The 112,939-nt window shown below is 65.0% G+C and carries 103 protein-coding genes, 5 tRNA genes and 1 riboswitch (2 of these 109 only partly in view); of the genes, 70 read left to right on the top strand and 38 right to left on the bottom strand.

From position 1 onward, the window contains the following. The 7 genes from ACT531_RS12785 to ACT531_RS12755 all read left to right on the top strand — a co-directional run. Positions 1 to 371: the final stretch of an ABC transporter ATP-binding protein gene (locus ACT531_RS12785; RefSeq protein WP_476017659.1), read on the top strand. It extends 412 nt beyond the left edge of the window; only the last 371 of its 783 coding nucleotides appear in the window; its start codon lies off the left edge, out of view; its stop codon occupies positions 369 to 371. Next, positions 368 to 1,108, top strand: coding sequence for an ABC transporter ATP-binding protein (locus tag ACT531_RS12780; RefSeq protein ID WP_295940820.1), 741 nt, complete (start codon positions 368 to 370; stop codon positions 1,106 to 1,108). Before ACT531_RS12785 ends, ACT531_RS12780 begins: the two co-directional genes overlap by 4 nt. A gap of 115 nt (positions 1,109 to 1,223) precedes the next feature. After that, positions 1,224 to 2,210, top strand: coding sequence for a branched-chain amino acid ABC transporter permease (locus ACT531_RS12775; RefSeq protein WP_056640195.1), 987 nt, complete (start codon positions 1,224 to 1,226; stop codon positions 2,208 to 2,210). Positions 2,211 to 2,226: 16 nt separating this feature from the next. After that, positions 2,227 to 3,300, top strand: a complete 1,074-nt coding sequence (locus ACT531_RS12770) for a branched-chain amino acid ABC transporter permease (RefSeq protein ID WP_060986968.1) — start codon at positions 2,227 to 2,229, stop codon at positions 3,298 to 3,300. Between the two features lie 93 nt (positions 3,301 to 3,393). Then, positions 3,394 to 5,550, top strand: coding sequence for a D-(-)-3-hydroxybutyrate oligomer hydrolase (locus ACT531_RS12765; RefSeq protein ID WP_476017658.1), 2,157 nt, complete (start codon positions 3,394 to 3,396; stop codon positions 5,548 to 5,550). A 98-nt stretch (positions 5,551 to 5,648) separates the two neighbouring features. Beyond that, a complete protein-coding gene (locus ACT531_RS12760; RefSeq protein WP_476017657.1) occupies positions 5,649 to 6,815 on the top strand; it encodes an ABC transporter substrate-binding protein in 1,167 nt (388 codons plus the stop codon). Between the two features lie 175 nt (positions 6,816 to 6,990). Continuing rightward, on the top strand, positions 6,991 to 7,866 hold the full coding sequence (locus ACT531_RS12755) for an alpha/beta fold hydrolase (RefSeq protein ID WP_476017656.1): 876 nt from the start codon (positions 6,991 to 6,993) through the stop codon (positions 7,864 to 7,866). A 39-nt stretch (positions 7,867 to 7,905) separates the two neighbouring features. Here the strand turns inward: ACT531_RS12755 and ACT531_RS12750 are convergent, their stop codons facing one another. Further along, a complete protein-coding gene (locus tag ACT531_RS12750) occupies positions 7,906 to 8,157 on the bottom strand; it encodes a DUF2789 family protein (protein ID WP_476017655.1) in 252 nt (83 codons plus the stop codon). Positions 8,158 to 8,406: 249 nt separating this feature from the next. Then, complete coding sequence (locus ACT531_RS12745; RefSeq protein ID WP_476017654.1) at positions 8,407 to 8,649, bottom strand: glutaredoxin family protein; 243 nt, start codon at positions 8,647 to 8,649, stop codon at positions 8,407 to 8,409. Between the two features lie 116 nt (positions 8,650 to 8,765). On the opposite strand from ACT531_RS12745, the gene ACT531_RS12740 reads away from it, so the two are divergent. From ACT531_RS12740 to ACT531_RS12705, 8 genes are all read left to right on the top strand, one after another. Continuing rightward, positions 8,766 to 9,332 carry a lipocalin family protein gene (locus tag ACT531_RS12740; RefSeq protein WP_476017653.1) on the top strand — a complete coding sequence of 189 codons (567 nt, stop codon included), beginning with the start codon at positions 8,766 to 8,768 and terminating at the stop codon, positions 9,330 to 9,332. Then, complete coding sequence (locus ACT531_RS12735) at positions 9,329 to 10,363, top strand: NAD(P)/FAD-dependent oxidoreductase (protein WP_476017652.1); 1,035 nt, start codon at positions 9,329 to 9,331, stop codon at positions 10,361 to 10,363. The genes ACT531_RS12740 and ACT531_RS12735 overlap by 4 nt, the downstream gene beginning before the upstream one ends. A 38-nt stretch (positions 10,364 to 10,401) precedes the next feature. Next, a complete protein-coding gene (locus tag ACT531_RS12730) occupies positions 10,402 to 11,973 on the top strand; it encodes a cryptochrome/deoxyribodipyrimidine photo-lyase family protein (RefSeq protein WP_476017651.1) in 1,572 nt (523 codons plus the stop codon). A gap of 3 nt (positions 11,974 to 11,976) precedes the next feature. After that, positions 11,977 to 12,150 carry a DUF2256 domain-containing protein gene (locus ACT531_RS12725; RefSeq protein ID WP_476017650.1) on the top strand — a complete coding sequence of 58 codons (174 nt, stop codon included), beginning with the start codon at positions 11,977 to 11,979 and terminating at the stop codon, positions 12,148 to 12,150. After that, entirely contained in the window at positions 12,147 to 13,463 is a 1,317-nt protein-coding gene (locus ACT531_RS12720; RefSeq protein ID WP_476017649.1) for a DASH family cryptochrome, read from the top strand. Before ACT531_RS12725 ends, ACT531_RS12720 begins: the two co-directional genes overlap by 4 nt. Then, on the top strand, positions 13,460 to 15,010 hold the full coding sequence (locus tag ACT531_RS12715) for a cryptochrome/photolyase family protein (RefSeq protein WP_476017648.1): 1,551 nt from the start codon (positions 13,460 to 13,462) through the stop codon (positions 15,008 to 15,010). Before ACT531_RS12720 ends, ACT531_RS12715 begins: the two co-directional genes overlap by 4 nt. Positions 15,011 to 15,052: 42 nt before the next feature. Beyond that, positions 15,053 to 15,790: an SDR family NAD(P)-dependent oxidoreductase gene (locus ACT531_RS12710; protein ID WP_476017647.1), complete on the top strand. Its 738-nt coding sequence runs from the start codon at positions 15,053 to 15,055 to the stop codon at positions 15,788 to 15,790. A gap of 134 nt (positions 15,791 to 15,924) precedes the next feature. Next, the gene (locus ACT531_RS12705) at positions 15,925 to 16,950 is read left to right on the top strand and encodes a phosphotransferase enzyme family protein (RefSeq protein WP_476017646.1); all 1,026 of its coding nucleotides are present in this window, start codon (positions 15,925 to 15,927) and stop codon (positions 16,948 to 16,950) included. A 43-nt stretch (positions 16,951 to 16,993) separates the two neighbouring features. Here ACT531_RS12705 and ACT531_RS12700 read toward each other — a convergent pair whose 3' ends face one another. The 3 genes from ACT531_RS12700 to ACT531_RS12690 form a co-directional block, all read right to left on the bottom strand. Then, positions 16,994 to 17,161: a hypothetical protein gene (locus ACT531_RS12700; protein WP_291447542.1), complete on the bottom strand. Its 168-nt coding sequence runs from the start codon at positions 17,159 to 17,161 to the stop codon at positions 16,994 to 16,996. 139 nt (positions 17,162 to 17,300) lie between these two features. Next, positions 17,301 to 17,537 carry a DUF2805 domain-containing protein gene (locus ACT531_RS12695; RefSeq protein ID WP_476017645.1) on the bottom strand — a complete coding sequence of 79 codons (237 nt, stop codon included), beginning with the start codon at positions 17,535 to 17,537 and terminating at the stop codon, positions 17,301 to 17,303. Between the two features lie 113 nt (positions 17,538 to 17,650). Continuing rightward, positions 17,651 to 18,532 (bottom strand): LysR family transcriptional regulator, encoded by an 882-nt coding sequence (locus tag ACT531_RS12690; RefSeq protein ID WP_476017644.1) that lies wholly within the window; start codon positions 18,530 to 18,532, stop codon positions 17,651 to 17,653. A 144-nt stretch (positions 18,533 to 18,676) separates the two neighbouring features. Here ACT531_RS12690 and ACT531_RS12685 point away from each other — a divergent pair, with 144 nt between their 5' ends. The 4 genes from ACT531_RS12685 to ACT531_RS12670 all read left to right on the top strand — a co-directional run bounded on the left by ACT531_RS12685 (position 18,677) and on the right by ACT531_RS12670 (position 21,835). Beyond that, positions 18,677 to 19,375, top strand: coding sequence for a class I SAM-dependent methyltransferase (locus ACT531_RS12685; RefSeq protein WP_476017643.1), 699 nt, complete (start codon positions 18,677 to 18,679; stop codon positions 19,373 to 19,375). A 215-nt stretch (positions 19,376 to 19,590) separates the two neighbouring features. Then, positions 19,591 to 20,016 carry a hypothetical protein gene (locus ACT531_RS12680; RefSeq protein ID WP_476017642.1) on the top strand — a complete coding sequence of 142 codons (426 nt, stop codon included), beginning with the start codon at positions 19,591 to 19,593 and terminating at the stop codon, positions 20,014 to 20,016. Between the two features lie 59 nt (positions 20,017 to 20,075). Further along, complete coding sequence (locus ACT531_RS12675; protein WP_476017641.1) at positions 20,076 to 20,876, top strand: alpha/beta fold hydrolase; 801 nt, start codon at positions 20,076 to 20,078, stop codon at positions 20,874 to 20,876. Positions 20,877 to 20,947: 71 nt separating this feature from the next. Beyond that, positions 20,948 to 21,835: an alpha/beta fold hydrolase gene (locus tag ACT531_RS12670; protein ID WP_476017640.1), complete on the top strand. Its 888-nt coding sequence runs from the start codon at positions 20,948 to 20,950 to the stop codon at positions 21,833 to 21,835. Between the two features lie 643 nt (positions 21,836 to 22,478). On the opposite strand, the gene ACT531_RS12665 is transcribed toward ACT531_RS12670, so the two are convergent. From ACT531_RS12665 to hemH, 6 genes are all read right to left on the bottom strand, one after another. After that, the gene (locus tag ACT531_RS12665; protein WP_476017639.1) at positions 22,479 to 23,651 is read right to left on the bottom strand and encodes a hypothetical protein; all 1,173 of its coding nucleotides are present in this window, start codon (positions 23,649 to 23,651) and stop codon (positions 22,479 to 22,481) included. Positions 23,652 to 23,672: 21 nt separating this feature from the next. Beyond that, positions 23,673 to 24,809, bottom strand: coding sequence for a DNA cytosine methyltransferase (locus ACT531_RS12660; protein ID WP_476017638.1), 1,137 nt, complete (start codon positions 24,807 to 24,809; stop codon positions 23,673 to 23,675). After that, the gene (locus tag ACT531_RS12655) at positions 24,787 to 25,992 is read right to left on the bottom strand and encodes a DNA cytosine methyltransferase (RefSeq protein WP_476017637.1); all 1,206 of its coding nucleotides are present in this window, start codon (positions 25,990 to 25,992) and stop codon (positions 24,787 to 24,789) included. Before ACT531_RS12655 ends, ACT531_RS12660 begins: the two co-directional genes overlap by 23 nt. 7 nt (positions 25,993 to 25,999) lie before the next feature. Next, entirely contained in the window at positions 26,000 to 26,320 is a 321-nt protein-coding gene (locus tag ACT531_RS12650) for a hypothetical protein (protein ID WP_476017636.1), read from the bottom strand. A 158-nt stretch (positions 26,321 to 26,478) separates the two neighbouring features. Continuing rightward, positions 26,479 to 28,965, bottom strand: a complete 2,487-nt coding sequence (locus ACT531_RS12645; protein ID WP_476017635.1) for a Lon protease family protein — start codon at positions 28,963 to 28,965, stop codon at positions 26,479 to 26,481. Between the two features lie 241 nt (positions 28,966 to 29,206). Beyond that, on the bottom strand, positions 29,207 to 30,319 hold the full coding sequence (gene hemH, locus ACT531_RS12640; protein ID WP_060984968.1) for a ferrochelatase: 1,113 nt from the start codon (positions 30,317 to 30,319) through the stop codon (positions 29,207 to 29,209). Positions 30,320 to 30,522: 203 nt separating this feature from the next. Between hemH and ACT531_RS12635 the strand changes: the two genes are divergently transcribed. The 12 genes from ACT531_RS12635 to ACT531_RS12580 all read left to right on the top strand — a co-directional run bounded on the left by ACT531_RS12635 (position 30,523) and on the right by ACT531_RS12580 (position 40,370). Continuing rightward, positions 30,523 to 31,194 (top strand): amino acid ABC transporter permease, encoded by a 672-nt coding sequence (locus ACT531_RS12635; protein WP_015014910.1) that lies wholly within the window; start codon positions 30,523 to 30,525, stop codon positions 31,192 to 31,194. A gap of 11 nt (positions 31,195 to 31,205) precedes the next feature. Next, positions 31,206 to 31,859, top strand: a complete 654-nt coding sequence (locus ACT531_RS12630) for an amino acid ABC transporter permease (protein ID WP_015014909.1) — start codon at positions 31,206 to 31,208, stop codon at positions 31,857 to 31,859. A 66-nt stretch (positions 31,860 to 31,925) separates the two neighbouring features. Continuing rightward, complete coding sequence (locus ACT531_RS12625; protein ID WP_476017634.1) at positions 31,926 to 32,732, top strand: transporter substrate-binding domain-containing protein; 807 nt, start codon at positions 31,926 to 31,928, stop codon at positions 32,730 to 32,732. A 151-nt stretch (positions 32,733 to 32,883) separates the two neighbouring features. Continuing rightward, positions 32,884 to 33,672, top strand: coding sequence for an amino acid ABC transporter ATP-binding protein (locus tag ACT531_RS12620; RefSeq protein WP_476017633.1), 789 nt, complete (start codon positions 32,884 to 32,886; stop codon positions 33,670 to 33,672). Positions 33,673 to 33,734: 62 nt separating this feature from the next. Then, complete coding sequence (locus ACT531_RS12615) at positions 33,735 to 34,490, top strand: sugar phosphate isomerase/epimerase family protein (protein WP_476017632.1); 756 nt, start codon at positions 33,735 to 33,737, stop codon at positions 34,488 to 34,490. After that, positions 34,487 to 35,437, top strand: a complete 951-nt coding sequence (locus ACT531_RS12610; RefSeq protein WP_291446211.1) for a sugar kinase — start codon at positions 34,487 to 34,489, stop codon at positions 35,435 to 35,437. Before ACT531_RS12615 ends, ACT531_RS12610 begins: the two co-directional genes overlap by 4 nt. Next, a complete protein-coding gene (locus tag ACT531_RS12605; RefSeq protein ID WP_476017631.1) occupies positions 35,434 to 36,459 on the top strand; it encodes a 2-hydroxyacid dehydrogenase in 1,026 nt (341 codons plus the stop codon). The genes ACT531_RS12610 and ACT531_RS12605 overlap by 4 nt, the downstream gene beginning before the upstream one ends. Then, a complete protein-coding gene (locus ACT531_RS12600; RefSeq protein WP_476017630.1) occupies positions 36,456 to 37,532 on the top strand; it encodes a LacI family DNA-binding transcriptional regulator in 1,077 nt (358 codons plus the stop codon). The genes ACT531_RS12605 and ACT531_RS12600 overlap by 4 nt, the downstream gene beginning before the upstream one ends. A 262-nt stretch (positions 37,533 to 37,794) precedes the next feature. Next, positions 37,795 to 38,502 carry an HAD-IA family hydrolase gene (locus ACT531_RS12595; protein WP_015014902.1) on the top strand — a complete coding sequence of 236 codons (708 nt, stop codon included), beginning with the start codon at positions 37,795 to 37,797 and terminating at the stop codon, positions 38,500 to 38,502. Positions 38,503 to 38,614: 112 nt separating this feature from the next. After that, positions 38,615 to 39,478 (top strand): DUF2189 domain-containing protein, encoded by an 864-nt coding sequence (locus ACT531_RS12590; RefSeq protein ID WP_476017629.1) that lies wholly within the window; start codon positions 38,615 to 38,617, stop codon positions 39,476 to 39,478. Next, on the top strand, positions 39,475 to 39,687 hold the full coding sequence (locus ACT531_RS12585) for a DUF2788 domain-containing protein (RefSeq protein ID WP_060984975.1): 213 nt from the start codon (positions 39,475 to 39,477) through the stop codon (positions 39,685 to 39,687). The genes ACT531_RS12590 and ACT531_RS12585 overlap by 4 nt, the downstream gene beginning before the upstream one ends. Before the next feature lie 164 nt (positions 39,688 to 39,851). Continuing rightward, entirely contained in the window at positions 39,852 to 40,370 is a 519-nt protein-coding gene (locus ACT531_RS12580) for a nucleotidyltransferase family protein (protein ID WP_476017628.1), read from the top strand. 32 nt (positions 40,371 to 40,402) lie between these two features. Here ACT531_RS12580 and ACT531_RS12575 read toward each other — a convergent pair whose 3' ends face one another. From ACT531_RS12575 to hpnC, 10 genes are all read right to left on the bottom strand, one after another. Next, a complete protein-coding gene (locus ACT531_RS12575) occupies positions 40,403 to 41,452 on the bottom strand; it encodes a tripartite tricarboxylate transporter substrate-binding protein (RefSeq protein WP_476017748.1) in 1,050 nt (349 codons plus the stop codon). 35 nt (positions 41,453 to 41,487) lie between these two features. Continuing rightward, on the bottom strand, positions 41,488 to 42,876 hold the full coding sequence (locus tag ACT531_RS12570) for a sensor histidine kinase (protein WP_476017627.1): 1,389 nt from the start codon (positions 42,874 to 42,876) through the stop codon (positions 41,488 to 41,490). Positions 42,877 to 42,879: 3 nt separating this feature from the next. After that, complete coding sequence (locus ACT531_RS12565; RefSeq protein ID WP_015014896.1) at positions 42,880 to 43,548, bottom strand: response regulator; 669 nt, start codon at positions 43,546 to 43,548, stop codon at positions 42,880 to 42,882. A gap of 230 nt (positions 43,549 to 43,778) precedes the next feature. Then, the gene (locus ACT531_RS12560) at positions 43,779 to 44,789 is read right to left on the bottom strand and encodes a Bug family tripartite tricarboxylate transporter substrate binding protein (RefSeq protein WP_060984257.1); all 1,011 of its coding nucleotides are present in this window, start codon (positions 44,787 to 44,789) and stop codon (positions 43,779 to 43,781) included. A 168-nt stretch (positions 44,790 to 44,957) separates the two neighbouring features. Then, on the bottom strand, positions 44,958 to 46,289 hold the full coding sequence (gene hpnE / locus ACT531_RS12555; RefSeq protein WP_476017626.1) for a hydroxysqualene dehydroxylase HpnE: 1,332 nt from the start codon (positions 46,287 to 46,289) through the stop codon (positions 44,958 to 44,960). A gap of 6 nt (positions 46,290 to 46,295) precedes the next feature. Continuing rightward, positions 46,296 to 47,135: a presqualene diphosphate synthase HpnD gene (gene hpnD, locus ACT531_RS12550; protein WP_209820027.1), complete on the bottom strand. Its 840-nt coding sequence runs from the start codon at positions 47,133 to 47,135 to the stop codon at positions 46,296 to 46,298. A 123-nt stretch (positions 47,136 to 47,258) separates the two neighbouring features. Next, positions 47,259 to 48,770 (bottom strand): TRAP transporter large permease subunit, encoded by a 1,512-nt coding sequence (locus ACT531_RS12545; RefSeq protein WP_476017625.1) that lies wholly within the window; start codon positions 48,768 to 48,770, stop codon positions 47,259 to 47,261. A 10-nt stretch (positions 48,771 to 48,780) separates the two neighbouring features. Further along, positions 48,781 to 49,314 carry a C4-dicarboxylate ABC transporter substrate-binding protein gene (locus ACT531_RS12540; RefSeq protein WP_099730677.1) on the bottom strand — a complete coding sequence of 178 codons (534 nt, stop codon included), beginning with the start codon at positions 49,312 to 49,314 and terminating at the stop codon, positions 48,781 to 48,783. A gap of 66 nt (positions 49,315 to 49,380) precedes the next feature. Next, positions 49,381 to 50,790, bottom strand: a complete 1,410-nt coding sequence (locus ACT531_RS12535; protein ID WP_476017624.1) for an L-serine ammonia-lyase — start codon at positions 50,788 to 50,790, stop codon at positions 49,381 to 49,383. Between the two features lie 314 nt (positions 50,791 to 51,104). Then, positions 51,105 to 52,013 carry a squalene synthase HpnC gene (gene hpnC, locus ACT531_RS12530; RefSeq protein WP_476017623.1) on the bottom strand — a complete coding sequence of 303 codons (909 nt, stop codon included), beginning with the start codon at positions 52,011 to 52,013 and terminating at the stop codon, positions 51,105 to 51,107. Positions 52,014 to 52,256: 243 nt separating this feature from the next. On the opposite strand from hpnC, the gene ACT531_RS12525 reads away from it, so the two are divergent. From ACT531_RS12525 to ACT531_RS12465, 13 genes are all read left to right on the top strand, one after another. Continuing rightward, entirely contained in the window at positions 52,257 to 53,480 is a 1,224-nt protein-coding gene (locus ACT531_RS12525; protein ID WP_476017622.1) for an efflux RND transporter periplasmic adaptor subunit, read from the top strand. A gap of 8 nt (positions 53,481 to 53,488) precedes the next feature. Next, positions 53,489 to 56,671 (top strand): efflux RND transporter permease subunit, encoded by a 3,183-nt coding sequence (locus ACT531_RS12520; RefSeq protein WP_476017621.1) that lies wholly within the window; start codon positions 53,489 to 53,491, stop codon positions 56,669 to 56,671. A gap of 90 nt (positions 56,672 to 56,761) precedes the next feature. After that, positions 56,762 to 56,848 (top strand) — tRNA-Leu (locus tag ACT531_RS12515). A 75-nt stretch (positions 56,849 to 56,923) separates the two neighbouring features. Further along, positions 56,924 to 58,237, top strand: a complete 1,314-nt coding sequence (gene tig, locus ACT531_RS12510) for a trigger factor (protein ID WP_015014886.1) — start codon at positions 56,924 to 56,926, stop codon at positions 58,235 to 58,237. A 134-nt stretch (positions 58,238 to 58,371) separates the two neighbouring features. Next, entirely contained in the window at positions 58,372 to 58,980 is a 609-nt protein-coding gene (gene clpP, locus ACT531_RS12505; RefSeq protein WP_015014885.1) for an ATP-dependent Clp endopeptidase proteolytic subunit ClpP, read from the top strand. A gap of 102 nt (positions 58,981 to 59,082) precedes the next feature. Next, entirely contained in the window at positions 59,083 to 60,348 is a 1,266-nt protein-coding gene (clpX, locus tag ACT531_RS12500) for an ATP-dependent Clp protease ATP-binding subunit ClpX (protein WP_015014884.1), read from the top strand. A 200-nt stretch (positions 60,349 to 60,548) separates the two neighbouring features. Next, positions 60,549 to 62,990 carry an endopeptidase La gene (lon, locus tag ACT531_RS12495; protein ID WP_476017620.1) on the top strand — a complete coding sequence of 814 codons (2,442 nt, stop codon included), beginning with the start codon at positions 60,549 to 60,551 and terminating at the stop codon, positions 62,988 to 62,990. An 85-nt stretch (positions 62,991 to 63,075) separates the two neighbouring features. Then, positions 63,076 to 63,151 (top strand) — tRNA-Gly (locus tag ACT531_RS12490). 58 nt (positions 63,152 to 63,209) lie between these two features. Beyond that, positions 63,210 to 63,283 (top strand) — tRNA-Cys (locus tag ACT531_RS12485). A gap of 181 nt (positions 63,284 to 63,464) precedes the next feature. Beyond that, positions 63,465 to 63,540: transfer RNA gene (locus ACT531_RS12480), tRNA-Gly, on the top strand. A 154-nt stretch (positions 63,541 to 63,694) separates the two neighbouring features. Next, positions 63,695 to 63,787: transfer RNA gene (locus ACT531_RS12475), tRNA-Leu, on the top strand. Between the two features lie 13 nt (positions 63,788 to 63,800). Beyond that, positions 63,801 to 64,433: a DUF6806 family protein gene (locus ACT531_RS12470; RefSeq protein ID WP_015014841.1), complete on the top strand. Its 633-nt coding sequence runs from the start codon at positions 63,801 to 63,803 to the stop codon at positions 64,431 to 64,433. A gap of 159 nt (positions 64,434 to 64,592) precedes the next feature. Continuing rightward, the gene (locus tag ACT531_RS12465) at positions 64,593 to 65,117 is read left to right on the top strand and encodes a M48 metallopeptidase family protein (RefSeq protein ID WP_209820033.1); all 525 of its coding nucleotides are present in this window, start codon (positions 64,593 to 64,595) and stop codon (positions 65,115 to 65,117) included. A 101-nt stretch (positions 65,118 to 65,218) separates the two neighbouring features. Here the strand turns inward: ACT531_RS12465 and murI are convergent, their stop codons facing one another. From murI to ACT531_RS12450, 3 genes are all read right to left on the bottom strand, one after another. Further along, positions 65,219 to 66,097: a glutamate racemase gene (gene murI / locus ACT531_RS12460; protein WP_015014839.1), complete on the bottom strand. Its 879-nt coding sequence runs from the start codon at positions 66,095 to 66,097 to the stop codon at positions 65,219 to 65,221. 133 nt (positions 66,098 to 66,230) lie between these two features. Beyond that, positions 66,231 to 66,932, bottom strand: a complete 702-nt coding sequence (locus ACT531_RS12455; RefSeq protein ID WP_172727760.1) for a DUF6882 domain-containing protein — start codon at positions 66,930 to 66,932, stop codon at positions 66,231 to 66,233. 174 nt (positions 66,933 to 67,106) lie between these two features. After that, positions 67,107 to 68,663, bottom strand: a complete 1,557-nt coding sequence (locus tag ACT531_RS12450; protein ID WP_110961104.1) for a fumarate hydratase — start codon at positions 68,661 to 68,663, stop codon at positions 67,107 to 67,109. A 181-nt stretch (positions 68,664 to 68,844) separates the two neighbouring features. Here ACT531_RS12450 and fumC point away from each other — a divergent pair, with 181 nt between their 5' ends. Next, on the top strand, positions 68,845 to 70,254 hold the full coding sequence (gene fumC, locus ACT531_RS12445; RefSeq protein WP_476017619.1) for a class II fumarate hydratase: 1,410 nt from the start codon (positions 68,845 to 68,847) through the stop codon (positions 70,252 to 70,254). A gap of 17 nt (positions 70,255 to 70,271) precedes the next feature. On the opposite strand, the gene ACT531_RS12440 is transcribed toward fumC, so the two are convergent. The 6 genes from ACT531_RS12440 to ACT531_RS12415 form a co-directional block, all read right to left on the bottom strand. Next, positions 70,272 to 71,426: a DNA topoisomerase IB gene (locus tag ACT531_RS12440; protein WP_476017618.1), complete on the bottom strand. Its 1,155-nt coding sequence runs from the start codon at positions 71,424 to 71,426 to the stop codon at positions 70,272 to 70,274. 189 nt (positions 71,427 to 71,615) lie between these two features. Next, positions 71,616 to 72,314 carry a response regulator gene (locus tag ACT531_RS12435; protein ID WP_476017617.1) on the bottom strand — a complete coding sequence of 233 codons (699 nt, stop codon included), beginning with the start codon at positions 72,312 to 72,314 and terminating at the stop codon, positions 71,616 to 71,618. Next, the gene (locus ACT531_RS12430) at positions 72,311 to 73,990 is read right to left on the bottom strand and encodes an ATP-binding protein (RefSeq protein ID WP_476017616.1); all 1,680 of its coding nucleotides are present in this window, start codon (positions 73,988 to 73,990) and stop codon (positions 72,311 to 72,313) included. The genes ACT531_RS12435 and ACT531_RS12430 overlap by 4 nt, the downstream gene beginning before the upstream one ends. A gap of 6 nt (positions 73,991 to 73,996) precedes the next feature. Continuing rightward, the gene (locus tag ACT531_RS12425; RefSeq protein ID WP_476017615.1) at positions 73,997 to 74,275 is read right to left on the bottom strand and encodes a hypothetical protein; all 279 of its coding nucleotides are present in this window, start codon (positions 74,273 to 74,275) and stop codon (positions 73,997 to 73,999) included. A 42-nt stretch (positions 74,276 to 74,317) separates the two neighbouring features. Further along, positions 74,318 to 75,232: a dioxygenase family protein gene (locus ACT531_RS12420; RefSeq protein WP_476017614.1), complete on the bottom strand. Its 915-nt coding sequence runs from the start codon at positions 75,230 to 75,232 to the stop codon at positions 74,318 to 74,320. 211 nt (positions 75,233 to 75,443) lie between these two features. After that, positions 75,444 to 76,043: a TIGR00645 family protein gene (locus ACT531_RS12415; protein WP_060984978.1), complete on the bottom strand. Its 600-nt coding sequence runs from the start codon at positions 76,041 to 76,043 to the stop codon at positions 75,444 to 75,446. A gap of 258 nt (positions 76,044 to 76,301) precedes the next feature. Here ACT531_RS12415 and acs point away from each other — a divergent pair, with 258 nt between their 5' ends. Further along, positions 76,302 to 78,296 carry an acetate--CoA ligase gene (acs, locus tag ACT531_RS12410; RefSeq protein WP_476017613.1) on the top strand — a complete coding sequence of 665 codons (1,995 nt, stop codon included), beginning with the start codon at positions 76,302 to 76,304 and terminating at the stop codon, positions 78,294 to 78,296. Positions 78,297 to 78,575: 279 nt separating this feature from the next. After that, positions 78,576 to 79,049: a LapA family protein gene (locus ACT531_RS12405; RefSeq protein WP_110961111.1), complete on the top strand. Its 474-nt coding sequence runs from the start codon at positions 78,576 to 78,578 to the stop codon at positions 79,047 to 79,049. Positions 79,050 to 79,218: 169 nt separating this feature from the next. Here ACT531_RS12405 and ACT531_RS12400 read toward each other — a convergent pair whose 3' ends face one another. Next, positions 79,219 to 79,524: a c-type cytochrome gene (locus ACT531_RS12400; protein ID WP_015014827.1), complete on the bottom strand. Its 306-nt coding sequence runs from the start codon at positions 79,522 to 79,524 to the stop codon at positions 79,219 to 79,221. Positions 79,525 to 79,639: 115 nt separating this feature from the next. On the opposite strand from ACT531_RS12400, the gene ACT531_RS12395 reads away from it, so the two are divergent. Beyond that, on the top strand, positions 79,640 to 79,882 hold the full coding sequence (locus tag ACT531_RS12395) for a TIGR04438 family Trp-rich protein (protein ID WP_015014826.1): 243 nt from the start codon (positions 79,640 to 79,642) through the stop codon (positions 79,880 to 79,882). Positions 79,883 to 80,077: 195 nt separating this feature from the next. On the opposite strand, the gene ilvD (ACT531_RS12390) is transcribed toward ACT531_RS12395, so the two are convergent. Then, positions 80,078 to 81,781, bottom strand: coding sequence for a dihydroxy-acid dehydratase (gene ilvD, locus ACT531_RS12390; protein WP_476017612.1), 1,704 nt, complete (start codon positions 81,779 to 81,781; stop codon positions 80,078 to 80,080). 410 nt (positions 81,782 to 82,191) lie between these two features. Here ilvD (ACT531_RS12390) and ilvD (ACT531_RS12385) point away from each other — a divergent pair, with 410 nt between their 5' ends. Further along, a complete protein-coding gene (gene ilvD, locus ACT531_RS12385; RefSeq protein WP_015014824.1) occupies positions 82,192 to 84,051 on the top strand; it encodes a dihydroxy-acid dehydratase in 1,860 nt (619 codons plus the stop codon). A gap of 254 nt (positions 84,052 to 84,305) precedes the next feature. Beyond that, positions 84,306 to 85,133 (top strand): prolipoprotein diacylglyceryl transferase, encoded by an 828-nt coding sequence (lgt, locus tag ACT531_RS12380; protein WP_295944573.1) that lies wholly within the window; start codon positions 84,306 to 84,308, stop codon positions 85,131 to 85,133. A gap of 81 nt (positions 85,134 to 85,214) precedes the next feature. Here lgt and ACT531_RS12375 read toward each other — a convergent pair whose 3' ends face one another. Beyond that, positions 85,215 to 86,132: a DMT family transporter gene (locus tag ACT531_RS12375; RefSeq protein WP_476017611.1), complete on the bottom strand. Its 918-nt coding sequence runs from the start codon at positions 86,130 to 86,132 to the stop codon at positions 85,215 to 85,217. A gap of 117 nt (positions 86,133 to 86,249) precedes the next feature. On the opposite strand from ACT531_RS12375, the gene ACT531_RS12370 reads away from it, so the two are divergent. From ACT531_RS12370 to ACT531_RS12345, 6 genes are all read left to right on the top strand, one after another. After that, positions 86,250 to 87,167: a LysR family transcriptional regulator gene (locus ACT531_RS12370; RefSeq protein ID WP_476017610.1), complete on the top strand. Its 918-nt coding sequence runs from the start codon at positions 86,250 to 86,252 to the stop codon at positions 87,165 to 87,167. Positions 87,168 to 87,538: 371 nt separating this feature from the next. Further along, positions 87,539 to 88,207: a GntR family transcriptional regulator gene (locus tag ACT531_RS12365; protein WP_110961114.1), complete on the top strand. Its 669-nt coding sequence runs from the start codon at positions 87,539 to 87,541 to the stop codon at positions 88,205 to 88,207. Beyond that, the gene (locus ACT531_RS12360; protein ID WP_476017609.1) at positions 88,204 to 89,691 is read left to right on the top strand and encodes a malonyl-CoA decarboxylase; all 1,488 of its coding nucleotides are present in this window, start codon (positions 88,204 to 88,206) and stop codon (positions 89,689 to 89,691) included. Before ACT531_RS12365 ends, ACT531_RS12360 begins: the two co-directional genes overlap by 4 nt. 67 nt (positions 89,692 to 89,758) lie before the next feature. Beyond that, complete coding sequence (locus ACT531_RS12355) at positions 89,759 to 90,748, top strand: Bug family tripartite tricarboxylate transporter substrate binding protein (protein WP_015014818.1); 990 nt, start codon at positions 89,759 to 89,761, stop codon at positions 90,746 to 90,748. Between the two features lie 295 nt (positions 90,749 to 91,043). After that, positions 91,044 to 91,847: an enoyl-CoA hydratase/isomerase family protein gene (locus ACT531_RS12350; RefSeq protein WP_476017747.1), complete on the top strand. Its 804-nt coding sequence runs from the start codon at positions 91,044 to 91,046 to the stop codon at positions 91,845 to 91,847. 82 nt (positions 91,848 to 91,929) lie between these two features. Beyond that, positions 91,930 to 93,504 (top strand): malonate--CoA ligase, encoded by a 1,575-nt coding sequence (locus tag ACT531_RS12345; protein WP_476017608.1) that lies wholly within the window; start codon positions 91,930 to 91,932, stop codon positions 93,502 to 93,504. 171 nt (positions 93,505 to 93,675) lie between these two features. On the opposite strand, the gene ACT531_RS12340 is transcribed toward ACT531_RS12345, so the two are convergent. Beyond that, positions 93,676 to 94,119, bottom strand: coding sequence for a universal stress protein (locus tag ACT531_RS12340; protein ID WP_015014815.1), 444 nt, complete (start codon positions 94,117 to 94,119; stop codon positions 93,676 to 93,678). A gap of 108 nt (positions 94,120 to 94,227) precedes the next feature. On the opposite strand from ACT531_RS12340, the gene ACT531_RS12335 reads away from it, so the two are divergent. From ACT531_RS12335 to ACT531_RS12295, 9 genes are all read left to right on the top strand, one after another. Beyond that, the gene (locus tag ACT531_RS12335; RefSeq protein ID WP_476017746.1) at positions 94,228 to 96,735 is read left to right on the top strand and encodes a heavy metal translocating P-type ATPase; all 2,508 of its coding nucleotides are present in this window, start codon (positions 94,228 to 94,230) and stop codon (positions 96,733 to 96,735) included. Continuing rightward, positions 96,735 to 96,872 (top strand): cbb3-type cytochrome oxidase assembly protein CcoS, encoded by a 138-nt coding sequence (gene ccoS, locus ACT531_RS12330; protein ID WP_010460651.1) that lies wholly within the window; start codon positions 96,735 to 96,737, stop codon positions 96,870 to 96,872. The genes ACT531_RS12335 and ccoS overlap by 1 nt, the downstream gene beginning before the upstream one ends. 64 nt (positions 96,873 to 96,936) lie before the next feature. Beyond that, a complete protein-coding gene (ccoN, locus tag ACT531_RS12325) occupies positions 96,937 to 98,376 on the top strand; it encodes a cytochrome-c oxidase, cbb3-type subunit I (RefSeq protein ID WP_110961118.1) in 1,440 nt (479 codons plus the stop codon). 18 nt (positions 98,377 to 98,394) lie between these two features. After that, the gene (gene ccoO, locus ACT531_RS12320; RefSeq protein WP_060987389.1) at positions 98,395 to 99,027 is read left to right on the top strand and encodes a cytochrome-c oxidase, cbb3-type subunit II; all 633 of its coding nucleotides are present in this window, start codon (positions 98,395 to 98,397) and stop codon (positions 99,025 to 99,027) included. Between the two features lie 16 nt (positions 99,028 to 99,043). Then, positions 99,044 to 99,181: a CcoQ/FixQ family Cbb3-type cytochrome c oxidase assembly chaperone gene (locus ACT531_RS12315; RefSeq protein WP_015014811.1), complete on the top strand. Its 138-nt coding sequence runs from the start codon at positions 99,044 to 99,046 to the stop codon at positions 99,179 to 99,181. Positions 99,182 to 99,205: 24 nt separating this feature from the next. Next, complete coding sequence (gene ccoP, locus ACT531_RS12310; RefSeq protein WP_015014810.1) at positions 99,206 to 100,120, top strand: cytochrome-c oxidase, cbb3-type subunit III; 915 nt, start codon at positions 99,206 to 99,208, stop codon at positions 100,118 to 100,120. Between the two features lie 92 nt (positions 100,121 to 100,212). Next, positions 100,213 to 101,658 carry a cytochrome c oxidase accessory protein CcoG gene (ccoG, locus tag ACT531_RS12305; protein WP_476017607.1) on the top strand — a complete coding sequence of 482 codons (1,446 nt, stop codon included), beginning with the start codon at positions 100,213 to 100,215 and terminating at the stop codon, positions 101,656 to 101,658. Between the two features lie 64 nt (positions 101,659 to 101,722). After that, on the top strand, positions 101,723 to 102,001 hold the full coding sequence (locus tag ACT531_RS12300) for a FixH family protein (protein ID WP_209820051.1): 279 nt from the start codon (positions 101,723 to 101,725) through the stop codon (positions 101,999 to 102,001). Positions 102,002 to 102,057: 56 nt separating this feature from the next. Beyond that, complete coding sequence (locus tag ACT531_RS12295) at positions 102,058 to 102,354, top strand: hypothetical protein (RefSeq protein ID WP_015014807.1); 297 nt, start codon at positions 102,058 to 102,060, stop codon at positions 102,352 to 102,354. A 101-nt stretch (positions 102,355 to 102,455) separates the two neighbouring features. Here ACT531_RS12295 and fnr read toward each other — a convergent pair whose 3' ends face one another. Beyond that, positions 102,456 to 103,178, bottom strand: coding sequence for a fumarate/nitrate reduction transcriptional regulator Fnr (fnr, locus tag ACT531_RS12290; RefSeq protein ID WP_015014806.1), 723 nt, complete (start codon positions 103,176 to 103,178; stop codon positions 102,456 to 102,458). A gap of 189 nt (positions 103,179 to 103,367) precedes the next feature. Here fnr and hemN point away from each other — a divergent pair, with 189 nt between their 5' ends. The 4 genes from hemN to ACT531_RS12270 all read left to right on the top strand — a co-directional run bounded on the left by hemN (position 103,368) and on the right by ACT531_RS12270 (position 109,449). Then, on the top strand, positions 103,368 to 104,750 hold the full coding sequence (gene hemN / locus ACT531_RS12285) for an oxygen-independent coproporphyrinogen III oxidase (RefSeq protein ID WP_015014805.1): 1,383 nt from the start codon (positions 103,368 to 103,370) through the stop codon (positions 104,748 to 104,750). 5 nt (positions 104,751 to 104,755) lie between these two features. Further along, positions 104,756 to 105,481 (top strand): sulfite exporter TauE/SafE family protein, encoded by a 726-nt coding sequence (locus ACT531_RS12280; RefSeq protein WP_476017606.1) that lies wholly within the window; start codon positions 104,756 to 104,758, stop codon positions 105,479 to 105,481. Positions 105,482 to 105,703: 222 nt separating this feature from the next. Continuing rightward, the gene (locus ACT531_RS12275) at positions 105,704 to 107,008 is read left to right on the top strand and encodes an HD-GYP domain-containing protein (protein WP_476017605.1); all 1,305 of its coding nucleotides are present in this window, start codon (positions 105,704 to 105,706) and stop codon (positions 107,006 to 107,008) included. Next, the gene (locus tag ACT531_RS12270) at positions 107,005 to 109,449 is read left to right on the top strand and encodes a putative bifunctional diguanylate cyclase/phosphodiesterase (RefSeq protein WP_476017604.1); all 2,445 of its coding nucleotides are present in this window, start codon (positions 107,005 to 107,007) and stop codon (positions 109,447 to 109,449) included. The genes ACT531_RS12275 and ACT531_RS12270 overlap by 4 nt, the downstream gene beginning before the upstream one ends. A gap of 60 nt (positions 109,450 to 109,509) precedes the next feature. Here the strand turns inward: ACT531_RS12270 and ACT531_RS12265 are convergent, their stop codons facing one another. The 3 genes from ACT531_RS12265 to ACT531_RS12255 form a co-directional block, all read right to left on the bottom strand. Beyond that, positions 109,510 to 110,325 (bottom strand): sulfite exporter TauE/SafE family protein, encoded by an 816-nt coding sequence (locus ACT531_RS12265; protein WP_015014801.1) that lies wholly within the window; start codon positions 110,323 to 110,325, stop codon positions 109,510 to 109,512. 404 nt (positions 110,326 to 110,729) lie between these two features. After that, positions 110,730 to 111,107 carry a cell division protein ZapA gene (locus ACT531_RS12260; protein ID WP_476017603.1) on the bottom strand — a complete coding sequence of 126 codons (378 nt, stop codon included), beginning with the start codon at positions 111,105 to 111,107 and terminating at the stop codon, positions 110,730 to 110,732. Continuing rightward, entirely contained in the window at positions 111,104 to 111,328 is a 225-nt protein-coding gene (locus ACT531_RS12255; protein ID WP_015014799.1) for a hypothetical protein, read from the bottom strand. The genes ACT531_RS12260 and ACT531_RS12255 overlap by 4 nt, the downstream gene beginning before the upstream one ends. Before the next feature lie 163 nt (positions 111,329 to 111,491). Continuing rightward, positions 111,492 to 111,730, top strand: a riboswitch (cobalamin riboswitch). A gap of 83 nt (positions 111,731 to 111,813) precedes the next feature. On the opposite strand from ACT531_RS12255, the gene ACT531_RS12250 reads away from it, so the two are divergent. Then, on the top strand, positions 111,814 to 112,939 hold the 5' portion of the coding sequence (locus ACT531_RS12250) for a TonB-dependent receptor domain-containing protein (RefSeq protein ID WP_476017602.1). Its footprint extends 758 nt past the window's final position; 1,126 of the gene's 1,884 nt are visible here — the first part of the coding sequence; the start codon lies at positions 111,814 to 111,816; the stop codon falls past the right edge of the window.

Genomic DNA, 112,939 nt, shown 5'->3' with positions numbered 1-112,939 from the left:
TGGCCATGACGGACCGGGCCGATACGCCCGTGGCCAGCCTGCCGCACGGCGACCAGCGCAAGCTCGAAGTGGCGCTGCTGATGGCGCTGGAGCCGCAGGTCTACATGTTCGACGAACCCACGGCCGGCATGAGCCATGACGAAGCGCCCGTGATCCTGAACCTGATCCGCGAGCTGAAGAAGGACAAGACCAAGATCATCCTGCTGGTGGAGCACAAGATGGACGTGGTGCGCGAGCTGGCCGACCGCATCATCGTGCTGACCAACGGCACGCTGGTGGCCGACGGCCCACCTGCCGAGGTGATCGCATCGCCCGTGGTGCAAGAGGCCTACCTGGGCGTCTCCAAGGACGCAGAGAAGGAGGCCGCATGAGCACCGCGACCGCAACCCCCAACCTGCTCGAACTCAAGGGTGTGCACACGCACATCGGCGCGTACCACATCCTGCACGGCGTTCATCTCGCTGTGCCCAAGGGGCAGCTCACCATGCTGCTGGGCCGCAACGGCGCGGGCAAGACGACCACGCTGCGCACCATCATGGGCCTGTGGCATGCGTCGAAGGGCTCCATCCACTTTGGCGGCAAAGACATCACGGCGATGAACACTCCCGCCATTGCGGGCATGAACATCGCGTATGTGCCCGAGAACATGGGCATCTTTGCCGACCTCACGGTGAAGGAAAACATGCTGCTGGCCGCCCGCAGTGCGCGCAACGCTGCGCAGATGGACGAGGCGCGGCTGCAGTGGATCTTCAAGCTCTTCCCGGCCGTGGAGAAGTTCTGGAACCACCCCGCCGGCAAGCTCAGCGGCGGCCAGAAGCAGATGGTGGCCGTGAGCCGCGCCATCGTCGAGCCGCGCGATCTGCTCATCGTCGATGAACCCAGCAAGGGCCTCGCGCCCGCCATCATCAACAACATGATCGATGCGTTCGACCAGCTCAAGAAGAGCGGCGTGACCATCCTGCTCGTCGAGCAGAACATCAACTTTGCCAAGCGGCTGGGTGACACCGTGGCCGTGATGGACAACGGCCAGGTGGTGCATGCGGGCAGCATGGCCGCGCTGGCGCAAGACGAAGAACTGCAGCGCTCGCTGCTGGGGTTGGCGCTATGAGTCGTATAAGCAGTTTCAGGTGTTTTCGGGCGGTAGCGCAGGTATCTATTGCTGTGGCAGCTATCAAATATGTAGCTGATGTGCGTGGTGCGGCAGTAGCTGCTGGAGGTCGGGCATGAGCATCACCCGCGATTTCGACTGGAAGCCGCTGGCGCTGGTGCCGGCGCTGGCGCTGCTGGTGCTGCCCTTCATCGGCTCGCCCAGCACCTGGCTCACGCTCACGGTGGCGGGGCTGGCCATGGGCATGATCATCTTCATCATCGCCTCGGGCCTCACGCTGGTGTTTGGCCTGATGGACGTGCTGAACTTCGGCCATGGCGTGTTCATAGCGCTTGGCGCCTTTGTGGCCACCAGCGTGCTGGGCGCCATGGGCGACTACACCCAGAGCGCCGAGCTGTGGCGCAACCTGATGGCCGTGTTGCCCGCCATGGTGGTGGCCATGGCCGTAGCAGGCGCCGTGGGCCTGGCGTTCGAGCGTTTCATCGTGCGCCCCGTGTACGGCCAGCACCTGAAGCAGATTCTCATCACCATGGGCGGCATGATCATTGGTGAAGAACTCATCAAGGTCATCTGGGGCCCCGCGCAGATCCCGCTGCCGCTGCCCGAGGGCATGCGTGGCTCGCTGCTGGTGGGCGATGCGGCCATCGAAAAGTACCGCCTGGTGGCGGTGGCCGTGGGCCTGCTGGTGTTTGGTGTGCTGGCCTGGACGCTGTCGCGCACCAAGGTCGGCCTGCTGATCCGCGCGGGTGTGCAGGACCGCGAGATGGTCGAAAGCCTGGGCTACCGCATCCGCCGCCTGTTTGTGGGTGTGTTCGTGGTGGGCTCGGCCCTGGCGGGCCTGGGCGGCGTGATGTGGGGTCTGTACCAGCAGAACGTGGTGCCCCAGATGGGCGCACAGGTCAACGTGCTGATCTTCATCGTGATCATCATCGGCGGCCTGGGCAGCACCGGCGGCGCGCTCATCGGTGCGCTGCTGGTGGGGCTGATGGCCAACTACACCGGCTTCCTGGTGCCCAAGGTGGCGCTGTTCTCCAACATCGCGTTGATGGTGGCCATTCTCTTGTGGCGTCCGCAGGGCGTCTATCCCGTGGCCAACCGCTGATGAGGAGCCGACTGACATGCTGAACCGACTTCTCTCTGGCGACTATCCGCGCAGCAAGGTGCTGGCGGTGATTCTGGTGGCCATCTTTCTGGGCCTGGCGTTCGCGCCGTTCCTCTTCCCGGGTGTCAAGGCGCTGTCCGTGGCAGCCAAGGTGCTGATCTTTGTGGTGCTGGTCGCCAGCTTCGATCTGCTCTTGGGCTACACCGGCATCGTGAGCTTTGCGCACACCATGTTCTTTGGCATCGGGGCCTACGGCATTGCCGTGGCCACCACCCGCATGGGGCCCACGTGGTCGGCGCTGCTGGTGGGGCTGGCAGGCGCGCTGGTGCTCTCGCTGCTGCTGTCGCTGGCGGTGGGGCTGTTCTCGCTGCGCGTGCGGGCCATCTTCTTCGCCATGATCACGCTGGCCGTGGCCGCTGCGTTCCAGACGCTGGCCTCGCAGCTGTCAGACATCACCGGCGGCGAAGACGGCTTGACCTTCAAGGTGCCCGAGTTCCTTTCGCCCAGCTTCGAGCCGTTTGACGACCCCTTCCTGGGCGTGAGCATCGACGGGCGGCTGATCTGCTACTACCTGCTCTTCGTCACGGCCGTGGCGCTGGTGCTGGCGCTGCTGCGCATCGTCAACTCGCCCTTCGGCCGCGTGCTGCAGGCCATCCGCGAGAACGAGTTCCGCGCCGAGGCCATTGGCTACCGCGTGGTGGTGTACCGCACCACGTCCAGCGTGCTGTCGGCACTGTTTGCCACCATGGCGGGTGCCATGCTGGCGCTCTGGCTGCGCTACAACGGGCCGGACACCTCGCTCAGCTTCGAAATCATGATGGACTGCCTGCTCATCGTGGTGATCGGCGGCATGGGCACGATCTACGGTTCGGCCATTGGCGCCGTTCTCTTCCTGGTGGCGCAAAGCTACCTGCAGGATCTGCTGCGCCTGGGCAGCGAGGCCGCCTCAGGCCTGCCCTGGCTGTCTGCGCTGCTGTCGCCCGACCGCTGGCTGCTGTGGCTGGGCGTGCTGTTCGTTCTGTCCGTTTACTACTTCCCCACCGGTGTGGTGGGGCGCCTGCGCGCGGCAGCTGCGCGCAAGGTGGGGTGAGTGGCCCGGCCGCGCCGGGTGACTGGCGTGGCCTGGGTGTGTGGGTGAGCTGTGCAACAAAGACGCAAAGAAAAAACTCCAGGAGACAAGCACATGAAGATGAGCATGAAGAACCCGCGTTTTCGTCCCTTTTCTCGTCCGTTCGTTCCCGCAGTGCTGGCCGCTGCGGTGTTGGCTGCCTGCGGCGGCAGTGATGGCGACAGCGCCGCACTCAACACCAAGCCCACCTACCTGGGCACCATCAGCGAGATCACGTACGACGGCACCAGCAACGACCTGCTGACGGCTGGCCTGGGCGCCACGGGGCTGGCGGCGGCCGTGCCACCGGCCTATGCCGACCCGCTCAAGCCCACTGCGGCCGAGCTGCGCCGCACGGCCATCCACACCAACTACCGCGCCATGCTCGACATGACGGCGGCCGGTGGCTACGGCACGCTCTACGGCCCCAATGTGGATGCACAGGGCAAGGTCACCACCGGTGAAGGCAAGGTGGCAGGCACTGAGTACATCGCGTTTGCCGACGACGGCACAGGCCGCAAGAACGTCACCCTCATGGTGCAGGTGCCTGCCAGCTTCGACCCCAAGAAGCCCTGCATGATCACCGCCACGGCATCGGGCTCGCGCGGTGTGTACGGCGGCATCTCCACCGGCGAGTGGGGCCTGAAGAAGGGCTGCGCCGTGGCGTACTCTGACAAGGGCACGGGCGGTGCTCCGCACGACCTGCAAAACGACACCGTGCCGCTGATGGACGGCACCCGCGCCACGGCCACCGCAGCGGGCAAGAACGCGGCTTTCAACGCAGGGCTCACCGCTACCGAGCTGGCGGCCTTCAACACCGCCACACCCAACCGCTTTGCCTTCAAACACGCGCACTCGGGCCAGAATGCCGAGAAGGACTGGGGCACCACCACCCTGCAGGCCGTGGAGTTTGGCTACTACGTGCTCAACCAACGTTATGGCGCCACCGATGCAGCGGGCCAGCGCCTCAAGACGCTGACCCCGGCCAACACCATCGTGATTGCATCCAGCATCTCCAATGGTGGCGGTTCAGCGATTGCCGCGGCCGAGCTGGACACGCAGGGCCTGATCAGCGGCGTGGCCGTGTCCGAGCCTGCCATCGAGATGCCCTCCAACCCCGGTGTCACCGTGCGCCGTGGCAGTTCTGAAGTGGCCGTCACCGGCAAGACGCTGGTGGACTTCACGACCTACGCCAATCTGTACCAGGCCTGCGCATCGCTGGCGCCATCGGTCAGCACCAGCCCCTACGCTGCCGCTTTTGCCGCCGGCTTTGGCAGTGCGGCCCTGCCGATTGCGCCCAATCGCTGTGCCTCGCTCAAGGCGGCAGGCCTGCTCACGGCCTCCACCACGGCCACGCAGGCCGAAGAGGCTTTGCAAAAGCTGCGCGCCTACGGCTGGGAGCCGGAGTCCAACGACCTGCATGCGTCGCTGGCTGCGTTTGAAGTCGCCCCGGCGGTCGCTGTCACCTTCGCCAACAGCCTGTCGCGCGCCAGTGTCAAGGACCACCTGTGCGGCTTCAGCTACGCTGCCACGGCGGCTACAGGCGCGGTGACAACACTGGCCCCCGCAGCGCTCGCTGGCATGTTTGCCACGGGCAACGGCGTGCCCCCATCGGGCGGTATCAACCTGGTCAACAACCTGGGCAAGCTGGGCCCGGCACGCGACTTCCTGTCGGTGTCGGACGCGGGCGTGGCCGACTGGAACCTGAGCGGTGCGCTGTGCCTGCGCAACCTCGTCACCGGCAACGATGCCGCCGCCAAGAAGCTGCAGGCCGGTGTAGACGAAACCCGCCGCAACGGCAACCTGCGTGGCAAGCCTGCCGTCATCGTGCATGGCCGTGCGGATGCTTTGCTGCCCGTCAGCCACACCTCTCGCCCCTACGCCGCACTGAACAAGAAGGTCGAAGGCGCTGCCAGCAAGCTCAGCTATGTAGAAGTGGCCAACGCCCAGCACTTCGACAGCTTCATCGGCCTGCCCACCGTGCTGCCGGGTTATGACAGCCGCTACGTGCCGCTGCACGTGTACCTGAACCACGCACTCGACGCCGTGTACGACCACCTCGCCCACGGCAAGGCGCTGCCCGCCAGCCAGGTGGTGCGCACGGTGCCACGTGGCGGCACACCGGGCAGCGCCCCGGCCATTACCGCCGCCAACGTGCCGCCGCTGGCCACCACACCCGCTGCCGCCAACGCCATTGCCATCACGGCGGGCGCCATCTCCATCCCTGACTGACCAGGACGCTGAACGACCTCTGTGGAAGCCCGGGACCCGTGCACTGCAGGTGCAAGCCCCGGGCCATTCCAGGCGCAGTCATCACAAGGACGGAAGCAATGAACACTGTGAAGAGTTGGGTAGGCCGCGTGTCGGCCACCCTGCGGTGGGGTGGACCGATGGCGTTGGCACTGGCCGTGGGGGCGTTGGCCCCCGCGCAGGCCGCCGAGGTGGTGGTGGGGCAGGTGGCCCCGCTGTCGGGCGTACTGGCCAGCACCGGCGCGCAGATGGTGCTGGGCGGCAAGATTTACTTTGACTGGGTCAATGCACAAGGCGGTGTGCACGGCGCCAGCATTCGCCAGGCGGTGGCCGACGATGGCTACAAGGTCGCAGACACGGTGACCCGCACCCGCGAACTGCTGGCCAAGCCAGAAGTGGTGGCGCTGTACGGCTTTGCAGGCACGGCCAACATCACCCAACTGCTGGCCGATGGCGTTCTGGAGCAGGGCGGCGCCGCACTGGTGGCGCCGTACACGGGGGGCGAGTCGCTGCGCAGCCCGTTCAACCCGTGGATCTTTCATGTGCGTGCCGGTTATGCCGACGAAACCGAGCACATGGTGCAGCAGCTCACCACGCTGGGCATGAATCGTGTGGCCGTGATGTACCAGGACGACGGCTTTGGCAAGGCAGGCCTCGCGGGGGTGGAGGCTGCGCTGGCCAAGCGTGGTCTCAAGCTCGTGGTGTCTGCGGGCTACGAGCGCAATACCGACAAGGTGGACGACGCCGTCAAGGCCATCAAGGCCGCCGATGTGCACGCGGTCATCATGATTGCGGTGAACAAGCCCGCGGCGGCCTTCATCCAGCGCTACCGCGAGCAGGGCGGCGGCGCGCAGCTGTACAACATCTCGGTGGTGGACCCGACGGAGCTGGTCAAGCTCGCGGGCCTCAAGAACGCGCACGGCCTGGGCATCAGCCAGGTGGTGCCCTACCCCTACCGGCCGCAACTGCCCGTGGTGCGCGAGTACCAGACGCTGCTGAAAAAGTACGCGCCCGACGCCGAGGTCAACTACACCGGCTTTGAGCAGTTTCTGGGGGCCAAGGTGCTGGTCGAGGCCCTGCGCCGCGCCGGGCCGGCGCCCACACGTGCCAAGGTCGTGAAGGCGCTGGAGTCACTGCAAAGCTATGACCTCGGCGGCATCACGCTGGGCTATTCGCCCACCAACCGCATCGGCTCGCGCTATGTCGAGGTCACCGTCATCGGCAGCAACGGCCGCCTCATGAAATGAGCGCGGCTCCAAAAACTCTCCTGGCGTTGTTGTTGCGTCTTGCCGTACTTTCAGTACTGTCTGCAACGCAACGCCTCGCCAGGACCGCCTCGCTGAGTTTTGTGAGCCGCTACCCGTCCACAGGTTGTTTTGTCCGCAGCCTGCATCTATCCACCGACTCACAAGGTTGCCCACCATGACTCCGTTATCGCGCTACACCACCTGCGCTGGCTATGAAATCCATTACATGGAGTGGGGCGCGCCGGATGCCCCGGTGGTGATCGCGTGGCACGGGCTGGCGCGCACCGGCCGCGACATGGACCAGCTGGCCGCCCACCTGGCATCGCGCTACCGCGTGATCTGTCCCGACACATTGGGACGGGGCCTGAGTCAGTGGGCGCGTGCGCCGCAGGACGAGTACCGCCTGTCGTTCTACGCGCGCATCGCGGCCGACCTGTTTGACCAGCTGGGCATCGAGAAAGCGCACTGGGTGGGCACATCGATGGGCGGGGCCATCGGTACGGTGTGCGCATCGGGATTGTTCGAGCCGCAGCTCAAGGGCCGCATCCAGAGCCTGCTGCTCAACGACAACGCCCCGCGCCTGGCCGATGCGGCGCTGGAGCGCATCAAGGCCTATGCCGGCCACCCGCCTGCGTTCGACACGGTGAAGGAGCTGGAGGCGTTCTTTCGGCAGGTATACAAGCCGTACGGCTGGCTCAGCGATGAGCAGTGGCGCCTGCTCACCGAGAGCAGCACCCGCCGCCTGCCAGACGGCCGTGTCACGCCGCATTACGACCCCGCCATGGTGCAGCAGTTCACGCACCACACCAACGACTACCTCATCTGGGATCACTACGACGCGCTCGACATTCCCGTGTTGTGCCTGCGCGGGGCCGAGTCCGACCTAGTGCTGCCAGACGTCACGGCCGAAATGTTGACCCGGGGCCCGGGATCACGCGGCCAGGCGCAGGTGGTGGAGGTGCCCGGCTGCGGCCATGCCCCGGCGCTCAATGTGCCCGAGCACTACGCGCTGGTGGACGGGTTCCTGGCCAGTGCGCAAGGCGGGCAATAGCCCGTTTGCCCGTCCGCAGACCCGCCCGCGCTGAGGCCGTCAGCGTGGCACGCCGGGCCCGCAGCCCAAGGCCTGGCTCAGCTGCTCGGCAGGGATGGCCCAGTCGGCATCCGCCGCAATCGCCTCACGCAAGAATTTGGCCTGGGCGGGCGACCACACCGCCACCTCCGGCAGCGTGAAATTGACAGCCGTCGTGCGGTGCGTTGCGATGAACGTGGTCATCGACGCCTCGTCGGACGGCAGTCCCAGTTGGTCAAACAGGTCGGACATGGTGTGAATACCGGTTTCCATGGGTGCATCCTTGGTGTGTGGGGTGAAGATCGATCACGCGGCGGCTATCGCCCGCCTCCGTGGCCCAAGCGCTATTGCAGCATGGGCCGGCCCGGCGGAATGTAGGACGGTCTCGGAGTTGTTGGGCTGTCTCCATGCCGCTGAAGAACCTGTTCAAAGGCATAGGGCACATGAGGGGAGCTGGCCCACGGCCAGTGCCAGCACCGCAGCCGCCACGCTGCAGGTGCTGCCAGGGGCTTGCCCGGGCCGTCAGAGGCCCAGTTGTGCCAGCGCAGCTTGCAGGCCAGCCAGCCCACCCACACGCTGGTCATTGATGAAAATCTGCGGCATTTGCCGCACCGAGGGGCCGCACTTGGCATAAAACGCCAGGCGCTTGGCCTCGTCATCGATCTTGATTTCTTCGTAGGGCAGCGAACGGGATTTGAGGAGCATCTTGGCCGACTCGCACTGCGGGCAGGCAGACTTGGAATACACGGTGATTTGAAGGGTCATGGTGCGAGTTTACGGGGCGTGGGGCGGGTGCCTCGGCACGGCAACTCACAGGCCCGCACCCTGACGTGGGTGGAGTGGTTTACCATTCGGTTTGTTTTGTGACTGATTGGTAATTTATGTCCTTGCTATTCCCTTGGGTGCGCCGTTCCGTGCTGCTGGTGTCCACAGCTCTGGTGCTCGCGTTGGTCGGTTGCTCCTCCACCACTCCGCCCTCCGGCATCACCCCCGTCACGCCATTTGACCTGGCGCGGTACGAGGGCCGCTGGTACGAGGTGGCCCGGCTTGACCACTCTTTTGAACGTGGCATGACCGATGTGTCTGCCACCTACCAGCGCCAGAGCGACGGCAGCGTGCGTGTGCTCAACCGGGGTTTTGACACCGCTAAAAACGACTGGCGCCAGGCCGAAGGCAAGGCCAAGTTCACCGCCGATACCAACACGGCGTCGCTCAAGGTCTCGTTCTTTGGCCCGTTCTACGGCGGCTACCACGTGGCCGCGCTCGATGCCGACTACCAATGGGCGCTGGTGGTGGGGCCAGACCGCAGTTACTGCTGGATTCTGTCGCGCACCAAGCAGTTGGCCCCTGCCGTTCGCGAGCAGCTCATCGCCCGCGCCCAGGCACTGGGCATTGATACGCAGGCCCTCATCTGGGTGACCCACGACCGCACCGATCCGCAGCCATGAGCGCATCCAACAAAACACTCCCTATCGCTGTCATCGGTGCAGGCCTGGCGGGCCTGTCTTGCGCACAGGCCCTGCTGCAGGCAGGGCACGCCGCGCATGTGTTCGACAAGAGCCGGGGCCCCTCGGGCCGCATGAGCACGCGCCGCGCTGAAGACGAGGCAGGTCCTTGGCAGTGCGACCACGGCGCGCAGTACTTCACCGCGCGCGATCCGCAGTTCCGCGCTGAAGTCGCCCGCTGGCAGCAGGCTGGTGTGGCCGCGCTGTGGGACGCACGCCTTGCCAGCTTTGACGGCGCCGCGTGGACCACGCCCGCCACCCCACTGGATCGCTTTGTGGGCACCCCGCGCATGACATCGCCCGCTGGCTGGCTGGTGCAAAGCCTGCAGCAGGCGGGCGATAGAGCGCTGGCGCAGTGGCAAACCACGGTAAAGAAGCTGGAGCGCCATGCCGATGGCTGGGCCATTACCTCGGCAGAGCATGGCCTGCATGCGCAGCGCTACGGCGCCGTGCTGCTGGCCGTGCCCGCCCCGCAAGCCGTGCCCCTGCTGCACCCCGTAGCCCCCACAGGCGCTGCAGTGGCCGCCAGCGCACGCATGCGCGGCAGCTGGGCGGTGATGGTGCGTTGCCCCGCTCCTGTGGCCTTGGCATGGGACGGTGCCTTCATCAACACCGGCCCACTGCGCTGGGTGGCGCGCGACAGCAGCAAGCCCGGCCGCACAGCCTCCGCAGGTACCGAGACTTGGTTGTTGCACGCCAGCCCCGAGTGGAGCGATGCCCATATTGAAGACACTGCCGACAGCGTGACCGCCACCTTGCTCGCCGCATTCCAGGCACTGGGCGGCCCCGCACCCACGCAGGTGCAAGCCACGGCCCACCGCTGGCGCTATGCCGACACCGAACCCGCCCTCACGCTGGGCTACTGGTGGGATGCCGACGCGCAGCTGGGCATGTGCGGCGACTGGATCAGCGGCGGCAAGGTCGAGGGCGCGTGGCTCAGCGGCCAGTCACTGGCCCGCGCCGTGGCGGGCTGATCGCGGGCTAACGGGGCCAGAGCGGCGCAGGGCAGGGCATGAGCTACACCGTCGTCTGGTTCAAACGCGACTTGCGCGTGCATGACCACGCGCCGCTGCACCATGCCGCCACCCAGGGCCCGGTGCTGTGTCTGTATGTGATTGAGCCCAGCCTGTGGGCGCAGCCCGATGCCGCCCTGCAGCACTACCACTTTGTGCAAGAAAGCCTGCACGACCTGGCCCAGGCCCTGCAGCGGCGCGGTGCCACGCTGCAAGTGGCCGTGGGCGAGGTGGTGGACGTGCTGGCCCGCCTGCACGCGCTGGCCCCCTTCCATACCCTGGTGGCGCACGAAGAAACGGGCAACGCCCACACGTACGTACGAGACGTGGCCGTGGGCCGTTGGTGCCGCGCGCAGGGCGTGGCCTGGCGCGAATGGCCGCAGCACGGCGTGGTGCGCCGCCTGCGATCACGCGCTGACTGGCATGGGCACTGGCAGGCCTTTATGCACGCGCCCGTGGTGCCTGCCCCTGCACCGGAGGCCCTGCACAGCCGCGCGCTGCCGTGGGCCGAACAGCCCTGGCCCAGCGGGGCCGCGCTGGGCTTGGCTGAGCACGACCCACCCCAGCGCCAGCGCGGAGGCCGCCAACAAGGCCTGTGCGTGTTGCAAGAATTTTTGGCAGAGCGCAGCCAGGGCTATCGGGGCGGCATCTCGTCGCCGCTGACTGCGCCCAGCGCCTGTTCGCGCCTCTCGCCCTACCTGGCCCTGGGTTGCCTGGGCATGCGCGAGGTGGTGCAGGCCACCCAGCGCCGCCAGCAGCAGCTCAAACGCAGCACCGAGCCTGGAGCCGCGTGGCAGTGCAAGGGGCTCACGGCTTTTATGAGCCGCCTGCACTGGCATTGCCACTTCATCCAAAAGCTCGAATCCGAGCCCGCGCTGGAGCACCACAACCTGCACCGTGGCTACAACGGCCTGCGCGAAGCGGAATGGAACCCCGCCCACTTCGAGGCCCTGGTCGCAGGGCGCACCGGCTGGCCCATGGTGGATGCCTGCGTGGCCATGCTGCGCGAGACGGGGTGGATCAACTTCCGCATGCGCGCCATGCTGGTGTCGGTGGCCTCATACCCGCTGTGGCTGCACTGGCGGCCTGTGGGCGAATGGTTGGCCCGCCAGTTTCTGGACTACGAGCCGGGCATCCACTGGAGCCAGATGCAAATGCAGGCGGGCACCACGGGCATCAATACCACCCGAGTCTACAACCCCATCAAGCAGGCGCAAGACCACGACGCCCACGGCCACTTTGTGCGCCAGTGGCTGCCCGCCTTGCGCCGCGTGCCCGATGCCTGGCTGCTGGAGCCCTGGCGCATGCCGCCCGATGTGCAGGCCCGCTGCGGCGTGCGCGTGGGCCACGACATTGCCGTGCCGCTGGTAGACCTGGACACCGCCACCCGCACGGCCAAGGCCCGCGTGCACGGCCTGCGCGCCCAGCCCGCCGTGCGCGCCGCCCAGGCTGCGATTGTGGAAAAGCACGGCTCCCGCCAGTTTCGCGATGGCGGAAGCCCGCAGGCCCGCGCCCGGGCTCGCGCACGCAACGCCGCCCAGCACCCCCAGCAGCAAACCCTGGACTTTTGAACCATGCGCATGCGCAAAAAATCAGACCTTCCGCAAAAGACCTGCCAACACTGCGGCTTGCCCTTCACTTGGCGCAAGAAGTGGGAAAAGGTGTGGGACGAGGTGAAGTACTGCTCCGACCGCTGTCGCAGCGAACGCAAGCGCGCCGACAAGTCCGCAGGGGAGGGCACCTCATGAGCACCGTGCTGTTCTGGTTCCGCAACGACCTGCGCCTGCACGACCAACCCGCGCTGCGCGCAGCACTCACCAGCGGTGCCACGCACCTGCTGCCCGTGGTGTGTTTGCCCGCACCGGATGAGTCCACACCCTGGGGATTTGCCCGGGTGTGTGCACACCGCCGGGCCTTTACCGCCGCAGCACTGCGCGGTCTGCATCAGCGGATGCGCGCGCTGGGCAACCCACTGCTCATCTGCCAAGCCCCGCCCGCCACCGCCTTGCTGCAACTGGCAAAGGCCGTGGGTGCCACCACCGTGGTGTGCGAAGACATTGCCGCCCCCTACGAACAGGCCGAGGTGGCTGCACTGCGCGCCGCTGGCCTGCAGGTGCGCACCGTGTGGCAGAGCAGCCTGCTGTCTCCAACGCGCATGCCGTGGCCGGTAGACCAGCTACCCGGCGTGTTCACCAGCTTCCGCCAAAAGGTGGAGCGCGCAGGTATCACCCCCGCTGTGCCACTGCCTGCGCCCCCCCAGCTGCTGCCACCCCCCGACGTGCCCATGTCTGTTTTGCAGGCGGTAGGTGCAAAGCAGGGCGCTGAAGCCATCCAGCAAGACGCACAGCCGCAGGGCAGCGATGCCCGCTCATCCTTCCCATACGGCACGCCTGGCTGCGATGGCAGCGAGGTCGCCGCACTAGGCCACCTGGCCCAGTATCTGGCCCGCAAGCTGCCCCACAGCTACAAGGACACACGCAATGGACTCATGGGGCTGGACTACTCCAGCAAGTTCTCGCCCTGGCTGGCCACGGGTGCGCTATCTCCGCGCCAGATTGATGCCGATCTGAAAGCCTTTGAGCGCGACCACGGTGCCAACAATGGCACCTACTGGCTGTGGTTTGAGTTGCTGTGGCGCGACTACTTTCGGCTGCTGCACCTGCAATACGGCGCGGCGCTGTACCGGGCGCGCGGCTTGTCAGAGCTGCCGCCCGCCCCACACAACCCACGCGGCTTTGATCGCTGGTGCCGGGGCGATACCGGCCAGCCCCTGGTCGATGCCGCCATGCGCGAGCTGGCCGCCACCGGCTACCTCAGCAACCGCCTGCGCCAGGTGGTGGCCAGCTACCTCATCTACGACCTGCGGGGTGACTGGCGCGCGGGCGCCGCGTGGTTTGAATCGCAACTGGTGGACTACGACGTGTACAGCAACCAGGCCAACTGGCTCTACATCGCCGGGCGCGGCACTGACCCGCGCGGAGGTCGCCGCTTCAACCCCATCAAGCAGGCGCAAGACCACGATGCCGACGGCAGCTACCGCCGCCTATGGGGCACGGCATGACCACGCCACCACCGCGCACCCACACGCTGCGCCTGTTGCTGGGCGACCAGCTCAACCCCGAGCATTCATGGTTTGCCACGCAGGACGACGGCGTGGTCTACGTTCTGATGGAAGTGCGGCAAGAGACCGACTACGTGCTGCACCACGCGCAAAAAATCCTCGCCATCTTCGCCGCCATGCGTGACCTGGCACGCCACCTGCGCGAAGCCGGGCACCGCGTGCGCTATGTGGCGATTGACGACCCCAGCAACCGCCAGTCGATGCCCGACAACCTGGCCGCCTTGATGGCCCACTACGGTGCGCAAACGCTGCAATACCAGCACCCTGACGAATGGCGGCTGGACGAGCAACTGCGCACCTGGGGTGAACAGCAAGCCTTTACGGTGCATGCCGTCAGCAGCGAGCACTTCTACACCACCCGCACCGAAATGGCCGAGGTGTTCCAAGGCCGCAAGCAGTGGCTCATGGAGCACTTCTACCGCCGCATGCGTCAGCGCCACAGCGTGCTGATCGATGAAGCCGGAGAGCCCGAAGGCGGCCAATGGAACTACGACCACGACAACCGCAAGCCCTGGCCCGGCACCCCTGCACTGCCGCCCGACGCTCGCCCCACGCACGACCACAGCGCCCTGTGGTCCACCATCCAGGCTGCAGGTGTGCAAAGCTTTGGCAACCCGCAGGCCCACGCGCTGCGCTGGCCGCTGAACCGGGCTGAAGCGCTGGCCTGGCTGGACCACTTCATCGCCACCACGCTGCCGCACTTTGGCGCGTATGAAGACGCCATGAGCACGAAGAGCGCACGGCTGTTCCATTCGCTGCTGTCCTTTGCGCTCAATACCAAAATGCTGCGCCCGCACGAGGTGGTGCAACGCGCCCAAGCCGCTTACCACGCAGGCGCCGCGCCCCTGCCAGCGGTAGAAGGCTTTATCCGCCAGATATTGGGCTGGCGCGAATATGTGCGCGGTATTTACTGGGCCCACATGCCCGGCTACGACGAGCGCAACGCCCTGGGCCACAGCACGCCTCTGCCCGATTGGTTTTGGACGGGCAACACCCGCATGCGCTGCATGCAGCACGCCGTGGGCCAGTCGTTGGAGCATGCGTATGCCCACCACATCCAGCGCCTCATGGTCATCGGCAACTTTGCGTTGCTGGCGGGGCTTGACCCTGCTGCCGTGCACCGCTGGTACCTGGGCGTGTACATCGACGCCTTTGAATGGGTGGAAGTGCCCAACACCGTGGGCATGAGCCAGTTTGCCGACGGCGGCCTGCTGGCTACCAAACCCTATGTGAGCAGCGCCGCCTACATCGACCGCATGAGCGACTACTGCAGCGGCTGCCATTACGACAAAAAGCAAAAAGTGGGTGAGCGCGCCTGCCCGTACAACGCGCTGTACTGGGACTTTTTTGCGCGCAACGAAGGCATGCTGGGCAACAACTTCCGCCTGGGCATGGTGTACCGCCAGTTGCAGAAGATGCAGGGCCCGCAGCTGGATGCGCTGCGCGAGCATGCGGCCAGTCTGCGCAAGCGGCTGGATGAGCTGTAGCCCGCCTGCTGCCCCTTCATCAAACCCTCACCGGACCGCGCCATGTCACAAGCTCAGACCACCGCAACGCCGTTCACCTCTTTGCAGTCATTGCCCGAGGGTTACCGCGCCATCGTCATCGGCGCCACCGGCGCCATCGGCAGCGCCTTTCTCGCCCACCTGCAGGCCGACCCGCGCTGCGCGCTGGCTGTGGGGCTGGGCCGTCATACCAACTCAGCGGTGGACTTGGACGATGAAGCCACCATCGCCGCAGCCGCCCAGCAACTCAAGGCCCAGGGCCCGTGGCACTGCATCATCCACGCTGCAGGCCTGCTGCACGGCCCCCACGGCATGCCCGAAAAGCGCCTGGGCCAGTTGAACTACGCGCAGATGGAAGCCACCTTCCGCACCAACACCTTTGGCCCCGCGCTGGTGCTGGCCTACTTTGCGCCGCTGCTGCCCAAGCAGGGCCGCAGCCTGCTGGCCGTGCTCTCGGCCAAGGTGGGCAGCATTGGCGACAACCGCCTGGGCGGCTGGTACAGCTACCGCGCCAGCAAGGCAGCGCTCAACATGCTGGTCAAAACGGCGTCCATTGAAGTGGCGCGCACCCACCCGCAGGCCGTGCTGGTGGCGCTGCATCCAGGCACTGTCAATTCAGCCTTGTCGGCCCCTTTCAATGGCGCAGAAATAGGCCGCCCGGCGGCGGATGCGGCGGGCGACATGCTGCGGGTGCTGGATGGGCTCGCGCCCGAGGAGACGGGCAGCTTCTACGCCTACAGTGGCGCGCCACTCCCCTGGTAAGCGTGGCGCGCGGTGCTATGGTTTTGATACTGCTGCAGCACCAGCAGTAAGCGCTGGCGGGCCTTGTGCTCAAAGGCATGTCATGTGCCACTGTCCATGCGCGCCCTTCGTATGGCTTGCATGCAGAATGCCGCATGCATCCAACCCTATCGCCTGACACGATCCTGTTTGCCTCCCACACCACGGCCGCAGCCGTGTCTGTGGCGCAGTGGGTAGGGCGTCACTACGGCCTGCCCGTGCAGCAGTGCTACCTGATCCGCCGCAACCTCAATGACAACTATGCGGTGCGAGCCGCGGATGGCAGCCGCTACGTGGCAAGGCTCTGCGCCATCCGACCTCGTGGTCCGTTCAATGTGGATTTTGAGCTGGCGTTGTTGGCCCACTTGGAGTCGCAGGGCGTGGGCGTGGCCTCCCCGGTGTTGGCTGCAAACGGTGCAACCAGCGTGACCCTGCCGTTCCCCGAGGGCCCGCGTGTGCTGGTGCTCTTCCGCCACTGCGAAGGCGCCGTGCCTGACACACCCGAAGACCTGCACCTGACCGGCGCCACGCTGGCGCAAATTCACAGCGCTGCGCAAAGCTACACCGGCCCCGCAAGCCTGTACGTGCTGGACGGCCACCATCTGGCAGGCCGCACGCTGGACTACCTTGCCGCCCATCCCGAGCTGGCCCTATCCGTGCTGGATGCCTACCGTGAACTAATCCACCGCCTTCTGGGCGAGTTGGCGCATGTTGAAGGCACCTTGACCCGCGTGATGTGCCACGGCGACACGCATGGCTTCAACAACCATGTGTACACCGATGCCGAGGGAGTGCGCCGCGCCGCGTTCTTCGACTTTGATGACGCCGGGCCGGGGTTTCTGGCCTATGACCTGTGTGTGTGGCTTTGGTCGAACCTGCCGCGCAAAGCCCCCATAGAGCCTGACGAAGCCTTGCTCCAGCGTTGGCAGCAGTACCTGGCTGGCTACCGCGCAGGCGGCGGCCATGTCACCGATGCCGACCTCGCCGCCTTGCCGCTCTTTGTGCAGTTGCGGCACCTGTGGAACATGGGGGAGGGCGTGGCGCGCATCCACCACTGGGGTGCCAACATGATGTCGGCCGACTGGATCAAGAAGCAGCCGGATGTGATGGCCGCCTGGGCCCGCCTGGATTTGCCCGCTTGATGGGGCTTGCCCGGGCCCCTGCGGGTTGCGCAGGCACCCAGGCTCAGGTCATGTGGCGTGGGGCTGCGGGGTGCGTCAGCTGCTGCGCATCGCTGGGGTCTTGCTCCAGGCTGTACGGCACCGAGACAAAAGCCACGCTCAACACAAAAAACAGCGTGGCGGACACGGCCCGGGCGATGGGGAGCACAAAGTTCTTGAGGTCGGTGTTCATGGTGGTTCCTTCAGCGGCTAAAGGTGGAGAAGGGTCGGGGTCAGATGCCGCCTTGACCCTTGCCGCCATGTTGCCGGTGCAAGGCTGAACGGGTGCTGAACACGTGCTGAAAAGGTGCGGAGCGGCGCTTGCTCATCACCTACTTGTAGTTCTCCCGCCGTTCCCCAAACTTTCTCACCCGCTTGCGCCACGCCCGGTAGCTGCCCGGCGCCAGGTGGGTGCGCATCAGCGCCTTCACTTCATCGTGGTGCAGGCCGTGGGCGGCGCGGATCTGCGCAAAGCTCACGTGATCGCTCAGCGCCATCTGGATGATCTCGCCCACGGTAGATGCGTCAAGTGAGGCGTGTGGCGGTTTCACGGCGTGCGGTGTCGTCATGTTCATCAGGGTGCTGGCGTTGTTGCGAGGGTAGTGCGCCTGCATTCACCTTGCGCGGCGGTGGCCCTTTCTCCGTTGCCATGCTCGCCCTCCACAGGCGTCGGTGCGGGCGTTCAGCGATCCACCGCCAGCCCCTCGGCCAGCGCCTCAAACACCACCCGTATCCGCCGCGATGTGCGCAGCTCGCGGTGCGACACCAGCCAGACGGGAAAACGCACCGGCGCCACATCGTCCAGCACGCGGACGATGCCCGGCGTTTCGCGGGCGATCTCGTCCATCATGGCGCCGATGCCCATGCCCTGGCGCACCAGCGACCAGTGGGTCACGGTGTGGTCTGCGTAGCAGGTGAAGTTGTCTTCGCTCAGGTTCAAGCCGTAATGACGCAGATAGGCAAGGTACCGGCCGGCGCGGTCTGAACCCACAAACTCCGCATTCACCGCGTCCTCCGCGCTGCGCGGGTGTCCGTGGGTCTGCACCCAGCTCTCCGATGCGTAAAAGCACGCCCGGGCCTCGCGCACCAGGCGGGCGATCAGTTCAGGCTGCTCGGGCTGCACGTGGCGGATGGCAATGTCGGCCTCGCGGCGTTGCAGGTCGCTCAGCGCGTTGGACGAGATCACTTCCACGGCAATGCCGGGCGCCTGCGCTCGCAGGCGTTGCAGGATGGGCGGCAGCAAGTGCGTCGCCACTACGTCGGTGGCCGACACCGACACCACGCCCCCTACGGCTTGCGACCGCCCGCTGGCAGCCAGGCCCAGGGCCTCTGCCGCAGCGCCCATGGCGCGGGCATGTTCCAGCAGGTCCAGCCCGGTGGGCGTGAGCACCATGGCCTTGCCCACGCGCTCAAACAGGGTCACGCCCATCTGCTGCTCAATGGCGGCCACCTGCCGGCTCAGGGTGGGCTGGGTCAGGCCCAGCTTGCGTGCGGCGGCCGATAGCGAGCCGGTCTGCGCCGTTTGCAAGAACGCCTTCAGTTGGTTCCAGTCGAGGTTATCCATGCGTAAACGTATATGTTCACTGCAATTTATCGCAGTTTCCTGCGCTTCAATGCATGGATAGCATCTGGGTGTTGCTCATTGCACTTGCCTCAGCAACTTGCCTCTGTACCTCGCTGCTTCAGCACTTCACCCGGTCTGCACACCATGTCGTCTTCTGCCATTGCTCCCGCCTCCCGCGCATTGCCCTCCGCCGCCGACCCGTCGGCTGCGTCCGCCAAAGCGCGCTTCTGGGACCGCATTGCACCCAAGTACGCCACCGACCCCATTGCCGACCTGGCTGGGTACGAGGCCACGCTGCAGCGCGTGCAGGGCCTGCTGTCGCCCCAGCATGACGTGCTGGAGATTGGCTGCGGCACCGGCAGCACCGCGCTGCGCTTGGCGCCGTTCACCCGTAGCCTGCTGGCCACCGATGTGTCGTCGCAGATGATCGACATTGCCCACCAGCGGCTGGCCGCGCAGCCGTCGCCCGCCTTGCGCTTTGCCGTGGCCGACGCCGAGGCCATGGCCCCGGGGCCCGAGGTGTACGACGCCGTGCTGGCCTTCAATGTGCTGCACCTGATGACCGACCTGGACGACGCGCTCAGGCAACTGGCAAAGGTGCTGCGCCCGGGGGGTTTGCTGATCTCCAAGACCGCCTGCGTTGCCGAGATGAACCCGCTGATCCCCTACCTGGCCGTGCCCCTGATGCGCGCCATTGGCAAGGCCCCGCCGGTGCTGTGCTTTGACGAGCAGCGGCTGCGCTCGGCCATGGTGCAGCAGGGCCTGCAAATCGTCTGCACCGAGCGGCACGGCACGCGCGGCAAGGACATTCGCGCCTTCATCGTGGCCCGCAAGCCGGGCTGAGTTTTACCCACCCCCGCACACAGGCTGGCGGCTTTGCAAGGCCGCTGGGCGGAGCTTTGCCCACAGATTTGCTACCGGGCCCCTGCGTTCATCCCATGGACTGCAGAAGGGCACCCTGACATTCGCCCTGCTGCGGCCCTGCCGTCATCACCCCCCTGTTTGCCTACGTGGCCTCGCCCGCTCACCCACCACCTCCCATCTCTGCCACTCACACCATGAACCATCGCAACCACCCCCTGTCTCTCACCTCCGCCGCTGGCCTCGTCGCAGCAGTGGCATTCCTCACCGGCTGCGCGTCCACCCTCGACCAGGTGGGTCTGGAGCAGCGCACGGGGCAAGCCATTGGCCGCACGGCAGGCCAGTTCACCATCACCGACCGGCAGGAGGAAACCGGCGGCCGCATCAACTACACCGTCAACACCCGTGACGGCGCCAGCTACCGGTGCTATCTGTACGGTGCAACGGGCTTTCAGAAAGCCATGAGCTTCGGCCAGACACCCCATTCCGACGCCGTCTGCACCGCCATGGTGGGCGGCGCGGGCAATGGTGGCGCCCAGGCTCCGGCAGCGGCCGCTCAGCCACAGGGCCGCGCTGCGGCCAAGGAATGCAATGCGCTGCTGCGCACGGCGGGCCGCTGCTGAATGGCACCGCGCAGCTTTGGCCTGCGGGCCACACATCTGTATGCAACGGGCATAACACCATGAAGCCATGGCACTGGGCCAGCCTGCTGCTGGCAATCTGCTTGAGCGGTTGCGCCAGTTTGCCCGGCGCCACCACCGACACGGTGGACGGGCGCACGGTGGAATACGTGCAGGCGGGGCAGGGCACCCCCGTGGTGGTGTTTGAGAACGGGCTGGGCGCCCGGCTGGACTGGTGGGCCAAGGTCTGGCCTGACACCGTGGCAGAAACTCGCGCGCTGGCCTACCACCGCGCGGGCTATGGCCGCAGCGACGCGTCCCCCCAGCCGCGCGATGGGGCGCAGGTGGTGCAAGAGCTGCGCGCCTTGCTCCGGGCCCGCCAGCTGCCGCCGCCCTATGTGCTGGTCGGCCACTCGCTGGGCGGCCTGTACATGCAGCTGTATGCGCGCCAATACCCCGCCGAGGTGGCAGCGCTGGTGTTGGTGGACTCCACCCACCCAGAGCAGATGCGAGGCGCTGGCAACCCCGACCTGTGGCCCACCTGGCTGAAAGTGGCCTTCCGCCTGGGCACCTCTGACGTGGTCAAACAAGAGCTGGCAGCGCTGGACGCCACCGGGCAACGCGTTGCCAGCCTGCCGGTGGATCCATCGGTGCCCGTGTTTGTGCTCAGCGCACTGCAAACCCCGGGGGCTTCATCTGCGCTGGCCGAAGACGTGCGCCAAAAGCGCGCCGACTTCGCCCACCTGTACCCCGGGTCCACCCAGGTGTGGGTGGACAGCGGGCACGGCATTCCGCTGGAGAAGCCCGAAGCCGTGGTCAGCGCAATTCGCGCAGCACTGCAGTCGGCCCGCGCGCTTCGCTGAAGGTGGTGGCGGCCACGCCAGTGGCAATTTCATCGTGGCGTGGCGACCAAACTGCGTGCCAGAATGACCCGATGAGCACCACCACTTCCTCCTTCCAGTCCAACGCCGACGGCACCCGGGTCACCACCTACACCTGGGCCGAAACCCCGGGCCAACCTGTGGGCGTCGTGCAAATCTCCCACGGCCTTGCCGAGCATGGCGAGCGCTACGACCGCTTTGCGCGGGCCCTCAACGCCGCAGGCTTCATCGTCCACGCGGTGGACCATCGCGGCCACGGGCGCACGGCAGGTGGCAAGCTGGGTGACTTTGGCAGCGCAGGCTTCAGCGGCCTCATTGCCGACGTGGCCCAGTTCGGCGCGCTGCTGCGTGCGCAGCATGGGCCGCAGCAGCTCCCGCTCTTTTTGTTCGGCCACTCCATGGGCTCGTTCGCTGCGCAGGCGGCCATCCTGGACCATTCATCGACTTGGTCTGGCGTCATCCTGTCAGGCTCCACCGCCCTCGACCTGCTCGCCGCCGCCATGGCCAACGCCCCCGCCGACGCGCCCGCCGGGCTCGCGGCATTCAACGCAGGCTTTGAGCACCGCACCGGCTACGAATGGCTGTCGCGCGACGCTGCGGAGGTCGATGCCTACGTGGCCGACCCGTGGTGCGGCTGGGACGTGCCACCCGACGTGATCCCCTCGCTCTTCGCGCCTGCACCCCGGCTGGCCGACCCCGTACAACTCGCGCGCATTCGCAGCGACCTGCCCATCCTGATCGCGTCAGGCGATGCGGACCCGCTGGCCGCAGGCGGGGTCTTGTTGGAGCAACTGGGGCAGCGGTATCGGGATGCCGGGGTGGCCGATGTGACGGTCAAGCTGTACCCGGCGGCGCGGCATGAAATCTTGAATGAGACGAATCGGGATGAGGTGACGGGGGATGTTGTGGCGTGGTTGCGGGCTTACGGAGCGATGGGGTAGCGAGCGTTCGACTTAGTTGTCGTGCAGCGGAGGGCGCGTTACTCGGCGATTTACGGGATGTTGCATCTGGACTATTTTTTCCATTGAAGGTGCCCGTGCATCTATTACGACTTTATATCTTCAGTTAATTAGCCATTGGAGAGCCTATGTCTTGGCTCCTTAGTTTCTGAACCCTTCGCGACCACGCTGCGCAGGTATAGCATCACCTGAAAGGCAGGCGGCACGCCATTACTTTGAGATGAAAGATCCATCTGCACCAAAGCAAATTTGCGCTATGGCCGGATCGGCGGTCGCGTTGACGTCGCCGTGAAGAAGACAGTATCGGACCGGGATTCCATCACAGGGTGAGCGAAGGTTTCTAGAGACCGCGCTCCTTACAACCGTTTCTCCATCCTCGGAAAGTTGTAATTCAAGGAGCTTCTCCTTGTCTGATTTGGAGAAGCGTGGCTTGATCTCACCAACCCATATAGCGCCTTCAAATATTGCCAATAAATCTGGGTAGATTGTTCGCCGTCTTTTGCTTGTATGGTATGTAAGGCTAATTCGAGCTTGTCCACCTGGTGGTACAAACTGTATAACGGTTGCATGAATTTTTGTGAGATATTGATAGACCGCGTTCGCCACGCGGGTCTCGATACTAAATCTACCCTGCATTAAATAATATTCTGTCCGAAAAGATTACAAGATCTGCTAGTTCTGAATAAATTCGAATTGGCTTTGATTTCGTCTCTCGGCAGCCGTGCTTGAGGTGGTAAGTGTATTGTAATATATTCTCTGGAGATAAACCGAATTGAAATGGGCAGTGCTTTTCATTGAACCCTTTCATTGAGTCTTCGACCTCGGCAAAGTCGATGGTTCTGCAGTCCGCCACCAAATTGTATTGCCGCTCGCGGCTCGAGCGCCCTATGCGACAGAAGGCTATATCATAATAGCCGATCATGCCAACATAGGGGTCGCCTGCATGATTCATAAACCTAGTGGGGTAGAATACGAGGCTTTGTTTTCTTTCGCTTATGAAAGGTGGAAGTTGAGCCAAATAGCGATTCCCCTTCGTCACGATCGTTTTAACATCATTTAGTACGTCTGTTGTGTCGCGCAGACTGAGGTTTGCAGCAGTGGTGCTACCGTCAGCTGTGCCTCCGCCACCAGGTCTGGCAATGGTTGGTGGTCCAGGCGAATAAGCTCTAGTTCGTGCCGCCTCTAAGTGGTTTCTCGCCGAGGGTAAGCGCCACAATGCTTCGACATAGTCTAGACTGCCAAAAGATGTGATTGCGTCAGCGACAAATGCCTTTAGGCTTTGCATAGACGTCGAGGATAATTCAGGGCAGCCGGTAGCACCTTCACAGCGTAATATGCCATCATCCTCGGGCCAATCAAATATAAAGGCAGGAATTCGATAGATGTCCATTAGGCGGACGGCTCCGTAGTCTACGGCCTTGCTGCGATGATATACCCTTACTCCGCCGCTATTTTCTTTTTTCTTTGGCGCCATGACCAATATTGAAGGGCATCCGTTCACCACTGAAGCCATCATTCGTGAAAACCGTTGAAGTGCGTGCTGGTACTGTGGTGTGCACGACGCGAGCTCTATCGAAATAATCGGTTTTTCGTGGAATTCATCCGTTTTTGCGGAAAGAATGACGTCAGGCTTGTCCAAGTAAAGAATGTCGGCGACATAAGCGGGTAGTTTGGAAAAATCGCCGCTGAGATTACTATTGGGAAGTTTTTTAAATAAGATTGAATGACCTGGTCCCAGAAGACTTTGGACCCATTCTTTGGTGGAGTCGGATCCCTCGTAGTAGGCAATAAGATTCATATTTTAGTGGCGCTCTTTATTTCAGTGGCTGCTGATTTTGAGGCATTTGATGTCAAATGCGTTGCTAACCACTTCTGCAAGTACGGAGGAAAACCGAGGGGGCACTGCGTTTCCAATCATGTAATATTGCGAAACCATGCTCCCTTCGAAGCGAAAACCGTCTGGGAATGTCTGAATCCTAGCGCACTCTCTTGGAGTTAGCAGTCGGTCCGCGTCAGGGTGAATGAATCTCCCGCATGTAATTTTGTCTATTCCCGCAACGATTGTGCCGCTGGGCTGATCCCAAAGCATTCGACCATATATGTTCTTCACGTGGCCACCGCTGCCGTAAGCACCGTCGAGCATTTTGCGAAGATGGGGGGTCAGCAACCGCCGTGGTACGTCAGGCAGGCCCCCGCCGGGAGGGACGTGCTTGAGGCGGTCTAGCAGCGGTTTTTTGTGAGCCATTGCCCTGTGGTTGTAGATAGAACTGCCGTTTTGGCCTTCCAGTTCGTCAGCGCCCTCCCCGGCAGCAATGGCCGGAAGGTCTCCTATCGCACTTCGCAATGATGAGTGACCAGTTCGTTCGACCTTCAAGCCATGGGTGATCCGTCGAAGGATATCCTGAGCCCCTTTTACATCCGCTCGCACTGCAACGAATAGATAGCGAGTTCTTGTTTGGGGGATCCCATACTTAAGCATGTCAACGACGATCTCATCGCAATACCATTCAATCTCTGCTGATGGATTTAGGATCGCTCGCATTGCGACCGGATACTGTTGGCCAGAGCTATGCTTCATTGAGAGAATGCCCCTGACGTTCTCCATTAGCAGAACTTTGGGGCGAATTTCTCGGGCTAAATTCAAGTAAACGTCAACCAGTGAGCTCCGTTTGTCTCCAGGTCTACGAACGCCAAGTGTGCTGAAGCCTTGGCAGGGTGGACCGCCCAGTAGGACGTCGATCTTGCCGGAGAGCCTAGAGGCAATAGCCTGTTGGGTTTCCACGGACGAGAGATCCGCTACTGTTGCTTCAATGTGGGGGATGTTTCGAGAGTAAACCTCAACAGCTGCAGCCCATGAGTCAGCAGCAAGTACACCTTGGAAGCGCTCATTAGTAGAGAATCCCTGTGAAAAGCCTCCGCAACCGCAGAAGAGATCAGCGAACTTTAATTTGCGCACGGCGCCGAACCTTAGTGTCAGTCATTTGAGCAAGGAAACTTTCGGCGAGCGTCTGGGCCAAGAGCGGGGGCACAGCATTGCCGACCTGAACGTATTGTTCACGCATGTTTCCAACAAACCGAAATGCATCGGGGAAGCTTTGGATCCGCGCGGCTTCCCGAACGGATAGCGTGCGGTTTTCCCACGGGTGGATGTACATGTAACCATCCATTCCTATATGTGCGAGAATCGTCCAGCTAGGGCGATCAGGGTGCAGGCGTTTCAGCCTGTCGTGGAAGATGTCTTCCCTGAAAGGCAAAATCTGTCGCACTTCTGGAGGAAGATCCATGTACTTCATGCCTGGTGACATGTGAAGGAAAACTTGCTTGGCTCTGTCGTTTGAAACACGGCAAACGTTATTCCCAACACTGGTCGCTTGTCGCCGCATACTGAGCTGAAAAGTAGAAAGTCGATCCGCCCTTGTATACGGCAGTAGATCGAGTCTCGCTCCGTCTTTCACAATGGGGAGATCATCAAGCGCCTCCCGAACTGTAACTGCAGGGAGTCGGCGATCCATAGATAGCGGCAACTGCACGGATTCTTCATTCTCTAAGGTATGTGTGGCCTCGGGGAACTGAAATTTATTTGCTCCTTTCAGACCAGCGATGAAGAGGCGGCGCCGAGTTTGCGGTACCCCAAATTCGACAGCATTAAGTTGCGCCCAGCTAACTTGGTACCCTATCTCTTTCAGTTTTTCGAGTACTCCTTGGAAAAGCTTTCCGCCATCTTTCGTTCGCAGCTGTGGAACGTTTTCAATAAGGACGGAACGGGGTGAAAAATACGCAACATATTCTAGAAATGGCTGTACCAGGTATTTGCGCTCGTCCTTATGACTTCCCCCCTTGCTTAACGAGTTGATTTTGGGAGCGCCGATGTTGGAAAACGGTTGGCACGGCGGGCCTCCAATTATTACGTCGACCTCACCTCGCCTGACGCCAGCGCGCACGGCGAATTCCTTGGGACTCAAGGTTGTGATGTCTTGGGAGATAGTCGTGCAGTCTGGAAAATTGATTTTGTGCGTTGAAGCAAAGACACCTATAGATTCAAGCGCTGCAATGATCTGAAAGCCCGCTGCGGAAAAGCCAGCGCTCATTCCGCCGGCGCCGGCGAATAGGTCTATCACGCGGGGACCGATGTTGTTCATTTCTATTTTATCGTTCAGATTGTGGTTTTTTTTGTGGGAACTCAACAATTACCATATTTTTCGATTGGTCCATCTTTACGATTCGACATTTCCCAATAAATGCCGTTGCCCCGAGCTGTGCGACCTTGTCTCTTGGAATGATCCCCACCTTAGTGATCCCTCTGAAAACGACTAGGGTGTCCTGCACAACCGGAATCTTCTCGCGGTACTCGTTCTTTTTCGCTATTTGTTTTCTAACCTCCGCCACAGCGCCGAGCTTCATCAAAGAATAAACTACAGGTGAAATCGCTTCCAGCTTAACTTCCATATTTTTGCCTTCTGCGGTCATGTGGGGGTTGGGTGAGGGCCTCATTTTAGAGGTGTGCTGACTGCGTAGTGGGGCGGTCCGCTCCTCGGTCAGGCGGGACAGTGCATGGGCGACCAATCGCAGAGATTTTTAGGCGACTGCAACCGATGCGAATCGCCACGGCGTTGCCAGCTTGCTCCCTACTGCCCGTATAAGCGGCGGCTTTTGCGCATGTGCCCGGCGTTCTGACAAGCCCTCCGATACGCCCGCAGCGTCACCTCCGCCCGCTGCATCACCGTGTCCTCCACCGTGGCCGCGCCTCCGGCCAGCTCATCGGCCTGCGCCTGCAGCAGCTCCGCCGGGCTCATGCCCGAGGCCTCGCCCGTCAGCAGTGCAATCCCCTCGCTCACATGCCCCATGGTGTAGACATGGAACAGCCCGCGTTCCACCGCGTCCAGCACGCTGCGGTCCAGCATCAGGTGGCGCTGGTTGCGGGCGGGGATCAGCACGCCGTGGGTGCCGTCCAGCCCAGCCGTTGCGCAGGCGCGGAACCAGCCTTCGATCTTTTCGTTGATGCCGCCCACGGGCAGCACTTCGCCGTGCTGGTTTAGTGCGCCCGTCACGGCAATGCCCTGGCGCAGGGGCAGGCCTGACAGGCTGGACAGCAGCGAGTACAGCTCGGCGCACGAGGCCGAGTCGCCTTCCACGCCGCTGTATTCCTGCTCGAACACGATGGACGCATTGAGCGCCAGCGGTGCCACATGACTAAACAACGCGGTGAGGTAGCTGTGCAGGATGAGCACGCCTTTGTCGTGGATGGGGCCGGACATATCGACCTCGCGCTCGATGTTGAGCAGGCCCTCTTGCCCGGCAAAGGTGCGCGCGGTGATGCGCACCGGAAAGCCGAAGCGGTAGTCGCCCAGGTCGATCTGCGTCATGGCGTTGATCTGGCCGGTGATGGAGCCCTGCAGCGTGATCAGGCGCTCGCCCTCGGTGATGGATTCGTGCAGTTCTTCTTCGGGCTGGTTGTGGCGCAGGGTGCGGGCGGCCAGGGCGGCTTGTACGTCGGCGGCTTGCACCAGGGTGCCTGCGCGGGCCTGGCACAGGGCGGCGCTCTCGATGGCGAGTGCCTCGGTGTGGGCAAAGCGCGCGCTTTGGCGGCCTTGGTCGTCGGCCTCGCGGTGTGATTGCTCCAGCAGCAGGGCCACGGCGCCGGCGGCAAAGTGGGGCAGGCCGCGCTTTTTGCAGACTTGCGCGACCAGAATGGCCGAGGACTGGTGGGTGCCGGGAGTGGCGATGAACCGGTCTGAAAAGTCCACCTTCACTCGAAAGCGGCGGGCGGCGTCGGGGTCGGCCTCTTGCAGGGCGTAGTACTCCTCCACCGATCCGATCAGCACGATCTTCACGTCCACGTCCACCGGCTCGGGCTGCAGTGCACCGGCCCCGCCGGGCGCATGGGCGGGGCCGCCGCCACCGCTGCCGTCTTCGATCTGCAGGCGCCCACAGCGCAGAAAGCGGCGCAGGCGCGGCCACAGGCCTTCTTCGGCGGCCAGGTCGTGCAGGTGCAGCAGGATGAAGCCGCCATGCGCTTTGAGCAGGCTGCCCGCGTGGATGCTGGCGTGGTCGGCCTGCACGGTGTCGGCGTCGGCGCCGTGTTCAATGCTGCCAAAAAGGGTGCGGGCCGTGGGGTTGTCTTCGACCACCACCGGGGCGCTGGTGCGGCCGTGGTTGTCCACCACCACGTTCACCTGGCAGCGGGCCAGCAGGTCGTCCAGCGCGTCCTTGCGGTCGTCCTCGGCGTCCTGGCCTTGGTCGGTGTCGCCGGGCTCAAAGAGGTCGATGTGGTCCAGCACGGCGCGCTCTACCTGGTCTAGCCACTGCGTGAGTTTGACGGCGTCTTTGATCTGCTTGCGCAGGCCTTGGCGGATGCCGTGCAGCGCGTGTTCCACCAGGGGCTTGATGGTCTGGCGGCGCAGGGCGGCCAGAGCGTCGTCGCGCGTGCGTTCCAGCGGGCGGGTGGTTTCGAGAAACTTGGCGATCTCGGCGCGCAGCTCCAGCTCGGCGGCGTCGATCTCGGCGCGGCGCTCGCGGGGCAGGGCGCGCGCTTCGCCTTCGGTCAGCGGCTGGCCCTTGGGGCCGGTGAGGGTGAACACCATGTGCCCGGCCTCGCGGCTCAGGCGGAACTGGCGCGCCTCGGCAAATGCGTCCAGCGCGGCAAAGGCTTCGTTCTCTTGCGCTTGCCAGGTTTTCTCGATGCGCTCGGCCTCGGCCTTGAAGTCGGGGCTGGTCAGGCGCTTGGGGATGTCGGCTTGCAGGCTGCGCGCCATGTCGGCCATGCCCTGGCGCAGCAGGCGGCCCTCGCCTGCGGGCAGGCGCAGCGCGCGGGGGCGGTCGGGCTGGTCAAAGTGGTGCAGGTAGCACAGGTCGGGCGGCACCGCGCGTTTTGCGGCCTCGGCCTGCATGGCCTGGCGCAGCAATGACGCCCGCCCGCTGCCCACTTCGCCCAGCACAAACAGGTGGTAGTCCGGCTGCTGCATCGCCAGACCAAATTGCGCAGCGGCCTGGGCACGCTCCTGCCCGATCCAGGGCAGGGGCAGGTCTTGCAGCTCGGCGGTGCTGGCAAAGCCCAGCGTGGCGGGGTCAATGGTCAGACGCAACTGGTGGGGGGCAAGGGCAAATGCGGGCATTGATGTGGGTGTGGGAGGGCGAAAGGGCGTAAGGGCAGAAGGGCGGTGCGGAGGGCGTGGCAGGCAGCCGTGCAGCACCTGGCGACCAAAATATGAGCCAAAACGGGCAGATGCGCTAGTGCAATATGCCCTGGTTGCTATCAATAATGTAGTGAATGACGCCTGGCGTGCAGGCCGCCCGGAGCCATTCGCTTTCCCATTCGGATGCGCAATGGCATGGGCGTCTGCAGAGGCAACTGCATCAATGCGCAACCGGGCATACCCCGGCGGGCGCACCACCGGCCAGCGCGTGGCTGCGCGCATCGGCCAGTGCGGCGGCGGTGGGGGCTTCGGTGGGCCAGCCCGCCAGATGCTGCTGGGCCACGCGGCTCAGCGCGGTGATCCAGTGGCTGTTGTCATTCAGGCAGGGGATGTAGTGAAACTCTTTTCCGCCTGCGTGCAAAAACGCCTCGCGCACTTCCATGTTGATTTCTTCCAGCGTCTCCAGGCAGTCGCTGGTGAAGCCGGGGCACACCACGTCCACCCGCCGCGTTCCCGCCTTGCCCAGCGCCTCGATGGTGGGCTGGGTGTAGGGCTCCAGCCACTTGGCCTTGCCAAAGCGCGACTGGAAGGTGATGCGGTAGCGCTCCTCGCGCAGACCCAGGCGCTCGGCCAGCAGGCGGCCGGTTTTGCGGGCCTCGCAGTGGTAGGGGTCGCCCAGGTGCAGGGTGCGCTCGGGCACGCCATGAAAGCTCATCACCAGCTGGTCGGGCTGGCCGTGGTGCTTCCAGTGCGTTTCGATGGTGCGGGCCAGGGCATCGATGTAGCCGGGGGCGTCGTGGTAGTGGTTGACGAAGCGCAGCTCAGGCACGTTGCGCGTGGCGGCGGCCCAGGTGTAGACGGCGTCAAACACGCTGGCTGTGGTGGTGGCGGAGTACTGCGGGTACAGCGGCAGGATGAGGATGCGTGTGGCGCCTTCGGCCTTCAGCGCATCGAGCTGGCTGGCGATGGAGGGGTTGCCGTAGCGCATGGCGTGGCGCACCAGCACCGCGTGGCCTGCCTCGCCCAGCCAGCCGCGCAGCAGCGTGGCCTGCTTGGCCGTCCAGTGCGCCAGGGGCGAGCCCTCGGGTGTCCAGATGCTGGCGTATTTGGCGGCCGACTTGGCCGGGCGGGTGCGCAGGATGATGCCGTGCAGGATGGGCATCCACAGCAGTTTGGGAATCTCCACCACGCGGTGGTCACCCAGAAACTGCGCCAGATAGCGGCGCACGGCCGGGGCCGTGGGTTCGTCGGGCGTGCCCAGGTTGCACAGCAGCACGGCGGTGCGGTCGGCTTGGCCGTGGGTAAAAGGGGGTTCGGGGTGGAAGGAAGGCATGTGGCATTTTCACCCACGCGCCGAGCCAATGCGGGCTGGGAGCCTATTTGCCGCCCGGCATACAGCTGCCTGCGAGATCAGCGCCGGGCATGGCGTCTTCAGGTGTTTGCGGCCTTGTTTTTGGGGTGCATCGGGTATTCCCTGATGTGGTTATGAAACCGGTTTCATAAACTGGCGCCACTTTGGAATAACGACTGTCCACCGTGAATTACCAGTTCCAGTTCGATGCCGTGTTTGCCGCGTGGCCCTTGTTGCTCAAGGGCACCTGGATCACCGTGCAGCTGTCGCTCACCGCCACCTTGCTGGGGCTGGTGGTGGCCATCTTTTGCGCCTGGGGCAAGACCGGCGGGCCGGGCTGGCTGCGGTTTTTGATCAATGCGTACATCGAGGTCATCCGCAACACGCCGTTTTTGGTGCAGCTGTTTTTCTTCTTCTTCGCGCTGCCATCCATCGGCCTGCGCTGGTCGCCCTACACCGCAGCGCTGACAGCCATGGTGGTCAACCTGGGGGCCTATGCGGCCGAGATCGTGCGGGCGGGCATCGAGTCCATTCCCAAGGGGCAGATCGAGGCTGGCAAGGCCCTCAACCTCAAGCCGTGGGAGATCTTCCGGTTTGTGATCCTCAAGCCCGCGCTCAAGGCCATCTACCCGGCGCTGACCAGCCAGTTCATCTTGCTGATGCTCAGCTCGGCCGTGGTGTCGGTGATCTCGGCGGACGACCTGACCTCGGTGGCGGCCAACCTGCAGTCGCAGACCTTCCGCAGCTTTGAGATCTATATCGTGGTGACGGCCATCTACCTGGCGCTGGCGCTGTCGTTCTCGGCGCTGTTCAAGCTGATTTATCAGCGCGTCCTTAACTACCCAGACCGCCGATAAGGAGGCCGACCATGCGTACCTTCGGACTCTCCGAGTTTTTATTCATCGTGCAGGCCGCGCAGTGGACGCTGGCGCTGTCGGCCATTGCCTTCGTCGGCGGTGCGCTGCTGGGGCTGGTGGTGGCGCTGTCGCGCACCTCAGAGAACGCTGCGGCACGCAATGCGGCGCGCGTGTTCATCCAGGTGTTCCAGGGCACGCCGCTGTTGCTGCAGCTGTTCCTGATCTTCTTTGGCGCGCCGGTGCTGGGGTTTGACATCAACCCCTGGGTGGCGGCGGGCGTGGCACTGGTGCTGAACAGCGCGGCCTTTCTGGCCGAAATCTGGCGCGGGTGTATCGAGGCCGTGCCACGCGGCCAGTGGGAAGCCGCCCAGGCGCTGAACCTCAAGTACGTGGCCCGCATGCGGTTTGTGGTGCTGCCCCAGGCTTTCAAGATTGCGCTGCCACCCACGGTGGGCTACATGGTGCAGATCATCAAGGGCACATCGCTGGCCGCCATCATCGGCTTTACCGAGATCACGCGGGCGGGGCAGATCATCAACAACGCCACCTTTCAGCCGCTGCATGTGTTCACCACCGTGGCCGCGCTGTACTTCGTGATCTGCTGGCCGCTGTCGCTGCTGGCCGCACGCATGGAGCGCAAGCGCGCCCGTGCTCTGGCGCGCTGAGCCACGCGCCGCAACCTTCTTTTTTTCTTTCTGTTCTCGTTCACACCAACCACCAGGAGACATGCGATGACTTTTTCTTTGCAACGCCGCACCGCTACCGCCGCTTTGGCCGCCTTGGGCCTGGGCGCCGCCCTCACGGCGTTTGCGCCGCTGGCCTCGGCACAGTCCGTGGCGGACATCAAGAAGAAGGGTGAGATCACCATCGGCATGCTGGTGGACTTTCCTCCCTACGGCACCACCAACGCACAAAACCAGCCCGACGGCTACGACGCCGACGTGGCCAAGCTGCTGGCCAAAGACCTGGGCGTGAAGGCCAACATCGTGCCCGTCACCGGCCCCAACCGCATTCCGTTCTTGCTGACCAACAAGGTTGATGTGCTGGTGGCCTCGCTGGCCATCACGCCCGAGCGTGCCAAGCAGGTGCAGTTCTCGCAGCCCTATGCGGCCGCGACTATCGTGCTGTACGGCAAGACCGGCGCCAACATCAAGAGCGCGGCAGACCTCAAGGTCGTGCGCGTGGGCGTAGCCCGTGCCAGCACCCAAGATGTGGCCGTGACCAAGGCCGCGCCTGAGGGCACCGAAATCCGCCGCTTTGACGACGACGCATCGGCCATGCAGGCGCTGATCTCGGGCCAGGTCGATGCGATTGGCTGCTCGGTCACTGTGGCCGCGCAGATCGCCAAGCGCGTGCCTGCAAACACCTTCGAGAACAAGTTCAACCTGCTGCAGCAGGCCATGGGCATTGCCCTGCGCCCCGGCCAGGACGAGCTGACCAAGGCCGTGAATGACTTTGTGGCACGCAATACCGCCAATGGCGAGCTGAACAAGCTGTACCAGAAGTGGCTGGGCGCCGACCTGCCCAAGCTGCAGTAAGAGCGGTTAATAAAACTCTTCTGGCGTCGTTGCAGCGTCTTGTCGTACTACCCGTACTGCCTGCGACGCAGCGCCTAGCCAGAACCGCTTCGCTGAGTTTTCTTATCCGCTCTCAGTCGAACAGAGTGAGACATCCCAGGAGCCTTTGACAATGACGGACGCAGTCACTACGACGATGACCCCCACCGGTGCACCCGCCATCATCACGATGGAGGGAGTCAACAAGTGGTACGACAGCTTCCAGGTGCTCACCGACATCAACCTGTCGGTGCGCCCCGGCGAGCGCATCGTGATCTGCGGGCCATCGGGCTCGGGCAAGTCCACGCTGATTCGCTGCATCAACCGGCTGGAGACGGTGCAAAAGGGCCGCATCGAGGTCGATGGCATTGACCTGACCGCAGGCGGCAAGAACGTGGACGCCGTGCGCGCTGAAGTGGGCATGGTGTTCCAGCAATTCAACCTGTTCCCGCACCTGACCATTCTCGAAAACTGCACGCTGGCCCCCATGCGGTCGCGCGGCATGAGCAAGGCGCAGGCCGAAGAAGTGGCCATGAAGTACCTGACCCGCGTGCGAATCCCCGAGCAGGCGCACAAGCACCCCAGCCAGCTGTCGGGCGGGCAGCAGCAGCGCGTGGCCATTGCGCGGGCGCTGTGCATGGCGCCCAAGGTGATGCTGTTTGACGAGCCCACCTCGGCGCTCGACCCCGAGATGGTCAAGGAAGTGCTGGACACCATGATCAGCCTGGCCGAGGACGGCATGACCATGCTCTGCGTGACGCACGAAATGGGCTTTGCGCGCAGCGTTGCCGACCGCGTGATCTTCATGGCCGACGGCAAGATCCTGGAGCAGGCGCCGCCTCAGCAGTTCTTTGGCCAGCCGCAGCACGACAAGACGCGGCAGTTCCTGGGCCAGATCCTGACTTCCCACCACGCACATTGAGACCCGGCAGGTCGTGCGGTTGATGGCCTTCGCCCCGTGGGGGCGCGGCCTGAAAGAAACACATGATGGTATTGATTTCCCTGTCCTCCTTCGGCGCGGCCGAAACAGGACGCCACGGCCAGCTGTGGTGCACCGACCTGGCCCAGCAAGCGGGCGCGGACGGCGTGGAGGTGCGTGGCGAGTTGCTGCGCGATGCGACCACCGAGCTGCCAGCGCTGGCGGGCAGGGCGGCGGTGTACTCCAGCCCCGAAGGCCTCTGGACCGCGCAGGGCGAGCTGGATGAAGCAGCCCTTGCACGTGGCGTGCAGGCCGCCCAGGTGCTGCGTGCTCCGCGCCTGAAGATGTCGATTGGCGGCTTTGGCGCAACCCTGCCGACATCGCATGCATCGCTGCAACGCCTCCAGGCCCTCCTGCAGGCCGCCCCGCAGGTGGAGCTGGTGATCGAGAACGACCAGACCGCTACCGCCGGCACGCTGGCCGCCATGCAGGCCTTCTTTGCGGCCCAGGCACAGGCGGGGCTCGGCCTGGGCATGACCTTTGACATGGGCAACTGGCACTGGCAGGGCGAATGCCCGCTGCAGGCCGCGCAGGCCCTGGCGCCCTATGTGCGCTATGTGCACTGCAAGGGCGTGCAGCGCCTGCCCGCCAAGTGGGTGGCGGTGCCGCTGGCCGATTCGGTGGCGCCCTGGCGCGCTGTGCTGCGTGCCTTGCCTGCCGATGTGCCGCATGCCATTGAATACCCGCTGGTGGGCGACGACCTGGTGACCGTCACGCGCGAGCAGGTGGCCATCATTCGCGCCGCACGGGAGGCTGCATGACCGCCCCGGCTTTTGACGTTGCACTGTTTGGCGAGGCCATGCTGCTGCTGGTGGCCAACGAGCCCGGCCCGCTGGAGAACGCCACCGGCTTTCACAAGCGTACAGCCGGGGCCGAGACCAATGTGGCCATTGGCCTCGCGCGCCTGGGCCTGAAGGTGGGCTGGGCCAGCCGCCTGGGCACCGATTCGATGGGCCGCGCGCTGCTGGCTGCCATGCAGGGCGAAGGCATTGATTGCTCGCACGTGGTGTGCGATGCCACACAGCGCACAGGCTTCCAGTTCAAAGAGCGCGTGACCGATGGCCGCGACCCGCAGGTGGAATACCACCGCAAGGGCTCCGCCGCCAGCCAGATGGGGCCCGCCGATGTGGACGAGCCCTGGCTGCGTTCTGCGCGCCATCTGCATGCCACGGGCGTGTTTGCCGCCATCTCCGACACCAGCCTGCAGGCGGCCATACGCACGCTGGAGGTGATGCGCGCTGCAGGCCGCACCATCTCGTTCGACCCCAACCTGCGCCCCACGCTGTGGTCGTCGCCCGAGACCATGCGCCACTGGATCAACACCTTGGCGACCTATGCCGACTGGGTGCTGCCGGGCATGGAAGAGGGCGTATTTTTGACCGGTGAGACCACCCCTGAGGGTGTGGCACGCTTTTACCGTGAGCGAGGCGCCAAGCTCGTGGTGGTCAAGCTTGGCCCCGAGGGCGCTTACTACGACAGCGATGTGGCCGGCACCGGCCGCGTGCCCGGCGTGCCCGTGGCCCAGGTGGTAGACACCGTGGGCGCGGGCGACGGCTTTGCGGTGGGCGTGATCAGCGCGCTGCTGGAAGGCCTGCCCGTGCCCGACGCCGTGCGCCGTGGTGCCTGGATTGGTGCGCGTGCCGTGCAAGTGCTGGGCGACACCGAAGGGCTGCCCACCCGCGCACAACTGCAGGAGGCGGGTCTGTGAGCCTGGCGCTACCTTCAGCAGACGGCAGCACAAGCCCAGCGCGCAAGCAGGTGCTGGTGTTTCGCGAGCTGCCGCCCGACCAGCTCGCGCGGTTGACCGCCATGCACGACGTGACCGTGGCCGACCCCCGCAAGCCCGACGAGCGCGCGCGGTTCGATGCCGCGCTGGCACAGGCGCACGGGCTCATCGGCTCCAGCTTTCCCATCGATGCCGCCGTGCTGGCACGTGCGCCCGGGCTGCAGGTGGTGTCCAGCATTTCGGTGGGCGTGGACAACTACGCGCTGGACGTGCTGCAGTCGCGCGGCATCATGCTGTGCCACACCCCCGGAGTGCTTGACGAAACGGTGGCAGACTCAGTGTTTGCCCTCCTCATGGCCACCAGCCGCAGGCTGGTGGAGCTGTCGCAGTTAGTGCGCGAGGGCCGGTGGACGAAGAACATTGGAGAAGACCTGTTTGGCAGCGATGTGCATGGCAAGACGCTGGGACTGCTCGGGTTTGGCCGCATTGGCCAGGCCGTGGCGCGCCGCGCCGCACTGGGGTTTGGCATGCCGGTGATGTACCACGCCCGCCGCCCGGTGGATCTGGCAGCCCAGGCCCCTGAATTGCAGGGCAAGGCCATCCACACGCCGCTGCCCCCGCTGCTGGCGCAATCAGACTTTGTGGTGGCCATGTTGCCCTTGTCCGACAGCACGCGGGGCATGGTCAACGCCGAACTGTTTGCGGCCATGAAGCCCGGCGCCATCTTCATCAACGGCGGCCGGGGCGCCACCGTGGTGGAGCAAGACCTGCTGCACGCGCTGGACCATGGCCCGCTGCGCGCAGCGGGGCTCGATGTATTTGCCACCGAGCCGCTGCCGCTGGCGTCGCCCCTGCGCACCCACCCGCGCGTGACCCCGCTGCCCCACATCGGCTCGGCCACGCACGACACGCGCCATGCCATGGCGGCGCTGGCCACCACCAATCTGCTGCAGGCCCTGGCGGGCGAACGGCCCGCCGCCGTGTACAGCCCCATACCCGCATGAGCCCGCCGACACCCGCACCCTCCGCCACGCCCCGCGCCCGCCCCACCATCGCCGACGTGGCGGCCGAGGCCGGTGTGTCCAAGGCCACGGTGTCGCGCTACTTCAACCACCGTGAACGCCTGCTCAGCCCCGACATTGCGGCGCGGGTTGAGGCCGCCATCGCCAAGCTGGCCTACGTGCCCAGCCCCATGGCCCAGGCGCTGAGCCATGGCCGCTCGCGCCTGATTGGCCTGGTGGTGGCCGACATCACCAACCCCTATTCGGTGGCCGTGTTGCGCGGCGCCGAGAAGGCCTGCCAGGACGCTGGCTACCTGGTCATGCTGTTCAACCTGGGCAACGACCGCGAGCGCGAGCGCGCGGCCATCGACGCGCTAGCCAGCTACCAGGTGGATGGGTTCATCCTCAACACGCTGGGGCAGGGCGAGGGGCAGGCGGATGTGAACACCTTGCACGGCAAACCCGCCGTGCTGGTGGACCGGCGCCACGCCGGGCTGGCGGCAGACTTCGTCTCGCTGGACAACCAGGGAGCCATGCGCGAAGCCTGTGCCCATCTGCAGCAGCAAGGCTGGCAGCGTCTGCTCTACATCACCCAGCCCTTGCTGGGCGTGAGTTCCCGCATCGAGCGCACGGAGGCCTTTCGTGCGCTGGTGTCCTCCAAGCGCTCGGCGGTGCGCGGCACAGTGCTGGAGCTGGCAGCGGAGCAGGGCGATGAGGTGCTGGACCAGGCACTCACCGATCTGCTGCGGCAGGCCCGGCCCGGCGAGCGCTGCGCGGTGGTGGCGGGCAATTCGGTGGTCACGCTGCGGGTGGCTGCAGCCGTCTCGCGCATGGGGTGGACGTTTGGGCAACAGCTGGGCTTTGTGGGCTTTGACGACCCTGAGTGGGCGTCGCTGATCCGGCCCGGCCTGAGCGCCGTGGCACAGCCCACCGATGCCATCGGGCAACGCGCCGCGCAGTGCCTGCTGGAGCGCATCAACGGCCTGGAAGGCCCTGCGCGTGAGAGCCTGCTGCCCGGGCTGCTGGTGGTGCGAGGGTCTTCATTGGGGCCTGCGGGCGCTTCATCCACAGACTGAACGCGCTGCATCCCCGGGGACCCTCTGCACGAATCAAGCGGCAAGTGGGCGCAGCGGATCGGGAGGGGCTGCAAGGCGCAAAACGCAGCAGTAGCCGTAGCTATTGCGAGTATTTGCAACGCGGCAGGCCGCCCGAGCCCGCTGATGCACACGGCGCGCTGATTTGTGCAGAGGGTCCCTAGGGCCTGCGGTATGCTTTGCGGCCCTCGCCCTGGCGCATCGCCGGGGCCTCTTTTTCGCCTTCATCCTTCAGGTGCGCCCTGTGCCAAATCCCTCTCTGGACACCTCCCGCATCCGCGCGATCTCCATCGATCTGGACGACACGCTCTGGCCCATCTGGCCCACCATCACGCGGGCCGAAAGTGTGCTGCTGGACTGGCTGACCCACCACGCGCCCGCCACGGCAGCATTGTTCTCGGACACCGAGGCGCTGCGCGCGATCCGTAACCAGATGGTGACCCTGCGCCCCGACCTGAAGGGCGACCTGAGCGCGCTGCGGCGCGAGTCCATCCGGCTGGCGTTGACGCAGGCCGGTGACGAGCCCGCGCTGGCTGAACCGGCGTTTGATTTGTTCTTTGCCGAGCGCCAGCGGGTGGAGCTGTTTGACGATGCGCACGACACGCTGGCTTTCTTGTCAGCGCGCTACCCGGTGGTGGCGGTGTCCAACGGCAATGCCGATATCCACCGCATTGGCATCGGCCACTACTTTCGCCACAGCATCAGCGCGTCGGACTTTGGCATCGCCAAGCCCGATGTGCGCATCTTCCATGCGGCCGCCACGGCCGTGGATGTGCTGCCCCACGAGGTGCTGCACGTGGGCGACGACGCCACACTGGATGCGCAGGGCGCGCTGAACGCGGGCATGCAGGCGGTGTGGATCAACAGTGCCAACCACCCCTGGCCGCACGACGACACACCGCCCCATGCCACGGTGGACAGCCTTACCGCGCTGTGCCGGCTGTTGGCCTGACGGGTTCTACAGGGTTCGGTTTCTTGCCTCAGGTCAAGGTTTGGGCGCGCGGCGGTTGAAGCTGCGGCCCGATCAGGTCACACTCCATCGTCGCTCAGCGACCCCTCCCACCATGCCCCGTACTTCCCCTCCATTGCCCGCCATCCGCACCATCGGCATGATGCAGCCCATGACCTGGCTGGTACTTGCCTGGCGCGACATGGCGCGGGCGGGCTGGATCAGTTTTGCGCATGGCCTGGCGCTCACCCTGTTTGGCGCCGCCATCTTTGCGGTGGCGCACCACCGCTTCTGGCTGCTGGCGGGTGCACTGTCGGGGTTTCTGGTGGTGGCACCGGTGCTGGCCACCAGCCTGTATGCGCTGAGCCGCGCGCTGGAGCGTGGCGAGGCCGCCGACCTGGGCGTGGTGCTCAAGACCTGGCTCAACTGGCAGAACAGCCATGTGAACAAATGGGGCAGCGACTACTGGTGCATGCTGCAGTTCGGGGCCCTGCTGGCGCTGGCCGCCTCGGGCTGGGTCATGACCTCGGCGGCGCTCATCACGCTGCTGGCGCCCGTGCCCATCGAGACACCGCTCGACTTTTTGCGCCACGTGGTCATGGCGCGTGACGGCTGGTTGTTTGAAATCTGGCTGGCGCTGGGCAGCCTGATGGCCGCGCCCATTTTTGCGTCCAGCGTGGTGGCCATGCCGCTGCTGCTGGACCGCCGCGCCACGCTGCTGCAGGCGGTGCTCACCGGCTGGCAGGCGGTCATCACCAACCCGCTGCCGATGGCATTTTGGGCCGCCATCATCCTGGGATTTACCTTGCTGGGGCTGGGCTCGCTGCTGCTGGGCCTGATTGCCGTAATGCCCATGCTGGGCCACGCCAGCTGGCATGCCTACCGCGACCTGGTAGATGCATCCAGCTTGCCCGAGCGTGACCTGGTGGCCCCCGCTGTACCGAATGCCTCTGTGCGTCGGCCAGGAGGGACATCGTGATTTTCGGATTTACCGAGGCGCAGATCTCGGGCTTCTTCCTCACCTACGGGGTTGGGGCGTTCATTGCCTACATGCTGTTCATCATTGGGCAGCTGGCTTGGGAATCGAAGGCCGGGCGCTTTGGCACGTTCGTGATCTTCCTGGGGTTGGGCGTGGGTTTTCTGGGTTTCCTGGCCAAGGTGGTGATTCAGTGGTGGCTGGAGAAATGACCCTGCATCCGCGTGTTCATGTTGGGCGGCACGTTGGCTCGTCCGCTGTCTTGTTCTGAACCACCGCACCTTCAGTCAGCGCGCGCCTTGTGAATCAGCAAAGTAGCTCCTGGACGGAGCAACACAGCCGCCTGACCGGCCTGGTCGGTGCATCGACTGGGCTGATGGCAGCGCTGCGTGCGGTTCGCTCACTGGGATTGGACTCGTGGTGCATAGGCGCGGGGGCCGTGCGCTCCCTGGTTTGGGATGATTTGCATGGCTTTGCAGAGCCTACGCCCCTGGACGATGTGGACGTGGTGTATTTCGACTCTGCTCTCTTTAGTGCGGCGCAGGACGCAGAGTACGAAAGCCAGCTGCGGAAGGTAATGCCCTCGGTGGCCTGGGAGGTGACGAACCAGGCGACGGTACACCGCTGGTTTGCTGAATATCTTGGGCAGACGGTGGCTCCATTGCTTTCGCTGGATGATGGAGTGGGGAGTTGGCCGGAGGTCGCTACTTGCGTGGGTGTTTTCCTGCGGCCGGATGACTCCATTGGCGTTGTGGCTCCTCATGGGTTGGACGATTTGTTTGGCCTGTTGGTTCGTCACAACCCCGTGCGTGCTGATGCGCAGACCTATCGGGAGCGTGTTGCGTCCAAGCGGTTCGCGGCGCGCTGGCCACTGCTCACTATCCACCCCGCTTGATGCGCATTGGGCGAACCGGCCCGCTGGCTGCTTCAACGCGGCCAGGACCGCAGCCCCAGGTCCTGCGCCAGGCGGCGATAGTCGGCCAGGCTGCGCTGCACATAGTCATCCAGGGCGGCGCCACTGAGCGCAAAGGGGTACAGCCCATGGCGGGCGCACAGGGCGGCATAGCCGGGTGCCGCCTGCGCTTCCTGCAGGGCAGTCGTCCAGGCGTGGGCGACGGCGTCGGGCACGCTGGCGGCCATGTAGAGGCCGCGCACGGTGGTCCATTGCAGGTCAATGCCTTGCTCGCGGGCCGTGGGCAGGGCGGCCAGCGCGCCGGGCAACCGCGCGGGGGCCAGCACCGCCAGGATGCGCACCGGCAGGCCTTCCGCAGCGGCCCGGGTGGCCTCGGCCGCGTCCCCGGTGAAGATGTCGATGTGGCGGCCGCCCAGCGCCTTGAGCGCTTCGCCGCCGCCTTCAAACGACACAAAGCGCATGCGCTTGTGGTCTTGCCCCGCCGCGCGCACCAGCAGCGCGGCCTTCACCCAGTCCTGGCTGCCCAGCGTGCCGCCGGCGCCAAACACCACGCGGCCCGAATCTTTTTGCAACGCGGTGACCACGTCCTGCAAGCGCTGGTAGGGAGCGTCGCGGTGCACGGCCACCACGCCGTAGTCATTGCCCAGCGTCGCGATCCAGCGCACGGCGCTCACCGGGTGCGGGCCGAAGCGGCCCTGCGCCAGGTTGAGCAGCGAGCCGCTGGAGAACGCCACCAGCGTGCCGGACCCTCCCAGGCGGCCCGTGGCCACCTGGTCAAACGCCACCGCACCAATGCCGCCGGGCAGGTAGCGGGTGCGCAGCGGCGTGCGGCCGGGGCGCACGGCCTGCAGCGCCTGGGAGGCCAAGCCACAGGTCAGGTCGAATCCGCCGCCGGGGCGTGATGGTGCAATGCACTCTGCTGGTTCACGGGATGCGTCTGCCGCTGCTGATAAGGGGGCCAAGCCCGCGCCAGCACTGGCGGCGGCCGCGAGCGTCTGCAGCAGCTGGCGGCGGCTGCAAGGCGCGGTCAGCGGACGGTCTGTGGTGGGCAAGGGCTGCGGCATGGGGTGTGGAGCGTTCACTTGTTCAGCAGACTGCGTCAGGCGCGGGGCCACCAGAGTATCGCCAGAAGCCCCGGCCCCTCGGCGCGCGCCTGCAGCCGCAGGCTGCCCCGGTGCCGCTCGGCAATCGACCGCGCAATCGCCAGCCCCAGGCCCGACCCGCCCGCCGTGGCCTGAGAGCCGCGCCGGTAGCGCTGGCCCAGGGCGTCGCGCTCCTCGGCGGGCAGGCCGGGGCCGTTGTCCTCCACGCTGATGCTCCAGCCCAGACTGTCACCCGCAGCCGACACGGTGACAGTGCCCTGCGCAGGGGTGTAGGCGATGGCGTTGGCGGCCAGATTGGTCAGGGCCTCGCGCAGCAGGCCACTGTCGCCCACCGCCTCGATGCCAGCGGCGGGCGTATGGATGCCAAAGTCGATCTGCTTGGCGCGCGCTTGGGGCAGCAGTTCCAGCGCCACTGTGCGCAGCAGCGCGGCCAAGTCGAAAGGCGTCAGCTCCACCGCCGCCGTGTCGCTGCGGCCCAGTGCCAGCAGTTGCTGTGTGCTGCGCGTGGCGCGGGCGATTTCGCCCCCAATGGCGGCCAGCGTGTGCTGCACCTGCGTGCTGTCGCCCTCGCGGCGCGCGTAGTCGATCTGCATCTGCAGCGTGGTGAGGTGGGTGCGCAGCTGGTGCGAGGCATCGTCCAGAAACTGCCGCTGCTGTGCCACCAGGTCTTGCGTGCGCGCCATCTGCTGGTTGACCGCGTCCACCAGCGGGCGGATGTCGGCGGGCAGGTCGTGGGATGCCAGCGGGGTCATGTCGTCGCTGCTGCGGGCCTGCACTTCGCGCGCCAGCCGCGCCAGTGGGCGCAGCGCCACGGCCAGCAATGCCGCAGTGCCCAGCACCATCAGGGCCAGCACCAGCGCATCGCGCTGCACCGCGCGGCGCACAAAGCGGGCAGTGAAGTCCTCGCGCGACCGGGTGCTTTCGGCCACCTGCACCAGCACGGTGGATGCGGGTTCTGCGCGGTCCAACGCGCGGCGGTAGGCGGCCAGCCGCACTGATTCGCCAAAGTAGGTGGCGTCATAAAAACGCGGCACGCCGGGCTCCAGCGCGCCAGCGGGCAGGGGCAGGTCGGCATTGCCCAGCTCCACCAGCCCGTCGGACGACGCCACGCGAAAGTACACGTTGCCGCTGGCCGTGAGTTCAAAGAATTCGAGCATGCTGTACGGCAGCTCGGCCGACAGGCCGCCCGAGGCGGTGGAGATGTTGGCGTCGATGGACTTGAGCGCGCCGAGCAGCGAGCGGTCGTAGGCCGCGTTGGCAGCCTCCAGCGCATCGTGCCGTGTCATCCAAAGCTCTACGCCCGTCACCATGGCCAGCAGTGGCAGCAACAGCATGGCCAGCAGGCGCCACAGGCTGGCGCGGCGCAGGCGTGCGGTCAGGCCCATCGGTCAGTCAGCCTCTAGCGCGTAGCCCAGGCCGCGCAGCGTAGTGATGCGCACACCGCTGCCGTCCAGCCGCTTGCGCAGGCGGTGCACAAATACCTCCACGGCTTCGGGGTGCACATCGTCATCGTCGGTGAACACCCGGTCCAGAATTTGCTGCTTGGAAAACGGCTCGCCGCTGCGCTGCACCAGCACGCGCAGCACGGCGTGTTCGCGCGGGGACAGAGCCAGGGGCTCGCCGCGCAGCGTGAACTGCTTGCGGGCGCTGTCATACACCAGCGCGCCGCAGGCCTGGCGCTGGTGCTCGTTGCCGCGCGCGCGGCGCACCAGGGCGTGCAGGCGTGCCTCAAGCTCGGCCAGCTCGAAGGGCTTGGCCAGAAAGTCGTCGGCCCCCGCGTTGAGCGAGCGCACGCGCTCGTCCAGCGAGTCGCGCGCCGTGAGGATCAGCGCGGGTAGGCGCTGGTCGCGGTCGCGCAGGCGCTGCAGCACGGCCTGGCCGTCCAGCCCGGGCAGGCCCAGGTCCAGCACCAGTGCGTCGTAGTTGTCGTGCTGCTGCAGCGCGCGGTCGGCCAGGCGGCCGTCGTTCACCCATTCGACCTGGATGCCCGCATGCTCCAGCGCACGGCTCAGCCAGGTGCCCAGGTTGTGGTCGTCTTCGGCCAGAAGGATGCGCATGGAGGGATGCTACCGTTTGTGCGGAAGGCGCAGGGCTTGCCTTCAGCATTGAGCCATTCAACGCGGAGCGGTCACGGCGCGCAAGCGCCAGCAGCCACACTGTGCGCACGCGCTGCCCAGGCTAGGCAGCCGTGCAAGGGCCGCCCCGCCGCACTGGCTGCGTCCCCCTTCCCGACCCGCGCAGCGGGGCGAGAGAAAGGGGGAAGACGCGAAGCGGCTCAGGGGGCTTCTTAGTCTGGCTTCACCTTCGCGCGCAGCAGCACCTTCTTCCAGCGCTCTTGTTCGGACGCGATGAACTGCGCAAACTGCGCTGGTGTGCCGCCAATGGCCTCGGCCGCGTCCGCGTTCAGGCGCTCCAGCGAGCCGGGGGCCTTGACGGCCTTGGCGGTCTCGGCTGCCAGCTTGTCGAGGTTGGCCGGTGCCAGGTTGGCGGGGGCCAGCATGCCGTACCACTGCGTCATCTCAAAGCCCGGGAACCCCTGTTCGGCCACCGTGGCCACGTCGGGCAGCTGGGGCAGGCGCTTGGCCGAGCCGGTGGCGATGCAGCGCACCTTGCCGGCCTTGATGAACGGCAGCAGGGCGGCAGCACCCACGGCAGCGGCATCAAGGCGGCCCGAGAGCAGGTCGGTCATCATGGGGCCGGTGCCACGGTAGGGCACGTGCAGCATGAAGATCTCGGCGGTCATCTTGAGGTATTCAAACGCCAGGTGGCCCGCGCTGCCGTTGCCCGCCGAGCCATAGCTGAGCTTGGCCGGGTTCTTCTTGGCGTAGGCGATGAACTCCTTGAGGTTCTTGGCGGGCACGTCGGGGTGCACCACGTACAGGCTGGGCACCTTGGCCAGCAGGCTCACGGGCTTGAAGTCCTTGTTGGCGTCGTAGGGCAGCTTGTCGAAGATGAAGGGGTTGACGGCCAGCGTACCGATGTGGCCCAGGATCAGCGTGTGCTGGTCGTCCGAGCGTGCCACTTCACCCATCGCGATGTTGCCGGCGGCGCCGGGCTTGTTGTCCACATACACGCTCTGGCCCAGCGTCTTGCCCAGCTCCGCAGCGGTGGAGCGGGCCACGATCTCCGAGCTGCCGCCCGGTGCGAACGGCACCACAAACCGCACTGACTTGGAAGGCCAGGCCGCCTGGGCCGATGCACCGGTGGGCAGCAGGCCGCCTAGGGCCAAGGCGCCGCTGGCTCCCAGCAGGTGGCGGCGGGTGGGGGACCAGAGGGCGGGGTGTTCGTGTGAAAGCATGGGGGTGTCTCCGTCAAAACGATAGGCCGAAAGGCCAAAGGGCCCAAAGGCGAACAAGGCGCATGCGGTATGCGTGTGGCGCCATGGTGCCCGGGCCGTGCTTTCGGAATGCTGTCAGCGGGCTTGGTAGTTACCCGGGGGTGGCCCACTGGCCCTGGCGGCGTGGGGTCAGCCGGCTGCAGCGCAGGCCGCCATGGCGGTGCCGCTGAGCACCGCGCCTTCCAGCGTCGCCGGATAGGGCCCGTCCACATAGTCGCCGCAGGCCGTCAGCCCCGGCAGCACCTGCATGGCGGGCCGCTGCAGGCCGGGGGTGCACGCAAACGTGGCGCGCTTTTCAACCACGGTTTGCACAGGGCGCAGGCCGGGCAGACCCAGCTGCGCGGCGGCTTGCTGCAGCACCTGCTGCTCGATGAGTGCCCGGTCGCCATCGCTGGCGCTCACCACAAACGCCAGCAAGCCCTGCTGGCCGTCAAGCTGGCCCCGGTCGAACACGAACTGCGCCGGGTGCTCGGCCGTGTTGCGCAGCGCCAGCATGGGCAGGGGCAAGCGCGCACCACGGGCGTGGGCGTACACGGTGGTGATGGCCTCAAACCGCAGGGCGCCGGCGGTGGCGCTCCAGCGGGCCGCAGCGGTCAGGCCCGCCGTGCTGGCAAGGCCCTCGACCAGCCGCGCGGCCTCCCACGAGGGGCAGGCCAGGGTGATGTGGTCGAAGGCATCGGTTGCTTCTGAGCCTTGCGCCGCACCCCCAGTCCCCGCTAACTGCCAGCGTCCGCTGGGCAGGGGCACCAGCCGCTGGATGCGTTGGCCGATGACCACCTGGCCGCCTTGCTGCACCAGCCAGCGCATCGCGGCCTCGGGGAACAGCGCGCCCAGGTCGGTGCGGGGCAGCAGCAGGTTGGAGCCACCGCGCCCGCTGAACAGGCTGTCTTGCAGCACCCGCAAAAACACCTGGCCGCTGGCCTCGCGTGCGGGGGTGTTGAGTGCCGACACGCACAGCGGCTCGATGAACTCGGCCATCAGCCGGGGCGTGAGCGGGGCGCACAGGTCTGCCACCGAGGTGTGGGGTGCGCAGCGAAAGCCGCGCAGCTGCCAGGCGGTGGCCGTGCGCAGCAGCGCGACCTTGTCTTGCCAGCCCCAACCTTTGGCGCGCACGATGCCCAGCAGCGCATCGAGCGGCGGGGCCAGGTCGGGCAGTTGCAGGCCCTGGCCGTCGGGGAACTGCAGGGTCAGCGGCAGGCGCAGCAGCGCGGTGGTGGGGTCTACGCCCACCAGGCGCATGAGGCGCAGGCTCTCTGTGTAGGCGCCAATCAGGATGTGCTGGCCGTTGTCCAGCGTGGCCGCTGTGCCATCGGGCAGCGCGCCCGGCACCGCGCGGGCGCGGCCGCCTACGGTGCGCGCGGCCTCGAACACGGTGACCTGGCGGCCAGCCTGCCGGTGGGCGATGGCCGCAGCCATGCCAGCCCAGCCAGCCCCGATGACGGCGACTTTCTGCGGTGCCACGCCGGGCTACATCCTGCCCAGGGCTTGCATCTTCCAGGCCAGCCAGAACTTGCGCAGCGGCGTGAGGCGGATGCGCTGGTGTAGCACCTGGAAGTTCTCGTGCTCGATCTCGCGCAGCAGGGTGCGGTAGATGCTGGCCATCATCAGACCGGGCTTTTGGGTGCGGCGGTCTGCGTCGGGCAGCAGGGCAAAGGCCTCGTCGTACAGCCGGTGCGCACGCTCGGCCTGAAAGCGCATGAGGGCGGTGAACCGGTCGGAGTACTGGCGCTTCAAGATCTCGTGCGCTTTCACGTCGAACTGCTGCAGCTCGCTGACGGGCAGGTAGATGCGGCCCAGCATGGCGTCTTCGCCCACGTCGCGGATGATGTTGGTGAGCTGGAACGCCAGGCCCAGCCGATGCGCGTATTCGGTGGTGCGTGGGTCGGTCTGGCCGAAGATGCGCGCGGCCACTTCGCCCACGATGCCCGCCACCAGGTGGCAGTAGCCCTTGAGGCCTGCAAAGTCGAGGTAGCGGGTCTGCTCCAGGTCCATCTGGCAGCCGTCGATCACGGCCTGCAGGTGGCGTTGCTCGATGCCGTAGTCGGCCGCCAGCGGCATCAGCGCCAGCATCACCGGGTGCGTGGGCTGGCCTGCGTAGGCCTTGGTCACTTCGGCCTGCCACCAGGCCAGCTTGGTGCGGGCCACGCCCGGGTCGCTCACCTCATCGACCACATCGTCCACCTCGCGGCAAAACGCATAGAACGCCGTGATGGCCGCGCGGCGGGGCGCGGGCAGAAAGAGAAAGGCGTAATAGAAGCTGCTGCCCGAGGCCACGGCTTTTTGCTGTACGTACTGCTGCGGTGTCATGGGGCGAGATTGTCCCATGGCGCACCGGGGCGGGCCGGTTGTCGGGGTTTGAGGTGTTTTTGGGCGGATGCGCTAGTGCAGCATGCCCTTGGTGCTATTGAAATGATAGCTTTTGAGGAGGCGTCACGGAGCCATTGGTGAGGCGGCGGGTGCAGGGGCAGGCGCCTCGGGTTGCGACATCTCGCGCATCAGCGCGTCCAGGTCGTCGCCCTGGATCGACATCTCGGGCAGCGTGGCGGGCGTGCTGCGCAGCCACTGCGTGGTGGCGGGCACGGCCATCACCAGGACGATCACGCCGGCCAGGCAGAGCAGGTAGGGCGCCAGCGCACGCGCCACCGCGCCCATGGCGGGCCGGGGAGCCACCTGGGCGCGGGACAGCACCAGCGCGTAGCCCAACGGCGGCAGCAGGAACCCCGCCTGCAGCACCAGCAGGGTGAGCGCGGCCACCCAGGCCGCGTCATCCACCAGCGCCAGCAAAGGGGGCATGACGATGGGGATGATCAGGAAGATCAGCTCGAACGCATCGAGCACAAACGCCGAGCCCAGCAGCACGGCCAGTACCACCCCCATGGCCAGCAGGGGCTGGCCCTGCAGGGCACGCATCCATTCGGCCACCAGCACATCGGTGCCGTAGGCGCGCAGCACCAGCGAGAACGTGACGGCCGCCACCAGCAGCGCAAACAGCGCGCCGGTGAGCGCCATGGCGTCGTCCAGCACCTGCGCCAGCCGCCGCAGCGTGAGCTGGCGCGACGCCATGCCCCACACCAGCAGCAGCACCCCGGCGGTGGCGGCGGCCTCTACCGCCCGCACGCGGCCGGTGGTGACCAGTGCCAGCAGGGCCACGATGAGCAGGGGCACCACGCCCAACGTCCAGCGCTCGCTGCGGGTGAGGGGCACGGGTGCTGAAGATGCGGCCCCTTGATCTGCGATGCCGACAGCGCGGCGCTGGGCCAGCCACCAGGTCACGCCCATCCACAGCACCAGCAGCAGCGCACCGGGGGCCAGGGCGGCCTGCAGCACGTCCTGGGTGTTGATGATGCGGGTGCCTGCGTGGGAGCTGGCCAGCCCCAGTTGCGTGGCCAGGGTCAGGCCCTCGGTGTGGGCGCGCAGCATGGCATCGCCCAGCAGCAACAGCACCAGCGACGGCGGCACGATGATGCCCAGCGTGCTGGCCACGGCGACCAGGGCGGTGCGTCGGGCGGGCGGCATGCCTTCGTGGGCCCAGGCCTGCCCGGCGGTGTGCGACAGGGTCACCAGGCTGGCCCCCACCGATCCGTTCATGGGCGCCATGAGCATGCCCACGCCCAGGCCCGCCATGTCGGGCGCGGCCCGCTGCCCCACCACGCGCGCCAACAATTTGCGCAGGCCGCTGTACAGGCCGTTGACCAGTGCCAGGTGGTTGAGCAGCGCACCCACCACCGCGTACAGCACCAGCGCTTGCAGCAGGTCATGTTCGAGCAGGCCCACCACGCGCTCCGGCAGGCTGCGCAGCACGGCGCCATCAAACGCGCCCAGCGCCAGGCCTGCCACCGCGCCCAGGGTGCTGACGCCCAGCAGCACGGCGTAGGTGGCCCAGCCGGTGGTCATCATCAGCACCAGGGCCAGCACCAGCAGCAACAGGCCGATGGCGTTCATGGGATGAGACTCATGCAGGGTCCGCCGGTGCGCCAGTGGGCGCGCGCAGCGTGTGCACGGCCCGCCACAGGTCGGCCAGGGCCTGCAGAGCCAGCAGCACGGCCAGCAGCAGCAAGGCCAGCTTGATGGCGAAGTAGCCGGGGTTGGCGGTTTCAGGAAAACTCTCCAGCCCCCGCACCGACCGCCACACCGTGGGCGCGGCGTTGATGCACACAAACACCGCCCACGGCAACACGGCCAGGGGCGCGCCCAGCAGGCGCATGGCGCGCACCGGGCCCCGGCCCGCATGGGCAAGATCGGGGCGGCTGACCAGGTGGGCGCCGCGCCGGTCTGCATGGCGCAGGGCCACCGCCACATACAGCGCAAACAGCACCTGCGCGAGGTCGTTGGCCTGGCTGGACCCCGCGCCCCACCCGTCGCGCAACGGCCATTGCAAAAACAGCAGCAGCACGACCAGCAGCGCCAGCGGCATCACCAGTGCGCCCAGGCGGTTGAGCCAGCGCTCCAGTGGCAAGGGGGTGGGCAGGTCAGGCGGCAAATGCATGCAGATGAAGGGGCGGCGGAATGAGCCGCGAAACAGGCTGCAAAACGGGCCGCTGGGCGGCTCGGTTCAGCATTCGACCACATTCACCGCCAGCCCGCCGCGCGATGTTTCCTTGTACTTGACCTTCATGTCCGCGCCGGTCTGCATCATGGTCTTGATGACCTTGTCGAGCGAGACCACGTGCTGCCCGTCGCCGCGCAGCGCCATGCGGGCGGCGTTGATGGCCTTGATCGCGCCCATGGCGTTGCGCTCGATGCAGGGGATCTGCACCAGACCGCCCACGGGGTCGCAGGTCATGCCCAGGTTGTGCTCCATGCCGATCTCGGCCGCGTTCTCCACCTGCTCGGGCGTGCCGCCCATCACGGCGGCCAGCGCGCCAGCTGCCATGGAGCAGGCCACGCCCACTTCGCCCTGGCAGCCCACCTCGGCGCCGGAGAGCGATGCGTTTTCCTTGTAGATGATGCCGATGGCACCTGCGGTGAGCAAAAAGGTGGCAATGCCGTCGTCGTTGGCCGGGATGGGGCTCTGCAGAAAGTTGACGTAGTAGTGCAGCACGGCCGGGATCACGCCTGCCGCGCCGTTGGTGGGCGCCGTCACCACGCGGCCTCCAGCGGCGTTTTCTTCGTTCACGGCCATGGCGTACAGGTTCACCCAGTCCAGCATGGAGAGCGGGTCGCGCAGGGCGGCCTCGGGCGAGCGGCTCAGGTTCTTGTGCAGCTCGGCCGCACGCCGGCGCACATGCATGGGGCCGGGCAGGGTGCCGGTGCTGGCGCAGCCGCGCTGCACGGCGCCCGCCATGGTCTGCCAGATGGCCAGCAGCTGGCGCCGCACCTCGGCCGGGCTGCGCCAGTGCTGTTCGTTGGCGGCCATGAGCTGGGCCATGCTCAGGCCCGTAGTGCGGCACTGCGCCAGCAGCTCGGCCCCGGTGCGGAACGGGTGTGGCAGGCCCTGGCCATGGCCTGCGGTATCGGCGCAGGCGCTGGCAGGCGTGTTGAGCACGCGCTGGCCCGCCGCATCGACCACAAAGCCGCCGCCCACCGAGTAGTACTCACGCATGGCGATGTCGTTGCCCTGCGCATCCAGTGCATGGAACGCCATGCCGTTGGGGTGCAGCGGCAGGCTTTTGCGGCGAAACAGCAGGTGGTCCTTTTCGACAAACGGCACGGCATGCTCGCCCAGCAACGCCAGCGTGCCGCTCTGGCGGATCTGTGCGATGGTGGGGGCGATCTGGTCGGGGTCGATGTGGTCTGGCTCGTGCCCGGCCAGACCGAGCAGCACGGCGCGGTCGGTGCCGTGGCCCACGCCGGTGGCGGAGAGGGAGCCGAACAGCTCCACGCTCACCTGGTGCACCGCCGCCAGACCGACGGTGTCGCGCACATGGCAGGCAAACTGCCGGGCGGCAATCATGGGCCCCACGGTGTGGGAGCTGGACGGCCCGATGCCGATCTTGAAGAGGTCGAAAACGCTGACGGACATGGTGGGGGTGACCCTGGGCTCTGAGAACCGGTTTTAAAGGTGCCCCAGCGCTTGTGGCGCGCGGGCACGGGCCGGCAGGGTGGGGTGTTGGCCGCCGCCCTGCCACGGTTGCCGCGAGGCTAACCGGGTGCAGTGGCAGGGGCATGCTCGCTATCCCTGCCCCTGCCGGGTCAAGGGCGAGAGGCATCCCAATAATTTGCTATCAATTAAGTAGCTGTTGGCGTATATGAATCATGCGCTACAGGCCTTTTTGGAACTGGGTGCTGCGTTGGCAGGCCAGTGTGTGAGCCCGCCTTGTGGCCCATGAATCTTTCTTACATCACCAGCGCGCGGCCCAGCATCACGCACCAGTCCCAGCCACGGAGCTTGGGCCGGGTGTGCAGGCTGCCTCCTTTGAGGGCCTCGACCTTGTCGAGGATGCGCAGGCCGCCTTGCACCACCAGCCGTAGCTCCCAGCCGGCGCGGCCCGGCAGGCGGTGCACCAAGGGGGCGCCGCTTTGCATCGTGGTGCGCGCCCAGTGGGCGCAGTCGGCAATCAGGCGGGCGTTCTCGCGGGTGCTTTGCAGCGCCAGCAGCTCGGACTGGCAGGCGCCATACGCCACGCAGTCGGCGCGCGGCAAATAGTGGCGGCCCCGGGGAATGTCCACGGACAGGTCCTGCCAGAAGTTGATGAGCTGCAGCGCGGTGCAGATGGCGTCGCTCTGGCGCAGCGCCTCGGCGTCGTGCACGCCATACAGGTGCAGCAGCAGCCGGCCCACCGGGTTGGCCGAGCGGCGGCAGTAGTCCAGCAGCTCTTCGCGGTCGGCGTAGCCTTCGCCGTCACGGGTTTTTTCCACGTCCTGGGCAAAGGCGCTGAGCAGGTCTTCCAGCAGCGGCACAGGTAACTGGTGGCTGCGCAAAACACTTTGCAGCGGCAAAAACACGCTGGCCCAGCGGGGCGAGGGCGCCTGGCCCTGGGCGATCGCGCGCAGATCGGCCAGGTAAGCGGCCAGGTCTGCCAGCCGGGCGGCGGGCAGGGCATCGCCTTCGTCGGCAATGTCATCCGCCGTGCGCGCAAAGCCGTAGATGGCGGCTATCGGCTGACGCAGGCGGGGCGGGCACAGCAGGGATGCGACCGGGAAGTTTTCGTAATGGGTCACGGGGGGCGCCACCGCATCAGTCGCAGTGGGCTGTGGCGCGGAGGCTGCGCCGGGTTGGGGAGAGGGGCTGGGACGGTCGTTCACACCCCGGATTGTCGCTTGACAAGCTCAAGGGCTTCTCATAGATTACTAACCGGTCAGTCAGTAATCATAAAAACCAATTCAGTGGGGGACAAGGCGGCTGGCCCCTGCACCTGTTCACAAGCGCCCTGCATGGCTGCGGGTCGCCGGTTGGCGGGTGCCTGGTGTACCGTCGCTGCGCGGGCGCTCCGGCCTGCGTTTTGCTTGCTGATCCTTGTGGCCCCTTCTTTTTTCACCGGATTTCCCATGCGCACTTCCTCCGCCCTGCGGCCCTTTTCACGGCATTCCAGGCTTTTGCTGGTGCTGGCCACCGCTACCGTGCTGGCCGCCTGTTCGCGTCCCGCACCGCCCGAGGAGCCCGTGCGCTCCGTCAAGCTGATGACGGTGGGCGTGGGTGCGCTGCAGTCCAGCCTGGAGTATTCGGGCGAGGTGCGCGCGCGGGTGGAGTCGCGCCTGGGCTTTCGGGTGGCGGGCAAGATCGTGCAGCGCCAGGCCGAGCTGGGTCAGCGCGTGAAGGCAGGCCAGGTGCTGGCGCAACTGGACCCCAAGGACTACCAACTCGCGGCTGACGCAGCGCGTGCGCAGGTGGCGTCGGCCACCACGCAGCGCGACCTGGCGGCGGCAGACCTCAAGCGCTACCAGGCGCTGAAAGACCAGAACTTTATCAGCGGTGCCGAGCTGGAACGCCGCGAGGCCACGCTCAAGGCCGCCCAGGCCACCCTCGACCAGGCGCGTGCCCAGCTGTCGTCGCAGGGCAACCAGGCTGCTTACACCACGCTGGTGGCGGATGTGTCGGGCGTGGTGACGGGTATCGATGCCGAGCCGGGCCAGGTGGTGTCGGCCGGCGCCCCGGTGGTGCGCATTGCGCAGGATGGCCCGCGCGACGTGGTGTTTGCCGTGCCGGAAGACAAGGTGGCGCAGATCACGACGGGCTCCGAGGTCGCCGTGCGTGGCTGGTCGGGTGGCAGCACGCTGACAGGCCGTGTGCGCGAGGTGGCTGCGAGCGCCGACGCGGCGACCCGCACATTCCAAGTCAAGGTGGCCATTGACGCGGCCGACGCCCCAGCGCTGGGCGCCACCGTGTACGCCACGCCCAAGGCGCTGAGCCACGCCGGCATTGCCGCCATCAAGCTGCCCACCAGCGCGCTGCGGCAGGAGGGCCAGTCCACCGCCGTTTGGGTATACGACCCTGCAACCAGCACCGTCAAGTCGCAGGTGGTGCAGATCGCCACGGCCGATGGCAACGATGCCGTGGTGGCCGGGGGACTGACCCCCGGCATGCAGGTGGTGGCCACCGGCGTGCATGTGCTGTCTCCCGGTCAAAAAGTGACGGTATACCAGCCAAAAGTGGCCCAGGCGCCGGTGAATAAAGCGCAAACAGCTCCTGAAACTGTAGCAATGCCGGCGGTGCCATCGGCTCCTGCGGCCGCCGCTGCACCCGCCACCGCCACGGCCTCTGCCGCCAACTGAGGCCCGCCATGACGCAAATCCAACCCAAAGAGGGGTTCAACCTCTCCAAATGGGCGCTCGACCATCCCGCGCTCACTCGCTACCTCATGGTGGTGCTGATGCTGCTGGGCTTTGCGGCCTACTTCCAGCTGGGGCAGGACGAAGACCCGCCGTTCACCTTCCGCGCCATGGTGGTACGCACCTACTGGCCCGGCGCCACGGCCCAGCAGGTGGCCGAGCAGGTCACTGACAAGATCGAGCGCACGCTGCAAGAGGTGCCGTATGCGGACAAGATCCGCAGCTACTCCAAGCCCGGCGAGTCGCAGATCATTTTTCAGATCAAGGACTCCTCCAAGCCCGGCGACGTGGCCAATGTCTGGTACAGCGTGCGCAAGAAGGTGGGCGACATGCGCTACACCTTGCCGCAGGGCATCCAGGGCCCGTTCTTCAATGACGACTTCGGGGACGTGTATGGCGTGATCTACGCGCTGGAGTCCGAGGGCTTCAGCTACGCCGAGCTCAAGCAGTTTGCCGATGATGCACGCCAGCAGCTGCTGCGCGTGCCCGATGTGGCCAAGGTCGAGCTGTTTGGCGTGCAGGACGAAAAGCTCTTCATCGAGATCTCGCAAAAGCGCTTGTCGCAACTGGGCCTGGACATGAACCAGGTGCTCGCTCAGCTGGGCCAGCAGAACGCAGTGGAGAGCGCGGGCACCATCCAGACGCCCCAAGACCAGGTGCAGGTGCGCGTGCAGGGCCAGTTCAACGCCATCGAGGACCTGCGCGCGATGCCGATCCGTGGCCCCTCGGGCGCGCAGCTGCGGCTGGGCGATATCGCTGAAGTGCAGCGCGGCTATGTGGACCCACCGGGCGTGAAGGTGCGCCACCAGGGCCGCGAGGTAATCGCGCTGGGCGTCTCCATGGCCAAGGGCGGCGACATCATTGCGCTGGGCAAGGCGCTGCACACGGCCACCGACCGCATCGGCGCCACGCTGCCGGCCGGTGTGAAGCTGGTCAACGTGCAGGACCAGCCCAAGGCGGTGTCCACCTCGGTGAATGAATTCGTCAAGGTGCTGATCGAGGCCGTGGTCATCGTGCTGGCGGTGAGCTTCATCAGCCTGGGATTTCACAAACGCCCTGGCAACAACCCGCTGTGGAAGCGCTGGTACATCGACCCCCGCCCGGGCCTGGTGGTGGGCATCACCATCCCGCTGGTGCTGGCCGTCACGTTCTTGGCCATGTGGTACTGGGGCATCGGGCTGCACAAGATCTCGCTGGGCTCGCTGATCATCGCGCTGGGCCTGCTGGTGGACGACGCCATCATTGCGGTCGAGATGATGGTGCTCAAGCTCGAAGAGGGCTATGACAAGGTGCGCGCCGCCACCTTCGCCTACGAGATCACGGCCATGCCCATGCTCACGGGCACCTTGATCACGGCGGCGGGCTTCTTGCCCATCGGACTGGCCAAGTCCACCACGGGCGAGTACACGTTTGCGATCTTTGCCGTGACGGTGATTGCGCTGGTGCTCAGTTGGTTCGTGTCAGTCTACTTTGTGCCTTACCTGGGCACGCTGCTGCTCAAGGTGCCACCCCATGTGCTGGCCGCCCAGGCCAACAAGGGCATCACGGACGACCCGCACGAGGTTTTTGACAGCCCGTTCTACCGCAGCTTCCGCCGTCTGGTGGACTGGTGCGTGCAGCACCGCTGGATCACCATCGGGGCCACCATCCTCACTTTTGCCCTGGGCATCGTGGGCATGGGCAAGGTGCAGCAGCAGTTCTTTCCGGACTCCAGCCGGCCCGAGATCCTGGTGGACATCTGGTTCCCGGAAGGCACCTCTTTTGCGGGCAACGAGGCCGTCACCAAGCGCGTGGAGCAGCGCCTGCAGTCCGAGCCGGGGGTGAACACGGTGAGCACCTGGGTGGGCTCGGGCGTGCCGCGTTTTTATCTGCCGCTGGACCAGGTGTTCCCGCAGAGCAACGTCTCGCAGTTCATCGTGGTGCCACAGGACCTGAAGGTGCGCGAATCGCTGCGTGTGAAGCTGCCCGCGCTGCTGGCGGAAGAGTTCCCGGAAGTGCGTGGCCGCGTCAAGCTGCTGCCCAACGGGCCACCGGTGCCGTACCCCGTGCAGTTCCGCGTAGTAGGCCCCGACCCACTGGTGCTGCGTGAGCGTGCCGACGAGGTCAAGGCCCAGTTGCGCCAGAACCCTAACATGCGCGGCGTGAACGACAACTGGAACGAGTCTGTGAAGGTGCTGCGCCTCGAAGTGGATCAGGCCAAGGCGCGCGCCCTGGGTGTGACGAGCCAGTCCATCGCCCAGGCGTCCAAGACCATTCTGTCGGGCACCCAGGTGGGGCAGTACCGCGAGGGCGACAAGCTCATCGACATCCTGCTGCGCCAGCCGCTGGATGAGCGCAATGCCATCACCGACATCGCCAACGCTTACCTGCCCACGGCGTCGGGCAAGTCGATCCCGCTCACCCAGATCGCCAAGCCCGTGTTCACCTGGGAGCCCGGCGTGATGTGGCGCGAGAACCGCGATTACGCCATCACCGTGCAGGGCGACGTGACCGAGGGCCTGCAGGGCGCGACGGTGACGGCGGCGCTGCTGCCGTCCCTCAAGGAGATCGAAGCCAAGTGGCGGTCGGCGGGCCAGACGGGTTACCGCATTGAGGTGGCGGGCGCCGTGGAGGAAAGCTCCAAGGGCTCGGCGTCCATCGCGGCGGGGCTTCCCATCATGCTGTTCATCACCTTCACGCTGCTGATGCTGCAACTGCACAGCTTCAGCCGTGCCATGCTGGTGTTCCTCACCGGGCCGCTGGGCATGGCGGGTGTGGCGGCGGCGCTGCTGCTGCTCAATCGGCCGTTTGGCTTTGTGGCGCTGCTGGGCGTGATCGCGCTCATGGGCATGATCCAGCGCAACTCGGTGATCCTGATCGACCAGATTGAGCAGGACCGCGCCCGGGGTGTGCCCGCATGGGATGCGATTGTGGAATCGGCCGTGCGCCGCTTGCGCCCCATCGTGCTCACGGCCGCGGCTGCGGTGCTGGCCATGATTCCGCTGTCGCGCAGCGTGTTCTGGGGCCCGATGGCTGTGGCCATCATGGGCGGGCTGGTGGTTGCCACGGTGCTCACGCTGCTGGCACTGCCTGCGATGTACGCGGCCTGGTTCCGTGTCAAGCGGCCTGCGCCAGAGGTTCCTGGGGCTGCTTGACCGGCAGGGCGTCCGCATCAGGTAAAATAGAAGGTTGACCGATTTCACACAGGCGGCAGCTCAGCTTGCCGCCTGTTTGTTTGTAGAACCGCGCGGGTGGCGAAATTGGTAGACGCACCAGGTTTAGGTCCTGACGCCAGCAATGGTGTGGGGGTTCGAGTCCCCCCCCGCGCACCACCCATGTGAGACTTTGCGGAACACGGCGCTGCTGCGCTGCAGCCAGCACGATCCACATTCATAAGAGGAATAGCCATGGCCGTTACTGTTGAAACCCTTGAGAAGCTCGAGCGCAAGATCACGCTGAGCGTGCCCGTCACCCTGATCCAGTCCGAAGTGGACACGCGCCTCAAGCGCCTGGCCCGTACGGTCAAGATGGACGGCTTCCGTCCCGGCAAGGTGCCCATGAACGTGGTTGCCCAGCGTTATGGCTACTCGGTGCAGTACGAAGTGCTGAACGACAAGGTGGGTGAGGCTTTTGCCGTGGCTGCGAACGAAGCCAACCTGCGCGTGGCCGGTCAGCCCCGCATCACCGAAAAGGAAGGCGCTCCCGAGGGCCAGGTCACGTTTGACGCCGTCTTTGAAGTGTTCCCCGAAGTTAAGATCGCCGACCTATCGGACGCCGAAGTCGAAAAGCTGTCCTCCGAAGTGACCGACAGCGCCATCGACAAGACCCTGGACATCCTGCGCAAGCAGCGCCGCAGCTTCGCCCAGCGCGCCCTGGACGCCGCTGCGCAAGACGGTGACCGCGTGACCGTGGACTTCGAAGGCAAGATCGACGGCGAACCCTTCGATGGCGGCAAGGCCGAAGACTTCCAGTTCCTGGTCGGCGAAGGCCAGATGCTCAAGGAGTTTGAAGACGCCGTGCGCGGCATGAAGTCTGGCGAAAGCAAGACGTTCCCCCTGGCTTTCCCCGCCGAGTACCACGGCAAGGACGTTGCTGGCAAGACCGCCGACTTCCTGGTGACCATTAAGAAGATCGAAGCAGCCCATCTGCCCGAAGTGAACGACGCCCTGGCCAAGTCGCTCGGCATCGCCGACGGTTCCGTGGAAGGCCTGCGCGCTGACATCAAGAAGAACCTGGAGCGCGAAGTCAAGTTCCGCCTGCTGGCCCGCAACAAGGCTGCCGTGATGGACGCCCTGGTGTCCAAGGCCGAGCTGGATCTGCCCAATGCCAGCATCCAGGCCGAAATCGCCCGCCTGATGGAAGGCGCTCGCGCTGAACTCAAGCAACGCGGCGTCAAGGATGCCGACAAGGCCGAGATCCCTGAAGACGTGTTCCGTCCCCAAGCTGAGCGCCGTGTGCGCCTGGGTCTGGTGCTGGCCGAGTTGGTGCGCGCCAACGAACTGCAGGCCAAGCCCGAGCAGCTCAAGGCCCATATCGACGAGCTGGCTGCCAGCTACGAGAAGCCCGAAGACGTGGTGCGCTGGTACTTCGGCGACCGCCAGCGTCTGGCTGAAGTTGAAGCCGTTGTCATCGAAAACAACGTGACCGAGTTCGTGCTGTCCAAGGCCAAGGTGGTCGAGAAGGCCATTTCCTTCGATGACTTGATGGCGCAGCAGGGCTGATAGGCCCTCGGGCCGGGTGGCCTGCGTTGTGCAACTGCCCGGTTCTGGTTGTCAAGACACACCAGGGGCTTGTGCTTTCGTGCACAAGCCCCAATTCATTTCTGGGTACAGTACCTGCTTGACTGGAGAAATACATGAGCGCATTGGAAACACAAGGCCTGGGCATGGTCCCCATGGTCATCGAGCAGTCGGGCCGTGGCGAACGGTCCTATGACATCTACTCGCGCCTGCTCAAGGAGCGCGTGATTTTTCTGGTGGGCCCGGTCAATGACCAGACGGCCAACCTGGTGGTGGCACAGCTGCTGTTCCTGGAGAGCGAAAACCCTGATAAGGACATCTCGTTTTACATCAACTCGCCCGGTGGTTCTGTGAGTGCCGGCATGGCGATCTTTGACACCATGAACTTCATCAAGCCCGATGTCTCGACCCTGTGCACGGGCATGGCGGCCAGCATGGGCGCGTTCCTGCTGGCGGCAGGCGCCAAGGGCAAGCGTTTTGCGCTGCCCAACTCCAAGGTCATGATCCACCAGCCATTGGGCGGCATGCAAGGCCAGGCGACCGAGATCGAGATCCACGCCCGCGAAATCCTCAAGACCCGCGAGCAGCTCAACAAGATCCTCGCCGAGCGCACTGGCCAGCCGTTGGAGAAGATCCAGCGCGACACCGAACGTGACTATTTCCTCTCGGCCGACGAGGCCAAGGACTATGGTCTGGTCGATCAGGTGATCAGCCAGCGCGCCTGATCGCCCGAGGGCGGCGAAGCGGCGTTTTCCCGAGGGGAAGACGCCGTTTTTTATTTGGTTATCATCCCGACAACTTTCCGAAACAAGCAAGGCATTGCCCCCATGGCCGAGAAAAAAGGCTCTTCCAGCGAAAAAACCCTTTACTGCTCTTTTTGCGGCAAAAGCCAGCATGAAGTGAAGAAGCTGATCGCCGGTCCGTCGGTCTTTATCTGCGACGAGTGCATTGACCTGTGCAACGAGATCATCCGCGACGAACTGCCGGCTGGTGATCTGGCCCGCGAAGGCCGCAGCGACCTGCCCACACCGGTCGAGATCAAGGCCAACCTGGACAACTACGTGATTGGCCAGGATGTTGCTAAGCGCACACTGGCCGTGGCGGTGTACAACCACTACAAGCGCCTGCGCCACAAGGACAAGGCCCACAAGGATGATGTGGAGCTCTCCAAGAGCAACATCCTGCTGATCGGCCCCACCGGCTCGGGCAAGACGTTGTTGGCGCAAACCCTGGCGCGCATGCTGGATGTGCCCTTCGTGATGGCGGATGCCACCACACTGACCGAGGCGGGCTACGTGGGCGAGGACGTGGAGAACATCGTCCAGAAGCTGCTGCAGAGCTGCAATTACGAAGTCGAGCGCGCCCAGCGTGGCATCGTCTATATCGACGAAATCGACAAGATCTCGCGCAAGTCCGACAACCCCAGCATCACGCGCGACGTGTCGGGCGAGGGCGTGCAGCAGGCCTTGCTCAAGCTCATTGAAGGCACTATGGCCAGCGTGCCGCCACAAGGGGGGCGCAAGCATCCGAACCAGGACTTCCTGCAGATCGACACGACCAACATCCTGTTCATCTGCGGTGGTGCCTTCGCCGGGCTGGAAAAAGTCATCGAGAACCGCACCGAGGCGTCGGGCATCGGGTTCGGCGCGTCGGTCAAGAGCAAGAAGCAGCGTTCTCTCACCGAGGTGTTCACCGAGATCGAGCCGGAAGACCTGATCAAGTTTGGTCTGATCCCTGAGCTGGTGGGCCGGATGCCTGTGGTGACGGCGCTGGCCGAGCTGAGCGAAGATGCGCTCGTGCAGATCCTGACCGAGCCCAAGAATGCGCTCGTCAAGCAGTACAGCAAGCTTCTGGCGATGGAAGGTGTAGACCTAGAAATTCGCCCTGCCGCCCTGAAAGCCATTGCCCGCAAGGCGTTGGCCCGCAAGACGGGTGCGCGGGGTCTGCGCTCCATCCTGGAGCAAGCGCTGATTGGCACCATGTTCGACCTGCCCAATACCAGCAACGTCGAGAAGGTGGTGGTGGACGAGTCCACCATCGAAGAGAACAAGCCGCCGCTGCTCGTCTACCGCGAAGCAGCCAAGAAGGCCTGAAAAGGCCTGAGAAGAGGCGTGCAGGAGTCCGCTTGTGCCTCCATGGATCAGACGGATTTCTTCACGCGGTCTGAGATGACCGGAGCGGGCGCCCTGTGGCCGCCCTTCGAACCATCAACCCTTGTGCCAGCACGGCTGCGTGCGAGGGTTGAAAATCCCCACATGTGGACCCACTTCCACAGAGCACTTTGAGGATTTCCATGTCCGGACATACCCCCCTGCCAGCTACCCCCCTTGACCTGCCGCTGTTGCCTCTGCGTGACGTGGTGGTGTTCCCCCACATGGTGATCCCGCTTTTCGTGGGCCGCCCCAAGAGCATCAAGGCTCTGGAGATGGCCATGGAGGCTGACCGCCGCATCATGCTGGTGGCCCAAAAGGCCGCAGCCAAGGATGAGCCTTCGGTGGCGGACATGTTCGATGTGGGCTGTGTCTCCACCATCTTGCAGATGCTCAAGCTGCCCGACGGCACCGTGAAGGTGCTGGTGGAAGGCCAGCAGCGTGCGCTGGTGACGTCGATTGAAGATGCGGAGTCGCACTTCATGGCCACCGTGACGCCGGTGGAGGCCACGTCGGACGCCAACAAGCCCAGCGAAATTGAGGCCCTGCGGCGCGCCGTGATGCAGCAGTTTGACCAGTACGTCAAGCTCAACAAGAAGATTCCGCCCGAGATTCTGACTTCCATCTCCAGCATTGACGATCCCGGCCGTCTGGCGGACACCATCGCTGCGCACCTGCCCCTCAAGCTCGAAAACAAGCAGGTGGTGCTGGACCTGTCGGATGTGAAGGCGCGCCTCGAAAACCTGTTCGAACAGCTCGACCGCGAGGTGGACATCCTCAACGTGGACAAGAAGATCCGCGGCCGTGTGAAGCGCCAGATGGAGAAGAACCAGCGCGACTTCTATCTGAACGAACAGGTCAAGGCCATCCAGAAAGAACTGGGCGAAGGCGACGAAGGTGCCGACATCGAGGAGATCGAGAAAAAGATCAAGCTCGCGAAGATGCCCGCCGAGGCGCGCAAGAAGGCCGAAGCCGAGCTCAAAAAACTCAAGCTGATGTCGCCCATGTCGGCCGAAGCGACGGTGGTGCGTAACTACATCGACGTGCTCACTGCGCTGCCGTGGAGCAAGAAGACCAAGATCAAGCACGACCTCGTGAATGCCGAGGGCGTCCTCAACGAAGACCACTACGGTCTCGACAAGGTCAAGGACCGCATCTTGGAATACCTCGCGGTACAGCAGCGCGTGGACAAGGTGAAAGCGCCTATCCTGTGCCTAGTGGGACCTCCTGGCGTGGGCAAGACCTCGCTGGGGCAGTCCATTGCCAAAGCCACCGGACGCAAGTACGTGCGCATGGCCCTGGGCGGCATGCGCGATGAAGCCGAGATTCGCGGGCACCGCCGCACCTACATCGGCGCACTGCCGGGCAAGGTGCTGCAGAGTCTCTCGAAAGTCGGTACGCGCAACCCGCTGTTCCTGCTCGACGAGATCGACAAACTGGGTACGGATTTCCGGGGCGACCCGTCCAGCGCGCTGTTGGAGGTGCTGGACCCCGAGCAGAACCACACGTTCGGCGACCACTATGTCGAGGTGGACTTCGATCTGTCCGACGTGATGTTCGTTGCCACGTCGAACTCGATGAACATTCCGCCAGCGCTGCTGGACCGGATGGAAGTGATTCGCCTGTCGGGCTACACCGAAGACGAGAAGACCAGCATTGCCATGAAGTACCTGCTGCCCAAGCAGCTCAAGAACAATGGCGTGAAGGACGAAGAACTGCTCATCACCGAGCCTGCGGTGCGCGACATGGTGCGTTACTACACCCGTGAGGCGGGCGTGCGCTCGCTGGAGCGCGAGCTGTCCAAAATTTGCCGCAAGGTGGTCAAGGGCTTGCAGCTCAAGAAGCTGGAGCCTCAGGTCGTCGTCACCGCCGACAATCTGCCGGACTTTTTGGGCGTACGCAAGTACACCTACGGCCGTGCCGAACTGCAAAACCAAGTGGGGCAGGTGGTGGGCTTGGCCTGGACGGAGGTGGGGGGCGATCTGCTGACCATCGAGGCGGCCATCATGCCTGGTAAGGGAGTGATCACGCGCACAGGTTCCCTGGGCGACGTGATGAAGGAATCCGTGGAAGCAGCCCGTACGGTGGTGCGCAGCCGCGCACGCATGCTGGGCATCAAGGACGAAACGTTCGAGAAGCGCGACATCCATATCCACGTGCCCGATGGCGCCACACCCAAGGACGGCCCCAGCGCCGGGGCCGCAATGACCACGGCCTTTGTCTCGGCCCTCACCGGCATTCCAGTGCGCGGCGATGTGGCGATGACCGGGGAGATCACGCTGCGTGGCGAGGTGACGGCCATCGGCGGCCTCAAGGAAAAGCTGCTGGCCGCATTGCGCGGCGGCATCAAGACCGTGCTGATCCCTGAAGAGAACGTGAAGGACCTTGCAGAGATTCCAGACAACGTGAAGAGCGGCCTGGAGATCGTGCCTGTGCGCTGGATCGACAAGGTACTGGAGGTGGCGCTGGAGAGCAAGCCTGTGCCGCTGACGGATGAAGAGGTAGCCGTGGCTGCTGCAGCGGTAGCTGTGTCGACGGATAAAGCCGCAGCGTCGTCTGCTGCCGTCGATGGATTGAAACATTGATGCAAATTTTTTTGGGAGCCCCAAAAAATGCGCTATAATTTGTCCCATCGCAGCAAACGTTGTACAATGTAAGGCTTCGATAAATGCGGGAATAGCTCAGTTGGTAGAGCGCAACCTTGCCAAGGTTGAGGTCGAGAGTTCGAGACTCTTTTCCCGCTCCAATTTCCACAAAAAGGGAAGCAATTGCTTCCCTTTTTTGTCAGAGGAGTGAGAGTTCCTGGCGCGGTAGCAAAGCGGTTATGCCCCGGATTGCAAATCCGGTTAGTCCGGTTCGACTCCGGACCGCGCCTCCAGATACGGTCTGCAGCAGGTAAGTGACGAAGCCCTCAGGGCGAAGACGCAAGCAGAGATCGTCTCAAGGGTTGGTAGTTGGATAAAAATTTTTTGGCTTGCAATCGAACACGGTCAAAAAGAGTTATATAATTTGAGGCTTGCTGATAAGCACTAACGGAAACGTTAGAAAAATCAGAAAATGCGGGAATAGCTCAGTTGGTAGAGCGCAACCTTGCCAAGGTTGAGGTCGAGAGTTCGAGACTCTTTTCCCGCTCCATATTTGAAAAGGGAAGCTTAGGCTTCCCTTTTTTCTTGGTGGTACGGGGCGCGCTGTTTTCAAAACAGCGGTCCTGACCAGAGATACGACAGGGCATTGCGCGCATGCGCTGCCCGGGTTACGCTGCAACGCAGGTATGCGCTCAGCAGCCGGCGCCCCGATGGTGAAATTGGTAGACACTGCGGACTTAAAATCCGCCGCTTTCCTGAAAAGGGGCGTGCCGGTTCGACCCCGGCTCGGGGCACCACTACGATTCAATCATGTCAAGTTACAACGCTCCCTTTGAAATCCATGTCCACGGACAGGTCCTCCTGCGGGCTGATGTCGGGTTTGACCAGCTTCAAGAGGCGCTCAAACCGCTGTGGAAGTACGCTGGAGCACGTTCGCTGGCCGACGGTGCCGCCAGTGCCTACGAAGAAGAGCCAGGTATCAAATACGACGCGCAAGAGCATTTGCTGCAGATGTGCTGGACGGTGCGAGGCGATGAGGACTTCCGCCAGTCGCTTGACGAGATGTGCATGAGCCTCAATGAGCTGGCCGAGCAAGGTGCAGCCATTGAGGTCACTTTCTACGACACCGACTTTGATGAAGACGAGGAAGAGCAGGGCGCAGAGTCACGCGACGACTTCGTGATGCTTTTCGTCGGCCCCACGCCCGCTGCCATCATGCAGGTGCAGCGTGACCTGCTGGTGCAAGACGTAGTGAACATGATGGAGCGCCACTTTGACGGCGCCGAACTGGGCGGTGTGGTTGCCGAGATCGACAAGCTGTTCAGCCAGCGCTTCGACGCTCTGGTGAACTCGCTGGAGATTGGCAAGCCGCCGCGTGGCCCTGGCGGCCCCAGCGGTGGTCACGGCGGTGGTGGTGGCCGTCGCCCGCGCCACCTGCACTGATCTGCGCCGCCGGCTTGCGGCGCATGCGCTGCTTGTGGGGGCAAGCCCTGCGGCACACCTTACTCATACTTCCCAGGCAGTGGGTGATTTCTCCCGTCGCTTCAATGCGCATGTGCGTTCGCGCCACCCCATGTCCTGGCCATCGCCGCCTTGTTGCCCATGAGCACTGATCTTCCCTATCTGCGTTCCTACCCCGCTTCGTTGCAGGACCAGGCGCGTGATCTGTTGCAGCAAGGCAAGCTTGGCGCGGTGCTGCTGCGCAAGTACCCGCAGGCGCATGCCGTGCGCAGCGACAAGGCGCTGTATGACTATGCGCAGGAGCTCAAGGCACGCTACCTGCGCAACGCAGGCACGGTCAACAAGGTGCTGTTCGACAACAAGATCCACGTAGTGCGCCATGCACTGGGTTTGCACACCGCCGTGTCACGCGTGCAGGGCAACCGGTTGGCCGCCAAACATGAGATTCGCATTGCCGCGATGTTCAAGCAGGCACCCGAAGAGTTCTTGCGCATGATCGTCGTCCACGAACTGGCCCACCTGCGCGAGAAGGACCACGACAAAGCCTTCTACCAGCTCTGCACCCACATGGAGCCTCAGTACCACCAGTACGAATTCGACCTGCGCCTGTACCTTACCCATGTGGAGCAGGCGGGTACGCGGCTGTGGGGCTCTGACGCTTCCTGAGGATTCAGGACTGTCAGCGCATCAGGTGCACCAGCTGATGGTGCTCCAAAAAAGATAGCTATCAGCGCATATAAAACCTGCGCTAGCGGTCTTTTTTCCCATCAAGGCACTGACACGCTCTGGCAGAGTCTGGCAGGCAGGTTCAGCCAGCGCTGGGCTGCTGCCTGCATCATGGCGACAGGGCCGGTGGTGAGCAGTTGTACGGGCTCCGAGCCCATAGGGGATGTGGGCTGGCCGGACGGTGGCAACGCGAGGAGACCGGCCGCCTCCAAGAGGCGCCGCGTCTGGCGTGCCACAGGTTCACCCGTTTCGATGAACTGAACGTCCGGCCCCACCAGTGCGCGCAACTCATGGGCCACAAAAATGTAGTGCGTGCAGCCGAGAACCAGGGTGTCCATCTGCCCGGGTCCGGTGCCAAAGCTGCCCATGGCCTGCACATAGCGTTCGCACAGCGCACCGGTCTCTGTGGCATGGACAGGGCTGCCAGGGGCAGCGGCGGGCAGGGCGACGCTGCGCTCAATGGCGTGTGCCAGACCATCGCAGGGCTGCACCACAAAATGGGCCTGGTCGGCCAGCGAGGTCATGAGCTTGCTGAACTTGGCACTGGTCAGCGTGCCCCGGGTGCCGATGACACCCACATGCCCTGTTTTGGTCACCGCCAAAGCAGGCTTCACGGCGGGCTCCAGGCCCACCAGGGGCAATTCTGGGTGGCTGCTTCGCACCTCATGGATGGCGGCTGCCGTGGCGGTATTGCATGCCACCACCAGGGCCTTGATGTGGTGCTGCTGGCACAGATACTCGGTGATGGCGTGTGTGCGGGCCGCCACAAAGGCGTCGCCGCGCTCGCCGTAGGGGGCATTGGCACTGTCGGCCAGGTACACGAAGCGCTCGTGGGGCATGGCGGCCAGCAGGGCGCGGAGCACGCTCAGCCCGCCGACGCCGCTGTCAAACACACCGATAGGAGAAGAGGCCTGCGGCATCAGGAAGCCCGTGGTTGGACAAAAGGCTGGATTGTAGGAAAACAGGAAATGCCTGCAGCGTTGGCTTTGGAGCTACGCCTCGGGCTGCGTCGCCGACCGCGCAGCTGCAGAGCACTGGGGGAAAGCAAAAGGCTCAGCGTGCGGGCGACTGGGTCTTGCTGGTGACACCGGTGGGGGCGTCCGTGACTTTCGGGTGCGACAGCAGGTAGTAGCGTTTGACCACGGTCTTTTGCCCTTCTGAGCCCCCTGCGACCAGCTCGCTGCTGATGCTCACCAGCACGCCACTGGCCTGGTTGAGCTGCGCGGTGAGTGCGCACAGATACCAGGCGGCCTCTTCGCTCGCCAATTGCGTGGTATCGGTCTGCAGGATGTCGATGCCGTGCTCACGACCATACAGGCGCGTGAGTGCGCTGCCCGTGGCAAACGATTTGCGCTTCGGGTCTTTCAGGTCGGGCACCCGTTCTACGGCTTCCCATGCCCAGCGCTTGCTTTCGGGCCACCACGTGCCCAGCAGCTCTGCATCAAACACCGTGCGCTTGCCGCCACGGAGCACGGTGAAGGTCTTGTTGAAAAAGTCCAGGGTGCGCAGTTGGCTGCCCGCCAGGTGCTGGCTGTTCAGCAGCTGTTGGCGTTCGATGTGGAATGCGATGCTGGCGTCCAGCAGCGCGGCGTCGCGGGCCGGCAGCGCGCCGCCAAAGGCGGTTTGCGCGTCATGCTGTGGAACCATGGGCGGGTTGGCGCTGGCCGCCAGGGGCAGGGCGCTGATCAGTGTGGCCAGCAGCAAGGTGCGCAGAGGCTGCTGAAGGGGCTGTGCAAACCCGTGGTTCAAAAGCATGGTGGGGGCGGCCAAGGCCGAGAAAGAGGAGTCGGATCGAACCAGCATTTTTGCCGAAGCGGGTGTAGGGATGTGTGTCGGGGCGGCCACAAAAAAACCGCCCGAAGGCGGTTCTTTGTCATTGCACCTTGTGTTGCAGCGGGCACCGTGCGGGCCCTGCCACACCAACGCGCATCAGGCCGCAGCGACGCCGATGCCCTTGAACTCGCCCGAGGCGATGCGCTTTTGCCACTCGGCCGGGCCGGTGATGTGGGCGCTGGTACCACCGGCATCCACGGCCACGGTCACGGGCATGTCCACCACGTCGAATTCGTAGATGGCTTCCATGCCCAGGTCTTCAAAGCCCACGACCTTGGCGGTCTTGATGGCCTTGGAGACCAGGTAGGCGGCGCCGCCCACGGCCATCAGGTAGGCGCTCTGGTGCTTCTTGATGGCCTCGATGGCGACCGGGCCGCGCTCGGCCTTGCCCACCATGGCGATCAGCCCAGTCTGGGCCAGCATCATTTCGGTGAAACCGTCCATGCGCGTGGCGGTGGTCGGGCCTGCGGGGCCCACGGCTTCGCCCTTCACCGGGTCCACAGGGCCCACGTAGTAGATGACGCGGTTGGTGAAGTCCACAGGCAGCTTTTCGCCCTTGGCCAGCATGTCCTGGATGCGCTTGTGCGCGGCATCGCGGCCAGTCAGCATCTTGCCGTTGAGCAGCAACGTGTCGCCGGGCTTCCAGCTGGCGACTTCTTCCTTGGTCAGCGTGTCGAGGTTGACCTTCTTGCTCTTGTTGTAGTCGGGCGCCCAGTCCACGTTAGGCCACAGGTCCAGACTGGGGGGCGTGAGGTACACGGGGCCCGAGCCGTCCATCACAAAGTGCGCATGGCGCGTTGCGGCGCAGTTGGGAATCATCGCAATCGGCTTGCTGGCCGCGTGCGTGGGGTACATCTTGATCTTGACGTCCAGCACCGTGGTCAGGCCGCCCAGGCCTTGTGCGCCAATGCCCAGGGCGTTGACCTTTTCAAACAACTCCAGGCGCAGCTTTTCGACATTGTCGAGTTCGGCCCCGCTGGCTTGCTTGGCCTGCAGCTCGTACATGTCCAGGTCGTCCATCAGGCTTTCCTTGGCCATGAGCACCGCCTTCTCGGCCGTGCCGCCAATGCCGATGCCCAGCATGCCGGGCGGGCACCAGCCAGCGCCCATGGTGGGCACGGTCTTGAGCACCCAGTCCACCACGTTGTCGCCGGGGTTGAGCATGTACATCTTGGACTTGTTCTCCGAGCCGCCGCCCTTGGCTGCCACGGTGATGTCCACGGTGTTGCCGGGCACGATCTCGGTGAAGATCACGGCGGGGGTGTTGTCCTTGGTGTTCTTGCGGGCGAACTGGGGGTCGGCCACGACCGACGCGCGCAGCGTGTTGTCGGGGTGGTTGTAGCCACGGCGCACGCCTTCGTTGATGGCGTCGTCCAGGCTGCCGGTGAAGCCTTCCCAGCGCACGTCCATGCCCACCTTCAGGAACACGTTGACGATGCCGGTGTCCTGGCAGATGGGACGCTGGCCGGTGGCGCTCATCTTGCTGTTGGTCAGGATCTGGGCGATCGCATCCTTGGCCGCAGGGCTCTTTTCGCGCTCGTAGGCGCGTGCCAGGTGGGCGATGTAGTCGGTGGGGTGGTAGTAGCTGATGTACTGCAGCGCGCCGGCAATGGATTCGATCAGGTCTTCTTGGCGAATGGTCGTCGTGGTCATGGCGGTGGGGGTTTTAGGGAAAACGCGAACCTCGAATTATCCCCCGCCGGGCTTGCGTGGTCCTGTCAGGGGCCATGGTGGGGAGCCGTCGGGTGCTGGCGCGCCATGGCCTGGCGTGGGTATGCTGCGGTCTGGTGTTTCGTTCCACTCCCATTCGCTCGCAGAGCGGCAAGGTCCACCCGTGAAAACCTCCACCCCCGCCCCGACCGCAGTCCGCACCGAAAAAGACACCTTCGGCCCCATCGATGTCCCGGCCGACCGGCTGTGGGGGGCGCAGACGCAGCGCTCGCTGCACCACTTTGCGATCTCGGGCGAGCGCATGGCGCCCGAGCTGATCCGCGCGCTGGCCCAGGTCAAGCGGGCCAGTGCCTATGTGAACCACGCGCTGGGTTTGCTCGACGCGGCCAAGACCACCGCCATCGTGGCGGCGGCGGACGAAGTGATTGGCGGCGGCCACCTGCAGGAGTTTCCGCTCGTGGTGTGGCAGACCGGCTCGGGCACCCAGACCAACATGAACATGAACGAGGTGCTGGCCAACCGCGCCAGCGAGTTGCTGGGCGGCCCGCGTGGCGAGGCGCGGCTGGTGCACCCCAACGACGAGGTGAACAAGAGCCAGTCGAGCAACGACGTGTTCCCCACCGCCATGCACCTGGCGGCGGTGGACGCGCTGATGCACCGCCTGCTGCCCGCGCTGCACGGCCTGCGCACCACGCTGGCGGCGAAGGCGAAGGCGGTTGATGGCATCGTGAAGATTGGCCGCACCCACCTTCAGGACGCCACGCCCCTCACACTGGGCCAGGAGATCTCGGGCTGGGTGGCGCAGCTGCAGCACGGTGAGCAGCATGTGCGCGCCGCGCTGCCCCACCTGGGGGAGCTGGCTCTGGGCGGCACCGCTGTGGGCACAGGGCTCAATGCGCCTGCCGGTTATGCGCAGGCCGTGGCAAAGGAGCTGGCCGACCTGACCGGCCTGCCGCTGGTCACCGCCCCCAACAAGTTCGAGGCCCTGGCCAGCTGTGATGCGCTGGTGCATGCCCACGGCGCGCTCAAGACCCTGGCGGCCAGCCTGATGAAGATTGCCAACGACGTGCGCTGGCTGGCCAGCGGCCCGCGCAGCGGGCTGGGCGAGATCACCATCCCCGAGAACGAGCCGGGCTCGTCCATCATGCCGGGCAAGGTCAACCCCACGCAGTGCGAGGCGCTGACCATGCTGTGCGCGCAGGTGCTGGGCAACGACGTGGCCATCAACATCGGCGGGGCCTCGGGCAACTTCGAGCTGAATGTGTTCCGCCCGATGGTGATCCACAACTTTTTGCAAAGCGTGCGCCTGCTGGCCGACGGCATGGCCAGCTTCAACGAGCACTGCGCCGCGGGCATCGAGCCCAACCAGGCACGTATCAACGACCTGGTGGAGCAGTCGCTGATGCTGGTGACGGCGCTGAACCCGCACATCGGCTACGACAAGGCGGCCTTCATTGCCAAGAAGGCGCACAAGGAGGGCTCCAGCCTGCGTGCCGCCGCCGTGGCCTCGGGCCATGTGACGGGCGAGCAGTTTGACCAGTGGGTAGTGCCGGGGGATATGGTGGGGCGCTGATCTCCTTGATGCAGGCCCTATGCCCGAGGCTTGCTCAGAAACGTCAGCAGCCGGCGCTCGGCAGCGCTGAGGCCGCGGGGTGATGTGGCGCCGCCAAGGCGGGCCCACACCTGCTGGCTGCGTGGGCTAGGGTCGGACGCGATCTGTGCGCCCAGCGCAAGGACGGCGGGGTGCACGTACGACTTTTTGCACACGGCGGGCGTGTTGCCCAATTGGTAGGCCACCTCGGCCAGGATGGCTTGGGCGCTGTAGCGCAGACCCTTCTCCGTGGGGTTGGCGGCATCCGCACCAGTGCAGGCTAGCCGGGTCAGCTCCAGCGCCTGCGTGGTCCCGTGCCAGGTCCGAAAGTCCTTGGCGGTAAAGCGTTCGCCGTCGGCCTTGCCAGCAGTGCGGGTGATCTCGTTCAGGTAGTCATTCACGTCGCCAGAACCCAGGGTGCGCAGGTTGCCGTCTTCATCCGCATACTGAAAAAGCTCTTGCCCCGGCAACTGCTGGCAGCGGCGCACCACGCGGGCCACCTGCGGGTCGTTCAGGGTGGTCTCTTGCTGCACCCCGCTCTTGCCGCGAAAGCGCAGCCGCAGCTCGTTGCCCTGCAGCCGCGCATGCCGCGTGCGCAGCGTTGTCAGGCCATACGAGCGGTTGGTGCTGGCGTATTCCTCATTGCCGACGCGCAGAAAAGTGGTGTCCAGCAGGCGCACCAGCGTGGCCAGCAGCCGCTCGCGCGTGAGCACCGGGCCTCGGCGGGGTGTGGCCAGGTCGCGCGCCACGCGGGCCCGGATGCGCGGCAGCGCCCTGCCAAAGGCCTGCATGTGCTCGAACTTGCCTTCGTCCCGCTGCTGGCGCCACATGGCGTGGTAGCGGTACTGGCGCCGCCCGCGTGCATCGAGCCCGGTGGCCTGCAGGTGTCCGTTGGGCAGGGGGCAGATCCACACCTGGGTGTAGGCCGGCGGGATGGCCAGGCGCCGGATGCGATCGATCTCTGCCGGGTCTTGCAGCCATTGGCCATCAGGCAGGCGGTAGCGAAACGCCTTGGCGCCGCAGCGTACCCGGGTAATGCCCGGCAGTGTGGGGCTGACGTACACCAAGCCACCTTGCAGTCCGGGTGATGGGGAGGGCGCGGGTGCGGATGAGCGGGCCGAGGATGGGGGGCCGGGCTTGGGGGATGCGGGCATGAGGGGCAGTGGAAAAAGCCGGTGAGTGGGCTTTGATCACACCCGCTGGTGCCCGCGAGCGGTGTAGGCCTGTGGCGTGCGCTGCGGTGAGCGACCCGCGCAACCGTGCTGTGGAATCCGTGCCGCGATGTGGTGCGAAAAGAGGCTGTGGCGCATATCGAATATGCGCTTGTTGCTATCAAAAGCGTATCAATCTGGCGCCGTCGGATCCAGCGCAAAGCCCACGCCATACACCGACCGGATCCAGTCGCTGCCGTCTGTGCTGGCGGCCTTGAGCTTCTTGCGCAGGTTCTTGATGTGGCTGTCGATGGCGCGCTCGTTCACGTCCAGCGTGTCGTCATAGGCCTGGTCCAGCAACTGGGCCCGGGAGAAGATGCGCCCGGTCTGCCGCGCCAGCACCTGCAGCAGCTTGAACTCGCGGCGGGTCAGTCCCAGCGGCCTGCCGTGCAATGTGGCTTGCCAGTGCGATTCGTCCAGCATCAAGGCGGCGGTGGTTGTCTGGTGGGCTGGCGGCTCTTGTGCGGCAGCGGTGCGGCGCAGCACGGCCTTGACGCGGGCCACCACCTCGCGCGGTGAAAACGGTTTGCAGATGTAGTCGTCCGCTCCCAGCTCCAGACCGATGAGGCGGTCCACTTCTTCCACACGGGCCGTGAGCATGATGATGGGGTGCTGCGTGTGGCGCCGCGCCTGGCGCAACATCTCCAGGCCGTCCATGCCGGGCAGCATGATGTCCAGCAGCGTGAGGTCGGGCGGTGTGGTGATGAGGCTGGCGAGGGCTGCGCGGCCTTCGGCCTGGTGCTCCACCGTGTAGCCCGCGTGGCGCAGGTAGTCCACCACGATGGCGGCGATGTCGGGTTCGTCTTCGACGACAAGAATGCGGGGGCTCATGAAGGGTTGTCCAGCAAGGGCAGTTGCAGCGTGATGCGCAGTCCGCCGAGGGGGGAGGGTTCGGCCGTCAGTGTGCCGCCGTGCGCGAGCACGATGGCGCGGCAGATCGCCAGGCCCAGGCCTGATCCGCCGTGGTCGCGGTTGCGCGAGGTTTCGGCGCGGTACAGGCGGTCAAAGATGCGGGGCAGCTCGTGTGCGGGCACGCCGGGCGCGCTGTCGTCCAGCTGCACCTGCAGCTGTGGAACTCCATCAGCCGGTGGCAGCAGGCGCGCCGCAATGCGCAGCAGGCCGCCCGCGTCGGTGTAGCGCAGGCTGTTTTCCAGCAGGTTCAAAAACACCTGGTGCAGCTGCTGTGCGTCGCCGCGCACCAGGGGTGCGGGCTGAGCAGTGCCCTGTGCGGTCAGGGCGTCCAGACCGGTGGTGTCCACATCAATGCCAGCCTGCGCCAGACGGGGGCGCATGGAGGCCAGCGCCTCGCCCAGGAGCGACAGCGGGTGCACGGGCACCTGGGCCGAGGGCGCGCTGGTGCCCGCCGCATCCAGGCTGGCGCGCAGGTCGCCCACCAGCTGGATCAGGCGCATCACCTGCCGGTGCAGGCGCAGCGCGGTCTTGTCGTCAAAGGGGCGGATGCCGTCCTGCACAGCCTCGATCTCGGCGCGCATGGCGGCCAGGGGTGTGCGCAGCTCGTGGGCCACGTCGCCCAGCCACTGGCGGCGGCTGGCCTCGATGCTGCCCAGTTGTTCGGCCATGGTGTTGAAGGTGCGGGCGAGTTGGGCCAGTTCGTCGTTGCCATGCACGGGCACGCGGGTGTGCAGGTGGCCCTGCGCAATGCCGCGCGCCCCGGTGGCCAGGGCCTCGACCGGGGCCAGCCAGCGCCGCGCGAGCCAGCCCGACAGCAGCAGCGCCAGGGCCAGACCGGCGAGGCCCGTCCACGCCACAAAGCCCAGGTGCTGCGCCAGAAAGGCCTGGTCGGCCTCGCTGCGCACGCCCTGGGGCGGTGCGAGCACGAGGTGCCCAATGACCTGGCCGCTGGCGCCGCGCAATGCCAGGCGGGCGCCCCCGGGCTGGGGCGCGGTGCCTGCGACTAACTGGTCTTGCGCGTCCAGCAGGCCCAGGCGGGGGTAGATGTCATCGGGGTGGCGCTGGGGCGGCGCAGCGCCACGGTCCATGGGGCGCAGGTCGTCGTTGGGCGGGCGCGGGGGCGGGCCATTGCCCGGGTCGGTGCCGCGGGCACCTTGGCTGTCGTTGGCCGCAGGGGCACTGGCCGGGCTGGCAGGCTGCATCAAGAGGCCAGATTGCGCGGAGGGGGGCGGGGACGCAGACGGCGCGGCAAAGGGATTGCTGTGGTCCGGTGGCGGGCCACTGGGCGGGCGGGAACCGCCGGGCCCGCGCGGGCCGCCGCTCGGGTGGGTGTGCCGTCCCCACAGGGAGGGCTGCCCGCGCAGGCTGTCCCAGCCGCCCGTCTGGGTGTGGTGGGCTTGCAGGCGCTCGGCCAGCCAGTCCATGCGGGCCAGCTCGATCTCGGCGACATACGGCCCCAGGCCCCGCTGCAGCCCCAGGCGTGAGAACCCCACAAAGATCAGCAGCAGCGCCAGCAGCAGCGCGGCCAGGGCGATGAAGGCTTTGCGGTGCAGCGTCAGGTGGGGCACGGGGACGAGGGAGCGCAGGGGCGGCATGGTGGGTCAGCGGGCGGGGGGCGGGCCACCCGCGCCGGGGCCACCGGGCCCGCCAGCGGGCATGGCCACCAGGGTGCCGTCCATTGTGCGGCAAGTGCCGGCCAGGGTTTTGCCGTCGGGCATGGTGAGCGTGACGGAGGCGCCTTCGGTCTTGCCCTTGCAGGCGGCGTAGGCATCTGGAGGCGGCGCGGGCGGTGTGCCGCGGGCGGGCTGGGCGTGGCTGGGGGTTGCAGCGGCCAGGGAGATCAGAGCCAGGCTGGCGAGAAGGGTGTGCATCTGTTGCATGGTGTGCCTTAGAAATGAGCGGAAGAAGCGATGGGGAGGGGCTCAGACCGCGATGGAGATCGTGATGCTGGCGGAGTAGCCACCGCCGGAGTTGGCCTGCATGGTGGTCATCTCCAGATCGGTGCCGTCGCTGAACACGTTGTCAGTGGCGAAGGTGATGGAGGCCAGGTTGCGCACGCTGGCGCTGTAGCCGGAATTGGCGCTGTATATGCTGCTGAGCAGCGCGGTGGGAAAGGCTAGCTGCGTGGTCTTGATCTTGTTGGCGGCCTTCGTCGCCGATGCCAGCGTGGGGTAGATCTCCAGGTGCATGTGGGGCATGCGGCCTGCATAGCAGCCCGGCACGATGGTGGTGAAGGTGACGGTGCCGTTGGCATCCGTGGCCTGCACGCCGCGCAGGTAGTTGTCGGCGATGTTGTTGGAGGAATAGACGGAGTAGTTGCCGTCCTGCGTGCAGTGCCACAGGTAGATGGCGTACCCCGACAGCGGTGCACAACTGGCCTTGGTGTTGGTGAGCGTGATGGTGATGGACAGCGGCACGCCACTGACTTGGCTGGACGAACCCACCGAGCTGCGGATGTCCGAACGCACGATGCCGCTGAGTGCGAGCACGTTGTAAGTGTTGTTGCTGGCCGTGGAACCGTCGGCAGGGTAGGGGCCGGCGGTTTCCTCGGGTACGACGGAGCAGGTGGTGGTTGTGCCGGTGCCCGTTCCCGTGCCGGTCCCTGATCCGGTGCCGGTGCCGCTGCCCGTGCCCGAACCGGAGTCTGTACCAGTGCCTGCGTCGGTGCTGGTGCTGTCGCCACCTCCGCCGCAGCCCCACAGGCTGGCAGCGCCCAGGGAGCCCAGCACGCTCAATGCCAGGCGGCGGCTGGTGGCGGCGGGTGGTGTGAGGGAGGCCGCTGCGGCAGGTGCAGGTGCCGTGGCGGCTGTAGGGACAAGAGCGTGCAGAGGGGGCATGGATTTCTCCTTCAGGTGGGTCTGCACCGCAATGTGCCTACCGATTGAGGAGAAATCTGGGAGCGCTGCCGGGCGCTGCCTGCTGAAGTGTGATCACTTCAAATTTGATAGCTGCCAGCGTATATTCCACTAGCGCTATGGGCAATTTTGACTGATATTTTGCCCTGGGCGGGCGCAGCGGCGCCGGGCCGCCCAGGGGCTCCCGCTGTGCTCAGTGGCTGTCGGACGAGTGCGACATCAGACGGTCGGTCAGCGCAATCGCCAGGGCGCTGAGCAGGAACACCACATGGATGATGGTCTGCCACATCAGCACCTTGAGGTCGTAGTTGGCGGCGTTGATGAAGGTCTTGAGCAGGTGGATGGAGCTGATGCCGATGATGGCGGTGGCCAGCTTGACCTTGAGCACCGAGGCGTTCACGTGGCTCAGCCACTCGGGCTGGTCGGGGTGGTCTTCGAGGTGCAGGCGTGAGACAAAGGTCTCGTAGCCGCCCACGATCACCATGATCAGCAGGTTGGAGATCATCACCACGTCGATCAGCGCCAGCACCACCAGCATGATGATGGTCTCGTTGAGCGCGGTGACCTGGAAATCACTCTTGTAACCAATGCTGGACACCAGGCTTTGCAGGGCCGTCGTATTGCCAAAGGCGGCTTCGATGAGGTGCACCAGCTCCACCCAGAAATGGAAGACGTACACCGCCTGCGCCAGGATCAGGCCCAGATACAGCGGCAATTGCAGCCACCGGCTGGCGAAGATCATGGAAGGCAGGGGGCGCAGTGGCGCGGGGGGCTTGTGTTGGGGAGAGGACATGGCACTCGCAAAGGGTTGCAGGAGGCGCGATTTTAGGGGGCGCGAATGTCTTCGCGATGGCATGCTGGGCGGAGCCTGTCGTGCCCGGGCCCGTCGCCGGGAACGACCTCACCGCTGGCGTGGGGGAGGCCGCGCAGCCTGCGCCCGGCGGGCCGCGATGGCGTACTCTGTAAGCTTCGCGCCAGTCAGTGGCCTGTAAGTGCCGCGCCCGACAGTACCGCCCAATTCCAATTCCCATTAGATCCAGGAGACAACACCATGAGTGCGCCCACATCCGCCATCGAGTCCGTGCTGGTTGAGAACCGCGTGTTCCCGCCCTCGGACGCCATTGTCAAAGCCGCGCGCGTGTCCGGCATGGCGGGCTATGAGGCGCTGTGTGCCGAAGCCGAGAAGGACTTCGAGGGCTTCTGGGCGCGCCAGGCACAGGCCAACCTGCAGTGGACCAAGCCTTTCACGCGCACCCTGGACGGGTCCAACGCGCCGTTCTTCCAGTGGTTTGCAGATGGTGAACTCAACGCATCGGCCAACTGCCTCGACCGCCACATCGGCACAGCCACCGAAAACAAGACCGCCGTCATCTTCGAAGCCGACGATGGCACCGTCACCAAGATCACCTACAAAGAGCTGCTCGCCCGCGTGAGCCAGTTTGCCAACGCGCTCAAGGCCCACGGTGTGGCCAAGGGCGACCGCGTGCTGATCTACATGCCCATGACCATCGAAGGCGTGGTGGCGATGCAGGCCTGCGCGCGCATTGGCGCCACGCACAGCGTGGTGTTTGGCGGCTTCAGCGCCAAGGCCGTGCACGAGCGCATCATCGACGCCGGTGCCGTGGCCGTGATCACCGCCAACTACCAGATGCGCGGCGGCAAGGAGCTGCCGCTCAAGGCCATCATCGATGAAGCCCTGGCCATGGGTGGTTGCGACACCATCCGCAACGTGTTCGTCTACCAGCGTACGGCCACGGCCTGCAACATGGTGGCCGGGCGCGACAAGACCTTTGCCGAAGCCTTGGCTGGCCAAAGCACCGAATGCGCCCCGGTGGCCGTGGGTGCCGAGCACCCGCTGTTCATCCTGTACACCAGCGGCTCCACCGGCAAGCCCAAGGGCGTGCAGCACAGCACCGGCGGCTATCTGCTGTGGGCCAAGATGACCATGGACTGGACGTTCGACCTGCGCGCCGACGACGTATTCTGGTGCACGGCCGACATCGGCTGGATCACGGGCCACACCTACGTGGCCTACGGCCCGCTGGCGGCAGGCGCCACACAGATCATCTTTGAAGGCATCCCCACCTTCCCGAACGCAGGCCGCTTCTGGCAGATGATCGAGCGTCACAAGTGCACCATCTTCTACACCGCTCCCACGGCCATCCGCTCGCTCATCAAGGCCGCCGAGTCCGACGAGGCGGTGCACCCCGCGCGCTCCAACCTGTCGAGCCTGCGCATCCTGGGCAGCGTGGGTGAGCCTATCAACCCCGAAGCCTGGATGTGGTACCACAAGAACGTGGGTGGCGAGCGTTGCCCTATCGTGGACACCTTCTGGCAGACTGAAACCGGCGGCCACGTCATCACCCCGCTGCCGGGTGCCACGCCGCTGGTGCCCGGCAGCTGCACGCTGCCGCTGCCCGGTATCACGGCCGCCATCGTGGACGAAATGGGCAACGACGTGCCCAATGGCTCGGGCGGCATCCTGGTCATCAAGAAGCCCTGGCCCAGCATGATCCGCACCATCTGGAACGACCCTGAACGCTTCAAGAAGAGCTACTTCCCTGAAGAACTCAAGGGCTACTACCTGGCGGGTGACGGCGCCGTGCGCAGCGCCGACCGGGGCTACTTCCGCATCACGGGCCGCATCGACGACGTGCTGAACGTGTCGGGCCACCGCATGGGCACGATGGAGATCGAATCGGCCCTGGTCGCCAAGACCGACCTCGTGGCCGAAGCCGCCGTGGTGGGCCGCCCGGATGACGTGACCGGCGAGGCCATCTGCGCATTTGTGGTGCTCAAGCGCTCGCGCCCAACGGGCGAAGAAGCCAAGCAGATCGCCAACGAGCTGCGCAACTGGGTGGCCAAGGAAATCGGCCCCATTGCCAAGCCGAAGGACATCCGCTTTGGCGACAACCTGCCCAAGACCCGCAGCGGCAAAATCATGCGCCGCCTGCTGCGCAGCATCGCCAAGGGCGAGGCCATCACCCAAGACACCAGCACGCTGGAGAATCCGGCAATTCTGGATCAGTTGGCTCAGACCAACTGATCCAGAAGGCGCCGTGCAACGGCGCCAGCGCGCAGCGCTTGCCGGATTCGGGGACATTCATATCTCGCAGCGATGTGATGTGGCCCCAAAACCCGTTGATCATCACCCCGGCACGTGATCGAAACAGCGGGCCCGCTCACCCGGCAGGCTCGCAGCGCGCTTTGTAGGACGCAATCTCCAATTACTCCTCTGGAGCGTGTGAATCCCTGTGCATGCGTTACAACGGCAGCATGGCGTGACCGGTCATCGTGGCCGGGCGCCGCTGACCGGAGATTTCACATGCAACTGCGTTCCTTCGTTTTGCTGCTGACCGTGCTGGCCATCGCCGCACTGGCTGCCCTGAACTGGCCCACGCTGGCGGCTCCCTCCCTCGTATCGTTGGGAGTTGTGTCGTTTGAGGCTCCCCTCGGCCTGCTGATGCTGGCCCTCACCACGTTGTTGGGCATCTTCTTTTTGGCGTATGTGTTGTCGCTGCAGGGCTCGGTGCTGCTCGAAACCCGCCGCCACACCAAAGAGCTGCAGGCGCAGCGCGAACTGGCCGACAAGGCCGAGGCGTCCCGCTTCACGGAGCTGCGTGCCTTTCTGGAGGCCCAGCACAGCCAAGCCCATGCAGCCGTGCTGGCGCGTCTGGACCACCTGGAAGCCCGTCTCGCGGCGCGCGCCGAGGAGTCTGACAACACCACGGCGGCCTATGTGGGGCAGCTGGAGCAGCAGCTGCGCTCCCGCCATGCGCTGGGGACGCCTGTCGTTTAGTCCCGCGCTACTGCAGGAACCGGAGCAGGTTCCTGCGCTCTTGGTTCCATCGCTGCAAAGCGTCTGAGCACCAAAGCGTCCGGGCACAAAAAAGCCGCGTCACATGGTGCACGGCTTTTTTCATGGGTTCTATCGGGCGTCAAACCCGGAACCCTTGGGCTTCAGCCAATTACTTCTGCGTCAGCACCCAGGCGGCCAGCTTCTTGGCTTCGGCGTCATTCACTTGGGCGTTGGCGGGCATGGGCACCGGGCCCCACACGCCAGAGCCACCCTTGATGATCTTGGCTGCCAGCTTGTCCACAGCGTCCTTCTGACCCGCGTATTTGGCTGCCACGTCCTTGTAGGCAGGGCCCACCAGTTTCTTGTCCACTGCGTGGCAAGCCATGCAGTTCTTGGAGGTGGCCAAGGCCAGGTCGGCCATCGCGGGTGCCGCAACCGACAGCGTCAAGGCGAGGGTGATCAGGGAACGCTTCATGGTGGGAATTCCTGTGGTTGAGTTACAGTGCTTTTAATGCGATTGTAGTGACTTGGGTTGACACGCAGTTGTCCTTGGTCAATCCCGCTTTTCGCGGCATTTTTTGGAGAGAGCGATGTATCTGCTGGGTCTGTCCCTTCTCATTCTGGCACTCAAGTATTTCGAGATCGGCCCTGTGGCCACATGGTCGTGGTGGTGGGTGCTGGCCCCCTTTGCCGCCACGGCGCTGTGGTGGGCCTGGGCTGATTCCACCGGCTACACCAAGCGCAAGGCCATGGAAAAGATGGATCAGCGCAAAAAGGACCGCATCAACAAGCATAAGGAAGCCTTGGGCATTCGCCCACGCAAGCCGCGCTGACACTGGCGCTGGTCCCGCCTCAAGGGGCTCATGGTGGTCTGCGCGATGAGTTTTTTCTGGCCGTCTATTCAACAAAAAGCCCGCAGTACATCGCGTACTGCGGGCTTTTTGTTGTGAGCCGACCACCTGGAGAAAGACGTCCGCCGGAGCCTCAACCGTCTTCTCGCCGCCGGCCGGTGCGCAGCCGCAGCGCCATCAATAGGCGTCCAGCACCGCCCCCTTGCTCGCGCTGGATGCGTTGAACGCAAACTTGGCTTGCACACCCCGGGTGTAACGCGGGGCAGGTGCCGTCCAGGCGGCGCGGCGCTTGGCGATTTCTTCGTCCGGCACATTCAGTTGCAGCAGCAGCTGGCGTGCATCGATGGTGATGCTGTCGCCCTCGTTGACGAAGGCAATGGTGCCGCCCGCGGCGGCTTCGGGCGCCACGTGGCCCACCACCATGCCCCAGGTGCCGCCGGAGAAGCGGCCGTCGGTGATCAGGCCCACGCTCTCGCCCAGGCCCGCGCCGATCAGTGCGCCTGTGGGCGCCAGCATCTCGGGCATGCCGGGCCCTCCCTTGGGGCCCAGGTAGCGCAGCACCATCACGTCGCCGGCCTTGATCTTGCCCGCCAGGATGGCTTCCAGTGCTGATTGTTCGTCGTCAAACACGCGGGCCGGGCCAGTGATGACGGGGTTCTTCAAGCCCGTGATCTTCGCCACCGCGCCCTCAGGGCTCAGGTTGCCCTTCAGGATCGCCAGGTGACCCTGCGCGTACATGGGGTTGCTGATGGGGCGGATCACGTCCTGGTCGGCGCGCGGCTCGTTCGGCACGTCCTTCAGCACCTCGGCAATCGTCTTGCCCTCGATGGTGAGGCAGTCTCCATGCAGCAGGCCTGCATTCAGCAAAATCTTCATGACCTGCGGGATGCCGCCTGCGCGGTGCAGGTCCACAGCCAAGTACTTGCCGCTGGGCTTCAAGTCGCACAGCACGGGGGTCTTCACGCGCACGCGCTCGAAGTCGTCAATGCTCCACTCCACACCCGCTGCATGGGCAATCGCCAGAAAGTGCAGCACGGCATTGGTCGAGCCGCCGGTGGCCATGATGACCGCGACGGCGTTCTCGATGGCCTTCTTGGTCACGATGTCGCGGGGTTTGAGGTCCATCTTGATGGCCTCGATGAGCACCTTGGCCGATTCCTTGGCCGAGTTCATCTTCTCGTCGTGCGGGTTGGCCATGGTGGAGGAGTAGGGCAGGCTGATGCCCAGCGCCTCGAACGCGCTGCTCATCGTGTTGGCGGTGTACATGCCACCGCACGAGCCCGTGCCGGGGATGGCGCGCTTTTCGATTTCCTTGAGGTCGAAGTCGCTGAGCTTGCCCGCCGCGTTCTCGCCCACCGCCTCGAACACGCTCACGATGTTCAGGTCCTTGCCCTGGTAATGGCCGGGCAGGATGGTGCCGCCGTACACATAGATGGCTGGCACATTGGCGCGCAGCATGCCCATCAGGCCGCCGGGCATGTTCTTGTCGCAGCCGCCGACCACCAGCACGCCGTCCATCCACTGGCCGCCCACGCAGGTTTCGATGCAGTCGCTGATGACTTCACGGCTCACCAGGCTGTACTTCATGCCTTCGGTGCCCATGGCCATGCCGTCGCTGATGGTGGGTGTGCCGAAGACCTGGGCGTTGCCGCCGGCTTCTTCGATGCCCTCGATCGCCGCGTCGGCCAGCTTTTGCAGGCCGCTGTTGCAGGGGGTGATGGTGCTGTGGCCGTTGGCGACGCCCACCATGGGTTTCACGAAGTCGCCTTCCTCGTAGCCCATGGCGTAGTACATGGAGCGGTTGGGTGCGCGCGACTTGCCCTGGGTGATGTTGGCGCTGCGGCGGTTGATGGGCGCGGTGGGCTTGCTGGAGTCGGTCATCGTGGGGCGTCCTGGTGTCGGGTTGGTGGTGCTGGAGCGGAATTAACCATTCTGCCAGCGCTGTCGCACTGCGTGGGGGCTGCCCCCGCAATCCCCAAAGCCGCCGCCCCGTGGGGGCCCAAAGGGCTGGGCGATAATTGACAGGTTTGCCCCCGGCACTGCTCAAGAGGTTGGTTGCACGGGAGCGAGGGGTGCTCTTCACGAATCGAGCGGAAAGTGAGCACTGCGGATCGGGATGGGCTGCAAGGCGCAAAGCGCAGCAATAGCCGGTGCTATTGCGAGCATTTGCAACGCTGCAGACCGTCCGAGGCCGCAGATGCACACGGCGCGATGATGCGTGAAGAGCATCCCAAGGGGCCTTTATTCCTGCGGCCCGCTTCCTTTTCAGCGATTTTCCAGAAGCCAGCACGATGCCCATCTACCGTTCCAAAACCTCCACCGCCGGTCGCAACATGGCAGGCGCGCGTTCCCTGTGGCGCGCCACCGGCATGAAAGACGATGACTTCAGCAAGCCGATCATCGCGGTGGTCAATTCGTTCACCCAGTTCGTGCCCGGCCACGTGCACCTGAAGGATCTGGGCCAGCTGGTGGCCCGCGAGATTGAAGCCGCTGGCGGCGTGGCCAAGGAGTTCAACACCATTGCTGTTGATGACGGCATCGCCATGGGCCACGACGGCATGCTGTATTCGCTGCCCAGCCGCGACATCATTGCCGACTCGGTCGAATACATGGTCAACGCGCACTGCGCCGATGCCATGGTGTGCATCTCCAACTGCGACAAGATCACCCCCGGCATGCTGATGGCCGCCATGCGCCTGAACATCCCGGTGATCTTCGTCTCGGGCGGCCCGATGGAAGCGGGCAAGACCCGCCTGGCCAACCCGGTCACCAAGGTCATGGAGTTCAAGAAGCTCGACCTGGTGGATGCGATGGTGATTGCCGCCGACACCAACTACTCCGACGCAGACGTGGCTGAGGTCGAGCGCTCGGCCTGCCCCACTTGCGGTTCGTGCTCGGGCATGTTCACCGCCAACTCCATGAACTGCCTGACCGAGGCGCTGGGCCTGTCGCTGCCCGGCAACGGCACGGTGGTGGCCACCCATGCTGACCGAGAACAGCTTTTCAAGCGCGCAGGCCGCCGCATCGTGGACCTGGCCAAGCAGTACTACGAGCAGGACGACGAACGCGTGCTGCCCCGCTCGGTGGGCTTCAAGGCGTTTGAAAACGCCATGACGCTGGACATCGCCATGGGCGGCTCCACCAACACCATCCTGCACCTGCTGGCGATTGCCAAAGAGGCCGAGATCCCCTTCACCATGGCCGACATCGACCGCCTCTCGCGCGTCGTGCCGCAGCTGTGCAAGGTGGCGCCCAATACCAACAAGTACCACATTGAAGACGTGCACCGCGCGGGCGGCATCATGGCCATCCTGGGCGAGCTGGACCGCGCGGGCAAGTTGCACACCGACGTGCCCACGGTGCACGCTCCCACGCTCAAAGACGCGCTGGACCAGTGGGACATCGTGCGTACGCAGGATGACGCCGTGCGCACCTTCTACATGGCCGGCCCCGCAGGCATCCCCACGCAGGTGGCATTCAGCCAGAACACCCGTTGGCCCAGCCTGGACCTGGACCGCGCCGAGGGTTGCATCCGCTCGTACGACCACGCCTTCAGCAAGGAAGGCGGCCTGGCCGTGCTGACCGGCAACATCGCAGTGGACGGCTGCGTGGTCAAGTCGGCCGGTGTGGACGAAAGCATCTTGGTGTTTGAAGGCACGGCCCACGTGACCGAGTCGCAGGACGAGGCCGTGGCCAATATCCTGGCCGACAAGGTCAAGGCCGGTGACGTGGTCATCGTGCGTTACGAAGGCCCCAAGGGCGGCCCCGGCATGCAGGAGATGCTGTACCCCACCAGCTACATCAAGTCCAAGGGCCTGGGCAAGGCCTGCGCGCTGCTGACGGACGGGCGCTTCTCGGGCGGCACCTCGGGCCTCTCGATCGGTCACTGCTCGCCCGAAGCGGCCGCCGGCGGCGCGATCGGCCTGGTGCAGAACGGCGACCGCATCCGCATCGACATCCCCAACCGCACGATCAATGTGCTGGTGAGCGATGAAGAACTGGCCAAGCGCCGCGAAGCGCAAAACGCCAAGGGCTGGAAGCCTGCCCAGCCACGGCCCCGCAAGGTGTCGGCTGCGCTCAAGGCCTATGCCAAGCTGGTGATGTCTGCCGACAAGGGCGCCGTGCGCGACTTGTCGCTGCTGGACGACTGAGGTGGTTTTGCGGGGCCGGGTGCCCTGCTGCCGCTAGAAGCCGCGCCCTGAGGGCGCGGCTTTTTTATGGGCGCTCTACTTTTGATAGCTGTCAGCGCATGATGGACTAGCGCTTCCTCGGCTTTTTATTCAAAAAAGGGTTCTGTGGGTCCTGCGGATTGTTCTGGCGCGGCAGCGGCCACCCTGTGGTCTTGCCCGGGGCAAGCGACCCTGGGTGCGGGGGCATACCCAGCGCGGGCACAATACCCGCCACCATGTTGACCTATCCCCACATCGACCCCGTCGCCTTGCAGATCGGCCCGCTGGCTGTGCACTGGTATGGCCTGACCTATCTTGCGGCCTTTGGCCTGTTCATGTTGCTGGGCATCCGGCGCCTGCAGCACCCGCCCTTTGCCTCCATCACGGGGCCCGGCGCCTGGACGCGCAAGGATGTCGAAGACATCCTCTTTCTGGGAGTGGCGGGTGTGGTCATTGGCGGGCGGCTGGGCTACTGCCTGTTCTACAAGCCGGGCTACTACCTGAGCCACCCGCTGGAGATTTTTGCCGTGTGGCAGGGCGGTATGGCCTTCCATGGCGGGCTGCTGGGTGTGGTGGTCTCCATGCTGTGGTTTGCCCATTCGCGCCAGCGCCCGTGGCTGCAGGTGGCCGACTTTGTGGCGCCCTGCGTGCCTACGGGGTTGGCGGCCGGGCGTGTGGGCAACTTCATCAACGGCGAGCTGTGGGGCCGCTTTGCCAGCCCCGACCTGCCCTGGGGCATGGTGTTTGCGCACAGCGGTTCCATGCAGCCGCGCCACCCGTCACAGGTCTACCAGTTCCTGATGGAAGGATTGCTGCTGTTCATCCTGCTGTGGCTGTATGCGCGCAAGGAGCGCCGCCCCGGCCAGGTGGCGGCCGCCTTCCTGTTTGGCTACGGCGTGTTCCGCTTCATTGCCGAATACTTCCGCGAGCCCGATGCCTTCCTGGGCATCCTGTCGCTGGGCATGAGCATGGGGCAATGGCTGTGTGTGCCCATGATCGTGGGGGGCGCAGTGATGTGGCTGTGGGCACAGCAGCGGCCGGTGGGGGCGCTGGTTTCGAGATAAAAGGGCGATAGCGCCAGTACCATATGCCCAAGCAGCTATCAAAATGGTAGTGCCTGGGGTGAGTGGCGGGTGGGCAGTCGGTCAGTGCTGCGCATCCCCCCGCCGCGCCATCGTCCACAGGGCGGCGCCCACGATGAGCGCACCGCCCACCCAGCCCGTAACGCTGAGCTGCTCTCCCAGCCAGAACACCGCAAACAGCGCGCCAAAGGCGGGCTCGCTGCTGGTCAGCAAGCCCACCCGCGTGGGCGAGCTGTGGCGCAGTGCCCAGTTCTGGGCCACAAAGGCAAACACCGTGCAGCCCGCCACCAGGTAGACGCAGGCCCACCAGAAAGCGCTGGCTTGGGTGAGCGACGGCAGCGGGGGCAGCTTGCCCGGCAAAGCCAGCGCCAGCAGCAGGCAGCCCACCCCGATCACGCCCGACTGCACCGCTGTGAGGGCCAGCACGGGCGCGTTGCGGCGACGGGTGAGCCGTGTGGTCTGGCACACGGTGATGGCGCGCAGCACGGCGGCCGCCAGCATCAGCGCGTCGCCCCAACCCCACCGGCCTGTGTAGCCCCCGCTGAGCAGGGCCGCGCCAAACAGTGACACGGCGGCAAAACCAAACATCGCGCGCTCGGGCCGCTGGCGCAGCAGCCACCACTCGGCAAACGGTGTGAACACCACACACAGGCTGATCAAAAACGCGGCGTTGCTGGCCTGCGTGAGCGCAAGGCCAAAGGTCTCGCACAGAAAGATGCCCAGCATCAACACGCCCAGTGGCAGCCCGGCCACCAGCGCATCGCGCCGCTCGGGCGCACTGGCGCGCAGCAGGGCAGGGAGCAGCACCGCAAAGGTCAGGAGGAAGCGCACGGCCAAAAAGCCCAGCACCGGGTAGAACACCAGGGCCCCCTTGGCCACGCCGTAGCTCGTGCCCCACACCACGGCCACCAGTAGCAAGGCCAGGTCAGACAGGCGCGGGGCCAGCGGGGAAGAGGTGGACAGGGGCAGGGTGTGTGACATGGGATGCAGACTGGGGTGGAAGCAGTGGGGCGCCGCTCTGGGCATCGATGGCTGGGGAAATTATCAATTTGCGTCGCTGGATTGATAATCGCTGTCAAAGCACTGCACTTGTTCCCCATGCGCATCAATCAACCCATGGACAGCCTCCCCGACATGGCGGTGTTTGCCCGCGTGGTGGACGCAGGCAGTTTCTCGGCCGCCGCCCGGCAGCTGGGTATCACCCCGTCGGCGGTCAGCCGCCAGGTGGCCCGGCTGGAGGGGGCGCTGCGTGTGCGCCTGCTGGAGCGCACCACCCGCAAGCTGCGGCTGACCGATGCGGGCAAGGCGGTCTACAGCCGCTGCCAGGACATGGTGTCTGCCGCTCGCGAGGTGTGGGCGCTGAGTGACACGCACTCTGCCGCGCCCTCGGGCATGGTGCGCATGAGCATGGCCAAGGCGGTGGGGCGCCAGCTGGTGCACCCGCTGGTGCTGCCGTTTTTGCAGAAATACCCCCACGTCGATGTGCAGCTGCTGATCACCGACCGCACGGTGGACCTGTTTGAGGAGCCCATCGACTTGGCCCTGCGCGTGACCGACACCCCGCCCCCGGGCCTGGCCGGGCGCCCGCTGGCCACGTTGCGCCATTTGGTCTGCGCCAGCCCGCGCTACCTGGCCGAACGGGGCCACCCCCAGCACCCGCGCGACCTGGAGCACCACGCCTGCATCACCCTGGGCGAGGACGAGCGCGACCGGCACTGGCGCTTTGAGCGAGCGGGCGAAGCTGCCACGGTGGCCGTGCGCGGCCGCTATGTGGCCAACCACAGCGAGGTCCGGCTGGAGGCCGCGCTGAGCCATCTGGGCATCGCCAGCCTGCCGGGCTTTACCGCGCGCGCTGCGTTGGCGCGGGGTGACCTGGTGACCGTGTTGCCCGACTGGGAGCACAAGACCTCGTATGCGGGCACGGCGTGGGTGCTGTACCCGTCCCACCGCTTTCTGCCCGCCAAGCTGCGGGTGTGGATCGACCACCTGGTGGAAGGTTTTGCGGGCGTGGAGTGAAGCGGGAGAGGGGGGCGTAGGGCGAGCCCGCGGTGGGCTCTGCGGGTGCTGCACGCTCGACAGCTCGTCTGGCCCGGGGCGGATCAACAAATGACCGCGCCTTCGGGCCAACAGCGGGTTCGCCACCCTGGCCGTTCTCTGGCACGTGGCGTTGCGCAAGCACCGCAGTTGCCATCTTTTGTGTAACCAAAGCCTGCAAATCAGGGTTTTCGTCTTGTCATTTTGTGTAATTATGAGAAATTACGCACGTGGCGAGGCAATCGCTACTGTTGTCAGCTGATAGCGGGGTGTTGCAGGCATTCGGCCTGCGCAATCCACTAGGAGTTGGCTGCTGATGCCTCGCGGGTTGGAGCCTTGGAGCCTTGTTTCACATGCGTCCTGTCCCGAATTCACTGCACGACGAAGTCGCCTCCCGGCTGCGGGAGCAGATTTTTGCGGGCACCTTGCCGCCCGGCAGCTTTCTGGACGAAGCCGCCCTGTGCGAGCGGCTGGAAATCTCGCGCACCCCGCTGCGCGAGGCGCTCAAGGTGCTGGTAGCCGAGGGGCTGCTGCGCCACGAGCCGCGCCGGGGTTGTTTTGTGGCCGAGGTCACCGAGAGCGACCTGGACGAAATCTTCCCGGTCATTGCGCTGCTGGAAGGCCGTGCCGCGCACGAGGCCACGCGCAAAGCCGTGGCGGCCGACATTGCCGCACTGGAGCTGCTGCACGAACGCCTGCAGCAATGCGCGGCCGACGGGCTGGTCACCGACTACTACGAAGCCAACTACGCCATCCACGAGGCCTTCATCACGCTGGCCGACAACCGCTGGCTGGCCCAGGTGATTGGCGACCTGCGCAAGATCCTGCGGCTGGCTCGCCACAAGTCTTTGCATGCCCCCGGGCGCATGCAGCAAAGCCTGGCGGAGCACCTGGCCGTGTTTGCTGCCCTCAAGGCCCGCGACTGCGATGCCGCCGAAGAAGCCATGCGCACCCATTTGTTGCGCCAGCGCGATGCGCTGCGCGACGTAGCCCGCAACCAGCAATCGAGGTTGACCCCATGATCAGCAGCACCCCCGAATGGATCGCCCGCAGCGTGTCACGCCTGCGCACTGCCGCACCCGCCGCCGACAAGGCGGGTGACAAGCTCGCTAAGGCCGCACTCGACAAAACCGTGACCGACGTGGTCGCCAAGGTGGCGGTACAGCGCTCCACCCACGAGCGCCTGCAGGCCACCCTGCGCCGCGGCCAGGAGGCCCTGTCGCCCCGCGCGCTGCGGCGTCTGCTGGCGGACCTGCAGGAGGTAGTGGCCCCGCAGGTGAGCGAGATCGAAGGAGGCCGCCGCGCCCAGGTGGTGGCCGAGTGGTATGCCAAGGCCGAGCCCGAGGAGCGGCGCGACATGTGGCTGCTGATGTGCGAGCAGTTTGCGCCCGACGCCACGCGCTTCAAGTCCGCCCGCCAGCGCTACGAGGCCGCAGCGGGCACGGCCGAAGAAGGGCAGGCCGAGATCAGCCTGCGCCGCGCTTTGGTGTCGCCACGCACGCGGCTGCTGCAGCGGTTTTCGGCGTTCCCTGAAGGCATGCGCTTTTTGGTGGACATGCGCGCAGAGATCCTGCCGCTGCTCAAGGCCGACAAGCGCCTGCTGCCGCTCGATGCCGAGCTGGAGCACTTGTTCTCGACCTGGTTCGATGTGGCGTTTCTGGAGCTGCGCCGCCTGTCGTGGGACTCGCCCGCCTCGCTGCTCGAAAAGCTCATCAAGTACGAGGCCGTGCACGACATCCGCAGCTGGGCCGACCTGAAGAACCGGCTGGACAGCGACCGCCGCTGCTACGGCTTCTTCCACCCGCGCCTGCCCAACGAGCCGTTGATCTTTGTGGAGGTGGCGTTGCTCGACAAAATCTCGTCCAGCATCACGCCGCTCCTGGACGAGGCCGCTGCGCCCGTGGACATCACGCGAGCCACCACGGCCATCTTCTACTCCATCAGCAACACACAAACCGGCCTGCGCGGCGTGAGCTTTGGCGACTCGCTGATCAAGCATGTAGTGGAGACGCTCACGGCCGAGTTTCCGCGCCTGCGCACCTTTGCCACGCTGTCGCCCATCCCGGGTTTCCGTGCTTGGCTGGGCAAACACGCGGGTGCGATGCTGGACCGCCTGGACGATAAGCGCCGCAGCGAACTGGGCCGTGCAGTGGGCTTCGAGCCGCCGCAGGCAACGCATTTCCTCGGCGCGTTGGACAAGGCGCTGGAGCTGGACGCTAAATCCCCCGTGCGCCAGATGCTGCTGGAATGCGCCGCGTACTATCTGGGCCGCGAGCTGCAAGAAGGCAAGCCGGCAGACCCAGTGGCCCGCTTCCACCTGGGCAACGGCGCGCGGGTAGAGCGCCTGAACTGGGCGGGCGACCCGTCCAGCAAGGGGCAGAAACAATCGTACGGGCTCATGGTGAACTACCTGTACGACTTGAAGCGCATCGACAAGCACCGCAGCTTGCTTGCGCAGGGCAAAGTGCCAGTGTCGGGGGACATCGACAGCCTTTGCCGCGACTGACGGGGCGCCCGGCATGATGCCGGGTGAACCAGTGACAGCGTATTTTTACAACGACAGGAGACAAGGAATGACTGATTCGCGAATCCAACGCCGGGATGTCTTGCTCGGCGCAGCGGCGGCAGGTTTGGGCCTGGCCAGCGGCAGCAGCTGGGCCGACAGCAACTGGCCGACCAAGCCGGTGACGGTGGTGGTACCTTTCCCCGCCGGGGGTGGCACCGATGCGTTTGCCCGGCCGCTCGCCGCGCAGTTTTCCAAAAGCACGGGCAAGACGCTGGTGATCGACAACCGGGGGGGCGCCGGTGGCACGCTGGGCGCCAGCATTGCCTCCAAGGCTGCGCCGGACGGCTACACCCTGTTCATGGGGGCGGTGCACCACGCCATTGCACCGTCGATGTACCCCAAGCTCGACTACGACATCGAAAAAGACTTCATTCCGCTGGCGCTGCTGGCCAATGTGCCGCAGGTGGTGGTGGTCAACCCCAAGACGCCATCGGCCAACTTCAAGCAGTTTCTGGACTACGTCAAGCGCAACCCCGCCAAGCTCAATTACGGCTCGGCCGGGGCCGGCACATCGCACCACCTGGCGGGCGAGCTGTTCAAGCAGCAGACGGGCACCTTCATCACCCACATTCCGTACCGGGGCGCAGGCCCGGCGCTGCAGGACCTGATCGGCGGCAATGTGGACATGATGTTCGACGGCCTGGGGTCCTCCGCCAACCACATCAAGAGCGGCCGCATCAAGGCGCTGATGGTGTCCGGCCCCAAGCGCAACCCCGCGTTCCCGGACGTGCCCTGCGCCTCCGAAGTGGGCCTGCCCGACTACACCGTGACCACCTGGTACGGCCTGTGGGCGCCCAAAGGCACGCCGGCTGATGTGCAGGCCCGCATCGTGGACGAAATCAAGCGCCTGGGCACGGCCGAAGAGCTCAAGGCCGTGTGGGCCAGCAACGGCGCGGACTACGGCGGCATGACGCAGCAGCAGTTTGGCGCGTTTGTGAGCAGCGAGGTCAAGCGCTGGGCGGCCGTGGTGAAGGCGTCTGGCGCCAAATTGGACTAACCCCAAGACGGTGCAAACAAACCCGCCATGCCCGCTCGCTCCGCAAAAGCGCACACCGTCGTTGTTGCAAATGCTCGCCATAGCCGGTGCTATGGCTGCGCTTTGCGCCTAGACGGAGCGCGCTTGTGCGGCGCGCTCGGGCATGCCGGGCTTATTCGCACCGTCTGCGCTTTGCGCCATCGCCCGAGGGGGACGCCACCCGTGGACTGGCAAAGCCCGTTCCACGGTGGCGCGGCCAGTGGTGCATCGCGGGTGCGAAGGTCGTAGGCGGTATGTGAAGGAAATGGATACCAGGATGTCGGGTGAAGTGTTGATGAATGCTGTTGAGGGCGGAGTGGTGCATGTCACCCTGCGCCACACCGGGCGGCTGAACGCCATGTCGCGGCCCATGTGGCGGCAGTTGCGTGCGGTGTTTGAAGACCTGCAGCGCCGTGCCGATGCGCGCTGCGTGCTCATCGCGGGCGAGGGTGGGGCGTTTTGTGCGGGCGGAGACATTTCAGAGTACCCCGGCTTCCGTTTTGACGCGGCAGCGCTGCGCGACTTTCATGAGAACGACGTGTGGGGCGGGCTCAACGCCATGCTCCAGTGCGACGTACCCATCGTGGCCCAGATCAGCGGTGCCTGCATGGGCGCTGGCGTGGAGATTGCCAGCTGCTGCGACATCCGCGTGGCGGGCAGTGGCGCGCGCTTTGGCGCGCCGATTGCCAAGCTGGGTTTTCCGATGGCCCCGCGCGAGGCGCAACTGGTGGCCGGTGCGGTGGGTGACGTGACTGCACGCCAGATGCTGCTGGAGGCCGCCACCTTCAGCGCCCCCGACATGCTGGCCCGTGGCTTTCTGAGTCGCGTGGTGGCTGACGACATGGTGGCCACCGAAGCCCTGGGCAGTGCCCAGCGCATTGCCGCACTGGCACCCCAGGCCGCCCGCATGAACAAGCAGACGTTTCGGGCACTGAAAGCGCCTGTAGCGCTAGAAAATCATGCCCAGTCTGCTATCGAAAACATAGTTAATGGACCTGCCGACCCCTATGCCTACGCCGCCAGTGCCGAGCACCGCGAAGGGATCTCTGCCTTTCTGGACAAGCGCGCGCCGGTGTTCTGACCGACGCCGTCGTCCCCGGCTTCTCCCATTCAGTCCGTCCCAAACTCTCAACCCAGCTACCCAGCCCATCGAAGTCTGAGCCATGAGCCAACACAACCTCTTCAGCGCCCTGCGCGCCGCGTTCCCGTCTGACCTGGACAGCACCGCCGTCGAGACCTCGGCGGCCGACGGCACCCCGCTGTACTACACCTGGCGCGACCTGGACCGCGCCAGCGCCCGCATCGCCAACCTGCTCGCATCGCTCAAGCTGCCCGAAGGCAGCCGCGTGGCCGTGCAGGTCGAAAAATCCGTCGAGGCCATGGCCCTGTACCTGGCCACGCTGCGTGCGGGCTACGTCTTTTTGCCACTCAACACCGCCTACCAAAGCGCCGAGATCGAATACTTCATAGGCAATGCCGAGCCCGCCGTGGTGGTGTGCAGCCCCGGCAACTTCGGCTGGGTCAGCAAAATCGCCTTCACCCTGGGCACGCAGCATGTGTTCACCCTGGGCGACGACCGCACCGGCAGCCTGCTGGAGCGCGCCACCCACCACGGCGACGAGCACCAGGCCGTGCCCCGCAGCGCCGACGATCTCGCTGCCATCCTCTACACCAGCGGCACCACCGGCCGCAGCAAGGGCGCCATGCTCACGCACGGCAACATGCTCAGCAACGCGGTCATGCTCAAGGACTACTGGGGCTGGATGGCTACCGGAGGGCCTGATGGCCGGGGCGATGTGCTCATCCACGCGCTGCCCATCTTCCACGTCCACGGCCTGTTCGTCGCCATCCACGGCGCGCTCATCAACGGCAGCAAGATGATCTGGATGGCCAAGTTCGACCCCAAGGCCGTCATCGCCGCCATGCCCCGCGCAACAGTGTTCATGGGCGTGCCCACGCTGTACGTCCGCATGCTGGCCGAGCCGGGCTTGAATAAGGATGCCGTGAAGAACATGCGCCTGTTCATTGCAGGCTCTGCACCGCTGCTGATCGAAACCTTCAAGGAATGGCAGCAACGCACCGGCCACACCATTCTGGAACGCTACGGCATGAGCGAAACCATCATGCTCACCAGCAACCCCTATGCCGCCGACAAGCGCTACAAGGGCCAGGATGAACGCCGTGGCGGCACCGTAGGCTTCCCCCTGCCGGGCGTGAGCCTGCGCGTGCAGGGCGATGATGGCAAAGACCTGCCCGTGGGCGAGATCGGCGGCATCCAGGTCAAGGGCCCCAACGTGTTCAAGGGCTACTGGCGCATGCCTGAAAAGACGGCCGAAGAGTTCACCAAAGACGGCTACTTCAAGACCGGCGACGTGGGCAAGGTCGATGAACGCGGCTACGTCCACATCGTGGGCCGCAGCAAAGACCTGATCATCAGCGGCGGCTACAACGTCTACCCCGCAGAGATCGAGGGCTACATCAACGACATGCCCGGCGTGGCCGAAAGCGCGCTGGTGGGCGTGCCGCACCCCGATTTCGGCGAAGTGGGCGTGGCCGTGGTGATTGCCAAGCCAGGCGCCCAACTGGATGCCGATGCCATCTTGGCCCAGCTCAAGTCACAGCTGGCCAACTTCAAGATTCCGAAGAAGTGTTTTGTGGTGGCGGAGCTGCCGCGCAACACCATGGGCAAGGTGCAGAAGAATCTGCTGCGGGATCAGTACAAGGGGTTGTTTGCCTGAGCAATAGCTCAGCGCGATGCGCACAAAGACAAAAAGGGGCAAGTTGCCCCTTTTTTGTTAGCCGATGCAGACGCAAACTCAGGCGCTGCGTTTGCTCTGATTTTGATAGCTGAAGGCGCTTTCAATCAGGCGTCATCAGCATATTTCGGGCTGCTTTAGCAGGTGGTCTCTTCAGCGCAGCACCAGCACCGGAATGTGCGAGTGCGTCAGCACATGCTGCGTTTCGCTGCCCAGCAGCAGGCGCTTGAGGCCCTTGCGGCCGTGCGAGGCCATCACGATCAGGTCGCACTTGTGCTTCTTGGCGGCCGCAATCACGGCTTCGGCCACCAGGTCGGACTTGGCGACGACGGCCTTCACGGTCACGCCTTGCGCGCCGCCTTGGGCTTTCACGCCGTCGACCATGGCCTGTGCGGCGTCGCCCCACTGGGCTTCGATGCGTTTGACGTCGTTCATGTCCACCGGCATGCCGCCTTCAAAGTAGCTGCGGGGGTAGCGGGGCACCACCTTGAGGGCGACCACGGTGGCGCCTGACAGGGCGGCCAGGGACAGGCCATGTTCCACCGCTTTGTCCGACAGAGGGGATCCGTCTGTAGCGATCAGGATGCGTTTGTACATAAAAGGGCTCCTCAAAGTGATGGAACAAGCTTAGGATGAATCATGTTCCGGGGCTTGATCCAGGTCAATGTAGTTGTCATGCCCCACAGATAGGCTTGAACCATGTCCATGTTTCAACCCGGTGCGCCGGCTTCCTCTGCGGTGCATCCTTCTGACAGCGTGGCAGATCCGTTGCCGCCGCAGCGGGTAGAGCTGCTGGATGACCCCCAGGAATGGCTGGCGTTTGGCCGACCCTGCACCCCTGCAGGCAGCCCCTTGCCAGGTGGCGCCACCGACCCTGCAGTGGCCGACGCCGCCGCCACCGCGTGGGACTCCCATGTGGTGCTGGAGGGCATGCACTGCGCGGCCTGTGCCCTCACGATCGAAGACGCCCTGCGGGCCGTGCCGGGCGTGTTGCAGGCCGATGTGAGCGCCGCCACCCGCCGGGCCCGCGTGGTGTGGCAGCCTGGCCAAGTGAAGCCGTCGCAGTGGATGGAAGCCGTGCGCCACGCGGGTTACCGCGCCATGCCCGCCATGGATGCGTTTGCGCGCGACCAGCGCCTGCGCGAGAGCCGCCGCGCGCTGTGGCGCTGGCTGGTGGCGGGCTTTTGCATGATGCAGGTGATGATGTACGCGTGGCCCGCCTACGTGGCGCAGCCGGGCGACCTGTCAGGCGAGATGGAGCAGCTGTTGCGCTGGGCCTCCTGGGTCATCACGCTGCCCATGGTGGTGTTTTCTTGTGGCCCCTTTTTTACCAGCGCGCTGCGTGACATTCGCCTGCGCCGCGTCAGCATGGACCTGCCTGTGGCGTTGGGCATGGCCATCACGTTCGTGGTCAGCACGGCCGGCACTTTTGACCCTGCAGGCATCTTTGGCAAGGAGGTGTACTACGACTCCTTGACCATGTTTGTTTTCTTTCTGCTCACCGGCCGCTGGCTGGAGCTGCGCCTGCGCGACCGCACGGCGGGCGCCCTGGAGGCCGTGATGAACCGCCTGCCCGACAGCGTGGAGCGGCGCGCGGCGGATGGCAGCTTCGCCCGCGTAGCCACGCGGCGCATTGGGGTGGGGGACACCATCCGTGTGCTGCCAGGGGAGGCGTTTCCGGCCGACGGACGCATCACGGCAGGCAACACCCATGCTGACGAGGCTTTGCTGACGGGCGAATCCACGCCCGTGGCGCGCCCCGTGGGCAGCAGCGTGACGGCGGGCAGCTACAACCTGCAGGCGCCGGTCGAGGTGCTGGTGGAAGGCACGGGTGGGCAGACCCGCTTTGCGCAAATCGTGGCGCTGATGGAAAGCGCGTCGCTGCAAAAGCCCCGGCTGGCGCAGCTGGCAGACCGCATTGCGCGGCCTTTCCTGGTCGCCGTGTTGCTGGCGGCGGCGCTGGCGGCTGCCTACTGGTGGCCGTCGGACCCCGGGCATGCGTTGATGGTGGCGGTGGCGGTGCTCATCGTCACCTGCCCGTGCGCGTTGTCACTGGCCACCCCGGTGGCCATGCTCACGGCGGCGGGTACGCTGGCGCGCCACGGCGTGCTGGTGCGCAATCTACAGGGGCTGGAGGCGCTGGCCCAGGTGGACACCATGGTGTTTGACAAGACCGGTACGCTGACCCGCGACGGCATGGCGCTGCAGGCGGTACACCCTGCGGCCGGTTGCAGTGCACAAGAGGCGCTGGATCTGGCGGCAGCGCTCGCGCGCCAGTCCATGCACCCGGCTTCGCGGGCCTTGGCTGCGGCGGCTTCTGCACAGCAGCTGCCGTTGGGGCGTTGGCAGGTGATGGGCCTGCAGGAGGATGCAGGACAGGGGCTGACCGCCACCGTGGAAGACGCTACAGGGGGCGCCGCGGCTTGGACGATCCGCCTGGGCTCTGCCCGCCATGCGGGCGTTGCCAACGATGCCAACGGTGCTGCGCTGCAGGTCGTGCTCTCTGAGCAATCGGCAGATGGAGCCTTGCGCGAACTGGCCCGCTTTGATCTGGTGGAAGACCTGCGGGCTGAGGCCTCCGCCGTGGTGCACGCCTTGCAGCAGGACGGTGTGGCTGTGCAATTGCTGTCGGGTGACCGCCGGGGTGCAGTGCAGCGGGTGGCCACGCAAGCGGGCATTGCCCATGCCCAGGGCGAGTGCACTCCGCAGGGCAAGCTGGCAGCGCTACGGGCACTGCAGTCGGAAGGACACCACGTGGCCATGGTGGGTGATGGCCTCAATGATGGCCCGGTGCTTGCGGGGGCCCATGTCTCTTTTGCCTTTGGCCGTGCCGTGCCACTGGCGCAGTCTCGGGCGGACTTTGTAGTGCTGGGCGACAGCCTGGCGCTGGTGCCGCAAACGGTGCTGCTGGCGCGCCGCACCCTGCGCGTGGTGCGGCAGAACCTGTGGTGGGCCGCTGCCTACAACGCGCTGTGTGTGCCGCTGGCAGTACTGGGCTGGATGCCGGCCTGGCTGGCCGGGCTGGGCATGGCGCTGAGTTCGCTGCTGGTGGTGCTCAATGCAGCACGCCTGGCGCGCGACCTGCCTTCCTTGCCAGGCTCGCACAGCGCGCCGTTGCCAACAGCTGCTTTGCCTGCGCGCCCCGACATCACGGCCGGCGGCACGTCGCAGCCGCCCCTTGATCTTTCGAAGACCCCACTGGAGCCCGTCTGATGGACATCCTTTATTTGCTGATTCCTTTGTCCGTAATGCTGGTGCTCCTGATTCTGGGAGGCCTGTGGTGGGCGGTGTACCACGGGCAGTTCGAGAGCGTCGAACAAGAGGGGGAGCGCATTCTCCGAGACGGTTGACTTGTGTCAATGCCCGATAGCCGCGACTGCAACAAACTCTTACTGCAATACAAAGAGGTGCCCGATGGATTTTCCAAAAACAAATGCTGCGCACTACAACGATACGGTAGTGCGGCAGTTCTCTATCCTGGCCGTGGTGGTGGGGGTGGTCGGCATGCTGGTGGGCGTCATCATCGCTGCCCAGTTGGCTTGGCCAGAACTCAACTTTGGCATTCCGTGGCTGAGTTATGGCCGCTTGCGACCTTTGCACACCAATGCGGTGATCTTTGGTTTTGGCGGTAGCGCGCTGTTTGCTACCAGCTACTACGTGGTGCAGCGCACCTGCCAGGTCCGGCTTTTTGCGGGTCCTCTGGCCGCATTCACCTTCTGGGGCTGGGTGCTGGTCATTGCGGCTGCGGTGGTCAGCCTGCCCATGGGCTACACCCAGGGCAAGGAATACGCTGAACTCGAATGGCCCATCGACATCCTGATCACGCTGGTGTGGGTGTCCTATGCCATCGTGTTCTTCGGCACCATTGGAACCCGCAAGGTCAAGCACATCTATGTGGCCAACTGGTTCTTTGGTGCGTTCATCCTGGCCGTGGCGCTGCTGCACCTGGTCAACAGCGCAGCCATCCCTGCGGGCATGATGAAGAGCTACTCGGCCTATGCCGGTGTGCAGGACGCCATGGTGCAATGGTGGTACGGCCACAATGCCGTGGGCTTCTTCCTGACCGCTGGCTTCCTGGGCATGATGTACTACTTCATCCCCAAGCAGGCGGGCCGTCCGGTGTACTCGTATCGCCTGTCGATCGTGCACTTCTGGGCGCTGATCTTCACCTACATGTGGGCCGGCCCACACCACCTGCACTACACCGCGCTGCCTGACTGGACGCAATCGGTGGGCATGGTGTTTTCGCTCATCCTGCTGGCTCCCAGCTGGGGCGGCATGATCAACGGCATCATGACCCTGTCGGGTGCATGGCACAAGCTGCGTGACGACCCTATCCTGCGCTTCCTGATCGTGTCGCTGTCGTTCTACGGCATGTCCACGTTCGAGGGCCCGATGATGTCCATCAAGACCGTCAATGCCCTGAGCCACTACACCGACTGGACCATCGGCCACGTGCACTCCGGCGCCCTGGGCTGGGTGGGCCTGATTTCGATGGGTTCGCTGTACTACCTGGTGCCCCGTCTGTTCGGCAAGGACAAGATGCACTCCGTCAAGGCGATCGAGTTGCACTTCTGGATGGCCACCATCGGCATCGTGCTGTACATCGCCGCCATGTGGATTGCCGGCGTGATGCAAGGCCTGATGTGGCGCGCGGTCAACCCCGACGGCACGCTCACCTACACCTTCGTGGAAAGCGTGAAGGCGACCTATCCCTTCTATGTGATCCGTGTGGCCGGTGGCCTGCTGTACCTGGGCGGCATGCTGGTCATGGCCTGGAACGTGTGGCTGACTGCCATCTCGGGCCGTTCGGTCAAGGTGGCCATTCCTGCAGTGAACACGGCCCACGCCTGAGTCCGAAGGAGATCATTCATGTCCAATAACAACACATCTGCTTCGACCGGTTTCACCCATGAAAAGGTGGAGACCAATAACTTTCTGATGATCGTGCTGATCCTGATCGTGATCGCCATTGGCGGCCTGGTCGAGATCGTGCCCCTGTTTTTCCAGAAGTCCACGACCGAGGCGGTCAAGGGTGTCGAGCCTTACAACGCCCTGCAGCTGGCGGGCCGCGACATCTATATCCGCGAGGGTTGCTACAACTGCCACTCGCAGATGATCCGCCCCTTCCGCGCCGAGACGCTGCGGTATGGCCACTACTCGGTGGCGGGCGAGTTTGTGTATGACCACCCCTTCCAGTGGGGTAGCAAGCGCACGGGTCCCGACCTGCACCGCGTGGGCGGCAAGTACAGCGACGAATGGCATCGCATCCACCTGAACAACCCCCGCGATGTGGTGCCCGAGTCCAACATGCCCGCATACCCCTGGCTTGAGAAGAACCAGGTGGACCCCGCAGTGATGGCGCCCCGCATGAAGGCCCTGCGCACCGTGGGCGTGCCTTACACCGACGAGCAGATCACGGCTGCTGCGGGCGAGGTCAAGGGCAAGACGGAGCAGGATGCGCTCATCGCCTACCTGCAAGTCATGGGCCGTGCGCTCAAGTAAGCAAAGGAGATATCCCATGGACATCACCACCATGCGCATCGTCGCCACCCTGGCATCGATGGCCTGCTTCATTGGCATCTGGGTCTGGGCCTACCGAGGCCGCAACAAGGCCCGGTTTGACGAGGCAGCCCAGCTGCCTTTCGAGACAGATTGACCTTCACCAGAACGAGAACACCCCATGAGTGACTTCACCAGCAATTTCTGGTCGGTCTTTGTGACCACGCTGACCCTGGTCGGCATCATCGCCTGCGGCATCCTGCTTTGGATGGCGGGCCGCAAGAAGGTGGTGGCCACCTCCGACAACACCACCGGCCATGTCTGGGATGAGGACCTGGTCGAGATGAACAATCCCCTGCCGCGCTGGTGGGTGTGGCTGTTCGTCATCACCATCGTCTTTGGCCTGGGCTACCTGGCCGCCTATCCAGGTCTGGGCAGCTTCACCGGCAAGCTCAACTGGACGCAGAAGGGCGAGTACGAAGCCGAAATGGCCAAGGCCAAGACGGAGCTGGAGCCGCTGTACGCACGCTTTGCCTCCATGAAGCCTGAAGACGTTGCCGCCGACCCCCAGGCCCATGCCATTGGCGAGCGCTTGTTCATGAACAACTGCGCACAGTGCCACGGCTCCGATGCGCGCGGCAGCAAGGGCTTTCCGAACCTGACGGACAACGACTGGCTGCACGGCGGCACACCCGAGAAGATCCGCGAGACGCTGGAGAAGGGCCGCATCGGCAACATGCCTCCCATGGCGGCCGCCGTGGGCTCCCCGGAAGACGTGCGTAACCTGTCGCACTACGTGCTGAGCCTGTCGGGCAGCCCCCATGACTCGCTGCGCGCATCGCTGGGCAAGGCCAAGTTTGCGGCCTGCGCAGCCTGCCACGGCATGGACGGCAAGGGCAACCAGGCACTGGGCGCGCCCAACCTGACCGATGACATCTGGCTGCATGGCTGGGGCGAGGCCGCCATCACCGCCATGATCAACAACGGCAAGGTCAACCAGATGCCTGCACAGGCCGAAAAGTTGACCGAGGCGCAGATCGGCGTACTCTCTGCCTATGTGTGGGGCCTGTCGAACAAGCAGGTGGCTGCACGCTGACCTGGCTGCCGGGCGGTGCGTGAGACGCACCGCCCGGGTTTCCGTTTGAAGGCACCCCTTTTGCGCCTTAATTCCGTTCACAAAGCGACACCATGAGCACACCCAGCGAGCCGGCTCGCAAGGTCATCCCGATTACGCCAGTCGCGGCAGATGCGTCTTCTGCGGGCGAGATCATCTCGCTGTACGAAGCGCAAAAGAAGATCTACCCGCGTTCCATCAGCGGCCTGTTTGCGCGCTGGCGCTGGGGCATGGTGTTTCTCACGCAGCTGGTGTTTTACGGGTTGCCGTGGTTTGAGTGGGGCCAGCGCCAGATGGTGCTGTTTGACCTGGGGGCTCGCAGGTTCTACATCTTTGGCTTGGTGCTGTATCCGCAGGATTTCATCTACCTCACCGGCCTTCTGATCATTTCGGCGTTGTCGCTGTTCCTGTTCACCGCGGTGGCCGGGCGTCTGTGGTGTGGCTTTGCGTGCCCGCAGACGGTGTACACCGAAATGTTCATGTGGATCGAGCACAAGATCGAAGGCGATCGCAGTGCCCGGCTCCGCCTGGACAACGGCCCTTGGACGTTCGAGAAGATCCGCAAGAAGTTTTTCAAGCAGGTGGTGTGGATTACGGTGGCCCTGTGGACGGGGTTCACCTTTGTGGGGTACTTCGTTCCCATTCGCGAGCTGGGCAGCGAGCTGCTGGCGTTCCAGGGCAGCTGGCAGATTTTCTGGGTCCTGTTCTACGGTTTTGCTACCTACGGTAATGCGGGCTTCATGCGCGAGCAGGTCTGCAAGTACATGTGCCCTTACGCGCGCTTTCAGAGCGCTATGTTTGACAAGGACACGCTGATCGTTACCTACGACCCTGAACGTGGCGAGCAGCGTGGTCCGCGCAAGAAGAACATCGACTACAAAGCCCAGGGCTTAGGTGACTGCATCGATTGCTCGTTGTGTGTGCAGGTCTGTCCCGTGGGCATCGACATCCGCAAGGGTTTGCAGTACGAATGCATTGGCTGTGGCCTGTGTGTGGACGCCTGCAATACCGTGATGGACAAGATGCAGTACCCGCGTGGGCTCATCCGCTATTCGACCCAGAACGGCGTGGCCAAGCACTGGACGCAGTCGCAGATGTTGCGCCGCGTGCTGCGCCCCCGCGTGCTGATCTACAGCGCCGTGCTGGTCACACTGTGCGTGGCCATGTTGGCCAGCCTGGTGGCGCGCACGCCGCTGAAGGTGGATGTGGTGCGGGACCGCGCCGCGCTCTCGCGCATCGTGGCGGGAGGCAAGCTGGAGAACATTTACCGGCTGCAGATCATGAATGCCACCGAAGGCGAGCAGCGTTATCGCATCAGTGCGCGAGGCCTGGAGGGGCTGGAAGTGGCTTCTGAGGCTGAAGTGGACATTGGCGCGGCGGAGTCTCGCTGGGTGGCCGTGCGTTTGCAGATTCCTTATGGTTCCGCTACGCCCGGATCACACGCCGTTCAGTTTGATGTGCAGGCCGTAGGAGCAGCGGCCCATGTCACGGAGAAATCCGTGTTCCTTGTACCGCGCTGAGCGGTATTCCGGTGGGGCCCTTCAGGGCCGCACTTTGACCGATATTGTTGAGGAGTAAAGCACCATGTCTTCAAACCCTGCCATTGCAACCCCGGCGGCAACCGTACCCTGGTGGAAGTTTGGCCATGTGTGGCTGGTGATTGCCGGTCCACTGATCGTGATCGTGGCGGGCTTTGTGACGCTGTGGCTGGCGATTTCGCGGCCCGACCCTGTGGTGGCGGAGGACTACTACCGCCAGGGCATTGAAATCAACAAGACACTGGCGGCGCCGGAGAAGAGTCTGGCGCCGGCCCTCAAGGCCCGCAACCATGCGGCCACCCCTGTGCAAGACCAACCACGCTGAAACCTCTAGGGTCGCACACCCTGGCGACCCCGGCAGCACCAGGAGACAGAACCTATATGTGGACGCAACGCCTGATGTGGATTGCATGGCCCGCCTTTTTGATGGCGGGTGTGCTGGAGATGCTGGTTTTTGCCATGGTGGACCCCCAGGACCTGCATTGGTTCGGGCAGCCTCTGGCGCTGTCGAGGCAGGGGGTGTACACCCTCGCATTTTTTGTGTTCTGGGCCATCACCATGGCCACCAGCGCGTTGACCACGCTGCTGTCCATGTCACCGTTTGAGGTCAACCGCTGTCCCGTGCCCGACGGGGAGCGCCCTGACGATTGCCGAAAGACATCGTCGTCTTGCTCCTGAGCCTTTTTCGCCGGTTCATGCGGGCATGCGCTGCATGCCGTTTTAGAAGGGACCGTAGGGCTTTTGTACCGCCCCGACCCTCAGCCGACGAGGGGCCGTACTCAGTGGCAGGTCTGCTGGCTGTTCACAATGCGTCGCAGGGCATCGGTGTCGAGGATGCGCACATGGCGCTGTTTGACTTCCACGATGCCTTCTTCCACAAACTTGGAGAAGGTGCGGCTCACTGTTTCAAGTTTGAGGCCCAGGTAGCTGCCGATCTCTTCGCGCGTCATGCGCAGCACCAGTTCCGATTGCGAGAAGCCCCGTGCATGCAGGCGCTGCACCAGGTTGAGCAAGAAGGCCGCCAGGCGCTCCTCGGCACGCATGCTGCCCAGCAGCAGCATCACACCATGTTCGCGCACGATCTCGCGGCTCATGATCTTGTGCACGTGGTGCTGCAGGGCCGTGACTTCGCGGGACAGTTCTTCGATGCGGTCGAAAGGCATGACGCAGACCTCGGCATCTTCCAGGGCCACCGCGTCACAGGTGTGGTGGTCATTCACGATGCCGTCCAGCCCGATGATCTCCCCCGCCATCTGAAAGCCTGTGACCTGGTCGCGACCGTCTTCGGTGGCCACACAGGTCTTGAAAAAACCGGTGCGGATGGCGTACAGGGACGTGAAGGACTCGCCATTGCGAAACAGCGTGCCGCCGCGCTTGACCTTGCGGCGGACAGCAACGACCTCGTCAATGCGCTGCAGTTGCTCTTCGTTCAAGCCCACGGGCATGCACAGCTCGCGGAGGTTGCAGTTGGAGCAGGCGACTTTGATGGTGAGCGGGTTCATAAACACATGGGCTTGGGTTAGCGGTCAAGCATATCGCGCTTGCCGTACACGAACCTGAATACAGAGCGCGGGCAAGCGGCTGACCTTCATCAAATTGTCGCCGTATCGCTTGCGGGTTCACTTGATGCAGGTCAAGGACATGTCCCAGAGCCTACGGCACAGTCAAGGTGTACGCAAGGAAATTTCCCCATGACTGCTGTTTCGCCAGACCTTCTGCGCCGCTTTGACGTGCCAGGGCCCCGCTATACATCCTATCCAACGGCCGACCGTTTCGTGGAGGCGTTTGGTCAGGAAGACTATGTGCTGGCGCTGCAACAGCGCCGCTCGGGCACGCTGGCCAAGGCCATGCCGCTGTCCCTGTACGTGCACATCCCGTTTTGCGAATCCTTGTGCTACTACTGTGCCTGCAACAAGATCATCACCAAGCACCATGACCGCGCCGAGGTCTACTTGCGCTACCTGAGCCGCGAGATCGACCTGCACACCGCGCACTGTGGCGTAGGACAGGTGGTGAGTCAACTGCACCTGGGCGGTGGCACGCCCACCTTCCTATCCGATGATGGATTGCGGGAGCTGATGGCCATGCTCAAGCGCAGCTTCACGCTGGCGCCTGGGGGGGAATACTCGATCGAGGTGGACCCTCGCACCGTCAATGCCGAGCGTCTTGCACTGCTGGCTGAGCTGGGGTTTAACCGGCTGAGTTTTGGCGTGCAGGACTTTGATGCCGAAGTGCAGAAGGCTGTGCACCGCATCCAGCCTGCCGAACAGGTGTTTGCGCTGGTTGAGTCTGCGCGTTCGTTGGGCTTTGACTCAGTGAATGTGGATTTGATCTACGGCCTGCCGCGCCAGACGCCCGAGTCTTTTGACCGCACGCTGGCTCAGGTGGCGCAACTGCGGCCTGACCGCATCGCGCTGTATGCCTATGCGCACTTGCCAGAGCGTTTCAAGCCACAGCGTCGCATCATCTCTGCGGAGTTGCCCACGGGCGCGAGCAAGCTCTCCATGTTGTCGCGCTCGCTCGATGCCTTCATGGATGCTGGATACGTGTACGTGGGCATGGACCACTTTGCGCTGCCCACCGATGCCCTGGCCGTGGCCAAGCGTCAGGGGCGCCTGCACCGCAACTTTCAGGGCTACAGCACGCAGCCGGACTGCGACCTGATCGGCCTGGGCGTATCGGCCATAGGCCGTGTGGGGGCAACCTACAGCCAGAACTCCAAGACGCTGGATGAGTACTACGACTTCCTGGACCAAGGGCGGTTGCCCGTAGTGCGCGGGTTGGCGCTCACGCGCGACGACCTGGTGCGCCGTGCGGCCATCATGGCCCTGATGTGCCAGGGGGAACTGCTGTTCGAGCCGATGGAGCAGGCATGGCTGATCGACTTCCGCCAGTATTTCGCTGCGGAGTTGGCTCAATTGGAGGGCATGCAGGAGCAAGGGCTGGTGCGCGTTGGGCCTGAGGGCATTGAAGTGACCGCGACCGGTTGGTTCTTCGTGCGGGGCATCGCCATGGTTTTTGACCGCTATCTGCAGGCAGACCGCAACCGCGCCCGGTTTTCGCGCATCATCTGATACCTATGCTTACCACGGTTGGCTGGACTGCTTTGCTCATGGGACTCGCCGGCGGGTCCCACTGCTTGGCCATGTGCTCCGCGCCCTGTGGAGCGCTCGTGGGTCAGGGCGGCGCTCCACAGGCGGATGGGAGTGCCGAGCAGGTGGTGCGCTGGGCGCCGCGTGGCGGTGCGCTGCAGCGCACCGTGGCCTTTCATTTGGGGCGCTTGGTGGGATATGCCAGTGCCGGTGCATTGGCGGCCTTGGCCATGGACAGTTTGGCATGGCTGACCCAGCAGACCACCGCGCTGCGTCCCGCCTGGACGCTGATGCACGTGGCGGTGATGGCTTGGGGGCTCATGATGATGGTGCAGTCGCGCCAGCCTGCTTGGGTGGAGCAGGCTGGCCGCTCCGTGTGGGCGCGTGTTCGACCGCTGGTCGGGGCGCCAGGCGGCGTGATGGCGGCCGGGGTCCTGTGGGCCCTGATGCCGTGCGGGCTGCTTTATTCGGCCCTGTTGGTCGCCGCGCTCAGTGGAGGGCCGCTGGAGGGTGCCCTGACCATGGCCCTGTTTGCCGTGGGAAGCGGGGTCTGGCTGGTGGGTGGCCCCTGGGCTTGGAGCAGCCTTCGCAACCGCCTGAATCTTGCTCGGGCTCAGTGGGGCACGAGGGCCGCAGGCGCCATGCTGTGCGCGGTCGCTGCCTGGGCGTTGTGGATGGATCTCATTTACAAGCCGTCGCTCTGGTGCCGCTGAGCGGGCGGCGCTGATTTGTCCTGTCACCCCCAATCGCCCGGTAGTTCCAAGCGGGGCGATGTCCCAGCCCAGGGGGGCTGCTGTGCTCCCGTCAGGCCCGATTTCTGCCAAGTGTTGCCGGATCGCTGCGCGGTCTGCCGGTTCTTCGCCACGTCACTGGAACTGGTGATAATCTGCGTAACTATTGGTGGCATTGATGTCGCCATGTATCGTGCGCCTGACGTGAACTCATCCATCCTCATCGACATCAGCCAACTGCGTGTCGGCATGTACATCCAGCTCGACGTGGGCTGGATGCACCATCCGTTCCCGACCAGTAGTTTCCGGGTGGCGTCGTTGGAGCAGATTGCCACCTTGCGCGAGCTGGGGTTGACCGAGGTTCGCTACGTCCCCAAAAAGAGCGATCCAGAACTGCAGGAGCTGGTGCCTGCCGCCTGGAGCGTGCCCGAGATGACAGCCCCACCGCCCAACGGCCTGGATGCGCCCGGGCCTGGTACGGCCACTGTCGTAGACCCCGAGGCGCAGCGTCGCCGCGAACTGCTGGAAGCACAAAACCGGGCCTTGGCCGCCTGCAATCAGCGTTTCTCAGAAGCCACGCGGCAATACCAGTCCATGGAGCGCACGGTTTCCGAGTATCCAGACCAGGCCAGGGCCAAGGGCGAGGCGCTGGTTTCTGGATGCGTGACTGAACTGCTGGAAAACGGCGACTCCGTCATCCGGCTGCTGTCCGAGGGCGTGGGCGAGCGCAACGGATTGCATCCGATCAATGTGATGGTGATTTCGCTGCTGCTGGGGCGATCCCTGGGCATGAAGAGCGAGGAGCTGCACGATCTGGGTGTGGCCGCATTGATCCACGACATTGGCAAGCTCAAGCTGCCGCCCAATCTGCGCCAGCCGACCCCTTCCATGATCCCGATGGAGCGCACACGCTACGAAACCCACGTGGCGGAATCCGTTGCCCTGGCCAAACGCATGGGGTTTGCCGATGCCGTGCTGACGGCCGTGGCGCGGCACCACGAAATGTGTGACGGCAGTGGTTTTCCCCAGCGCCTGAAGGGGCCCGATCTGGGGCGCATGAGCCAGGTCCTGGCACTGGTCAACCAGTACGATCGCATGTGCAACCCGGCGATGGGGGTGACGGCGCTGACGCCCCATGAGGCGCTTTCCGTCATCTTCGCCCAGCTTAAGGCCCGGTTTGATTCGGTGGTCCTGGGGGCTTTCATTCGCATGATGGGTGTCTACCCGCCCGGCTCCATCGTGCAGTTAGTCAATGACCGGTATGCCATCGTGGCCTCGGTCAATTCGTCGCGGCCCCTGCGGCCCAAGGTCATCGTGCACGACCCACGGGTGCCCAAGGAAGAGGCTCCGATCCTGGATCTGGAAACTGTCCCTGAGCTGGGCATACGGCGCAGTCTCAAGCCCGCGCAGCTGCCGCGTGACGCGCTGGACTACCTGTCGCCGCGACAGCGTATCTGTTACTTTTTTGAGCGAGCGGTGAGTCCCGGCCCTGACGAGGCTGCGGCGTGAACGATCTCCCATCGCTCGGGTGGCTGGACGGCCTGCAGGAGGCCGTGTGGCTCCTGGATGAGGCCAGCCAACACATCCTGCAAGCCAACGCAGGCGCCGAGCGCCTCACTGGGTTATCTGCCGCCGCCATGAGAGGGCGGTCTGTGCTGGACTTGGCTAGCACGCCCCAGGAGCTGGCGTTCTGGTCTGAGCCGGTCGATGTGATTGCGCAGGGCGTGACTGCCCACACCAGTTTGCTGCGTGCTGATGGCAGCTTGGTGCCGGTGCAGCGTTGTGTCCGGCGTGTGCCATGGGGGGAGGGTGGTAGCACGGTGCTGCTGCTGACCATGCTGGACCGCAGCCTCCAAGAAACTACTGAACGCGAGCTGGAGACACTGTTGTCCGAGCTGCGTGCCACGCTGGACTCTGCCGCCGATGGCATGCTGGTGTGTGGGCTGGATCGCCGTGTGCGAGCATTCAACCAGCGCCTGGCCCAGCTGTGGAACCTGCCGCGCCAGTTGCTGGTGGAGCGGGACGATGCGGCGGTGTACGCCTTCATGGTGGACCAGGTGTCGGACCCTCGTTTCTATGCCGAGCGCCTGGCAGCCATTGACCGCGAGCCCATGCAGGAGAGCACCGACATTGTCGAGCTGCGTAACGGCGTGGTGCTGGAGATGCGCACGGTGCCGCAGTTCAGCCAGGGCCGTGCGGTGGGCCGTGTGTATTCGTTCCGGGACATCACCCGCCAGACGGAGACTCAGGCCAGCCTGCGCTTGGCCGCGCGCGTGTTTGAGTCCAGCCTGGATGCGATCTTCATCGCCGACAGCCAGCACCGCATCATGCGGATGAACCCCGGATGTGAGCGGCTGGTCGGCCCTACGGCCAAGGGTTTTGAAGGCTGTGTAGCGGCCTCGCTTTTTGGAGGAGGCTCGGATGCCTCCTTCATGGAGCAGGTGCTACAGGGCTGGGCCAAGGATGGCTTCTGGGAGGGCGAGTTGTGGCTGCCCCGTGACAACGGCGCTTATTGTGCGGTGCAGCTGTCCTGGGTGGCCCTGCGTGATGATGAAGGGCGGCTGGTGCAGAGCATCGGTTTCATGCGCGACCTGACACTGCAGCACGCCGCGCAAAAGCGCATTGAAGAGCTGGCCTACAGCGACGCACTGACAGGTCTTCCCAACCGCCTGCTGCTCTCGCAGCGCGTGGATACCGCCATCCAGGGGGCGCGCCAGAGCGACACCGGCTTCGCGATCCTGTTCCTGGACATGGACCGCTTCAAGATCATCAATGACTCCCTGGGGCACCCTTTTGGAGATCGGGTGCTGCAGCTGGTGGCTGAACGCCTGCAGACCTGCTTGCGGCAAACCGACATGCTGTGCCGTCTCGGCGGGGATGAATTTGTCATCTACCTGCATGGGGGTGATGCATCGGTGGCCGAAAGTGTGGCGCGCCGGATTCTGGACGACATGCTCAAGCCCTTCATGCTCGACAGCATGGGCTTCTCGATCCAGTGCAGTATCGGCATTGCGCTGTACCCGCAGGATGGCGCTACGTTGGACGACCTGATCAAGCAGTCCGACACCGCGATGTACCGGGTCAAGGAGCGTGGGCGCGGCAGCTACGGCTTTTACCAGCCGCAGATGAACGCCAACCTGCTCGCGCGCATGCAGATGGAGCACGCCATGCGCCAGGCGCTGGGTTTGCAGCGCATGGCCGTGCACTACCAGCCCCAGGTCAATATGGCGACCGGGCGCATCACCGGGGCCGAGGCGCTGCTGCGCTGGACGGACCCCGAGTTTGGCGCGGTATCCCCTGCAGTGTTCATTCCGCTGGCGGAAGAATCGGGCTACATCGTGACACTGGGCGCCTGGGTGATGGAGCAGGCGGTGCGCGAGGCCGCACTCTGGATGCACAGCGGCTCGCCCATCATGATTTCCGTGAACGTGTCAGCGCTGGAGTTTCGCCAGCCCGACTTTGTGGACCGCATCACGCGCCTGCTGGCGGTGCACCAGCTGCCCCCCACCTTGCTGGAACTGGAGCTGACAGAAACCATCCTGCTGCAGGACGCACAGGAGATGGAGCAGCGTCTGCGCGTGTTGGCGGACCTGGGCATCGGCCTGGCGATCGACGATTTCGGCACGGGCTACTCGAGCCTAGCCTATTTGAAAAAACTCCCCATCCACAAGCTCAAGATCGACCAGTCTTTTGTGCGTGGCCTGCCCGACGACGATGGCGACCGGGCCATTGTCAGCGCCATCATCAGCATGGGCCGTGCCATGCACATCGAAGTGGTGGCTGAAGGGGTGGAGACTGAAACCCAGCAGGCGGTGCTGCAGCAAATGCAGTGCGAGCACTACCAGGGCTTTTTGTGCGCGCCCGGGCTGCCGGCCGACCAGTTCCGCGCCCTGCTGAGCAAGCCCCTGCCGCTCAAGGCCCAGGGGCGCCACCGGCCTTTGAACACCTGACACCGAGCTCTCTGATGTTGCAACGCGGCGGACTGCGGAGAGTCCGCCTCTGTGTCGCCCTCAGGCGGCCGAAACGCCTTTCCACAGCATGTAAGCCGCCAGGCCAAACAGCAGCGACGCAAACACGCGCTTGAGTTGCTTGACGGGCAGGTTGTGGGCTGCTTTGGCGCCTAGCGGGGCCGTCAGCACGCTGCAACTCGCAATCACGCCCAGTGCTGGCAGCCAGATGTAGCCCAGGGAGGCTGGAGGCAGGCCGCTCACGTTCTGTCCGCCAATGGCGTAGCCGATCACGTTGGCCAGCGCGATGGGGAACCCCAGCGCAGCGCTGGTGGCCACCGCGTTGTGGATGGGCACATTGCACCAGGTCATGAAGGGCACGCTGACAAAGCCGCCGCCCGCGCCGACCAGGCCCGACAGAAATCCGATCACGCCGCCCGCCGCCACTTGGCCTGCGCCCCCCGGCATCTGGCGCGTGGGCGCAGGCTTCTTGTCCAGAAACATCTGCGTGGCCGAGAAGCTCACAAACAGTGCGAAGAAGATTGCCAGAAACGAGCCCTTGAGCAGCGCAAACACCCCCAGGCTCGCGATGAACCCGCCCAGCACGATGCCAGGTGCCAGGCGCGTGACGATGTCCCACCGCACTGCGCCGCGCCGGTGGTGGGCGCGCACGCTGGAGATGGAGGTGAACATGATGGTGGCCATGGAGGTGGCAATTGCCATCTTCACCGCCAAGTCGGGCGACACCTGACGCGCGCCCAGGATGTAGGTCAGGAATGGCACCAGCAGCATGCCCCCGCCGATGCCCAGGAGTCCCGCCAGGAAGCCTGTGGCCAGGCCGAGCACACCGAGTTCAACAATCAGCAGGGGATCGAGCATGGCGGGATGTCAGTCAAGAAAGAACAACGGAGCACGCGGGGAGCCGCGAGAAAATGCCCTGTCACGGACGCAGCAGCTTGTGCTTGCAATGACAGGGCATAGGGAAGAGGGTGTCTGCGAATGCCGCCGAACTCTCATCCTGAACCGGGGGTTCAGGTGGGCGAGGGCAGCCTGGCGTTGGGTTCATCTGACGCGAGATGATCACGCTCACCGGACGATGTACCAAGCCCGAGCTCAATGAGCATTGGTTCAAGGAAATATAAAGCCCGACAGCTTCGCAGACCCGACCATTGTAGGTGCTGCCAGTGGGCACTGTGCGCTCGGGGGCATGTAAAGCCCGCAAGCGGCTGTGACGAGCGGGTAAGAGGCGCAGCGTGCCTCAGCACACCCACAGCACGCAGGGGCTAGATCAAGCGCCCGTCATCGCCCAAAGCGTCGTCCAGGCGCTGGACCAGGCTTTGCAGGCGCTGCTGGTCGGTATCTGGCAACAGGCTTTCCTGGTGTCCCGCCATGGGGGCGCCGGGGCTGGGGCTTGCGGGCGGGGTGGCCACCGGCTGGTTTGCGGCCGCAAGGTCTTCCGCTTCGCGGTCGGCGATCTCGAAAGCCAGGTTCAAGGCCGCCAACACGGCGATGCGTTCGCGTGCCCGGACCTTGCCTGCATCGCGGATGCGCGTCATGGCAGTGTCCACGCGTTCCACGGCGTCGAGCAGGCGGCTTTCGTGGCCCTCGGGGCAGGACAGCAGATAGCTTTGCTGCAGGATCTGCACCTCGATTTGCTTCATTCGGCTTCTTTCGTGAGCGGCGCGGCAGCGGGCAGGCGTTCGAGCAGGGCATCCACCCGGGCGCGTGCGGCGCTCAAACGGGATTTGAGCGAATCGCGCTCCTGCGTCAGTGCCGCAACTTGATCAGCCAACAGGGCGTTGGTGCGCTGCAACTCTGCATGTCGCAGCAGCAGGCGTTCCACGCGCTCGGCGATCTGGTCGGTGGGGGACGGTATTGCCATACAGCCCCGGATTGTAGGCGGTGTGGCACCGAGCGGACCCTGGCCCCGGTCGGCGGTGGTGTGCCACACGCAACAAAGAACAGCTCACCGTGCATCACTGGCCGCGCGGGTGCCCTGATGGGTTGTTTGCCTGTTCTGCCGCAAAAAGGACGCTTGTAAACGGTCGTAAAATCCCGTTGTTGGTGCTCGCGGCGTGGTTCACATGCCGCAGTTCAACGGGAAGCAGGGAGGCGCCGTACCACCGGTACCCGCCCAGCCTGCGCTGCCCCCGCAACGGTCAGCGGACGAATCGCCCGATTCTCTCTCCATCCACAAGCCACTGGGCGCCTTGAACAAGCGCCTGGGAAGGCGTTGGGGGGGTGTTCCGCCAGCCCGGATACCGGCCAACACGGTGGCTGCGCGCGTCCTTTTTTTGGCGCTGCGCGGCTGTATCACCCACACGCTGGCGGGAGGCCGGCCCGGGTTGTTTGTTGACCTTGATCCCCATGAAAATCCGTACCCTTCGTGCGCGCCCTGTGGCGTCGTTGTGCCTGCCCGCCCCACGCCTGGCACTGCTGTCACTGTTGGCTGGCAGTGCCTGCGGCGCGTTCGCACAGACTGCTTCAGCCTCTGGCGAGTTGCTGGCGCAAAACCTGCGCGCACCGTCGTTGTCTGAAACCGTGGTGGCCGCCACGCGCACGCCGCAGCCGCTGGCCGACCTGGTGGCCGACATCTCCATCGTGGACCGCGAAACCATCGAAACCAGTGGCGCTACCGGCTTGGCGGACCTGCTGGCCCGCCTGCCTGGTGTGGAGTTCTCGCGCAATGGCGGCCCCGGGACCACGACCGGTGTGTTCCTGCGTGGCGCGGAGTCGCGCTTCACTGCGGTGTACATCGACGGGGTGCGCATCGACTCGCAGTCCACCGGCGGCGCACCCTGGGAGAGCATTCCGCTGGGCCTCATAGACCGCATCGAAGTGCTGCGTGGCCCGGCGGGCGCCGTGTATGGCTCGGACGCCTTGGGTGGCGTGGTGCAGATCTTCACCAAGCGCGGTGAGAACGGTACGGCGCCTTACGTGGGCATCGGCGTGGGCAGCCACAACACCACCAAGCTGGAAGCCGGGATGAGCGGTGCCAGTGGCACGCTGGACTATGCCCTGGGGCTGGCGCGAGACGACAGCAAGGGCTTCAACGCGCGCCCTGTCGCCGGGCAGAACCCGGACCGCGACGGCTACCGCTCCACGGCGGGCCATGCGCGGGTCGGCTTACAGGTGAACGCCGTGCACCGCCTCGAAGGCACGCTGATGGTCAACGACACCAACAGCGGCTACGACAGCGGCCTGGGCAAGGACGACCGCAACCTGCACACCCTGCACGCGCTGGGCCTCAACTGGACGGCCCAGTGGAACAGTGCCTACAAAACGCGCTTTTCCATTACCGACTCGCGCGACGAATACGAAACACGCCCCTCGCCCTACCTGAGCGAAACACGCCTGCGAGGCTACTTGTTCCAGAACGAATGGCGCCAGGGCGCGCATCTGGTGACGGCCGCGCTGGAGCGCCGCGAGGACCGCCTGGAGAACCAGCCCATCGACGCCAAGCGATCGCAAGACGCGCTGGCGCTGGGCTACG

Source organism: Acidovorax sp. DMC1 (assembly GCF_056314325.1).
The sequence above is the reverse complement of the archived record's forward strand: the minus strand, read 5'-3'. Positions and strand labels throughout refer to the sequence as shown.

Coding starts and splice junctions, on each gene's coding strand:
- ACT531_RS12780 (WP_295940820.1), top strand. CDS start 368: ATGAGCACCGCGACCGCAACCCCCAACCTGCTCGAACTCAAGGGTGTG.
- ACT531_RS12775 (WP_056640195.1), top strand. CDS start 1,224: ATGAGCATCACCCGCGATTTCGACTGGAAGCCGCTGGCGCTGGTGCCG.
- ACT531_RS12770 (WP_060986968.1), top strand. CDS start 2,227: ATGCTGAACCGACTTCTCTCTGGCGACTATCCGCGCAGCAAGGTGCTG.
- ACT531_RS12765 (WP_476017658.1), top strand. CDS start 3,394: ATGAAGATGAGCATGAAGAACCCGCGTTTTCGTCCCTTTTCTCGTCCG.
- ACT531_RS12760 (WP_476017657.1), top strand. CDS start 5,649: ATGAACACTGTGAAGAGTTGGGTAGGCCGCGTGTCGGCCACCCTGCGG.
- ACT531_RS12755 (WP_476017656.1), top strand. CDS start 6,991: ATGACTCCGTTATCGCGCTACACCACCTGCGCTGGCTATGAAATCCAT.
- ACT531_RS12750 (WP_476017655.1), bottom strand. CDS start 8,157: ATGGAAACCGGTATTCACACCATGTCCGACCTGTTTGACCAACTGGGA.
- ACT531_RS12745 (WP_476017654.1), bottom strand. CDS start 8,649: ATGACCCTTCAAATCACCGTGTATTCCAAGTCTGCCTGCCCGCAGTGC.
- ACT531_RS12740 (WP_476017653.1), top strand. CDS start 8,766: ATGTCCTTGCTATTCCCTTGGGTGCGCCGTTCCGTGCTGCTGGTGTCC.
- ACT531_RS12735 (WP_476017652.1), top strand. CDS start 9,329: ATGAGCGCATCCAACAAAACACTCCCTATCGCTGTCATCGGTGCAGGC.
- ACT531_RS12730 (WP_476017651.1), top strand. CDS start 10,402: ATGAGCTACACCGTCGTCTGGTTCAAACGCGACTTGCGCGTGCATGAC.
- ACT531_RS12725 (WP_476017650.1), top strand. CDS start 11,977: ATGCGCATGCGCAAAAAATCAGACCTTCCGCAAAAGACCTGCCAACAC.
- ACT531_RS12720 (WP_476017649.1), top strand. CDS start 12,147: ATGAGCACCGTGCTGTTCTGGTTCCGCAACGACCTGCGCCTGCACGAC.
- ACT531_RS12715 (WP_476017648.1), top strand. CDS start 13,460: ATGACCACGCCACCACCGCGCACCCACACGCTGCGCCTGTTGCTGGGC.
- ACT531_RS12710 (WP_476017647.1), top strand. CDS start 15,053: ATGTCACAAGCTCAGACCACCGCAACGCCGTTCACCTCTTTGCAGTCA.
- ACT531_RS12705 (WP_476017646.1), top strand. CDS start 15,925: ATGCATCCAACCCTATCGCCTGACACGATCCTGTTTGCCTCCCACACC.
- ACT531_RS12700 (WP_291447542.1), bottom strand. CDS start 17,161: ATGAACACCGACCTCAAGAACTTTGTGCTCCCCATCGCCCGGGCCGTG.
- ACT531_RS12695 (WP_476017645.1), bottom strand. CDS start 17,537: ATGACGACACCGCACGCCGTGAAACCGCCACACGCCTCACTTGACGCA.
- ACT531_RS12690 (WP_476017644.1), bottom strand. CDS start 18,532: ATGGATAACCTCGACTGGAACCAACTGAAGGCGTTCTTGCAAACGGCG.
- ACT531_RS12685 (WP_476017643.1), top strand. CDS start 18,677: ATGTCGTCTTCTGCCATTGCTCCCGCCTCCCGCGCATTGCCCTCCGCC.
- ACT531_RS12680 (WP_476017642.1), top strand. CDS start 19,591: ATGAACCATCGCAACCACCCCCTGTCTCTCACCTCCGCCGCTGGCCTC.
- ACT531_RS12675 (WP_476017641.1), top strand. CDS start 20,076: ATGAAGCCATGGCACTGGGCCAGCCTGCTGCTGGCAATCTGCTTGAGC.
- ACT531_RS12670 (WP_476017640.1), top strand. CDS start 20,948: ATGAGCACCACCACTTCCTCCTTCCAGTCCAACGCCGACGGCACCCGG.
- ACT531_RS12665 (WP_476017639.1), bottom strand. CDS start 23,651: ATGAATCTTATTGCCTACTACGAGGGATCCGACTCCACCAAAGAATGG.
- ACT531_RS12655 (WP_476017637.1), bottom strand. CDS start 25,992: ATGAACAACATCGGTCCCCGCGTGATAGACCTATTCGCCGGCGCCGGC.
- ACT531_RS12650 (WP_476017636.1), bottom strand. CDS start 26,320: ATGACCGCAGAAGGCAAAAATATGGAAGTTAAGCTGGAAGCGATTTCA.
- ACT531_RS12645 (WP_476017635.1), bottom strand. CDS start 28,965: ATGCCCGCATTTGCCCTTGCCCCCCACCAGTTGCGTCTGACCATTGAC.
- hemH (WP_060984968.1), bottom strand. CDS start 30,319: ATGCCTTCCTTCCACCCCGAACCCCCTTTTACCCACGGCCAAGCCGAC.
- ACT531_RS12630 (WP_015014909.1), top strand. CDS start 31,206: ATGCGTACCTTCGGACTCTCCGAGTTTTTATTCATCGTGCAGGCCGCG.
- ACT531_RS12625 (WP_476017634.1), top strand. CDS start 31,926: ATGACTTTTTCTTTGCAACGCCGCACCGCTACCGCCGCTTTGGCCGCC.
- ACT531_RS12620 (WP_476017633.1), top strand. CDS start 32,884: ATGACGGACGCAGTCACTACGACGATGACCCCCACCGGTGCACCCGCC.
- ACT531_RS12615 (WP_476017632.1), top strand. CDS start 33,735: ATGATGGTATTGATTTCCCTGTCCTCCTTCGGCGCGGCCGAAACAGGA.
- ACT531_RS12610 (WP_291446211.1), top strand. CDS start 34,487: ATGACCGCCCCGGCTTTTGACGTTGCACTGTTTGGCGAGGCCATGCTG.
- ACT531_RS12600 (WP_476017630.1), top strand. CDS start 36,456: ATGAGCCCGCCGACACCCGCACCCTCCGCCACGCCCCGCGCCCGCCCC.
- ACT531_RS12590 (WP_476017629.1), top strand. CDS start 38,615: ATGCCCCGTACTTCCCCTCCATTGCCCGCCATCCGCACCATCGGCATG.
- ACT531_RS12580 (WP_476017628.1), top strand. CDS start 39,852: ATGGCAGCGCTGCGTGCGGTTCGCTCACTGGGATTGGACTCGTGGTGC.
- ACT531_RS12575 (WP_476017748.1), bottom strand. CDS start 41,452: ATGCCGCAGCCCTTGCCCACCACAGACCGTCCGCTGACCGCGCCTTGC.
- ACT531_RS12570 (WP_476017627.1), bottom strand. CDS start 42,876: ATGGGCCTGACCGCACGCCTGCGCCGCGCCAGCCTGTGGCGCCTGCTG.
- ACT531_RS12565 (WP_015014896.1), bottom strand. CDS start 43,548: ATGCGCATCCTTCTGGCCGAAGACGACCACAACCTGGGCACCTGGCTG.
- ACT531_RS12560 (WP_060984257.1), bottom strand. CDS start 44,789: ATGCTTTCACACGAACACCCCGCCCTCTGGTCCCCCACCCGCCGCCAC.
- hpnD (WP_209820027.1), bottom strand. CDS start 47,135: ATGACACCGCAGCAGTACGTACAGCAAAAAGCCGTGGCCTCGGGCAGC.
- ACT531_RS12545 (WP_476017625.1), bottom strand. CDS start 48,770: ATGAACGCCATCGGCCTGTTGCTGCTGGTGCTGGCCCTGGTGCTGATG.
- ACT531_RS12540 (WP_099730677.1), bottom strand. CDS start 49,314: ATGCATTTGCCGCCTGACCTGCCCACCCCCTTGCCACTGGAGCGCTGG.
- ACT531_RS12535 (WP_476017624.1), bottom strand. CDS start 50,790: ATGTCCGTCAGCGTTTTCGACCTCTTCAAGATCGGCATCGGGCCGTCC.
- ACT531_RS12525 (WP_476017622.1), top strand. CDS start 52,257: ATGCGCACTTCCTCCGCCCTGCGGCCCTTTTCACGGCATTCCAGGCTT.
- ACT531_RS12520 (WP_476017621.1), top strand. CDS start 53,489: ATGACGCAAATCCAACCCAAAGAGGGGTTCAACCTCTCCAAATGGGCG.
- tig (WP_015014886.1), top strand. CDS start 56,924: ATGGCCGTTACTGTTGAAACCCTTGAGAAGCTCGAGCGCAAGATCACG.
- clpP (WP_015014885.1), top strand. CDS start 58,372: ATGAGCGCATTGGAAACACAAGGCCTGGGCATGGTCCCCATGGTCATC.
- clpX (WP_015014884.1), top strand. CDS start 59,083: ATGGCCGAGAAAAAAGGCTCTTCCAGCGAAAAAACCCTTTACTGCTCT.
- lon (WP_476017620.1), top strand. CDS start 60,549: ATGTCCGGACATACCCCCCTGCCAGCTACCCCCCTTGACCTGCCGCTG.
- ACT531_RS12470 (WP_015014841.1), top strand. CDS start 63,801: ATGTCAAGTTACAACGCTCCCTTTGAAATCCATGTCCACGGACAGGTC.
- ACT531_RS12465 (WP_209820033.1), top strand. CDS start 64,593: ATGAGCACTGATCTTCCCTATCTGCGTTCCTACCCCGCTTCGTTGCAG.
- murI (WP_015014839.1), bottom strand. CDS start 66,097: ATGCCGCAGGCCTCTTCTCCTATCGGTGTGTTTGACAGCGGCGTCGGC.
- ACT531_RS12455 (WP_172727760.1), bottom strand. CDS start 66,932: ATGCTTTTGAACCACGGGTTTGCACAGCCCCTTCAGCAGCCTCTGCGC.
- ACT531_RS12450 (WP_110961104.1), bottom strand. CDS start 68,663: ATGACCACGACGACCATTCGCCAAGAAGACCTGATCGAATCCATTGCC.
- ACT531_RS12440 (WP_476017618.1), bottom strand. CDS start 71,426: ATGCCCGCATCCCCCAAGCCCGGCCCCCCATCCTCGGCCCGCTCATCC.
- ACT531_RS12435 (WP_476017617.1), bottom strand. CDS start 72,314: ATGAGCCCCCGCATTCTTGTCGTCGAAGACGAACCCGACATCGCCGCC.
- ACT531_RS12430 (WP_476017616.1), bottom strand. CDS start 73,990: ATGCCGCCCCTGCGCTCCCTCGTCCCCGTGCCCCACCTGACGCTGCAC.
- ACT531_RS12425 (WP_476017615.1), bottom strand. CDS start 74,275: ATGCAACAGATGCACACCCTTCTCGCCAGCCTGGCTCTGATCTCCCTG.
- ACT531_RS12420 (WP_476017614.1), bottom strand. CDS start 75,232: ATGCCCCCTCTGCACGCTCTTGTCCCTACAGCCGCCACGGCACCTGCA.
- ACT531_RS12415 (WP_060984978.1), bottom strand. CDS start 76,043: ATGTCCTCTCCCCAACACAAGCCCCCCGCGCCACTGCGCCCCCTGCCT.
- acs (WP_476017613.1), top strand. CDS start 76,302: ATGAGTGCGCCCACATCCGCCATCGAGTCCGTGCTGGTTGAGAACCGC.
- ACT531_RS12405 (WP_110961111.1), top strand. CDS start 78,576: ATGCAACTGCGTTCCTTCGTTTTGCTGCTGACCGTGCTGGCCATCGCC.
- ACT531_RS12400 (WP_015014827.1), bottom strand. CDS start 79,524: ATGAAGCGTTCCCTGATCACCCTCGCCTTGACGCTGTCGGTTGCGGCA.
- ACT531_RS12395 (WP_015014826.1), top strand. CDS start 79,640: ATGTATCTGCTGGGTCTGTCCCTTCTCATTCTGGCACTCAAGTATTTC.
- ilvD (WP_476017612.1), bottom strand. CDS start 81,781: ATGACCGACTCCAGCAAGCCCACCGCGCCCATCAACCGCCGCAGCGCC.
- ilvD (WP_015014824.1), top strand. CDS start 82,192: ATGCCCATCTACCGTTCCAAAACCTCCACCGCCGGTCGCAACATGGCA.
- lgt (WP_295944573.1), top strand. CDS start 84,306: ATGTTGACCTATCCCCACATCGACCCCGTCGCCTTGCAGATCGGCCCG.
- ACT531_RS12375 (WP_476017611.1), bottom strand. CDS start 86,132: ATGTCACACACCCTGCCCCTGTCCACCTCTTCCCCGCTGGCCCCGCGC.
- ACT531_RS12370 (WP_476017610.1), top strand. CDS start 86,250: ATGCGCATCAATCAACCCATGGACAGCCTCCCCGACATGGCGGTGTTT.
- ACT531_RS12365 (WP_110961114.1), top strand. CDS start 87,539: ATGCGTCCTGTCCCGAATTCACTGCACGACGAAGTCGCCTCCCGGCTG.
- ACT531_RS12360 (WP_476017609.1), top strand. CDS start 88,204: ATGATCAGCAGCACCCCCGAATGGATCGCCCGCAGCGTGTCACGCCTG.
- ACT531_RS12355 (WP_015014818.1), top strand. CDS start 89,759: ATGACTGATTCGCGAATCCAACGCCGGGATGTCTTGCTCGGCGCAGCG.
- ACT531_RS12350 (WP_476017747.1), top strand. CDS start 91,044: ATGTCGGGTGAAGTGTTGATGAATGCTGTTGAGGGCGGAGTGGTGCAT.
- ACT531_RS12345 (WP_476017608.1), top strand. CDS start 91,930: ATGAGCCAACACAACCTCTTCAGCGCCCTGCGCGCCGCGTTCCCGTCT.
- ACT531_RS12340 (WP_015014815.1), bottom strand. CDS start 94,119: ATGTACAAACGCATCCTGATCGCTACAGACGGATCCCCTCTGTCGGAC.
- ACT531_RS12335 (WP_476017746.1), top strand. CDS start 94,228: ATGTTTCAACCCGGTGCGCCGGCTTCCTCTGCGGTGCATCCTTCTGAC.
- ccoS (WP_010460651.1), top strand. CDS start 96,735: ATGGACATCCTTTATTTGCTGATTCCTTTGTCCGTAATGCTGGTGCTC.
- ccoN (WP_110961118.1), top strand. CDS start 96,937: ATGGATTTTCCAAAAACAAATGCTGCGCACTACAACGATACGGTAGTG.
- ccoO (WP_060987389.1), top strand. CDS start 98,395: ATGTCCAATAACAACACATCTGCTTCGACCGGTTTCACCCATGAAAAG.
- ACT531_RS12315 (WP_015014811.1), top strand. CDS start 99,044: ATGGACATCACCACCATGCGCATCGTCGCCACCCTGGCATCGATGGCC.
- ccoP (WP_015014810.1), top strand. CDS start 99,206: ATGAGTGACTTCACCAGCAATTTCTGGTCGGTCTTTGTGACCACGCTG.
- ccoG (WP_476017607.1), top strand. CDS start 100,213: ATGAGCACACCCAGCGAGCCGGCTCGCAAGGTCATCCCGATTACGCCA.
- ACT531_RS12300 (WP_209820051.1), top strand. CDS start 101,723: ATGTCTTCAAACCCTGCCATTGCAACCCCGGCGGCAACCGTACCCTGG.
- ACT531_RS12295 (WP_015014807.1), top strand. CDS start 102,058: ATGTGGACGCAACGCCTGATGTGGATTGCATGGCCCGCCTTTTTGATG.
- fnr (WP_015014806.1), bottom strand. CDS start 103,178: ATGAACCCGCTCACCATCAAAGTCGCCTGCTCCAACTGCAACCTCCGC.
- hemN (WP_015014805.1), top strand. CDS start 103,368: ATGACTGCTGTTTCGCCAGACCTTCTGCGCCGCTTTGACGTGCCAGGG.
- ACT531_RS12280 (WP_476017606.1), top strand. CDS start 104,756: ATGCTTACCACGGTTGGCTGGACTGCTTTGCTCATGGGACTCGCCGGC.
- ACT531_RS12265 (WP_015014801.1), bottom strand. CDS start 110,325: ATGCTCGATCCCCTGCTGATTGTTGAACTCGGTGTGCTCGGCCTGGCC.
- ACT531_RS12260 (WP_476017603.1), bottom strand. CDS start 111,107: ATGAAGCAAATCGAGGTGCAGATCCTGCAGCAAAGCTATCTGCTGTCC.
- ACT531_RS12255 (WP_015014799.1), bottom strand. CDS start 111,328: ATGGCAATACCGTCCCCCACCGACCAGATCGCCGAGCGCGTGGAACGC.